The organism is Paenibacillus allorhizoplanae, assembly GCF_927798215.1.
Classification (GTDB): Bacteria; Bacillota; Bacilli; order Paenibacillales; family NBRC-103111; genus Paenibacillus_E; species Paenibacillus_E allorhizoplanae.
In genome coordinates this window covers 1-115,343 of sequence record NZ_CAKMMW010000003.1, presented here as the reverse complement: position 1 = coordinate 115,343, position 115,343 = coordinate 1, and the positions used below count along the sequence as shown (strand labels likewise).

Annotated in this window: 91 protein-coding genes and 1 other RNA gene (1 of these 92 running past the window's edge); 65 read left to right on the top strand and 27 right to left on the bottom strand. The window is 44.3% G+C overall.

Annotated features, from left to right (window positions below; genetic code table 11):
- The 5 genes from L6I86_RS06740 to serS all read left to right on the top strand — a co-directional run.
- On the top strand, window positions 1–183 hold the 3' portion of the coding sequence (locus L6I86_RS06740; RefSeq protein ID WP_236285826.1) for a hypothetical protein. The gene continues 132 nt to the left of window position 1, outside the view; the window shows 183 of its 315 coding nt (coding positions 133–315); its start codon lies off the left edge, out of view; its stop codon occupies window positions 181–183.
- 28 nt (window positions 184–211) lie between these two features.
- Entirely contained in the window at window positions 212–844 is a 633-nt protein-coding gene (locus L6I86_RS06735; protein ID WP_236285825.1) for a hypothetical protein, read from the top strand.
- A 43-nt stretch (window positions 845–887) separates the two neighbouring features.
- The gene (locus L6I86_RS06730) at window positions 888–1,913 is read left to right on the top strand and encodes a tetraprenyl-beta-curcumene synthase family protein (protein WP_236286316.1); all 1,026 of its coding nucleotides are present in this window, start codon (window positions 888–890) and stop codon (window positions 1,911–1,913) included.
- 37 nt (window positions 1,914–1,950) lie between these two features.
- Entirely contained in the window at window positions 1,951–2,919 is a 969-nt protein-coding gene (gene pfkA / locus L6I86_RS06725) for a 6-phosphofructokinase (protein WP_056616343.1), read from the top strand.
- Window positions 2,920–3,219: 300 nt separating this feature from the next.
- Window positions 3,220–4,500, top strand: a complete 1,281-nt coding sequence (serS, locus tag L6I86_RS06720; protein WP_236285824.1) for a serine--tRNA ligase — start codon at window positions 3,220–3,222, stop codon at window positions 4,498–4,500.
- 465 nt (window positions 4,501–4,965) lie between these two features.
- On the opposite strand, the gene L6I86_RS06715 is transcribed toward serS, so the two are convergent.
- The 7 genes from L6I86_RS06715 to L6I86_RS06685 form a co-directional block, all read right to left on the bottom strand.
- Entirely contained in the window at window positions 4,966–5,922 is a 957-nt protein-coding gene (locus tag L6I86_RS06715; RefSeq protein ID WP_236285823.1) for a D-2-hydroxyacid dehydrogenase, read from the bottom strand.
- A gap of 136 nt (window positions 5,923–6,058) precedes the next feature.
- Window positions 6,059–7,252 carry a putative glycoside hydrolase gene (locus tag L6I86_RS06710; RefSeq protein WP_236285822.1) on the bottom strand — a complete coding sequence of 398 codons (1,194 nt, stop codon included), beginning with the start codon at window positions 7,250–7,252 and terminating at the stop codon, window positions 6,059–6,061.
- A 183-nt stretch (window positions 7,253–7,435) separates the two neighbouring features.
- Window positions 7,436–7,660 carry a Sec-independent protein translocase subunit TatA/TatB gene (locus tag L6I86_RS06705; protein WP_236285821.1) on the bottom strand — a complete coding sequence of 75 codons (225 nt, stop codon included), beginning with the start codon at window positions 7,658–7,660 and terminating at the stop codon, window positions 7,436–7,438.
- A gap of 124 nt (window positions 7,661–7,784) precedes the next feature.
- Entirely contained in the window at window positions 7,785–7,943 is a 159-nt protein-coding gene (locus L6I86_RS06700) for a hypothetical protein (protein ID WP_397340150.1), read from the bottom strand.
- A 165-nt stretch (window positions 7,944–8,108) separates the two neighbouring features.
- Window positions 8,109–8,930 carry a YitT family protein gene (locus L6I86_RS06695; protein WP_236285820.1) on the bottom strand — a complete coding sequence of 274 codons (822 nt, stop codon included), beginning with the start codon at window positions 8,928–8,930 and terminating at the stop codon, window positions 8,109–8,111.
- A 149-nt stretch (window positions 8,931–9,079) separates the two neighbouring features.
- The gene (locus L6I86_RS06690; protein WP_236285819.1) at window positions 9,080–9,772 is read right to left on the bottom strand and encodes a DUF4247 domain-containing protein; all 693 of its coding nucleotides are present in this window, start codon (window positions 9,770–9,772) and stop codon (window positions 9,080–9,082) included.
- A 79-nt stretch (window positions 9,773–9,851) separates the two neighbouring features.
- On the bottom strand, window positions 9,852–10,388 hold the full coding sequence (locus tag L6I86_RS06685) for a DUF4178 domain-containing protein (RefSeq protein WP_236285818.1): 537 nt from the start codon (window positions 10,386–10,388) through the stop codon (window positions 9,852–9,854).
- Window positions 10,389–10,673: 285 nt separating this feature from the next.
- Here L6I86_RS06685 and cshA point away from each other — a divergent pair, with 285 nt between their 5' ends.
- The 3 genes from cshA (at window position 10,674) to ssrS (ending at window position 13,718) form a co-directional block, all read left to right on the top strand.
- Window positions 10,674–12,299, top strand: a complete 1,626-nt coding sequence (gene cshA / locus L6I86_RS06680) for a degradosome RNA helicase CshA (RefSeq protein ID WP_056616316.1) — start codon at window positions 10,674–10,676, stop codon at window positions 12,297–12,299.
- 351 nt (window positions 12,300–12,650) lie between these two features.
- Window positions 12,651–13,487, top strand: coding sequence for a YesL family protein (locus L6I86_RS06675; protein ID WP_236285817.1), 837 nt, complete (start codon window positions 12,651–12,653; stop codon window positions 13,485–13,487).
- Between the two features lie 49 nt (window positions 13,488–13,536).
- Window positions 13,537–13,718, top strand: a non-coding RNA gene (gene ssrS / locus L6I86_RS06670) — 6S RNA.
- A gap of 520 nt (window positions 13,719–14,238) precedes the next feature.
- Here ssrS and xylB read toward each other — a convergent pair.
- Complete coding sequence (xylB, locus tag L6I86_RS06665) at window positions 14,239–15,774, bottom strand: xylulokinase (RefSeq protein ID WP_236285816.1); 1,536 nt, start codon at window positions 15,772–15,774, stop codon at window positions 14,239–14,241.
- A gap of 351 nt (window positions 15,775–16,125) precedes the next feature.
- Here xylB and L6I86_RS06660 point away from each other — a divergent pair, with 351 nt between their 5' ends.
- Window positions 16,126–17,472, top strand: coding sequence for an Nramp family divalent metal transporter (locus tag L6I86_RS06660; protein WP_236285815.1), 1,347 nt, complete (start codon window positions 16,126–16,128; stop codon window positions 17,470–17,472).
- Between the two features lie 147 nt (window positions 17,473–17,619).
- Window positions 17,620–18,009: a DUF1499 domain-containing protein gene (locus L6I86_RS06655; RefSeq protein WP_056616306.1), complete on the top strand. Its 390-nt coding sequence runs from the start codon at window positions 17,620–17,622 to the stop codon at window positions 18,007–18,009.
- A 48-nt stretch (window positions 18,010–18,057) separates the two neighbouring features.
- Here the strand turns inward: L6I86_RS06655 and tpx are convergent, their stop codons facing one another.
- Window positions 18,058–18,576: a thiol peroxidase gene (gene tpx, locus L6I86_RS06650; protein ID WP_056616303.1), complete on the bottom strand. Its 519-nt coding sequence runs from the start codon at window positions 18,574–18,576 to the stop codon at window positions 18,058–18,060.
- A gap of 158 nt (window positions 18,577–18,734) precedes the next feature.
- On the opposite strand from tpx, the gene gltC reads away from it, so the two are divergent.
- Entirely contained in the window at window positions 18,735–19,619 is an 885-nt protein-coding gene (gltC, locus tag L6I86_RS06645) for a glutamate biosynthesis transcriptional regulator GltC (RefSeq protein ID WP_056616300.1), read from the top strand.
- Window positions 19,620–19,671: 52 nt separating this feature from the next.
- On the opposite strand, the gene L6I86_RS06640 is transcribed toward gltC, so the two are convergent.
- Together L6I86_RS06640 and L6I86_RS06635 are read right to left on the bottom strand one after the other, a co-directional pair.
- Window positions 19,672–20,361 carry a zinc metallopeptidase gene (locus L6I86_RS06640; RefSeq protein ID WP_236285814.1) on the bottom strand — a complete coding sequence of 230 codons (690 nt, stop codon included), beginning with the start codon at window positions 20,359–20,361 and terminating at the stop codon, window positions 19,672–19,674.
- Between the two features lie 22 nt (window positions 20,362–20,383).
- Window positions 20,384–20,824, bottom strand: coding sequence for a MerR family transcriptional regulator (locus tag L6I86_RS06635; RefSeq protein WP_171634032.1), 441 nt, complete (start codon window positions 20,822–20,824; stop codon window positions 20,384–20,386).
- Between the two features lie 304 nt (window positions 20,825–21,128).
- Here L6I86_RS06635 and L6I86_RS06630 point away from each other — a divergent pair, with 304 nt between their 5' ends.
- The 3 genes from L6I86_RS06630 to L6I86_RS06620 are packed head-to-tail and all read left to right on the top strand — an operon-like array spanning window position 21,129 to window position 24,421.
- Complete coding sequence (locus L6I86_RS06630) at window positions 21,129–22,514, top strand: ammonium transporter (RefSeq protein ID WP_056616289.1); 1,386 nt, start codon at window positions 21,129–21,131, stop codon at window positions 22,512–22,514.
- 39 nt (window positions 22,515–22,553) lie between these two features.
- Window positions 22,554–23,636, top strand: a complete 1,083-nt coding sequence (locus L6I86_RS06625; RefSeq protein ID WP_236285813.1) for a DUF294 nucleotidyltransferase-like domain-containing protein — start codon at window positions 22,554–22,556, stop codon at window positions 23,634–23,636.
- Between the two features lie 50 nt (window positions 23,637–23,686).
- Complete coding sequence (locus L6I86_RS06620) at window positions 23,687–24,421, top strand: exonuclease domain-containing protein (RefSeq protein WP_056616283.1); 735 nt, start codon at window positions 23,687–23,689, stop codon at window positions 24,419–24,421.
- On the opposite strand, the gene L6I86_RS06615 is transcribed toward L6I86_RS06620, so the two are convergent.
- Window positions 24,415–24,843 carry a M67 family metallopeptidase gene (locus L6I86_RS06615; protein ID WP_236285812.1) on the bottom strand — a complete coding sequence of 143 codons (429 nt, stop codon included), beginning with the start codon at window positions 24,841–24,843 and terminating at the stop codon, window positions 24,415–24,417. The genes L6I86_RS06620 and L6I86_RS06615 overlap by 7 nt on opposite strands.
- 43 nt (window positions 24,844–24,886) lie before the next feature.
- The gene (locus L6I86_RS06610) at window positions 24,887–26,215 is read right to left on the bottom strand and encodes an MFS transporter (protein ID WP_236285811.1); all 1,329 of its coding nucleotides are present in this window, start codon (window positions 26,213–26,215) and stop codon (window positions 24,887–24,889) included.
- A gap of 111 nt (window positions 26,216–26,326) precedes the next feature.
- Between L6I86_RS06610 and L6I86_RS06605 the strand changes: the two genes are divergently transcribed.
- On the top strand, window positions 26,327–26,863 hold the full coding sequence (locus tag L6I86_RS06605) for a TlpA family protein disulfide reductase (RefSeq protein ID WP_236285810.1): 537 nt from the start codon (window positions 26,327–26,329) through the stop codon (window positions 26,861–26,863).
- Window positions 26,864–26,917: 54 nt separating this feature from the next.
- On the opposite strand, the gene cimA is transcribed toward L6I86_RS06605, so the two are convergent.
- Window positions 26,918–28,537 carry a citramalate synthase gene (gene cimA, locus L6I86_RS06600; protein WP_236285809.1) on the bottom strand — a complete coding sequence of 540 codons (1,620 nt, stop codon included), beginning with the start codon at window positions 28,535–28,537 and terminating at the stop codon, window positions 26,918–26,920.
- Window positions 28,538–28,774: 237 nt separating this feature from the next.
- Here cimA and L6I86_RS06595 point away from each other — a divergent pair, with 237 nt between their 5' ends.
- From L6I86_RS06595 to L6I86_RS06565, 7 genes are all read left to right on the top strand, one after another.
- On the top strand, window positions 28,775–30,076 hold the full coding sequence (locus L6I86_RS06595) for a DNA polymerase IV (RefSeq protein WP_236285808.1): 1,302 nt from the start codon (window positions 28,775–28,777) through the stop codon (window positions 30,074–30,076).
- Window positions 30,077–30,080: 4 nt separating this feature from the next.
- Window positions 30,081–30,584, top strand: a complete 504-nt coding sequence (gene mobB / locus L6I86_RS06590) for a molybdopterin-guanine dinucleotide biosynthesis protein B (RefSeq protein ID WP_236285807.1) — start codon at window positions 30,081–30,083, stop codon at window positions 30,582–30,584.
- A gap of 67 nt (window positions 30,585–30,651) precedes the next feature.
- On the top strand, window positions 30,652–30,885 hold the full coding sequence (locus L6I86_RS06585) for a ferredoxin (RefSeq protein ID WP_056616262.1): 234 nt from the start codon (window positions 30,652–30,654) through the stop codon (window positions 30,883–30,885).
- A gap of 170 nt (window positions 30,886–31,055) precedes the next feature.
- Complete coding sequence (locus L6I86_RS06580; protein WP_236285806.1) at window positions 31,056–32,906, top strand: adenylate/guanylate cyclase domain-containing protein; 1,851 nt, start codon at window positions 31,056–31,058, stop codon at window positions 32,904–32,906.
- Window positions 32,907–32,933: 27 nt separating this feature from the next.
- The gene (locus tag L6I86_RS06575; protein WP_236285805.1) at window positions 32,934–34,802 is read left to right on the top strand and encodes a FecR family protein; all 1,869 of its coding nucleotides are present in this window, start codon (window positions 32,934–32,936) and stop codon (window positions 34,800–34,802) included.
- Window positions 34,803–34,833: 31 nt separating this feature from the next.
- Entirely contained in the window at window positions 34,834–36,450 is a 1,617-nt protein-coding gene (locus L6I86_RS06570) for an NHL domain-containing protein (RefSeq protein ID WP_236285804.1), read from the top strand.
- A gap of 131 nt (window positions 36,451–36,581) precedes the next feature.
- Complete coding sequence (locus L6I86_RS06565) at window positions 36,582–38,123, top strand: L,D-transpeptidase family protein (protein ID WP_236285803.1); 1,542 nt, start codon at window positions 36,582–36,584, stop codon at window positions 38,121–38,123.
- A gap of 153 nt (window positions 38,124–38,276) precedes the next feature.
- On the opposite strand, the gene L6I86_RS06560 is transcribed toward L6I86_RS06565, so the two are convergent.
- Complete coding sequence (locus tag L6I86_RS06560; protein WP_236285802.1) at window positions 38,277–38,429, bottom strand: hypothetical protein; 153 nt, start codon at window positions 38,427–38,429, stop codon at window positions 38,277–38,279.
- A 360-nt stretch (window positions 38,430–38,789) separates the two neighbouring features.
- Here L6I86_RS06560 and L6I86_RS06555 point away from each other — a divergent pair, with 360 nt between their 5' ends.
- From L6I86_RS06555 to L6I86_RS06520, 8 genes are all read left to right on the top strand, one after another.
- The gene (locus L6I86_RS06555) at window positions 38,790–40,139 is read left to right on the top strand and encodes an ABC transporter substrate-binding protein (RefSeq protein WP_338113367.1); all 1,350 of its coding nucleotides are present in this window, start codon (window positions 38,790–38,792) and stop codon (window positions 40,137–40,139) included.
- 89 nt (window positions 40,140–40,228) lie between these two features.
- The gene (locus tag L6I86_RS06550) at window positions 40,229–41,134 is read left to right on the top strand and encodes a carbohydrate ABC transporter permease (protein ID WP_056616242.1); all 906 of its coding nucleotides are present in this window, start codon (window positions 40,229–40,231) and stop codon (window positions 41,132–41,134) included.
- A 40-nt stretch (window positions 41,135–41,174) separates the two neighbouring features.
- Window positions 41,175–42,014 (top strand): carbohydrate ABC transporter permease, encoded by an 840-nt coding sequence (locus tag L6I86_RS06545; RefSeq protein WP_236285801.1) that lies wholly within the window; start codon window positions 41,175–41,177, stop codon window positions 42,012–42,014.
- A gap of 146 nt (window positions 42,015–42,160) precedes the next feature.
- Window positions 42,161–43,579 (top strand): PTS transporter subunit EIIC, encoded by a 1,419-nt coding sequence (locus L6I86_RS06540; protein WP_236286314.1) that lies wholly within the window; start codon window positions 42,161–42,163, stop codon window positions 43,577–43,579.
- 108 nt (window positions 43,580–43,687) lie between these two features.
- Complete coding sequence (locus L6I86_RS06535) at window positions 43,688–44,521, top strand: PRD domain-containing protein (RefSeq protein ID WP_236285800.1); 834 nt, start codon at window positions 43,688–43,690, stop codon at window positions 44,519–44,521.
- 157 nt (window positions 44,522–44,678) lie between these two features.
- Window positions 44,679–45,776: a quinone-dependent dihydroorotate dehydrogenase gene (locus L6I86_RS06530; protein ID WP_236285799.1), complete on the top strand. Its 1,098-nt coding sequence runs from the start codon at window positions 44,679–44,681 to the stop codon at window positions 45,774–45,776.
- A gap of 26 nt (window positions 45,777–45,802) precedes the next feature.
- The gene (gene yjbM / locus L6I86_RS06525; protein ID WP_056616229.1) at window positions 45,803–46,600 is read left to right on the top strand and encodes a GTP diphosphokinase; all 798 of its coding nucleotides are present in this window, start codon (window positions 45,803–45,805) and stop codon (window positions 46,598–46,600) included.
- Window positions 46,601–46,603: 3 nt separating this feature from the next.
- Entirely contained in the window at window positions 46,604–47,023 is a 420-nt protein-coding gene (locus tag L6I86_RS06520; RefSeq protein ID WP_236285798.1) for a DUF309 domain-containing protein, read from the top strand.
- A 63-nt stretch (window positions 47,024–47,086) separates the two neighbouring features.
- Here L6I86_RS06520 and L6I86_RS06515 read toward each other — a convergent pair whose 3' ends face one another.
- The gene (locus L6I86_RS06515; protein ID WP_236285797.1) at window positions 47,087–47,596 is read right to left on the bottom strand and encodes a thioredoxin family protein; all 510 of its coding nucleotides are present in this window, start codon (window positions 47,594–47,596) and stop codon (window positions 47,087–47,089) included.
- A gap of 183 nt (window positions 47,597–47,779) precedes the next feature.
- Between L6I86_RS06515 and L6I86_RS06510 the strand changes: the two genes are divergently transcribed.
- The 7 genes from L6I86_RS06510 to L6I86_RS06480 all read left to right on the top strand — a co-directional run bounded on the left by L6I86_RS06510 (window position 47,780) and on the right by L6I86_RS06480 (window position 62,595).
- The gene (locus tag L6I86_RS06510; protein ID WP_236285796.1) at window positions 47,780–49,366 is read left to right on the top strand and encodes an RsmB/NOP family class I SAM-dependent RNA methyltransferase; all 1,587 of its coding nucleotides are present in this window, start codon (window positions 47,780–47,782) and stop codon (window positions 49,364–49,366) included.
- Window positions 49,367–49,372: 6 nt separating this feature from the next.
- The gene (locus L6I86_RS06505; protein WP_236285795.1) at window positions 49,373–50,125 is read left to right on the top strand and encodes a pseudouridine synthase; all 753 of its coding nucleotides are present in this window, start codon (window positions 49,373–49,375) and stop codon (window positions 50,123–50,125) included.
- Window positions 50,126–50,325: 200 nt separating this feature from the next.
- Complete coding sequence (locus L6I86_RS06500; protein WP_236285794.1) at window positions 50,326–51,549, top strand: S-layer homology domain-containing protein; 1,224 nt, start codon at window positions 50,326–50,328, stop codon at window positions 51,547–51,549.
- 13 nt (window positions 51,550–51,562) lie between these two features.
- Window positions 51,563–58,288, top strand: a complete 6,726-nt coding sequence (locus L6I86_RS06495; protein WP_236285793.1) for a glycoside hydrolase family 78 protein — start codon at window positions 51,563–51,565, stop codon at window positions 58,286–58,288.
- A gap of 64 nt (window positions 58,289–58,352) precedes the next feature.
- Window positions 58,353–59,195 (top strand): Cof-type HAD-IIB family hydrolase, encoded by an 843-nt coding sequence (locus L6I86_RS06490; protein WP_338113365.1) that lies wholly within the window; start codon window positions 58,353–58,355, stop codon window positions 59,193–59,195.
- A 116-nt stretch (window positions 59,196–59,311) separates the two neighbouring features.
- Entirely contained in the window at window positions 59,312–61,153 is a 1,842-nt protein-coding gene (locus tag L6I86_RS06485) for a hypothetical protein (RefSeq protein WP_236285792.1), read from the top strand.
- Window positions 61,153–62,595 carry a glycosyltransferase gene (locus tag L6I86_RS06480; RefSeq protein ID WP_236285791.1) on the top strand — a complete coding sequence of 481 codons (1,443 nt, stop codon included), beginning with the start codon at window positions 61,153–61,155 and terminating at the stop codon, window positions 62,593–62,595. The genes L6I86_RS06485 and L6I86_RS06480 overlap by 1 nt, the downstream gene beginning before the upstream one ends.
- Before the next feature lie 57 nt (window positions 62,596–62,652).
- Here the strand turns inward: L6I86_RS06480 and L6I86_RS06475 are convergent, their stop codons facing one another.
- Window positions 62,653–62,736 (bottom strand): YjcZ family sporulation protein, encoded by an 84-nt coding sequence (locus L6I86_RS06475; RefSeq protein WP_420794167.1) that lies wholly within the window; start codon window positions 62,734–62,736, stop codon window positions 62,653–62,655.
- Between the two features lie 154 nt (window positions 62,737–62,890).
- Between L6I86_RS06475 and L6I86_RS06470 the strand changes: the two genes are divergently transcribed.
- Window positions 62,891–63,976 carry a hypothetical protein gene (locus L6I86_RS06470; protein ID WP_236285790.1) on the top strand — a complete coding sequence of 362 codons (1,086 nt, stop codon included), beginning with the start codon at window positions 62,891–62,893 and terminating at the stop codon, window positions 63,974–63,976.
- A 70-nt stretch (window positions 63,977–64,046) separates the two neighbouring features.
- Here L6I86_RS06470 and L6I86_RS06465 read toward each other — a convergent pair whose 3' ends face one another.
- Entirely contained in the window at window positions 64,047–64,676 is a 630-nt protein-coding gene (locus L6I86_RS06465) for a nitroreductase family protein (RefSeq protein ID WP_236285789.1), read from the bottom strand.
- A gap of 212 nt (window positions 64,677–64,888) precedes the next feature.
- Between L6I86_RS06465 and L6I86_RS06460 the strand changes: the two genes are divergently transcribed.
- The 9 genes from L6I86_RS06460 to L6I86_RS06420 all read left to right on the top strand — a co-directional run bounded on the left by L6I86_RS06460 (window position 64,889) and on the right by L6I86_RS06420 (window position 75,531).
- Window positions 64,889–65,170, top strand: coding sequence for a hypothetical protein (locus tag L6I86_RS06460; protein WP_056616186.1), 282 nt, complete (start codon window positions 64,889–64,891; stop codon window positions 65,168–65,170).
- 72 nt (window positions 65,171–65,242) lie between these two features.
- Complete coding sequence (gene queD, locus L6I86_RS06455) at window positions 65,243–65,716, top strand: 6-carboxytetrahydropterin synthase QueD (RefSeq protein WP_056616183.1); 474 nt, start codon at window positions 65,243–65,245, stop codon at window positions 65,714–65,716.
- Entirely contained in the window at window positions 65,716–66,396 is a 681-nt protein-coding gene (locus L6I86_RS06450; RefSeq protein WP_236285788.1) for a 7-carboxy-7-deazaguanine synthase QueE, read from the top strand. Before queD ends, L6I86_RS06450 begins: the two co-directional genes overlap by 1 nt.
- Window positions 66,397–66,460: 64 nt before the next feature.
- Window positions 66,461–67,156 (top strand): 7-cyano-7-deazaguanine synthase QueC, encoded by a 696-nt coding sequence (gene queC, locus L6I86_RS06445; protein WP_236285787.1) that lies wholly within the window; start codon window positions 66,461–66,463, stop codon window positions 67,154–67,156.
- A gap of 29 nt (window positions 67,157–67,185) precedes the next feature.
- The gene (locus L6I86_RS06440; RefSeq protein ID WP_056616174.1) at window positions 67,186–67,863 is read left to right on the top strand and encodes a response regulator transcription factor; all 678 of its coding nucleotides are present in this window, start codon (window positions 67,186–67,188) and stop codon (window positions 67,861–67,863) included.
- Window positions 67,860–69,254 carry a sensor histidine kinase gene (locus L6I86_RS06435; protein WP_236285782.1) on the top strand — a complete coding sequence of 465 codons (1,395 nt, stop codon included), beginning with the start codon at window positions 67,860–67,862 and terminating at the stop codon, window positions 69,252–69,254. Before L6I86_RS06440 ends, L6I86_RS06435 begins: the two co-directional genes overlap by 4 nt.
- Window positions 69,255–69,361: 107 nt before the next feature.
- A complete protein-coding gene (locus L6I86_RS06430) occupies window positions 69,362–72,475 on the top strand; it encodes an efflux RND transporter permease subunit (protein ID WP_236285780.1) in 3,114 nt (1,037 codons plus the stop codon).
- A 12-nt stretch (window positions 72,476–72,487) separates the two neighbouring features.
- Window positions 72,488–73,786, top strand: a complete 1,299-nt coding sequence (locus L6I86_RS06425) for an efflux RND transporter periplasmic adaptor subunit (RefSeq protein ID WP_236285778.1) — start codon at window positions 72,488–72,490, stop codon at window positions 73,784–73,786.
- 35 nt (window positions 73,787–73,821) lie between these two features.
- Window positions 73,822–75,531 (top strand): hypothetical protein, encoded by a 1,710-nt coding sequence (locus L6I86_RS06420; RefSeq protein WP_236285776.1) that lies wholly within the window; start codon window positions 73,822–73,824, stop codon window positions 75,529–75,531.
- 82 nt (window positions 75,532–75,613) lie between these two features.
- Here the strand turns inward: L6I86_RS06420 and L6I86_RS06415 are convergent, their stop codons facing one another.
- Window positions 75,614–76,522, bottom strand: coding sequence for an AraC family transcriptional regulator (locus tag L6I86_RS06415; protein WP_236285773.1), 909 nt, complete (start codon window positions 76,520–76,522; stop codon window positions 75,614–75,616).
- 150 nt (window positions 76,523–76,672) lie between these two features.
- Here L6I86_RS06415 and L6I86_RS06410 point away from each other — a divergent pair, with 150 nt between their 5' ends.
- The 4 genes from L6I86_RS06410 (at window position 76,673) to L6I86_RS06395 (ending at window position 80,659) form a co-directional block, all read left to right on the top strand.
- Window positions 76,673–77,515: a sugar phosphate isomerase/epimerase family protein gene (locus L6I86_RS06410; RefSeq protein ID WP_236285771.1), complete on the top strand. Its 843-nt coding sequence runs from the start codon at window positions 76,673–76,675 to the stop codon at window positions 77,513–77,515.
- Between the two features lie 2 nt (window positions 77,516–77,517).
- A complete protein-coding gene (locus tag L6I86_RS06405) occupies window positions 77,518–78,537 on the top strand; it encodes a Gfo/Idh/MocA family protein (protein ID WP_236285770.1) in 1,020 nt (339 codons plus the stop codon).
- Between the two features lie 140 nt (window positions 78,538–78,677).
- A complete protein-coding gene (locus tag L6I86_RS06400; protein ID WP_236285768.1) occupies window positions 78,678–79,136 on the top strand; it encodes a hypothetical protein in 459 nt (152 codons plus the stop codon).
- A 140-nt stretch (window positions 79,137–79,276) separates the two neighbouring features.
- A complete protein-coding gene (locus L6I86_RS06395) occupies window positions 79,277–80,659 on the top strand; it encodes an MATE family efflux transporter (protein WP_236285766.1) in 1,383 nt (460 codons plus the stop codon).
- A 160-nt stretch (window positions 80,660–80,819) separates the two neighbouring features.
- Here the strand turns inward: L6I86_RS06395 and L6I86_RS06390 are convergent, their stop codons facing one another.
- From L6I86_RS06390 to L6I86_RS06380, 3 genes are all read right to left on the bottom strand, one after another.
- A complete protein-coding gene (locus L6I86_RS06390) occupies window positions 80,820–81,581 on the bottom strand; it encodes a MerR family transcriptional regulator (protein WP_236285765.1) in 762 nt (253 codons plus the stop codon).
- Window positions 81,582–81,630: 49 nt separating this feature from the next.
- Window positions 81,631–82,974, bottom strand: coding sequence for an amino acid permease (locus L6I86_RS06385; protein ID WP_236285763.1), 1,344 nt, complete (start codon window positions 82,972–82,974; stop codon window positions 81,631–81,633).
- A 76-nt stretch (window positions 82,975–83,050) separates the two neighbouring features.
- Complete coding sequence (locus L6I86_RS06380; RefSeq protein ID WP_236285761.1) at window positions 83,051–83,350, bottom strand: Rieske (2Fe-2S) protein; 300 nt, start codon at window positions 83,348–83,350, stop codon at window positions 83,051–83,053.
- Window positions 83,351–83,455: 105 nt separating this feature from the next.
- Between L6I86_RS06380 and L6I86_RS06375 the strand changes: the two genes are divergently transcribed.
- A complete protein-coding gene (locus L6I86_RS06375) occupies window positions 83,456–84,547 on the top strand; it encodes a threonine aldolase family protein (RefSeq protein WP_236285759.1) in 1,092 nt (363 codons plus the stop codon).
- Window positions 84,548–84,859: 312 nt separating this feature from the next.
- Entirely contained in the window at window positions 84,860–86,500 is a 1,641-nt protein-coding gene (locus tag L6I86_RS06370) for a 3-keto-alpha-glucoside-1,2-lyase-like domain-containing protein (protein ID WP_236285750.1), read from the top strand.
- 537 nt (window positions 86,501–87,037) lie between these two features.
- Here L6I86_RS06370 and L6I86_RS06365 read toward each other — a convergent pair.
- Window positions 87,038–88,021 (bottom strand): 2-hydroxyacid dehydrogenase, encoded by a 984-nt coding sequence (locus tag L6I86_RS06365; RefSeq protein WP_236285748.1) that lies wholly within the window; start codon window positions 88,019–88,021, stop codon window positions 87,038–87,040.
- Window positions 88,022–88,422: 401 nt separating this feature from the next.
- Between L6I86_RS06365 and L6I86_RS06360 the strand changes: the two genes are divergently transcribed.
- From L6I86_RS06360 to L6I86_RS06330, 7 genes are all read left to right on the top strand, one after another.
- Window positions 88,423–89,739 (top strand): ABC transporter substrate-binding protein, encoded by a 1,317-nt coding sequence (locus L6I86_RS06360; protein WP_236285739.1) that lies wholly within the window; start codon window positions 88,423–88,425, stop codon window positions 89,737–89,739.
- A gap of 86 nt (window positions 89,740–89,825) precedes the next feature.
- A complete protein-coding gene (locus tag L6I86_RS06355) occupies window positions 89,826–90,746 on the top strand; it encodes a carbohydrate ABC transporter permease (RefSeq protein ID WP_056616128.1) in 921 nt (306 codons plus the stop codon).
- A 12-nt stretch (window positions 90,747–90,758) separates the two neighbouring features.
- The gene (locus L6I86_RS06350) at window positions 90,759–91,571 is read left to right on the top strand and encodes a carbohydrate ABC transporter permease (RefSeq protein WP_056616125.1); all 813 of its coding nucleotides are present in this window, start codon (window positions 90,759–90,761) and stop codon (window positions 91,569–91,571) included.
- Between the two features lie 52 nt (window positions 91,572–91,623).
- Window positions 91,624–93,465, top strand: a complete 1,842-nt coding sequence (locus tag L6I86_RS06345) for a sensor histidine kinase (protein WP_236285736.1) — start codon at window positions 91,624–91,626, stop codon at window positions 93,463–93,465.
- Between the two features lie 9 nt (window positions 93,466–93,474).
- Window positions 93,475–95,064, top strand: a complete 1,590-nt coding sequence (locus L6I86_RS06340; RefSeq protein ID WP_236285732.1) for a response regulator transcription factor — start codon at window positions 93,475–93,477, stop codon at window positions 95,062–95,064.
- Between the two features lie 75 nt (window positions 95,065–95,139).
- Window positions 95,140–96,459 carry an ABC transporter substrate-binding protein gene (locus tag L6I86_RS06335; protein ID WP_236285730.1) on the top strand — a complete coding sequence of 440 codons (1,320 nt, stop codon included), beginning with the start codon at window positions 95,140–95,142 and terminating at the stop codon, window positions 96,457–96,459.
- A 121-nt stretch (window positions 96,460–96,580) separates the two neighbouring features.
- The gene (locus L6I86_RS06330; protein ID WP_236285729.1) at window positions 96,581–97,270 is read left to right on the top strand and encodes a metal-dependent hydrolase; all 690 of its coding nucleotides are present in this window, start codon (window positions 96,581–96,583) and stop codon (window positions 97,268–97,270) included.
- A gap of 17 nt (window positions 97,271–97,287) precedes the next feature.
- Here L6I86_RS06330 and L6I86_RS06325 read toward each other — a convergent pair whose 3' ends face one another.
- Window positions 97,288–97,689 carry a helix-turn-helix domain-containing protein gene (locus L6I86_RS06325; RefSeq protein ID WP_236285727.1) on the bottom strand — a complete coding sequence of 134 codons (402 nt, stop codon included), beginning with the start codon at window positions 97,687–97,689 and terminating at the stop codon, window positions 97,288–97,290.
- A 216-nt stretch (window positions 97,690–97,905) separates the two neighbouring features.
- Here L6I86_RS06325 and L6I86_RS06320 point away from each other — a divergent pair, with 216 nt between their 5' ends.
- Both L6I86_RS06320 and L6I86_RS06315 read left to right on the top strand, forming a co-directional pair.
- Window positions 97,906–98,124: a helix-turn-helix domain-containing protein gene (locus tag L6I86_RS06320; protein ID WP_327205105.1), complete on the top strand. Its 219-nt coding sequence runs from the start codon at window positions 97,906–97,908 to the stop codon at window positions 98,122–98,124.
- 609 nt (window positions 98,125–98,733) lie between these two features.
- The gene (locus tag L6I86_RS06315) at window positions 98,734–107,136 is read left to right on the top strand and encodes an endo-alpha-N-acetylgalactosaminidase family protein (protein WP_236286310.1); all 8,403 of its coding nucleotides are present in this window, start codon (window positions 98,734–98,736) and stop codon (window positions 107,134–107,136) included.
- A gap of 75 nt (window positions 107,137–107,211) precedes the next feature.
- Here the strand turns inward: L6I86_RS06315 and L6I86_RS06310 are convergent, their stop codons facing one another.
- The 3 genes from L6I86_RS06310 to L6I86_RS06300 form a co-directional block, all read right to left on the bottom strand.
- The gene (locus L6I86_RS06310) at window positions 107,212–108,603 is read right to left on the bottom strand and encodes an ABC transporter substrate-binding protein (RefSeq protein WP_236285725.1); all 1,392 of its coding nucleotides are present in this window, start codon (window positions 108,601–108,603) and stop codon (window positions 107,212–107,214) included.
- Window positions 108,604–108,692: 89 nt separating this feature from the next.
- The gene (locus tag L6I86_RS06305; protein ID WP_420851854.1) at window positions 108,693–109,514 is read right to left on the bottom strand and encodes a carbohydrate ABC transporter permease; all 822 of its coding nucleotides are present in this window, start codon (window positions 109,512–109,514) and stop codon (window positions 108,693–108,695) included.
- Window positions 109,511–110,470, bottom strand: a complete 960-nt coding sequence (locus tag L6I86_RS06300; RefSeq protein WP_236285721.1) for a carbohydrate ABC transporter permease — start codon at window positions 110,468–110,470, stop codon at window positions 109,511–109,513. The genes L6I86_RS06305 and L6I86_RS06300 overlap by 4 nt, the downstream gene beginning before the upstream one ends.
- 215 nt (window positions 110,471–110,685) lie before the next feature.
- Between L6I86_RS06300 and L6I86_RS06295 the strand changes: the two genes are divergently transcribed.
- The 3 genes from L6I86_RS06295 to L6I86_RS06285 form a co-directional block, all read left to right on the top strand.
- Window positions 110,686–111,408 carry a glycerophosphodiester phosphodiesterase gene (locus tag L6I86_RS06295; RefSeq protein ID WP_236285719.1) on the top strand — a complete coding sequence of 241 codons (723 nt, stop codon included), beginning with the start codon at window positions 110,686–110,688 and terminating at the stop codon, window positions 111,406–111,408.
- Window positions 111,409–111,527: 119 nt separating this feature from the next.
- Complete coding sequence (locus tag L6I86_RS06290) at window positions 111,528–112,994, top strand: alpha/beta hydrolase (protein WP_236285718.1); 1,467 nt, start codon at window positions 111,528–111,530, stop codon at window positions 112,992–112,994.
- 230 nt (window positions 112,995–113,224) lie between these two features.
- On the top strand, window positions 113,225–115,343 hold a 2,119-nt coding region (locus tag L6I86_RS06285; RefSeq protein WP_236285710.1), incomplete at its 3' end, for an InlB B-repeat-containing protein.

Here is a 115,343-nt window from a genome sequence, read left to right as displayed (position 1 = left end):
CCGGATCGAATTATGAAATTGGAAGCACAAATCATTGAAAAGCAAAATAAACTCGATAAGGAAGACGATTTTGTAACCTCCTGCCGTTTGAATTCCGATATTGCTGAATTGGCTTCAATCATAAATGATCTTCATCTCTGGTTCCGGACTAATCAGGATTTGGAATCAAAAACCCACCATTAATGGTTGTCAATGAAGGGAGAATGACTGCATGCATAGCAATAAGGATGGGAATAACTGGCTAGGAACGATAGCGAAACCACTTCTGGAGCATCTCCCTGCGCTTTATCCAATTGAAGAGTGGGACGTCGCAATGGATGCACGGATCGAAGGACTCTCAACATCATTGATTACGGAAGGAAGTCCTGAGCAGCTCCCCTATGGGTTAGCTATTAAAGCAGGCTTGTTTCTTCTAAATGAAAGTCTAGATAAATCTCACGATATCTCGCAGGAAATTACGAATCCAACCGGAAGTTACTGGCATGCTCTTATGCATCGGATGGAAGGCGACTATAGTAATGCGAAATACTGGTTTAACGACGTTGGTCATCATCCTATTTATTCTAATCTAATCCAATTTGTAAGAGATAATCTATCGCTCAAAGACTTCATGGAATTGGAAAATGAAGCACTTCGACATAAGCTTGAAGTACTTGTAACATCACCAGTTTGGAATCCATACGTATTTATTGATGTGATTGAAATTCAGGTATCGCTTGTTCAGAATCCTACAGTTGATAGTTGGTTACGCCAAATACAGCGATCTGAAATGCAATTATTACTTCAATTCTGCTATGAACAAAGTTGTGGAGGAAGTTTACTTGAGGCAATTGGACAAAAGTAGAATAAGGATCCATGCGAAGGTTCCGCAGGGGCCCATCCGATTAATGATTAGTGTTTATCGCTATATTTTACCTGGTGTCAATGAACAATTGAGCTTTTGGAAAAGTAGAGCTGCGAGTATTCCCGATGAAGAGCTTCGTACTCAAGCACTAGCAAGCATTGCAACGAAGCAATTTCATTGTCAAGGAGGAGCTGTGTATGCAGCTGCTCATTTATCGATGCGCCACGTGCTTATTCCACTCATCGTCGCATTCCAGTCAATCAGTGACTACTTGGATAATTTATGTGATCGAAGCACCTCGCTGGATCCTAAGGACTTTCGACAATTACATCAATCTATGCTAGATGCAGTTGATCCTGCGAAGCCTCTGCATGATTACTATGCGTTCAGAGATGAGAAAGAAGACGGCGGCTATTTAAGAGATCTTGTTCAGCAATGCCAGACTTCTATTAGCCAGATGCCTTCGTATTTGAAAGTGGCTGATCAGGTCAAAGAGTTTGTAGGCTTATACTGTGATTTGCAGGTGTACAAGCATATTCGTAAGGATTTACGCGAGCCACAGCTGCATCAATGGTGGGAAGATCATCACCATAAATATCGCCAGATTGATTGGAATGAGTTTGCTGCTGCAACGGGATCAACGTTAGGTATGTTTATGCTATTTTTGGGTGCGTGTGATCCAAATCTGACGGACAAGCAGGTGGAATCCATCCGGGAAGCTTATTTTCCTTATGTGTGTGGACTTCATATTCTGCTTGATTATTTAATTGATCAGGAAGAAGATATTGTAGGTGGAGACTTGAATTTCTGTACCTACTACGATTCGTTAGATACAACCGTAGAGCGAATCGCTTTCATTGTCCAGGAGGCGAGAAGTAAAATTTTGTTCTTGGAACATCCGAGATTTCATCGTATGATAATCGAAGGTTTGCTTGCTCTCTATTTATCTGACCCTAAGGTCAACAGTCAACACCAAGTGAAAAAAATCTCAAAGCGTCTGATGAAAAATAGTCCTTTAACCAGGCTTTTTTTCTGGATAAATAGTATGTACATCCGTACGACATCATGAATGTCATTCACAAGAATTATGAAGGAGGAAATTTAATATGTCAGCAGTAAAATCAATTGCCGTTTTAACCAGTGGGGGAGATTCTCAAGGTATGAATGCAGCGGTTCGAGCGGTTGTTCGAAGTGCACTATACCATGGGCTCGAAGTGTATGCCGTTCAGCGTGGATATCAAGGACTTATTAACGATGATATTCGTAAAATGGACTTGCGTAGCGTAGGTGACATCATTCAGCGTGGAGGAACGATTCTCCAAACGGCTCGTTGCAAAGAATTTATGACACCTGAAGGACAGCAAATCGGTGCAGACAACTTGCGTAGACGCGGAATTGACGGTCTAGTTGTTATTGGTGGAGATGGTTCCTATCAAGGAGCGAACAAGCTTAGCAAATTGGGTATCAAAACGATGGGCCTTCCGGGGACAATCGACAACGACATCCCATTCACTGATTTTACAATTGGATTCGATACAGCTGTAAGTATCGTTGTGGATGCCATTAATAAGCTGCGGGATACGATGACTTCTCATGAACGTTCATCGGTTGTCGAAGTTATGGGCCGTCATTGTGGTGAAATTGCCCTGTATGCGGGACTTGCCAGCGGTGCTGAAACCATTATTGTGCCAGAGGTGAATGTGGATGTTACAGAGGTTGCTAATCGGATGAAGGATAACTTCAACCATGGCAAACGTCACAGTATTATCCTTGTAGCTGAAGGAGCAGGAACTGGTGAGGGTATTGCGAAGCAGATTACGGAAACGAACGGGATTGAACCTCGTGTGACGGTTCTTGGTCATATTCAACGCGGTGGTGCGCCTACACATAATGACCGTATTCTGGCAAGCCGTCTAGGCGATTTTGCTGTTCGCAAACTAATGGAGGGTGATTCTTCCAAAGCTTGCGGTATTATCAAAGGTGAGCTTGTGGCAACGGATATCGATCTTGTTGTTAACACGAAACGTACCTTTAACATGGAGCTTTATGAATTGGCTAGCCGTTTGTCTCAATAAGCCTAATTTTGTGAATAGGTGTTGATCTTCATTTGCTTTTCGGCTATAATAGCGAACAATATATAAATCGACATCATGTCTATGAAGAGCATCCAACTCGGAGACGTTCATGATCGGAAGGACGTAAGATCCTTCTCTAAATAAACCGGCACCGCCCGTTATCGCGGAACCAAGCGGATGATGACCATTGATGTCATCATCAAGTTGGGTGGCACCGCGAGCAGAACGCTCCTCGTCCCAATCGGACTGAGGGCGTTTTTTGTCTTTTTCACCTATAAGAAGAGGAAGCGGTGACGGAACATGCTGGATATCAAATGGATTCGAAACAACCAAGATCAAGTGAAAGCAGCAGCTTTCCGAAAAGGTGTAGAATGCCACGTGGAGGAACTGCTCGTAGTCGATGAGAAGAAAAGGGGATTGCTGGGCCAAGCCGATCTGCTGCGAGCAGATCGTAATCGCGTTTCGGAACAAATCGCGTCGCTAATGATGCAGAGGAAGACCACCGAAGCAGAAGGCTTGAAGGAGCAAGTCCGTGGCTGGAATCAAAGACTCGCGGCACTGGAAGCGGAATTGAACGAGTATGAACTGAGGTTCAAGGAGCTCATGCTGCAAATACCGAATCTAGCTTCGCCTGATACACCCATAGGTAAAAGCGATCAAGAGAATGTAGAGATTAAGGTCATTGGAGATAAGCCGATTTTTAACTTCGAGATGAAAGATCATCTTCAACTTGGTGAAGCGTTGAACATGATTGATGTTGGTCGGGGCGTGAAGATCGCGGGCAGCCGCAATTATTATCTCAAAGGAATGGGGCTTTATTTGCACAGGGCTGTTCAACAGCTGGCCATTGACTTGCTAACGGATCGTGGATTCACCGTCATGGATGTACCGCTTATGGTACGGGAGGAAACACTGCTCAATGCGGCTTTCTTCCCAGCAGGTAAAGATCAAACGTATGAGCTTCCTGCGGATAACACATGGTTAGTTGGTACTTCGGAAGGTCCGTTGATTTCGTATTATGCGGGGGAGATCGTCGATTTAACGGAGGGGCCGATTCAGTTAGCGGCCGTGTCGAATTGCTTCCGGAAAGAAGCGGGCTCAGCGGGAAGAGATGTACGTGGGTTATATCGTGTCCATCAATTTGCGAAGGTTGAGCAAGTGATCCTCTGTGAAAATAATGCGGATGAAGCAGATCGCATGCTGCAGTTAATCACACAAAATGCCGAGGATTTACTTGCATGTCTAGAACTGCCATACCGCGTTGTAGCGGTGTGTTCGGGGGACATGGGGGCCAAAAACTACAAGCAATTCGATATTGAAACATGGATGCCAAGCCGAGGGGCATACGGTGAGACGCATTCGTCGTCAAGCCTGCTGGATTTCCAAGCTAGACGCAGTAATTTACGTTATCGGGATCAAGAAGGTGTGTTGCGTTATTGCTATACACTGAATAATACGGCCGTTGCATCGCCGCGGATCCTAATTCCATTGCTAGAAAATCATCAACAGGCAGATGGCTCAATCTACATCCCCCCTGCGTTGCGACCGTATATGCGAGGGCTGGAAGCCATTCGCGTTTAATCATAGAAAGCCCCTTATCCTAAGTGTTTCAATAGGATAAGGGGCTTTTTATTGGAAGCAGCGTCTTGGAATTGACTAAGAAGCGAAGGATTAGTGATTTAGGGACTTAGGAGTTTTCGAGCTTCCGAGGTCACCAACTCCTAAGTTCCCAAGTTCCCAAGTTCCCAAGTTCCCAAGTTCCCAAGTTCCCAAGTTCCCAAGTTCCCAAGTTCCCAAGTTCCCCAACTCCCAACTCCCAACTCCCCAACCTATAGGTTAACGGACATAGGTGACGCTATTTGGTCTAATTATGACGTTTTAAAACTCTAACGGTCACGGATGATGCTATTCAGCTAAATGTGAACTTTTTTTGAGTGAATTGCCACAATACGGTCGATCATGTCCGTTAGATCAACAAACTCCCTAGTGTGTAGAAATAACGATCATCGTGTCCGTTAGAGTTTGCAGGTGCCACCGCCTTACAACTTAATAGCCTTCTGCCAAGTCCACAACATTGATCATCTCTCCGCCATCCAGCATCGCACGTAAATTGTGATAGAAAATGGTGGAAACACGATCCGTATAATGTTCAGATGACCCAGCAATATGTGGGGTTAGGATGACATTCTTCATATCCCAAAGGGGGGAAGCAGCAGGTAACGGCTCCTGCTCGAAAACATCTAATGCTGCGCCAGCAAGTTTGCCTTCCTGCAAGGCTTGAATCAAAGCTTTTTCATCCAGTACATCGCCGCGAGCTAAATTAATGAAAAAGGCGCTCGGCTTCATAAGCGTTAGATGCTCTTTTTGCAAGAAGCCCCGCGTTTTCACTGTACTTGGAAGCAGAACGACAATGAAATCGCTTTGTGATAGCAGCAGCTGAAGACCATTTTCACCATGTACGGTTGTATCGAAGGCGGCTTGAGGTGTCCCCGAACGATTCAGGCCGATAACCGACATATCGAACGCTTTGGCTTTGCGAGCAACAGCCTCGCCGATGGCGCCAGCGCCGATAATCCCAATCGTTTTACCGTGCAATTCACCAAAGCGAACTTGATTGTCCCAAACGTGCTGATTCTGATTATCATGAAGTAAATTAGCTTTCCGAACCCATTGCAGCATGAGACTCAGCGCGAATTCACTCATTTGAATGGTGTGAACACCTCTAGCATTCGTGACAATCACTTGACGTTGATCAAGCTCCGCAAGAGGCAGTTTATCAACGCCTGCGGATAAGGTTTGCACCCACTTCAACTTAGGGGCGCGACTGAGGATGTCAGGGTGTAATCGACCTGCTGAGATGATCACATCAGCATCAGGGAGCATTTCGCCAGCATCCTTGGAAGAGGAAAACCAATGAAACTGGATGCGTTCTTTCAAGTCATGGGGGATTTGCTCTTGCATAGAAGTTAGATTCATGCCTGTTACAGCAACTATTTTCAGCATATCATCACATCCTTTTTGATTTTTGAAATGAATACTACCATGATAAATGAAATGGAAACCGAAAGTAAACTCGGACCGTATGCAGAAATACCCCGAGAGCATACATAGCTCTCGGGGTACCTGACATAGTTGGCTATTAATAATTGACGTTAGCCGTGTAGTTATTGTTGGCATTCCATAGTAGATACTCATTAACACCGTTATCCTTCAAGGCTCGAATCTGCTCATCTAATTCATGCTTGCCGTATTTAATATAGCCTGGCACCCAAGAAGCAGTAAAGTCTTGTATCCATGGGCGGATAACCGGCTTCCAGCCTTTCTTATCAATAGCTTCAAGCTTCTTATTGGTATCCTTGGAAGCACCATTAATTGTGGCATACGGTGCAGCATCAGGTACTTTAGAGCCGAACCAACCAGTACTGTAATGGCTAGGATAAATCATTGGAGCAATGACATCGACATTCTGTGAGATTTTCTCGAAATCTTGACCGATACCTTCAGCTGCCGGAACTGACGCTGCATATCCGAAAATGTCAACAGAGACGCGAACACCCAGTGGAGATAATTGCTCTCTTGCATATTTCACGAATGAAGAGACCGCATCAATCCGTGAACGCTCATCTTTGGTATATTTGAGGATGTCTGCTCGTTTCTCGAAGCCTTCTGGGAAGCGAACGTAATCAAACTGAATTTCTTTGAAGCCTGCCTTGACAGCTTCTTTAGCAACAGCGATATTGTAGTCCCATACCTCTTTACTGTACGGATTCACGAAGCTATCAGGAGGGTTTTTACCGTTCCCCCACAATGTGCCATCAGGATTCACGAAAGATAATTCAGGTTTCTTTTTAGCAAGAACCGTGTCTTTGAAGACAACAATACGTGCAATTGGATAAATGTTATGTTCTTGGAGTGTTGTCATGAGACCTGGCATATTGCCAATGATTTTCTGCGTGGTTCCCATTGCTTCGAGCTCAGCATTTCCAGTTTCCCAAGTAATGTAGCCCCAGTCATCTTTCACATCGATAACCATCGCATTCAGATCGGTATCATCAAGTAATTTTACAAGCGTATTGAGTCGTGAACCGCCAGCACTGTGAGCAGTAGAGTAGATCCCTTTAACGACAGGGGCATCTTTCTGTGGATCTACCTTGTTGACAGGTGCGAGTGGATCCGTTGCTTCCGTTGGTGTTGCAGGTGTGACGGGTTGAACGATAGCAACAGCGTTCTTCGCATCTAGCGAAGCTTGCACAAGCTGTTCAAAGCTTGCATCGGGGTTTGCGGCCGTAACATTACCCCAGATAAGGGCAAGTGAGGCGAGTAATATTTCCATGATGTATAAGTCCACTCCAATCCTTGTTTCTAGCTTTCATTATAAGCCAAGCGGGAAACTACGCACAGAGGAAATTTGTAGGCTTTTGTAGAAGCTTGTATGAGTCATTTGGCACATGAGGTACACTGTCTTAAGTAGGAAAAAACAAAAACACCTAGAAGCTTGGCCTCCAGGTGCTTGGACTTACTTATTCGATTCACTATTCGATACTTCAGGGTTAATTTCTTTCCGTACAATCGTAGGTTGATCATCCGTTGATGAGTTGCCGCCGTTACCATTTGTTGCATCTTTAAACTCACGGAACATTTTGCCAAAACCTCGACCAAGCTCAGGCAGTTTATTAGGCCCAAATAAAAGCAGGGCAACGATCGCAACTAGTATGATGTGCCAAGGAGATAAAGCTCCCATTCCAGACACCTCCAGTAAAATTTATCTTAGCTATATTATATCATGGACTTATCATAACCCATATAGCCTATTTATTACAATTTTAATAACAGTACACGGTGTAGAGATCCAAAAAAAGACACCCTCAATGGTACAGGGTGTCCTTATGATGTTCCGAAATGCTAAATTGAATAATTTCCATGACATCTTCCGCTGCGAGTGCCTCTATACCGAACCGTAGCACGATCTCGGATTCCAACTCATTGCTGGTCAAAGAGGGATACAACTCGGGCGTTAATTTCATTACAATCCTGGATAATTTGACTGTCTCCACAAGCATCACCCTTCCAATCAGAAGATTAGAATAAGAACTACGCCTGAACCTACCATCGATGAAAACCAGAACTATATGAAATTATATTCATTATAACACAATTCAAAATGGAATAAAGGGGCAGTTGGCTTATTTTCATTTGGGCTTTCGAAATTCCCCAACAACACCAACGGTTTCCACGATATTTACGAACGCTTTCGGGTCAATCTCTTTAATAATTCGCTTTAACTCCACGAGTTCATATCGCGTCGTAACCGTCATCAACATATCATGCTGTTGCTTCGTATAGGCACCTTCCGTTTTAATAAGTGTTACCCCTCTCGGGATCATGAGCAGCTTATTAATTATGGCATCCTTATGCTTCGTTACAATGAACGCGGTTACTTTAATATGGCGGATATGTATCATATCAACAGTTTTCCCGCTAATGAATATTGCTAACATTGAAAATAATGCAAGGTCCCAATTATCTTTGAAATAGCCGAGAGCGACGATAACAATCCCGTTCATCGAGGATAAAATGGTGCCAAGAGGAAAGTCGTATTTCCGTGTTAAAATCAGACCGACAATGTCAAACCCGCCGCTGGATCCTCCAATGCGGAGCGTGATTCCGCTGCCAATACCAATGAGGACGCCACCAAAAACAGCACCTAACATGGAATCTTTGGCTACGAAGTTCATAGGAATAATTTGCATTATCCAAGTGGTTAAGACGACAGAGGCAACACTGATCATGATGAAACGTTTACCAATGGAGACGAGTCCCCAAATCATGAGTGGCATGTTAAACAATAAGTAAAGAAATCCGATATTGTAATCTGTAAAATAACCAATAATCATGGCAATACCTGAAACGCCACCGCTAAGCAGCTGATGGGGAATGAGAAACATATTGAAGCCGACCGCGACAAGCAGTGCGCCAACTAGAATGATTAGAACATCTAGCGCCTTTTTCAAAACAAATCACCTCTAAAATAGTATGCAGCATATTGCAAGTATAATTCATTCTTATAAAACTGCAATCATTATTTAGACAGTGGACAATTAATTCGAATTGCATAAAAAAAGCTGTGTCCAAAAGATGGACAGCAGCTTGTGAATGAAATTTATCGGCGCTTGAAGGAGCCTGTTTTCTTGGTCGTACTTGGCTTGTTCGTACTCGGTTTACTAGTTGTTGGCTTCGTTACTTTATTAGGAGTTGAACCATCATTCTTACGCGCCGTTGAGGAGCTTCCAGAGCTTGGATTTGCTGCACCACTCGTGAAACCACCCGTCCGATCGGATGTAGTTGGCTTCGTCTCCTTGGTTGAACCTGTAGTCGGTGTTGTTGCCTTATAATTCGGCGTCTTTGTGTAGCCGCGGTAGTCATAAGAAGATCCTCTATTGTTATTCCAACCGCCACCAAATATAGATTGAAGCAGCGAGGCGGTTAAATAGCCTTGTAAGAAGGAGGAGTCATAATGGCTCTTGGCATATTCAATGCTATCGAGTTGGACTAATGTATTCTTACTATCACTTGGATCTTTCTGGATATTGATAACCTTGTCCTTATACACAAGGAACATCTGATCCTCAGATTCCTTACTCTTCTCTTTGGGGGTTTCTTTGGCAGCCAGTTCATTCGCAACTGTGGGTACATTCTTGCCTTCAACTGAGTAAACCTTAGACATCGTGGTTCCCTTGCCATCAACGCTTACTAACGGATATTCATCCTTAATATAACGTCCGGCATCTGCGCCACATGCGGTAAGAAGAGCGATAATAAGTATGAAGGAAAGCCATGAAGTCCACTTCTTCATCGTCTGGTAGTCCTCCTTTCAGCGTGTTTCCGAAACATGCTTCCATGATAACATAGCTTTATCGTCATCAGTGTCGATATCAAAAATTTCTCAAAAATTTAATTTGATTGCCTGGTGTGCGCTCGCCTTCTAGGGCAACGAATTTACCATCCTGCCATTGAAGGAAAAAAAAGCGCTGGTCAGGTCCGAAATAACGCCAGAAGATGATATCATCACCGCTGCGGAAATCAGTGTTTCCTTCTGTCCGTGAAACGTCGTTGCGATGAAATTCCAGATCGAAAGTGACATCTCCGTCCAACTCTAATCGGGTAGGCACATCATTGGGATCATCTAGAGCTCCTTCAATAAAACTACATAAGAAACAATCATAGGTTCTGCCTTTTTCCACAATCAAGCACTGAATATTTTTACCGCTTTGTAGATAATAAGCATAGCGATGCGGCTCAAAGCCGCGGTCAAAATATATGACTTTACCGGAGATGACATATTCCTCTAAGTCTACATTGACAATATCGCCAACACGCGCGACTTCTAGCGGATTACCGACGGATCCGGCTGTAGGTGGTTGCTCCTTGTTACTGCGAAGAATGTTGCTGACACGTTTAAATATGGACATAGAAACTCTCCTCTGTACGATTCCGTTTTATTGTTCTCCCCTTTAATACGAGTTGCTTATTCATTCGGTTTCGTTCGAGTCGTTAAAAGTAGCCACTGGCAATGTGTGTATCACCTGTGCTATAATATTTTAGATGTTCTTAAGGGCGGCCAGTTGGATCATGGAAGATGACGAATCGAAAGTGTATTCCACCAAGAAACTATAGAGACGGATAGGAAGTCGTACTTAAGGGTAAAAAAGATACAAGGCATTAGCCTGCCCTGTACAAAAGGAGATTGAATTTATTTGAAAACATTTCAGGAGTTTGGTTTAGACGCATCGGTACTACGTGCGATTACGGAAATGGGCTTTGAAGAGTCCACACCAATTCAAGAGAAAACAATACCATTGGCCATGGATGGCCGTGATTTGATCGGGCAAGCACAAACAGGAACTGGGAAAACGGCAGCATTCGGTATTCCGCTAGTTAACAAAATCAATGTAAAAGAAGAGCGCATTTCGGCTCTAATCATGTGTCCAACACGGGAACTTGCCATTCAGGTTGCGGAAGAGATTGAAAAACTCGGTCGTTTCAAAGGCATTCGTTCTTTGCCAATTTACGGTGGACAGGATATCGTTAAACAAATCCGCGCATTGAAAAAGAAACCACAAATCATTATCGGAACACCAGGACGTCTTCTTGACCATATTAACCGCAAAACAATCAAGCTTGATGATGTTCAAACAGTTATTTTGGATGAAGCGGATGAAATGCTTGATATGGGCTTCATGGATGATATCCAATCTATTCTTAAATTAGTTCCAGCAGAACGTCACACAATGTTGTTCTCTGCAACTATGCCGACTAACATTCAGAAATTGGCTCAACAATTCCTTACTAATCCAGAGCACGTTTCGGTAATCCCGAAACAAGTGAGCGCTCCTTTGATCGAGCAAGCTTACATTGAATTGCATGAGAAACAAAAGTTTGAAGCACTTAGCCGTTTGATCGACATGGAAGCACCAGACCTAGCAATTATTTTCGGACGCACGAAGCGTCGGGTAGATGAGTTGGCAGAAGCTCTTCAAAAAAGAGGTTATGCTGCTGAAGGACTTCATGGTGACTTGTCCCAAAATCAACGTGATAATGTTATGAGAAAATTCCGTGATGGCAGTATTGATGTTCTAGTAGCAACTGACGTTGCTGCTCGTGGACTAGATGTATCAGGTGTTACTCACGTTATCAACTTTGACCTTCCACAAGATCCAGAGAGCTACGTTCACCGTATCGGCCGTACAGGTCGTGCAGGTAAAGAAGGTACTGCTTGGACTTTCGTGACACCACGAGAAATCGATCACCTTCACTTTATTGAGAAGGTTACACGCCATAAAATCAACAAAAAGCCTTTGCCAAGCGTTGCAGAAGCGGTAGAAGGTAAACAAAAAATGACAGCTGAGCGTATTTTGGATATGCTTCAAAAAGAAGAGCATTCCGAATTTAAAGGCCTAGCTATTCAAATGCTTGAGCAATACGATTCGGTTAACTTGCTTGCAGCAGCGATGAAGCTTCTTACTGGAGACAAGAAAGATCTGAATATTGAATTGACACCAGAAGATCCGATTCGTGCAAGAAAGAAGAAATTCGATGTTCGCAGCTCAGGTAGACGCGTTGGCGGTGGATACGGTTCAGGATCAGGTTCAAGCGATCGTCGTCAAGGTGGCGGCGGTTACGGTGGATCAGGTTCAGGATCAGGCAATTCCTCAAGCGGTGGCTCACGTTACCCGCGTAAGGATAGCAGAGATTACGGTTCAAACAGAGAAGGCGGAAGCAGCTCTACTTCGAGAAACCGCGAATACGGAAGCAACAACTCCGGAAATCGTGATCGTTCCAGAGCGCCGCGCAAAAGTGAAGATACACTTGTAAATAAATAAGTTACAGCACTAAAAAGGCGGAGATCCTAAGGATCTCCGCCTTTTTCAAGTTGTATATGGATTAAATAACAAATGAGCTAGTGATGATAACTAACAAAATGAAAAGCACCAAAATAGCACCTGCGGATGTTCCAACTGGATGAGACATGGTATCAACCTCCTGAATAATGATTAGTGGTACGATTAGACAATACTATATTATGTAACAGAACCTATAACGACTAGACGGCTACCTATATGATGAAAAATAGGCTATAATTGAGTATATATACAATTAAGACATGCTATCGTCATGTCAGCAGTTAACAACGTAGAAAGTTTCCTGAAGGAAACGCTAAGGAGGAAGCAGTTTTGGAGTTTAAGGGAGTTATGGGAGGACTGTACAGAATATCGGAGTGGATTATGCGGTTATCCGTTATTAATTTACTTTGGATGCTTTGTTCGATTCCGGTATTCTTTTTCCTCTTTATGGGGTTAGTGAGTCAAACGCCGGACGCTTTGAAAGCTACGCTGCCGATTCTTGCAGTTTTGGCACCGTTTACTTTATTTCCTGCGACAACAGCTATGTTTGCGGTGGCTAGGAAATGGGTGACTGGAGAAGAAGATGTTCCTTTGTTAAAAACATTTTTCCGTGGATACAAAGAAAACTATTTGCAAAGTATGCTTGGCGGTATATTCTTTGTACTAATCTTCGTTATTATTGCTGTGAACTATTTCTTCTATTTGAAGCAAGGCAGCTCGTTGAAAGTACTAGCCGTTCTTTTTATTGCTTTCACCGTGATCATGATTATTGCTTTGTTTAATTTCTTCTCCATTATCGTTCATTTGCACATGAAGATTTTTCAAATTGTTAAAAATTCAATTTTAATTACAATTGGCAATCCCATCAATTCGATTGTATTGCTCATTTGTAATGGTGTTATTGTTTATATTTGCTTAACGAAGTTCAATTTCTTCTTAGTCGTGTTCTTCATGGGTGCGATTGTTGCAACGTTCTCCTTCTGGCAGTTTAACCGAAGCTTTACGAAGCTTCAGACGAAACAACAGGAGTTGGAAGAGAAGGAACAGCAGCGACTTGCTGAAGCCGAAGCAGCTGAAGAAGGCAATGATGAAGCGAGTGAGAGCGAAGTTAATGAATCTCCGATTAGCTTGCATAAAAAAGATGAGAATGACAAGACTAAAGATTAATCCTTCCAGTTGATTATCAGCGAGGTAGGATCTATAATAAGAAAACAGAAGAAATCTGCGATGCTCGTAACGGTTTTAAGTTGTTTTAAACCAATGACTGTTTCTAGGGAGACCTATATTGAAGTGTGGCTGACATGCCCTCGAAAGGGGACCTCAAATACACGTCTGCGGACACCCACCTGCGAGAGCGGGTTTGAAGCACCAAAACCGGACGGCATAGGCGGGTTTCTTCGAATAAAAAAGAGGTTGAACAGGCAATCATGCCTGCTCAACCTTTTTTTTATTGTTTCGGGAGGAGGGGGAACGCTGAATCTGGAGCCGAACCTGAACTTGACCTTGACCTCGACCTTGACCTCGACCTCGACCTTGACCTCGACCTCGACCTCCCATCTGCCCAATGGAGAAATCCAATGAAAAGCCCGTTAAACAAGTTAAACTATCGATTTGATTGGATAATTCCATTCAAATCTTCGCTTATGCAATGTTTTAGGCCAGAATCAAGCGGCTATACTGGATTTATCCAATGTAGGGAGCCAATTTGTGCAGAATATGAAGGTTTTAATGGATATATCCAATGGGGGAGCAAGAGAGAGCGGCTTCATAGGAGATGACATGAAAATATCTCGCTATTCACATAAAAAAGACCACCCGAGGGTGGTTAATTGGATATTAAGATTGATTGATGCAACCATTTGCTAACATCATTTTAATATTCGTTCTCAGCTAAACGACTCCGTTCAAGAATGGCGGCTTAGTTGATTGTATCTGCTAAATCAGTCAATTGGTGGAACGTGCTTTGTAATGTAGGGTAAAGGCTGCGATACACTTTATAGTACGCTTCATATTTGAGTTGGTTAGCTGGATTAGGTTCTACACGATCAGTGACTTCAATCCAATCTTCGCATAATTTCGTAATATCAACTTGAAGTACGCCAGATGCAGCCATGATTGCTGCGCCGTACGCAGGGCCATCTGTTGAATTGACCGTCACGACGGGAATTCCGAAAATGTCAGCGATCATTTGTCGCCAGAAAGGACTTCTAGCTCCGCCCCCGTTTACACGAAGCTCCGTAACTTCGATCCCGGATTCACGAATCAATTCCATAGAATCACGAAGTCCGAAGGTGATACCTTCAAGTACAGCGCGGGTCAAATGTGCTTTCTCGTGTCTTAGATTAAGCCCGATGAAGGCACCGCGTGCTTTCGGATCTGGATGTGGTGTACGTTCCCCGGATAAATAAGGAAGGAACAACAAACCTTCACTACCAAGTGGTGCTGTAGCAGCTTCTGCTGTCAGAATTTCGTACACATCTATGCCTTCTTGTTCAGCGCGTGCAAGCTCTTCACTGGCGAAGTGATTGCGCCACCACTGGAATGAGCCGCCAGCCGCGAGCATAACGCCCATGCGGTGCCACTTGCCCGGCACGCCGTGACAGAAGGAATGAAGCCGGTAGGCTTCATCCACTTGGTAGGTGTCGTCATGGACGAAGACGACACCAGAAGTGCCGAGCGCCACCGAGGCGATGCCTTGGCGGACGACGCCAACACCAACGGCGCCGCAAGCTTGGTCGCCACCGCCGACAACGATCGGCGTGCCTGGGGCTAAGCCTGTGAGCGCTGCTGCCTCAGGCAGCAGGTGCCCTGCAATGTCGCCGGACTCATAGAGCGGCGGCAGCCACTCGAGCGGGATCTCTAACCGCTCAGCGACGGTTTGAGACCAGCTGCGATTGGCTACATCGAGCAGCAGTGTGCCGCTGGCGTCGGCCATGTCCATGCCGAACGCACCCGTCAGGCGCAGCCTGACGTAGTCCTTCGGCAGCAGCAGATGCCGAACGCGGGCGTAGTGCTCCGGTTCATGCTGCCTGAGCCAGAGGAGCTTGGGCGCCGTGAAGCCGGTCAGCGCCCGATTGCCTGTGAGGCGGCCGAGCTCGGCTTCGCCGACGGTCGCCTCGATGTAGGTGCATTGCTCCGCGGTGCGCTGATCGCACCAGAGCAGCGCAGGCCGGATGACCTGCTGCGCCTCATCGAGGAAGACCGACCCGTGCATCTGGCCGGAGAAGCCAATACCTGCTACAGCATCGCTCGACACGCCCGTGCTAGCCAAGAGCCCTTGTATGCCTGCGATCGTGGCATTCCACCAATCTTCAGGATGCTGCTCAGCCCAACCTGGATGTGGTTGTTGCAGCGGATATTGGGCAGAATGTGAGCCGATAACCGTACCAGCTTCATCCACTAGAATGCATTTAATGGCAGAAGTACCTAAATCTAAACCCATAAAATAAGCCATGATGAGATCATCCTTTTTATAATGAATTAGGGTCATTGCTTCGATATTCTTTGTTTGTTTATTGAATATACAAAGATAACTTATTCAATGTATTCGCCCATGCTTTCAAATATCCTTCTTTTCCAGATGATTATTCCTATGAATTTTTGCTGAGCAGGGTATGCTTTAAAAGAATGGTTCTACTCACGCTTATAAAAGTGGCAAAACTTGTCTCAAAACTTTCCCTAGGGAAAAATAATTTCGGTGGAACATAAATGTTTACCTGTAGCATAAGATGGGGTTATGTAGTATACTACATATAAAAGTTTCCCTAGAACAACATTATTGGTCTTGCGAAAGAAGGGTTAAGCTATGGAATTTGCAATCAAGAAACCGGATCAGGAACCGAATGGATGGCGTAAAGATTCTTCTGCGCCAAGTCTACCTGAAGTTCATCATAGTATGAAAGTCCCTAAAAAAGCTGGATTTTTCCGAAAGCTCCTAGCCTTCGTGGGGCCAGGATATCTGGTAGCAGTCGGTTATATGGACCCTGGAAACTGGGCAACTGACTTGGCCGGCGGTTCCCAATTTGGATATACACTACTTTCAGTCATTTTAATTTCAAATCTTATGGCCATACTTTTGCAGGCTTTATCTGGTCGATTAGGTATTGTGACGGGTCGAGATTTGGCGCAAGCGTGTCGTGATCATTATAGTAAGCCCGTTTCTTATGTGCTTTGGTTTCTATGTGAGCTTGCGATCGCTGCTTGTGATCTAGCTGAGGTCATCGGTGCCGCGATTGCTTTGCAGTTACTATTCGGGTTGCCGCTCATTTATGGTGTGATTCTGACGGCATTAGATGTTATTTTGGTGCTTATGCTACAGAAGAAAGGCTTTCGCTATATTGAGGCGATGGTTATTAGCTTAATTGCACTTATTATGGTTTGTTTTATTATGGAACTTATTTTCTCTCGACCTGAATTTGCAGCTGTAGCTGCAGGGTTCATTCCAACAACTGAAATTGTAACGAATCCAGCCATGTTATATATTGCTCTAGGTATTCTAGGTGCGACGGTCATGCCTCATAATTTGTATTTGCACTCATCCATCGTTCAGACGCGTAAAATCGAACCTACGATTGAAGCTAAACGTGAAGCGATCAAATTTTCAACCATAGATACAACAGTTGCCCTGATGCTAGCGCTATTCGTAAACGCGGCGATTCTCATTCTTTCGGCGGCAGCTTTTCATTCAGCGGGGAAAGAAGTTGCGGAAATTCAAGATGCTTACCATCTCCTTGGACCAATGTTGGGTACAGGGGCAGCAAGTATATTGTTCGCCGTTGCACTCTTAGCATCTGGGCAGAACTCAACGCTTACCGGTACACTTGCGGGTCAGATCGTCATGGAAGGATTTCTAAATATTCGTCTAACACCTTGGCTGCGCCGGTTGATTACTCGGTTAATTGCCATTATACCTGCGGTCATCGTGATTGGTATCTACGGAGAAAGCGGAGCAACGGATTTACTCATTCTCAGTCAGGTTATTTTGTCCTTACAATTATCTTTTGCTGTAATCCCGCTCGTGACTTTTACTTCAGATCGTAAAAAGATGGGTGTGCTCGTGACTCCGAAATGGATGGCGGTATTGAGTTGGTTTGTGGCCATTTTAATCGCGGGATTAAACGCTTATTTGCTATATACGACATTTTTTGGATAAAGGAATATATGCTTGGCTAAAATCGGGGGAGAAATCCCTCGATTTTTCATTTACCTCTTTTTCTAAAGCCTAAACAATGGTATTATAGAGAATAGTGTTGAAATGGCAAGTGGTCTACATGCACTTCATTGAAGGGGGAAAGGGCTTTTGCTAAAGAGAACTTTAATCGGATTAGTACGTAGTCATGAAACGACAGGGGAAAAAGCTAGAGATCCTTTACTTAAAACTAGATATTTTAAGCTGCCGAAGGAGCAAGTTTGGGAAGAGGTAACCGCTGTTTTAAAGAAAACACCAGGTTACAAGCTATTACATGAGGTCCCGAACGTAGGAGAAATCCTTGCTGAGCGCAAAACGGTTACTGGAAGAACCCAAGATGTAACATTAACCTTATTCGCGATTAATCCTGTGAAAACGGCTGTTGATATCTATTCGGCTTCACGTGGTTCAATGGGGGATCTTGGATCCAACTATCGTACGATATTAGATATTTATAAACAATTAGATCGTAAGCTTGCTTCATATAAAATTGATGGATAATAAAAACAGCAGGGAAGCTTGGCCTCCTTGCTGTTTTATTTGTGTGGATTAAACTAATTTTTTAACAGCTTCTACAGCTGCTTCATAGTTAGGGTGAGCTGTCATTTCGCCAAGGTACTCAACGTATTGAACAGTGTCATTAGCGTCGATTACGAAAATAGCGCGCATATCCAATTGAATTTCTTTGATCAATACGCCGTAAGCTTCACCAAAGGATTTTGTTTTGTAATCGGATAATGTGATTACTTTGTCGATACCTGCAGCGCCACACCAGCGAGCTTGTGCGAAAGGAAGATCAACGCTGATTGTAAGTACAGCAACATTGTCGCCTAGGCCAGCTGCTTCTTCATTGAAACGACGTGTTTGTGCATCACAAACGCCTGTATCTAAGGAAGGAACAACGGAGATCAATTTCACTTTACCTGCGTAATCGGCAAGTGATACTTGCGTCATCAAATCTTTGTTAACTTTGAAATCAGGTGCTTTGTCACCTACTTTAATTTCGGGTCCTACCAAAGTGATAGGATTGCTTTTCAGGGTAGCTACACCAGTACGTTCTTGTGCCATTGAATGATTTCCTCCTTTATTATCCATGCTAAATAACAACTCATTTATTATAAGCTTTTTGCAGATAAGTTGTCCAATCGTTACTATCGAGCTATAATCGGAGTCAAAGAACGAGATTCGTTTCTTCATCATGAAGTTAAGTCGGGGGATTTACTCACGTGGAATTAAGACAATTGCAATATTTTGTTAAGGTTGCTAGGAAGCAGCATGTGACACAGGCGGCGGAAGAGCTGCATGTAGCGCAGTCTGCGGTTAGTCGGCAAATTCATTTGCTGGAAGAGGAACTCGGCGTTGATTTATTTGTTCAAAAGGGGCGCAATTTACATTTGACCTCTGTGGGGCATTTATTTTTAAGTCGAGTAGAAGGTATTCTTACGGATCTAGAACGTGCGGTGGGAGAAATACATGAGTTTCTTGATCCAGAGGCTGGCGAGATTCGTATTGGATTTCCACATAGTCTGGTTATCAATTTACTACCTGCTGTTGTAGCGGCATTTAAAAAAAATCATCCGAATGTGAAGTTTAGACTGCGTCAAGGTACATACACATCATTAATTCGTGATGTTTCGAGAGGGGAGATTGATCTCGCTTTTATATCACCCTTTCCGGAATCCCACGAACACGTGACAGGTGAAATTTTATTGACAGAAGAGTTGTATGCTATCATTCCTTCTAATCATATTCTGGCAGACTATACGTCAATTCGCCTTGAGCAGTTGAAGAATGAACCGTTCGTAATGTTTAGTGAAGAATATACGCTTCGAACGATCGTGATGGATGCGTGCCAGAAGGCAGGCTTTGTGCCTAAGATTGAGTTTGAAGGTGAGGAGACGGATACGATTCGCGGGCTTGTTGCCGCGGGTATGGGGGTAAGCTTACTTCCGGCGATGGCCTTATTGGAAAGTGGGCAAACACAGCCTGTCAAAATACGAGTAACAGATCCTCAAGTTACTAGGACAGTTGGTTTGATTTGTCGCAAGGATGTGAAGCTGCCTCTGGTGGCTGAAGTGTTTCGGCGTTTCTTATATGAGTATTTTAAATGAGAAAAGCTCTCCCAACAGGTCGTGAAGAACCTGAAGGGAGAGCTTTCTTTTATTAATCATCGTTATTGCGACCATTGAAAATCATAATGTACTTTAGAAGCTCGAGTACAGAGATCAATGCAGCGGCTACATAAGTAAGTGCGGCAGCGTTCAAAACCTTAGCCACGCCACGTTCTTCTTCATTAGAGATGAAGCCTTGTGCCACCATTTCATTACGTGCTCGGTTACTGGCGTTAAATTCAACAGGTAACGTAACTAATTGAAAAGCAACGGCTACCGCGAAGAAGATAATGCCGATTTCCAATAACCAAGGGATACTTTGAAAGAAGAAACCCGCTAGGATCAGGATGGGAGCGACGCCAGAGGCGAAATTAACGACTGGGAACATCTTGTGTCTTGCGACGAGCATAGGGTAATGGACTTGATGCTGAATAGCGTGACCTACTTCGTGACAGGCGACTGATACAGCTGAGATTGAGCTCTGAAAGTAAACAGGCTCCGACAGACGTACAGTTCGAGCCATTGGATCGTAGTGGTCTGTTAATGTCCCAGGTACAGCTTCGACGGGTACATCGTAAAGGCCATTAGCATCTAACATTCTTCTTGCGGCTTCGGCGCCAGTCATGCGTGAGTAGACAGGTACGCCCGACCATTTGTTAAAAGTTCCTCGCACTCGGAATGAAGCCCACATAGAAAGGCCGAATGCAATAATAATTAGAAAATCCATAGGGTGAAAAAACATAGGGCATTCCTCCGTATTTCAATTATGAGAACGGATTTTTACCTAAAAGGACAATAAGTGCTTCGATGCAGGCTGCGGTCGGTTGTGTCAGAATATGATACAGCTTTTTCAACTGCTTAGGCTTCAATTGCTGAACAAGTGGGCTGAGTTCTTTGGCTTCCTTCATTAATTGTTCGAGATGCAACTGAAGGGATGTAAGCTTATCTGTCACAGTATCATCGGAGGTCACTTTACTCCATTGCTGTAAGTTGACTTTGATTTCCTCTAAGGTATATTTCTCGTTCTTCATTGTTTCAATACGCCTTAGTCGGTGCAAAGTTTCATCACTGTACAGACGATAGTTCGTATCGGATCTTCTTTCAGGTTCGATTAAGCTCAGCTTGGTGTAGTAATCGATGGTTCGAGGGCTGACATCAGCAAGCTTGGCGAGCTCTCCGATTTTATAAAGCTTCTCATTCCCCATGTTAAATTCACCTCTACTCCAATGGTTTGAATTTCTTTCTTCTATATAAACATGATACCTGATGTTAAACCGTACAGTCAAACGTGATGCTTCGGAAAGCTGACATTGGATATTGGTGTAAATAAGGCATTTTGTGAACACGTATGAGCCGAAACACGAATTATGCCTGTTTCATGTCAGGTTATTTTTCGCTTTTTTCAATATTTTAACGAAAATCCTATTGTCAAACCCAAATATCCTGTATATAATGACATTAAGAGTTTCATTACATGTTACTTAATCTAACATTAAAGGAAGTGGTCGTATGGTTAAGAAATTGTTGTTAGCTTTCGGCGTTATGTCATTACTGTTCCCTACACTCGCATTTGCAGCGGATGAGGCGACAGCACCACAACTACAGAGTGCAATTGATGCAGTATGGGTAATGTTGGCAGCAATCTTAGTCATCTTCATGCAAGCTGGTTTTGCACTTTTAGAAGCGGGGTCAACTAGAATGAAAAATGCCGGTCACGTAGCCGGTAAAACGATTTTAACTTTCGGATTATGTGCCATTGCATTCTGGGCTGTAGGATTTGGTTTCGCCTTCGGTGATGGAAATGCATTCTTCGGAGAAACGGGCTTCTTCGTAACAGGTTTAGAAGATCAAGCTGCAGCAGCATTCGGATCTCTTTCCTTCTCTGATGTGCCAATCGGTATCAAATTCTTGTTCCAACTAGCATTCGCTGGTGTATCCCTTGCTATCGCATGGGGCGGTTTTGCGGAAAGAGCGAAACTTCCGGTTTACTTTATTTTCGGAATTCTTTACACAGTCATTATCTATCCAATCGTAGCGCACTGGGTATGGGGCGGCGGCTGGTTGAGCAAATTGGGTATGCAAGATTTCGCGGGTTCAACGGTCGTTCACTTACAAGGTGCAACAGCAGCGTTAGTAGCAACTATCTTGCTTAAACCGCGTATTGGCAAATATAATAAAGATAAAACACCTAATTTGATTCCAGGTCATAACCAAGTATTGTCTGTTCTTGGTGTAATCATCCTATGGATCGGTTGGTTCGGTTTCAACCCAGGTAGTACGCTAAGTGCTATGGGTGACGGATTCTTCGGTTATATCGCATTGACAACGAATATGGCTGCTGCGGCAGGTGCTGTAGCTGCATTGATTATCTCTTGGATGTACTTCGGTAAAGCGGATATTCCTAGCATGTTGAATGGTGTTCTGGCTGCGCTTGTTGCCATCACTGCAGCATGTGCGTTCGTAGACGCTTGGGCAGCAATCGTAATTGGTGCAGTTGCGGGTATCGTAACATTCTTCACGGCACAATGGTTCGAAAGAGCTGGAATCGATGATCCGATCTATGCGTTCTCTGTGCACGGTATCGCTGGTATCTGGGGTACACTTTCCACTGGTTTGTTCGCAACGCCTGAGCTTTCTGCAAAAGTTGGTATCGGTGGTGCAGGTTTATTCTACGGCGGTGGTTTCCACCAATTAGGAATTCAAGCACTAGGTCTTGCTGGAGCTTTGGCATTCGTACTTGTTCTTTCCTTCATTATTCTTGGTATTCTTAAAGCTACAATTGGCCTTCGTGTTACTGAAGAAGAAGAAATCATTGGTCTGGATCTTTCCGAGCATGGTTCATACGGATATCCTGAACAAATGAAAAAAGCAGCTCAAAACGGCGTGTCCGTTTAACAACACATATACTTTCTACTAGAGCAAAGGGGATGCAACATGAATCATCTCTCAATGGAACGGATCCTGGAACGCATTTATCAGTCGGAGCAATTCGAAGAGATGCGAATAACCAGAGATCAGGTGCATGAGATGTTTCGGGAGCATCTCCTTTTTCCCTATACATCTGAATTGGGGCAGCAAATCAATCAAGTGCATGACGCGTTGATTCAAAGAACGACTCAGATTGCCGAACATTTGCTTGAGGATGAAGGATTCGGTAAGCCGCCTGTTGCGTATGCTTTTATCTTATTAGGCAGTGGTGGCAGGAGAGAACAGACGCTGTGGAGTGATCAGGACAACGGACTCATTTATGGTGAGAGTGAAACGCATACGCAAGATGAATTAGATCTTTATTTCGATATGCTTGCCTCATATATCATTCGCGGTTTGGATGTTTTGGGTTATCCTCCTTGTGAAGGGAATGTCATATCCAGTAATCCGCAATGGCGTAAGTCGCTGCAAGGATATAAGGATATGATGATCGGCTGGTTTAAGGAACCTGATTGGGAAAATGTGCGCTATCTTCTCATTCTGGCGGATATGCGTTGTATCTATGGTTCAGAGCTATTAGTGATGAAGTTGAAACAATCGTTTCTTGATTATGTTCAGGAACATCCGGGACTTTTGAAATATTTGTTGTCGAACACGTTGCATCACAAAATTTCGTTGGGTATATTCAGTCATTTAATTACAGAACGTTACGGTGAAGATGCAGGCGGATTTGATATCAAATATGGTGCTTATATTCCGATTGTCAATGGGATTCGGCTGCTTGCTATTCAAGCAGGAATTTTGGCCACTTCTACGATTGAACGAATTAGGCAGTTAAAGGTGAAGGGGATTGTATCCGAAGAGCTAGCCAATGAATGGGAAATGGCTTTTTCTATTGCTTTAAAGTTAAGAGATAGCACGCCTTTCCAATTAGATGAAGAGAAATATACGACAAGAGGTAAACTTACGGCAGATCAACTTAACAAAGAGATTCGCATGCAATTAAAGCAATGTTTACGAACGGGAATACAGTTGCAGAAGTATGTCGGTAAATCCATAGGATCACACATAGAGAGAGAAAAAGGTTAGAACTATCGGAATCGGAAATCACGTTTCATTGGCAGGGAGAGGTGACTCGCTTGAAGGATATGCGTCCGGCAGGTCGTATGTGGCATTTATATAAGATGGGTGGTTTAACGCCAGCTTTAACCTCGATGTTTGATGCGCAAAGTGCGCAACAAATGGCCTTTATTCGGTCGATGCTGAAAGAGCAACGAAAAGATTCTTTGTTTGAAATTCCTCTGCACGCGATGGAGATCGTGGTGTTTGATCTTGAAACGACAGGCTTCTCTCCATATAATGGTGACGAAATTATCTCGTTCGGCGCTGTCTCTGTTATTGGTGGTGAAGTGCAGACGCAAGATACATTCTATAAAATGGTGAATCCTAAACGTAAAATTCCAGATGAAATCATAAAGTTAACGGGTATTACGAACGAAATGGCTGGAGATGCACCTGATTTAATCGGCGTTTTAAGTGATTTTTTAGAATTTGTTCAGCAGAAAATCTTAGTGGCCCATGCCATTGGACATGATAAAAGTTTTTTGAACTCGGCCTTGTGGCGTACCTCGAAAGTTAGCTTATCCCATCGGGTTTTAGATATTATGATGATTGCAAAATGGCTCATGCCCAAACGAAAAAATCTGGGTTTAGATTCTCTACTGCATGCTTACGACATCCCGGTTACCGTAAGACATCATGCTCTGGAAGATGCCCTTATGACAGCGCAATTATGGTCCAGATTTATGGAAGAAATAAGAGCGAGAGATGTAGACACATTAGGTGATTTATATGCTTTGTTAAGCCATCATTGACCGATGACAAACGAAAGTTTGTGATATGCGGTAGTGGTGGTTTTTTTTAGGGAATAGACCTTGAGGTCAGGTTTCTCTTCGTGTTGCAGGGAAAGGACCCAGTAGGTTGGAATGGTGTGCCAGAGCGTTAAGAGGTCCTCGGCAGAGGGGGTTGATGAGGCTGTGGGGTGGGAATGAAAAATCCCGACAATCGTACGACATTGATCTGTTAGGTAGGGAATCATGTCGATGGGATGGATGACGAATTGCTGTTTTGGATGCGCCGCGTGATTAGGAAGAGGGATAAATGTGTGGATATGTAACTCATCTGTCGATGAGGAAGAAGCTTCCTGTATAAGGATGCCACATGCTTCGTTGGGGAGCGAGCGTATACTGTGTGAGATCATTTCGTCATATGTTTTTTTAGATAAATGTATGCTCACTTGCGTTCACTCCCTCACATGGCATGGACATGAGGTTAGTATATCATGTTTGTTTCTGTAATTCTGCTTTGGGCTTGATGAAGAAAAACACCAAAGCTAACATAATAAGTGATAAAGAGGCGACTGTGATAAACAGTGTCTTATGAGAGATACTCATGAGCCAACCAAATAGTGGAGGGCCGAAGGCGACTCCAATAAATCGTAAGCTATTATAGAGGGAAGTAATCATCCCACGTTGCTCACGCTCTACCGATCCGGTAATGAGTGTGTTTAGGCATGGGAGCAGGAGTCCTGTCCCTATCCCGCTGAGCGACAATAAGCTAATAAAGACATACAGGTTTCCGTTTAGGAATGTAGCCAAGGCAAGGGATACAACCATGGTTATAAGTCCGATATTCATGAGCCAGCGCATGAGCTTGCCATTTTGTTTGATTTTTGCACCTGTCGTATAAGAGGTGATGACGAGGCAGAGTAATGGGATTGCAAGGATAAGACCTTTGCGTACGCCTTCAATGTTGTAGGGTTTTTCTTCCAAAATCTGTGAGAGGTAGAACAGCACGCCGAATAATATGAATAAGGTTATCGAACCAGCAATAAAGGCGGGAATTAGCCAATGACCTTTACTTCTTAGAATGGTTCTGATTTGCTTCAAATAGAGCTTAAGTGTTTCAGCTTCTTTCTCTTTGGCGGGCTCTTTGATCATGAAAATAACAGCTAGCAGAGCGAGTAAGCAAAAAAGTGGAAAAGCAAAAAAAGGTGCAAACCAAATAATTAGCGCTAAAAGAGAACCAAGAATAGGACTCACAACTTTGCCGATTCCGTTGGAAGCTTCGATGAGTCCGAGGGCTTTGCTGGCCTTGGGTCCCTTGTAAATATCGGCAACAAGTGCCATGGCAATAGAGGCTGTACCCGCTGCTCCAAGGCCTTGTATGGTTCTGGAAGCTATAAGGATAGGATAAGAGTTCCAGACGGCGCCAAGCCCTGCTAGGACCCCGGCAGCACCGTACACAATAAGCGAGGGAATGATAACAGCCTTCCGTGTGAAGCGATCAGATAAATAACCGGATATCGGAATGATAAGTCCTGCTGTCAGTGAAAATAAAGTGATAATGAGTGAACTTTGGAAGCGTGAGATGTTCATTTTCTCTTGCAAATCTGGCAGAATCGGAACAAGCATGGAATTGCCAAGGACAAGCACCAAAGGGATGGAGGCAAGTGCGAGGTACTGCCAAACGCTTCCTTTCTCGTTTGTGTTCGTTTTTTTATTATTGGATGCGCCTTCTTCTTCATGCTCGTAAATTCTCATTTTATTGAGCGGATTCTTACCTCTTGTTTTCACGGCAGCTGGTTTCATTTCACCGGTTCCTTTCATCGCAAAGAGTAGGTTTACTTTTCCCTAATAGGGTGAAAGCATACTTCAGGATTGTGATGTTGGAATTTTCGCTAATTTGGAGATAATATAGAGGGAGTGGAGGTTGATGCTGTGAAGAAGAATCTCATCGTGATCGCTTTCGTCGTTCTATTGGCGGGCTTTGCGATTTATCAAAATGTACGCAATGAAGATAAACAAACCCTGATGCCAAGTGAGCAAGCGGCAAAGGTGAATTTCTTAGCCCCTTCATTTACCTTGCAAGGGTTGGATGGGAAGGACTATTCGGTAGGCGGGCCTCGTGAAAAGCCAATGTTTGTCAACTTCTGGGCATCCTGGTGTGGTCCTTGTGAGGAAGAAGCGCCTGATCTTGTGAATTTGTATAAGAAATATGAGGGGAAATTCGATCTTTATGCGGTGAATGTGACGCCCGGGGATAAAATGGACAATATTAAAAAATTCGTGGACACCTATCAGTACCCGTTTCCTGTTCTGCTTGATAAACAAGGGGTGAATGCCGATACCTATAACGTTATCGCTATTCCTACAAGCTTTCTTATTGATAAAAATGGTGTCATTAGGGAAATCATCCATGTGCTTTCACCGAAGGAGCTCGACAAGAAGATGGCGAGTCTTCTGAAGGAAGAATGACAAAAAAAGCTGCAAGAGAGCACTTCCCGCTCTTGCAGCTTTTTCGTATAAAGATCAATGGTTGACTAGACCTAATCGTTCTTGTTGCTCTTTGTTAGCTGGCTCCACGCGTTTTCTGCTGATGAGGGCATAACGTAAGCTGTCAACAAGTGCATACCAACTAGCTTCTATAATGTTGCTGGAAACACCGAGTGTGTTCCATGTCGTGTTAAAGTCAGTGGATTCCATAAGCACGCGAACCTTGCCAGCCGTTGCATCTTTCTCATCCAATACACGAACTTTATAATCCGAAAGATGAACGTTCTTGATGTCCGGATAGTATTGGATGAGTGCTTTCCGCAAGGCGTTATCAAGTGCATTAACAGGACCATTACCTTCAGCCGCGGTATAGATGGTTTCGCCATGTACTTTCACTTTGACGATAGCTTCTGAGACAACAGAATGATTGGCTGTCTTCTCAACGAGCATCTTAAATGATTCTAAGGTGAAAATCTCTTCAAGACCTTCAAAGGCTTCACGCAACAGAAGCTCAAGTGTAGCGTCTGCACCTTCGAATTGATAGCCTTGATGTTCCATATCTTTAATTTTCTCGATGATCTCTTTGGTTTTTTGGTGTTCTTTGTTGAAATCTAATTTAAGCTCCTGGGCCTTGACCAATACGTTGCTTTGACCAGCAAGCTCGGAAACAAGCACGCGTTGTTTGTTTCCTACATACTCAGGTTTCGTATGCTCATACGTGCTGGCATCCTTGAGAATGGCGGAAACGTGAATGCCACCTTTATGTGCGAATGCTGCGTTACCAACATAAGGCTGGTTAACCGGCATGTGCATGTTGGCGATTTCACTGATATATCTCGATACGGATGTAAGTGACTTCAATTGATCCGAAGAGATGACATCATAACCTAGTTTCAATTGTAAGTTAGGGATAATCGAGCTTAGGTTGGCGTTTCCGCAACGTTCCCCGTAGCCATTAATAGTCCCTTGAACTTGTCTAGCGCCAGCTTGTACGGCAGCTAACGAGTTTGCGACGCCTAATTCACAATCATTGTGAGCGTGTATGCCTACTGGTGTGGAGACATGTTGCGTAACTGTCGACACGATAGCTGTAATTTCGTTAGGTAAGGATCCACCATTCGTATCACAAAGCGTAATCCAATCCGCTCCAGCGTCCTGTGCCTTCTTAATTGTTTGCAGCGCATATTCTGGGTTGTTCTTGTAACCATCGAAGAAATGCTCGGCATCATAAATGACTTCCAACCCACTGCTTTTCAAAAAGAGAACGGAGTCATAAATCATGTTCAAATTCTCTTCAAGCGTTGTTTGAATAGCTGTCGTTACATGAAAGTCCCATGACTTACCGAAAATCGTGGCGACTTGCGCGCCGGATTCCACGAGTCTATTCAAGTTAATGTCATCTGCAGCAAGAGAATCTTTCCGTCTTGTGCTACCAAAAGCAGTAATTTTGGCATTTGTAAAAGTCATCGTACGTGCCCGCTCAAAGAATTCAATATCTTTGCTGTTGCTGCCCGGCCATCCGCCTTCAATATAATGAACCCCGAGCTCATCGAGCTTACGGGCAATTTTGATTTTATCCTCAACGGATAGGGAGATACCTTCTCCTTGGGTTCCGTCTCGTAGAGTGGTATCGAAGATTTTGACTGATGTTGGCATGGGTTCCTCCTTCAAAAGCTAGCAAAGTGACTTCGGTGAAATTGATGTGAGTAGTTTCGCTTGCTTTAAAGCGCTAATGTATAATTTACTATTATAACATAAATGTACAGCTAAAGACATCATAACGTAAAATCGCGTCAGCTTGAATGATTATTTTTTTGACATCTCAGGTTGGTTGTGTTTCACTCGAGTAGACGGCTCTGAAATCTGATTCAATCATACTGGGAGGTAGTGAATATGGTGTCCGTTGAGCATCATTATCCCAAGCAAGGCAGAGTCATTTTACATATTGATATGAATGCATTCTATTGTTCGGTTCATGAAGCTGTAGAGCCTGACTTATATAAGGGAAAACCTCTTGCTGTTGCTGGGAGTGTAGAGTTGCGTAAGGGGATCGTCGTTACTTCATCTTATGCAGCGCGCAAGCTAGGGATCAAGACGGGCATGCAAGTTAGGCAAGCGTTGAAGATATGTCCTGATCTCATTTTAATCAAACCTGACTTTGATCTCTATCGAAATTTCTCGAGGCGGTTTATGCAGATAGTCTATGGATATTCACCGATGGTAGAATCTATGTCTATTGATGAATGTTTTGTAGACATCACTGGTTCCAAACAATTTGGTACACCACTAGACATCGCAAATAGTATTCAAGGAAGAATTCTGCAAGAGTTGAAATTACCATGTTCGATTGGTGTCGCGCCGAATAAGCTGCTAGCCAAAATGGGATCTGATATGAAGAAGCCTAATGGGATTACGGTATTGCGGCTTCGTGATGTGCCGACCGTTTTCTGGGATAAGCCGTGCCAGTATTTATATGGAATTGGGAAAAAAACTGCGGAGAAGCTTACGAGGCTTGGCATCCTAACGTTAGGGCAATTGGCTATAGCGGATGATGCGCTGTTAAGCAAGCACTTTGGCGTCATGGGTGCGCACTTGAAGCGCTCGGCCAACGGGATTGATCCTTCGGTTGTCAATCCGGAGCAAGAGCAGAGCAAGTCCATTGGACACACGACGACTTTGCCGCGGGATTATACGGATCGTACCGAAATTCATCGTGTTCTGCTTAATTTAGCCGATCAAGTAGCGAGGAGGCTTCGTAAGCAGGAGCTCATGACTTCGACAATTCAGATTACGATCCGAGATCCTGATATGAGGACGATTACGAGATCACTTACCTTACCAACTCCGACGGAACATATGGATGATATTTATCGAACCTCCTGTCAATTGTATGATCATCAATGGGAGGACGGCAATCCTGTAAGGCTCCTCGGAATCACCTTGCAGAATCTGATTGCCAAGGAAGAATCCTACGTGCAACTTGATTTATTTGATTATGAGAAGCAGCCTCGCAGGGAGAATCTGAATCGCGTGATGGATGGTCTGCGTGATAAATTTGGGGAAGGTGTGATTCTCACAGCAGGGATGATGAGTGATGACCCATCTGCTTTGATTCGAAATCACAAGGTTAGAGGGACGTCCTTGCAAATGGATCATTTGCGAAATAATCCTCTTCATAAAGACATAGGAGAGTGAGGGAATGGCTCATTGTTTGGGCTTCGCGGGATTTTCCAATAGTGGAAAAACAACATTAGTAGCTAAGCTAATCGTTGAAATGAAACAACGCGGCCATCGGATTGCGGTAATGAAACACGATGCCCATGGACATTATAAAGAAGCACAAGGAGCTGACTCCACCGTTTTTGTTGAGACAGGTGCCGATGCTGTGGTTACACTTTCTCCAAATGGGGTACACATTTATGAGAAGAACGAATCACCGAGTTTGGAAGAGCAGTTAGTAGCGTACGCCCATCTTGATTATATTTTTATTGAAGGGTTCAAGAGGGAAAAGCATCCAAAGATTGGGGTTTATCGTACAATAGAACAAAAAGAATTGCTAAAAGGATTGGCGCCAAGCCTGATTGCAGTTGCGACAGACCTAACAATTCTAGAAGGTGATTTCACGCTTCCACACTTCAATTTGAATGATATCCGTGGAATTGCAGACTTTATTGAGCAGTTTTTCATGAATTGTCAATTTTAAGGTTTGAACTTTGTCCGTATTTATATTATATTTTACAATGAGGATAATTAGAGGAGGAGTAGAAAACATGGCTAAGTATACATTTGTTGATAAAGATACGTGCATCGCTTGCGGCGCTTGCGGAGCTACAGCTCCAGATATCTATGATTACGATGATGAAGGTTTGGCAGAAGTGATTTTTGAAGGTGATGGAAACAAAGGGGTTACTGAGATTCCTGATGATCTATATGATGATCTACAAGATGCTCAAGATGGCTGCCCAACTGACTCCATTAAAGTTGCGGATTCACCTTTTAGCTAATCATAATTACAAAATCATTTTTGTGGAAATACCACGGAATGTCGAAAGAGCTCGTTTCCTGAGAAGGAACGGGCTCTTTTTTTGTTGAATAAATGTGAAATTTGTAACAATTTATTGCCAATTCACAGCTAGCATCTTACAATGAAACTAGTAAACTCGGGGAGGATTATATGGGTAAGAAGAAATGGATTAAGACTTTAGTAGTAGGACTCTTATTAATGGTGTTTTCGACATATTTCTACACAGTGAACTCCAGTGGTTTATTTTATTTTGTCGAGGGTCCTCTCCAAGATATTTTGCGTGGTGCTAAGTCGGTGGATGAGCGTCAGCCGGATGATCGAATTAAGATTGTTAAAATTGATGAAAAATCCCTTTCTGCCATCGGGAAGTTTCCGTGGGATCGAAGTACATATGCGCAAGTCATAGAGAAATTAGAACAATCAGGTGCAGCTGCTATTGGGATCGACGTTGTACTTGCTGAGCCATCGAAGAATCCAGCAGACGATAAAGCATTAGCTGACGTGCTAGCGAAGTATTCCAATATTATTTTGCCAGTTCAAATTAATTATCCCTCCAAACAACAGTCAGCAGGCGAACTAGTTCCTGAGCGAATTGATTATCCCTCCTCAACCCTAACTACCAAAAGAGATCAAATGGCCCATATCAATGTATTTGTTGATAAGGATGGCAAAGCTCGTAAACTTCCTGTCGGTTTGCCTGATGAGAAAGGTGCTTACATACCAGCATTCAGTGTCGCTCTTGCGAATTTAGTTTTGGATGAAAATGAAAAGGTAAAGCGTGATTCAGCTACCGGAGAATGGAAACGTGGAAATGAAGTCGTACCAACGAACGATAGAAATCAAGTAACAACAGAGTTCTTCACACAACCAAGACAAAAGGTTGATGCGACGACAGGTTATGAGTTGCTATCCTTTGTGGATGTACTTAATAGTGCAAAAGCACTGCCGCTGAAGGGCAGTATTGTGCTTGTGGGCCCTTTTGTTACGGCCATGCAGGATGAATACCCAACACCGATCTCCTCGGTCAAGATGTTCGGGATTGAAATTCATGCCAATATGATTCAAACCCTATTAGAAAGTGTGTTCTTTAAAGATGCTTCGAAATCGGCTGGTATCGCGATTATTCTACTTATATCATTGTTGGCTATATTTCTATTTGAAAAGTTCAACGGGAAGACCGCACTATTTATTTTCCTAGGCATCTTCGTGGTATATGGTCTTGTATGGTTAGGATTCTATAGTATTGGTTCTATGTTCTTACCATTGGTTTATCCTCAATTTGCACTAGTGACGATCTATGTTTGGTCATTAGTTAGCCATTATTTAGAAGAACGAAAAGAACGGAATCGGGTTACTGGTATTTTCGGTCGATTCGTTTCAAAAACCGTTGTGGATGAGCTTCTGCAGTCAGGTGAAGATGTGAAGCTTGGCGGAAGCCGTAAGGATATTTCATTGATATTCGTGGATATTCGCGGATTTACACCGATGTCGGAACGACTAGAGCCTGAGCAGGTTATTCAAGTGTTAAATGAATATTTAGATGTCTGTACGAAAGCAATCTTTAAGTTCAATGGTACGTTAGATAAATTCATTGGTGATGGCGTTATGGCGATGTTTGGTGCACCGATTGAATATGAGAATCATCCTGAAATGGCCGTACGTGCTGCGATTGAGATGAAGTCACAAGCCGATATTCTCGAGCAGAAATTGATTAAAAATTATGGTATCGGTGTGAAATTCGGATTAGGTATTAATAGTGGTCCTGCGGTTGTTGGTAACATCGGATCTGAAGATCTGAGGTTGGACTATACGGCCATTGGAGACACAGTTAACTTATCAGCACGACTAGAATCTAATGCGAAGCCCGGGCAGATTTTAATTAGTGAACAGACGTATGAGCGCGTCAAAGGTCTTTTTGAGATCGAATCCATTGGTGAAATTAAAGTAAAAGGGAAAGAAAAACCGGTTGCTGTTTATGAAGTTATCGGGCATTTGAAATAGAATTGCTGGGAGGCATGCGGAGTGGGAATGACCAAGAAATCATTTGTATCAGTGTTATTAAGTTTTAGCTTAGTGTTTAGTTTAGTTTCTGTGCTGCTGGTGAAACCAGTGGATGCGAAAACGGTCCGGGTTGCCATTATTTCAGCATTGTCTGGAGACGTCACGATTAAAAAAGGCGGCGGCTCCAAAACGTATGATGCGTATGAGAGCATGAGCTTAAACCAAGGCGATACCGTTTATACAGGGGATAGCTCCTCAGTAACACTTAACTTAGCAAGTGGAGACGCTGATGTTACATTAGGTGACAATGCGGAACTCAATGTATCAGACCTCAACTCTGCGAATGGAAATAAGAAGTCCAAACTGAAAGTTTGGGCGGGTTCCATGTGGGTGAAAGTTAAATCATTGGCCGGCGCAGATGATGAATTTGAAGTTGAAACACCAACGGCGGTAATGGGGGTACGCGGAACGCAATTCTACGTTTCCGTTGATCCTGTTTCTGGTAAAACCAAAATGGCTGTTGGATCAGGAAGAGTATCCGCTTCGACGGTAACGTCCAATTCGGATGAGACACAAACTACAACGATTACATACGTGAACCCAACTCAAGAAATTTCCTTGGATTCAAGAGAGGAAACGAATGATCTAGATTTAAAAGTGGAATTCTTCGATTTAGAGGATTTTATTAAAAATGCTTCACCAGAAATTATTAAAGAATTAATCCTCAACAAAGCAGAAATAGATAAAGAAAACGATGAGTTTATTGCGAAAAAGCAAAAGGAAATTGCAGATGGAACGTTTACGAGTGATAAAAATACTTTGAGTATTAAAAATCAGTCTGATCTCGATAAAGTGAAACAAAACTTAGAGAATCTAATCGGTAACGTAGCTAAACAAGCTATTGCTGACAAGAAGCTAGATCAAAAAACAGTAGACGCGATAATTGCTGAGGTTAATAAAAAAATCGATTCAACGGACAAAAAGTTGGATTTATCTAAAGTTAAGCCGTTGGATAAAACGGCAGGTGTGGATCCGGAACTAGAGAAAAAGAAGCAAGAAGAGTTGAAGAAACTTGAAGAAGCAAAGTTGAAAAGTAAGCTAGAAAAGGAAAAGGCGGAAGCTGCTGCTAAGCAAAAGCTTGCTGATGCTTTGAAGAAGCTAGAGGACGAAAAGAAAAAGATTGCTGAAGAAAAGTTAGCTGCTGAAGCGAAGGCGAAAGCTGAGGCGGAAGCGAAATTGAAGGCTACTTTAACTGAGCAAGAGAAAAAGGCGTTCGAAACCGCAAAAGAGGAAATGGCTAACGGAAAAAAACCTGAGGAAGAACCTGCAAAGCCGTCGGTACCATCGGAACCATCTGGGCCATCAAATCCATCAAATCCTGACCCGCAGCCAACACCAGCGGCAATTACCTTGAGCACAGTGGCCTTTAATCCTGAAGGACAACCCGCTACGGATGTGCCGAATGTAGGTGCAGCTACGGTTCCTTCGAATTTTTATTATTTGAACATCGACTTTACTGCAATTAAAGATATTTATGCTGTAGAGGTTCATTTGCTTTACGGTACACATACTTCGAGTCTACCTGGCACTCTTATGAACAAAGATATTTTCTTCAAAGCAAATGATACGACGAGTGCGGACTATATCAGAGAATATACATCGGAATCAGGGAAAGAGCTGGTATATGCTGTAACCAAATTCGGGGACGGTTCTAGTGTGTCTGCAATTCAGAAAACATCACTGGTAAGTATTCCGATGACAAGTCTTTATGCTGATCAAATCCGTGTTGGCAAAATTGTGATCGTTAAGAAAACTGGTCAAACCATTGAGAAATTAAATCTAGATAACCTGACGATTGCACCGGTGAACATCGAAGGAACTATCATTCCGCAATAGTAAAGTTCGCTAGATAAAAAAGGAGATCCCCATGAAACCATTACAACAGATATTTGTTTCAAGTATAATCGTTGCTACTTTGCTTGGCGGCTCATCGGCTTGGGCGTTTAATACTGATGCGTTGAAATCTAGCGAAGGTCAGATTCTATCGGATATATCGACCCTTGCAGGAATCGGCGATTTTGAAAATCGTGATGGGGATGCGATGCAGGCGGCATTTCGTTCCCCAAGCAGCGTACTTCAGCTCGCAGATGGCAGCTTACTTATCGCGGATACACGCAATCATGTAATTCGTAAAGTGAAGGATGGTCAAGTTTCCACTTTCGCTGGTCCTGAGATTGCTGTTCTGAAAAATGCGCAAGGCTTTCCGACTGGAGGTCTTCTTGACGGTAAAGCTTCAGAAGCTTTCTTTAATGAGCCGACAGGACTAGCGCTTGATGCTAAAGGTAATGTCTTTGTGGCAGATGCCGGCAATCATGCCATTCGTAAAATAGACGTTAATGGGATTGTCACCACAGTTGCAGGGAATGGCGTGCCAGGAAATAAAGACGGTAAGGGTTCGGAAGCTACTTTCAATCACCCGAGTGATATTGCAATTAGTGCTGACGGTACCTTATATGTGGCGGACTCACTTAATCATGTCATTCGTAAAATCGCAGCAGATGGTCGCGTTACGACGCTCTCTGCGCCTGTCTCGCGTGTTATTCAGGTTCGTCCAGGTGAAGCATCCTTCGCGGGAGAATATCACGACGGAAGCCTTTCTACGGCGACTTTTAATGAGCCTTCTGGACTTGCGTTGGATGGCAAAGGAAATCTTTATGTTAGTGATACAGGGAACCAGCGGATCCGTTATGTTGATTTTGCATCAGGAAATGTCTCGACAGTCGCTGGATCTACGCCAACAGTGGGTGCTTCGACGATCTATGGGAAGAATGAGTTATATGCAGCTGGTGATTATGCAGATGGTGAAGCTTTGAAAGCGAAGTTTGACTTCCCGAAGGGTCTGTCTGTGACCTCGGAGGGTGGGCTTCTCATCTCGGATAGCTTGAATCATTCGGTTCGATATCTGTTAAATGGACAAGTTACTACGGTAACTGGTACGCCTCAAACGGGGGAAGCGGACGGCGTTGAGCAATCTGCAGCTTTCTATAATCCTTCCGATGTACTGGTAACAACACAAGGTAATGTGGTTGTGGCGGACGCATCCAATAACAAAATCCGTAAAATTACACCTTATCAGTTACCAGAGATTGTTTCAAATGATGGACAAGTGAAGGTAGTTAGTGGTAACAAGCTCATTTCCTTTGATGCTCAACCTGAAATTCAAGATGGGCGCACCATGGTGCCAGTTCGTGCGATTAGTGAAACGTTTGGGTATAAGGTGACTTATGCTGAACGGGCTGGTAAATCAATTGTACAGCTCTCCAAAGGTGATTTGACGGTTGAGTTAACCATTGGCGAAACGGGGATCACTCGTAAGCAAACGGGTCTGCCAGATTTGAAAATAGATACAGATGTTGCTCCTTATGTGAAGCAAGATCGTACTTATGTGCCAATTCGCTTCTTCGCTGAACAGATTGGATTGGATGTGCAGTGGCAAGCAGCGGTCCAAACGGCCATTTTAAGAGTGAAAACATTTGCGAAATAGACTTGTAGTCAGAAAAGGTTTGGAAAGGGAGATTCCCTGACCAAGCCTTTTTCTCATTTGGACTTCAGCTTTGTGCCTCGATTGCCGATAAAAACGGAGAATAGTGGAAAGTGGACTGGAGGTATGAGAGCTTGAAGTCGAATAATCGAAACGATCAATTGACGAAATTCTTCCAACATAATCCGATCGAAGATACGCAATATCTCAAGAAATATGTCAAAGAGCATCCGGATCATAAAATGGCATGGTATTTACTAGGCAGAGAGTATACAGCTCAAGGGAAATCTGGTAAAGCGGCATACTGCTTTGCGCAGGCTGGAGAAATATATGAAGCTTTCGAGCAGCAAAAAATAGTGTTGGAAGAGCCGTTACCTCCCAACTTGACGGCATCGAAGCTAATCAAAGAAGGTGCAGCAGCTGGAGATCGTCAAGTCCAATTACGTGGTAGGCGGAAATGGCTGCCATATCTTGTCATGTTCGTTTTACTTGCGCTGCCGGCTGGGATGGATCTAGCTAAATCGGATGGGATGGAGCATGTGGCCGATGTAACAGAGCAAACTCAGGCGGGTAGCGCGGTTGCAACACTATCAGACATTCAGGTGGATAATCCGGGATTAAAGTTATATTTCTCTGATGGGGATTGGGGGAAGAAGCTCCAACAGATTTTACAACCCCCTGTTAGAGGAGCGGGAGAATCTGTGATTATGGATGCGCCCCCTAGTAATGATGGACATTGGAAAGAGTGGTATCGATCCGTTAGTCCCTTGCTTAGCGTGGAACATACAGCAACGGGTGGAAATCAAGCGGTGTTAAAGTATTATCAGGCACAAATTTGCTCTTGCCAGGTAGTAGACAGCTCAAAGCTAGTGCCCGTCATTCAAGCTTGGATGCATGATCGTGAAGAAGCAATTATTTTGCAAAGCGCGATTCAGGCCTATCAAAAAAAGACGGGTGGTTTACCGGATAAGCCGCAACAGTTAACGAGGCCGTATCCAGATAATATTTTGCCAGGACTTACACCGCAAATGAAGGAGTCTTTTCCTGTTGCCCTACAAAAGGTCGCTGAACTTACGAGTGGGAAAGCAGCTCAGGCACCTAATCTAACAGCGGGGACTGCTACTGGAGGGCAATCTCCGCAATCGAATGAAGAGAAGGTATTGGCGGCAAGCAGTTCGCAACCTGTGGCCTCGCCAGAGCCGTTTACAGAGCCATTAAAGATTATCATCGATACCGAACAGCATCAGCTGGCAGTTGTGAGTGGAGATTTCATCCTGAGGCGTTATCCCGTAGGTCTTGGTGGAGTGAAGACGCCACAAGGTGAGTTTATAATTAGTGAAAAAGTAAGAAACCCGAATGGGCGATCGAATGGCGAGTTCGGGAGCCGCGGGATGACGTTGTCTAATACGCTTTATGCCATACATGGGACGAATAAACCAACGAGCATAGGCAAGGATGAGTCTCATGGGTGTATTCGTATGCTGCAGCAGGATGTGGAAGAACTGTATAACATGGTTCCTGGGCAAACAAAAGTGACGATTGGGAAGGGGGTGTTACCTCTTTCTGAGTCTGGTGAAGGAATAGGCGCTGGTGGTGGAATACCTCAGCAAGCGCTCAGTTTGCCTTTGGAGACGAAGGATAATAATCCAGGTAAGGTATATAAATGGTTGGATTGAAAAAAAAGGAGGTGCAAGTTTGAAACTTGCCTCTCCTTTTTGGGTTAACACGCAATAAATTTTAGTATGTAGTTGCTGCAAGTTTTCTTCTTGACAATCATTCGGAAAGCGATTACAATTCGAATTGTGAAGTTTTCAATCACTTTAATGAAATCATTTGTTCAAAATGAGCAGTAAAGTCATTAGCACTATAACAACTAAGAAAATCGATCCTGTCCAGTAAATCGCTTTCAAATTAACTTCGTTTTTCTGTCTGCGCGAAGCGGTTACTGGTTTGCGTTTGGCCATAAGAATCACCTTTTCCATTAGGATTAAACGAGATGATTCTATCATATCATAAGAATGCGCTTTCAATGAACAATTAAAAATGAATGAATTCTTTAAAAAATGTATATTGACGTTCATGTCATTTTATTGTAAGATTTAGTCACACGGAACGCTTGAAACAATAGAATATGTCAGTTTTAATAACATGTTACCGCAAGGGCATTAGTTATTAGAAGAAATGCAAGTCTTCTTCTATAACTATGCCCTTTTTATTTTGCCAATTATGAATCATGAAAGGGGTTGATCGTGCAAACTAAGACGAAATTCTAACTATCGGGTACACGCTTCACCAATAAATTATTAGATGAATTAAAAAAGGGAGAAGATGATCACATGAACATGAAAAAATGGTCAACAATTGGTTTGGCAACGTCAATGGCACTCGTAGCTGCAGGTTGCGGTAAATCCACACCAGCAGAAACAACAAAACCAGCAGCATCTGTGGCTCCAACAACGGCAGCTTCCGCAGCTCCTACTGCAGCAGCTTCAACTAAACTTACTGGTGATTTTGAAATCCAATACTTTGTTGGCGGATACGGCGACAAATGGTGGAAAAAAGTTATTGCTGATTTCCAAGCGAAAAACCCTGACTTGAAAATTAAAGAAAGTGCGGGACCAAAAATCAACGAGCAAATGAAACCCCGTTGGATCGCTGGTAACCCACCTGATTTCGTATACATCGATGGACCTGAGTTGTTCGACCGCCAAATGGTTACAGACGGACAACTGGAAGATTTGACGGACTGGATCAAAGATGCTAAAAACGTGGATGGCGAGAAAATCATCGATTTGCTTGCACAAAAGCCACAACAATTTGACGGTAAAACGTACAACATTCCTTTTGTAATGAGCTCATGGGGTATTTTCTATGATAAAGCTCTTTTCAAAGACAAAGGTTGGGCTGAGCCGAAAGATTTCGAAGAGTTCTTGGCTGTAAGTGAGAAAATAAAAGGTGCGGGCATCAATCCATTCATTCACACGGGTAAATATCCGTACTACATCAACGGTGGCGTATTGCTTCCAGCAATCGTATCTGCGAACAACAATGACTACAAATTACTGCAAGATATGTCCACAAACAATCTTGAGGCTTGGAAAAACCCTGCAATCATTAAAGGTCTAAACAAAATCGTTCAAATGCGTGATAAAGGCTACATCGACAAAGCATCAGTACAAATCAACCACACGGATTCCCAATCCTTGTTCCTACAACACAAAGACGCGTTCATTCCGAACGGTCTATGGTTACCAAACGAAATGGCGAAAGACGTTCCAGGCGGCTTTGACTTCGGATTCATTCCATCCATCACACAAGATAAAGGTGGAAAAGTTGTAGCTAACACGTCTACTGCTACTTTCGGTATCGCGAAAAAAGCGAAAAACAAAGATGCTGCAAAAGCATTTATGCAATTCGTATTCTCCAAAACACAAGCTTCCCAATGGGCTGAGCTAAGTGGTGCTCCTTCCAACGTTAAAGGTGACATTTCTTCTTCCAAAGCTCCTAACTTCGTTAAGGATGCTGCGAAATTCTTGTCATCCCCTGATACTGTAGTAGTACCAACTGTTTCCTTTGCTGCTGACGTAGACAAAGCTATGCAAGATGCAACTGTTGCTTTGACAATCGGAACAATTACGCCTGAACAATGGGTAACTCGTGTATCTGACGTTGTAGCAAAACAAAAGAAATAGGAACTGAATGAAGCAGTGCGGAGAACTTTCAAAGGCATAGCTGCCTAAGGCGTTCTCCGCCATTTTAATGATAGGACGGTGACGATAGAATGAAGACCAACGCGAAAAAGCTGAAACGGAATTTATTCATCGCTTCATTCATCATTCCGACTTTTCTATTCTTCTGCGTATTTACGATATATCCCGTTATACAGGCTTTACAGAAGTCTTTCTATGATTGGTCAGGAATGTCTGAAAATAGTGAGTTTATTGGTTTTGATAACTTCGTTGAGCTTTTCAAAGATCCGATTGTACTTAGAGCCATTGGAAATGATTATTTCCTAGTCGTTGGTAAAGTGATTGGGATTATGATTCTGGCGACTTTCTTCGCCGTTGCGTTAACAAGATTTAACCTGAAGGGTTCCGGTTTCTTCCGAGCCATCTTCTTTATCCCGAATGTCATTTCAGTCGTTGTCATCGGCGTACTTTGGAATTTCATTTACAATCCGCAAATCGGTTTCTTGAATGCTTTCTTGTCTCTCTTTACGGAGAAAAAAGTTGATATTACTTGGCTAGGATTTCCTCAGCACACGATCTGGATGCTTCTACCCCCTACAATTTGGGCAGGTATCGGCTTCTACATGATCCTAATGATTGCTGCAATCGTGAATATTCCTGCTTCCTATTATGAGGCAGCTAATATAGACGGAGCTGGTCAAGGGGCGCAATTCCGCCATATCACCATGCCGCTCATCTGGGAGCAGATTAAGGTTTCCATCGTTAACATCGTTATTACTACACTCAACGGATCTTTCGTTATTGTTCAGCTCATGACCAATGGCGGGCAGCCCGATAATACGACGCAAGTTATGGGTTCTTATCTGTATCGGATGGCTTTTCAACAGTATCATTTCGGTTATGGAGCAGCCATTGGAGTCATGATTCTGATCGTGTCACTTATCACAACACTGATCTTGCAACGTATCATGCGCCAAGAAACCATCGAAATGCACTAAAGTCATCATAGACAAAGATACTGAGGGAGGGAACCATCGTATGGCTATCAAAAATCCATTAGCGAAAATGTTAGTTTGGATCATTCTGATCATATGGAGTGTAGCCGTGCTCTATCCACTAGTGTGGACATTGCTCGATGCGCTCAAAAATAATGAACAATTTTTCTTAAATGCCCCATGGGCATTGCCTAAATTCCCATTACTCTGGTCCAACTTTTCGTATGTATGGAGTAAATATAACTTCAGTACATACTTCCTGAACTCCATTGTGGTAACGGTAGGAAGTACGTTACTGGGTATGATCCTTGCAGCGATGACGGCTTATATTTTGGCGAGATACGATTTTAAAGGGAACAAAGTTCTCCTAACGATCTATATCTCTTCGATGATGATTCCGTTCGCACTTGCTTTGATCCCCTTGTTCTTCTTGTTAAATGATTTGCACCTTATTAATACGTGGCTGGGACTTATCCTCGTCTACGCGGCACTCAACTTGCCATTCGGAATTTTCTTGCTTGTTGGGTTCTACAAATCTCTTCCAAAAGAGATTGAAGAAGCTGCGATTATTGATGGAACTTCTCACTATGGCACGTTCTTCAGGGTTATGTTACCATTGTCACAGCCAGGTCTGATTACGGTGATGATTACGAACATGTTGAATAACTGGAATGAATACTTCCTAGGTGTTGTTCTTACGAACGAGCCTACGAAGTACACGCTTCCAATTGGTTTGGCTGTTATGCAAGCTGAGATGCAATATCGTGTAGAATGGGGTCCATTATTTGCCGGATTGCTGATCACTACATTACCGACTTTGATCGTATATATGATATATCAACGCCAGATAGCAAGTGGGATTACGGCTGGAGCTGTAAAATAACGGTATATGGCAATGCATAGAAAAAACACCTTAACCTAGAGGAATTTATCCTTTCGGGGGGGTGTTCTTTCTACTATAATGGGGATAGGTAAAAGCAAACAAGGAACGGCCAAACTTGTGGGCTATAGGTGAATCTGATGAGTGTAATGTATGCATTTCAGAAGATGGGGAGATCGCTGATGATCCCTATTGCGGTGCTGCCGGCAGCATCCATTCTTCTTCGAATTGGTAAAATGTCTTTTAATAATCCTTTCCTTGTGCATGTGGCTCAAATTTTCGAGCTAGGTGGAAGCGCAATTTTTGATAATTTGCCTCTTATTTTCGCAATTGGAATTGCGATTGGATTAACGTCTGGGGAAGGCATTGCTGCTTTAGCGGCTGCGGTAGGGTATTTGGTCTTTGATAACGTCCTTAAGCATTTTCAAATGGTTTCAGGCAGTTCAGAGCCATTGGATACTGGCGTGCTCGGTGGGATGATGGTGGGAATGCTTTCTGCTACATTCTTCAATCGATTTAGTCATATTCGTTTGCCAAAGTCGCTTGGATTCTTCGGCGGAAAACGGTTTGTTCCACTCGTGACATCCCTAGTTATGGTTTTCCTGGGTGTAGTAGTTGGGCTCATCTGGCCTCCCGTACAGCGAGGGATAAGTGAAATAGGATTATGGATTGTAGATAACGGAAATATTGGGGTATTCATTTACGGCATCATGAATCGCTTACTCATTCCTACAGGTCTGCATCATGTCATTAATAATATCGCTTGGTTTCAAATAGGGGATTTCGTTACACCAGCAGGCAAAATGGTACATGGGGATATTTCACGCTTTTTCGCAGGGGATCCTACAGCCGGCATGTTTATGACTGGTTTTTATCCAGTTATTATGTTTGGCTTACCAGCAGCCGCGCTTGCTGTCGTGAGAAGCACTTCTTCATCTACAAGGAAATTTGTAGCTCCAGTCATGTTAACTGCTGCACTGACAAGTTTCCTAACAGGCATTACAGAACCAATTGAATTTGCGTTTATGTTCGTAGCCCCTGGTCTTTATGTGATTCATGCAGTTCTTACAGGTTTCTCAATGCTCATTATGAATATGCTTCAAGTGAAAATGGGTTTTGGTTTCTCTGCAGGCTTTATTGATTTCATGTTGAACTGGCACTTGGCGACGAATCCATATTGGATATTACTCATTGGAGCCGTGTACTTCATTTTATATTTTATAACCTTTCGAGCTTATCTCCATTTCTTTCCGATGAAAGTTACAAGTAAGGATGACGCCCAGCAATATGTTGAGGTAGAAGCCGTTGATGAGAAACCGTCTCTGCTAGATCGCCCAACACGTATTCTCAATCATATTGGCGGAGCTTCTAACATTATTTCCATTGATGCTTGTATTACACGACTGCGCCTTCTCGTTAAAGAAGAGGTGCTTGTAAAAGATAACGAGCTTAAGGAATTAGGTGCCATCGGTGTCATTCGGTTAGGAAAAGGCAACGTTCACGTTGTTTTTGGGACAGAATCAGAACAAATTCGAGAAAGCATTAAACCTTTGCTAGGTACAAAATGAGAAATAATCAGGACAAGCCTAAATATACCCCACAAAGTGACGTATGCCTTCGAAGTCTATTCCGGTTACTTTGCGGGGACCCCGAAACTATAAATTGGGAGGTGTCTTATGATTGAACGGACGATCATACATGTGCTATCCCATAACGTGGTGATGGCGCATTTAAGCTCAGGGAAGAATTCCATTGCATTTGGTAAGGGGATTGGATTTAAGAAAACACCAGGTATGATGATTGGTGAAGGTGAAATTACTCAAGAATTCCTTTTACATACATCAGAAGTACTGAAAAACTATGAACAAATTCTAAATGCCGTCGATGTGAAAATCATCGGGATCACCGAAGAGGTGATTGCTTACGCACAAAGCATGCTGGAAGGCGATTTCTCTGAAACGATCCATGCATCACTGGTAGATCATATTAACTTTGCGGTGGAGCGGCAGAAGCGTGGAATTTTCATTACAAATCCATTTGCCTATGAAATTGGATACATGTATCCTGAGGAATATAAGGTTGCTAAGAAAGCTGTTGAATTCTTGAATGAACATCTAGATGTGAAACTACCTGAGGATGAGGTTGCTTTCTTGACGATGCATTTCAACAGTGCGCGTAAGAAAGAGCAAGCATCTGATTCTCTTGCGGTTGTCAGAGTGGTCTCTCAAACGATCGAATCTGCAAAGGAACTTGGCTTTAATTTCGATGATTCGTTCTCCACACTTCGTTTTATCTCCCATTTAAAAGGTGTAATTGAACGGGTTAAATCAAAGAAAACGCTTCAAAACTCACTCCTTTCCAAAATTAAAGAAGAATACGGCGACACATACGTGAAGGCAAAGGTTTTATCCTTAATGTTAAGTGATTCACTTCAATTAGAAGTGCCTGACGATGAGACTGGATACTTAACGATGCATTTGGAGCGTTTGCTGCAACGTACAGAGGTTTAGGTGAAAATAAATATGCTAGAGCATTCCCTTGCAACCTTTGTGGAGCAGGGATTTTTTGTGTGAATACAAGGTTTAAGGTCTTAAGTGGATTGCATATTTCTACATTGTCAGCTAAACTGACTGTTAGAGTACTTAGAGAGAACGGAGTGCATAGGACATGCTGTATAAGAAATTAGCCAAACCTGTTTTGTTCCGAATGGATCCGGAAAAAGCGCATCATTTAACGATTGACGGTCTTAGTGTTGTTGGAAATTTACCAGGAGGCAAGCAGTTGCTTAAATCCATGTATGGGGTCCCGGAATCACCACAACTAACACAGGACCTATGGGGATTACACTTCGGTAACCCAGTCGGCCTTGCTGCAGGGCTAGATAAAAATGCAAAAGCGGTCAAAGGATTTTCACAATTGGGTTTTGGATTTATGGAAGTTGGTACGATTACACCTAAACCACAACCTGGAAATGAGCAGCCTCGTTTGTTCCGTCTTCCAGAAGACAGAGCACTGATTAACCGGATGGGTTTCAACAATGTAGGTACAGCTGAGATGGCACACAACTTAGAGAAAACAGGGAAGCGTGTAATTCCAGTTGCCGTAAACATAGGGAAAAATAAATCAACGCCAAACGAGCAGGCCGAGGAAGATTATCGTGCTTGTATTGGAGCGTTATATACATATGGAGATTTCTTTGTTGTTAACATAAGCTCACCAAATACACCTGATTTGCGTAATTTACAACATGGCGATGATTTGAAACGCTTGTTGTCTACGGTGCGGGATGAAATGCAAGTGCAGCATAAGAAGCATGGTGGCGCCGCGAAACCGGTGCTTGTCAAAATTGCGCCAGATCTAACGGATGATGAGCTTGTGCTAACTGTACAGATCATTAAGGAAAGCGGAGTATCTGGGATCATCGCAACGAATACCACGCTGAGCAGAGAAGGCTTACGACATGCTAATCGCGAGCAAGCGGGCGGGTTAAGTGGATTGCCATTAACGAAGCGCTCAACAGATGTTATTCGACGTGTGTATCAATTAACAGATGGTAAGCTGCCGATTATTGGGGCTGGCGGGATTTTCACTGCACAAGATGCATATGACAAAATCCGAGCTGGAGCAAGTCTTATTGAAGTATACACCGCATTAATTTATGAGGGACCAGGTCTACTTGGGCGTATAAATAAAGGGCTTCAAGAACTGTTAAAGAAAGATGGTTTCACACATATTTCCCAGGCAATAGGCGTAGATTCGCACTAACTTCATTCAGAATGGAGGATACATGGATGGATGGACGAGACTGGAAGAAATTCCTACTGCCCTATGAACAAGCGGTAGAGGAATTGAAAGTAAAGTTCAAAACATTACGTGGCGAACTCAAAAGTCGTGAAGAGTACGCACCGATCGAATTTGTAACGGGACGCGTTAAGAAAATTTCAAGTGTGCTGGAGAAAGCGAAGCGTTTGAGTGTGCCGATGGACCAGTTAGAATCAGGAATTGAAGATATCGCGGGCATTCGTATTATGTGCCAATTCGTAGAAGATACGGAAAGTCTGGCTGAGCTTATCCGCAGCAGACAAGATATGAGTGTTGTCTATGAGAAGGATTATATTACGAATAAAAAGCCAAGCGGATATCGCAGTTTTCATATTATTATTGAATATCCCGTGCAAACCGCACTTGGTATGAAGAAAATTTTGGCAGAGGTGCAAATCAGAACTCTAGCCATGAATTTCTGGGCGACGATTGAGCATTCTTTGAATTATAAATATAAAGAGCAATTGCCAGTTGAGGTTCGGGCTCGTTTAAGTAAAGCTGCAGAAGCTGCCTATCAGTTGGATCAAGAAATGTCGAGTATCCGCGGAGAAATTGTTGCCTCCCAAAGGATGTTTGAAGATAACTCTAATTTAATCAATCGCGTGCTGAATAATATTCAAGAGTTGTATTTCTACCATCGCGTACGAGAAGCTGCTCAGTTCCAATTGCGGTTTAATGAGATTTGGGAAACAGAAGAAGGACTTAGTGATCTATCTGCCGATATCGAAGCTGCCATCTCGCGAGCCAAAAAAGGAGATAATAGCTAACCCATGAGCGAATATGACCGATTGTATGTCGCTTTTCTGTACTATTTTAACGATCAGCGGGATTATTTCGAATGTCATGAAGTGATGGAGGAGCTTTGGTTGGAAGAAGGCCGAAATCCGCTATATCAAGGTCTGCTGCAAATTGCAGTAGGCCTTTATCATCATTTGAATGGAAATCCTAGCGGTTCTATTAAACTGTTTAGTGCGGGGTTAGACAAGTTGGCACCATACCCTGTTCATACGCTCGGGATTGATCTAGGTCTATTAGTGAAAGATAGTGAGGTTTATCTGGGGAAGCTGTTGAAATTAAAAGAGGAACCGTTTCTTCCCTACGATTTGGATATTAAGATTTTGGATCAAGAGCTTGAGGATCTTCTGGAAGATTTGAAATTGGATCCACCGGTAGGTAGTGAACATGATTGAAAAGAAAGGACTTCTCACCAATGGGTGAAGAAGTCCTTTTGTAGGTTCCGATATTTAATGGCATTAACCTTTATACTTCTGGAAAAAGGATTTGAATACTTCAGGAGTATTGCCGACTGTGGATCCAGCCTCAGGAACCCCGCCAACAATGCGATCTACTTCTACACCATTTTTGTAATAAACTAAGGTAGGTGTGGATTCAATCTTGTACTTGTTCCATCCATCTTTGAACTCTTCCAAATTGAATTGCTTAACATCAAGATTAAGCTCTTTCTGTATTGGCACTAGAACTGGTGTTGTCACTTTGCAATGAGGGCAAGTTGACGCATAATAGTACTGGAAGAATGTCTCTTTGTTCTTCAATCTTGCATCTAAATCTGCAGGTAAAATCAAGTTCTGGTAGTTCGGATCGTTCAACTGTTTCACAGTCTCTGGATTGAGCTTGGATGCGGCAACACCATAGGGATTACTAGCATTCGCTTTATCCGAAGATTTGGTAGATTGCTGATTAACGAAGTATAAACCACCGAATAAAATTACAACTATGCCTAAATAAATAAGCAACTTCTTCATGCATGCACCTCTTTAATATGTTTACTTTCTACTATCTTCTATAAAAAGTATAGCATATCCTGTAGGATTTCGTAAAAATATTGGCTGTTTCGTGACAACTCAGCTATAATACCGTTACACTGTACCATGGAAACACAAATTGTCGGATCATATGGGATTTTATATAGAAAGTGAAGATGACGAATGGCGAAGCAGCTACCACCCCTTTTTAGGGAGAAAATGATTGATTTACTGGGTAATGAGGAGTTTGAGCAGTTTTATGCTTCCTATGAGGAACCACGAGTATTCGGATTAAGGATAAATACGGGGAAGGTGGCACGTGCTGAATTTTTGGAGAAGAGTCCATTTCATTTGACGCCTATACCTTGGGTTTCGGATGGTTTTTATTATCAAGAAGGAGAACGTCCAGGTAAGCATCCTTATTACCATGCGGGACTCTACTATATCCAAGAGCCGAGTGCGATGGCACCCGTAGAACTGCTAGAGGTAAAACCAGGGGAGCGGGTTCTGGATTTGTGCGCAGCCCCAGGTGGGAAATCGACGCAAATCGCCGCGAAGCTGCAAGGTGAAGGCGTCCTAGTTGTTAACGATATTCATTCAGATCGGGTCAAAGCATTGGTTAAAAATTTAGAGCTGCTCGGCGTGCGGAATGCCGTTGTTTTGAATGAAAAACCGGAGCGGATGTTGACTGCATTCCAGGGGTATTTTGATAAAATTTTGATTGATGCACCTTGTTCAGGTGAAGGAATGTTCCGCAAGGAAGAAGAAATGATGGGACAATGGGAGCGTCATTCTGTTCAGGAATTTGCTGCGATGCAGAGGGAACTGTTAGCGCAAGCTGCGGTTATGTTGGCTCCTGGAGGCAGGATCGTGTACTCGACTTGCACGTTCTCACCGGAGGAAAATGAGGCGCAGATTGCGGAGTTTCTGGACAAACATCCTGCGTTTGAAGTCGTGCCTATTGAGGGATTCAGTCCTGGGCGGCCGGATTGGTTAAGAGAACCGTGGTGCGAGGCTGATGGATATAGTTCAAAGGCGAAGGATGCTGTGGCAGGGACGGCGAGGTTGTGGCCGCATAAGTTGCGGGGTGAGGGGCATTTTTTGGCGGTGTTGCGGTGTGTAGATGGGGGAAGTGCGGAGGCGAGTGGGAGTGCAAGTACGAGGGGAAGTGCGGGTGCTGGGGCAGGAGCAGGAGTAGGAGTAGGAGTAGGAGCAGATCCAAGTGCGGGGGCTGCCGACTTTGTGGCGGCAGCTGGGAAGCGTAGCGGCCGTCCCGCGCTACGAGGGAAAGGCCGTGCTGAGGCTCCGCCTAGCACGGGGGTGAGCTTGGAGCCGCTGGAGGCGTTCTCCGGTGAGCTGCTGCGCAGCGAGCCTTTCGCCCTGAGGCGGCTTGTCTGTTACGGCGAGCACGCGTATGCGTCGCCGCCGGGCTTGCCTGAGCTGCACGGACTGAAAGTCGTGCGGCCGGGCTGGTACATCGGCGCGCTGCACCGCGGCCGATTTGAACCGTCCCATGCGCTAGCCATGGGACTGCGTTTGCGCGAGGCCAAGCGAGCGCTGAGCTTGGCTTCGAGCGACGAGCGAGCCCTTCGGTACCTGAAGGGCGAGACGCTCGAAGTCGCGGAGAGCGAGATACTCCGCGATCCGAAAGAGACCAAGGCAGCCAAAGGCTACTGCCTGGTCTGCATTGACGATCATCCCGTCGGCTGGGGCAAATGGCTCGACGGGATGCTGAAAAACGAATATCCGCCCGGCTGGAGGTGGACCTAAACGGTCATGAAACAAACACAACGACTAGATAAAATACTCGCCCATGTGGGCGTTGGCACCCGTTCTGAACTTAAGCGCCTCACCAAAGAAGGCGCAATTTACGTCAACGGCGTGAAGGTCAAAGACAGTGGTATGCAAGTGAATCCCGAAAAGGACATCATTACCGTGAATGGAGAGGTTATCACTTACCGCGAGTTTGTTTATCTTATGATGAACAAACCTCAAGGGGTGGTCTCAGCAACTGAAGATAATCGGGATCGCACGGTCGTGGATCTTTTGGACGAAGAATATGCTCCGTTCGAGGTGTTCCCAGTAGGCCGATTGGACAAGGATACAGAGGGCTTTCTTTTGCTCACAAACGATGGCAAACTCGCCCATAACCTGCTCTCACCTCGGAAACACGTTCCGAAAACCTACTACGCCAAAGTTGAGTGGGAAGTTAATGATGGGGATCGTGAAGCTTTTAGCCAAGGTGTAACCTTAGATGATGGCTATGAGACGTTACCTGGTGATTTGAAGATTTTACAGACCGGAGATGAAGCCGCTGGAATCCCTTCTGAAATCGAGCTAACAATTATGGAAGGAAAGTTCCATCAGGTGAAACGAATGTTCCAAGCCGTTGGGAAGCAAGTGGTCTTTCTGAAAAGAATGTCAATGGGGCCGCTTGGATTAGATCCTGAGTTGGCTCTAGGTCAAGTCAGAGAATTAAGTGTAGAAGAGCTCTCTGCTTTACGAAATGCCAACGAGAATCAAAATTAACTATACAAAAATACTAAATTATGGTATTTTCTTGATAGTGAAATTTATTTGTGCGGAAGAACCGCCTAGTTATTGCTGATTTTAGCAATGCTAGGCGGTTTTACTGTTTTAGTGGAAATATGTCGAATATAGGTAGACATTTACAATTATGAAATGAGATACTACCAATAATTGGGTATAAACAAACAGGAGGAGTTAATTTGAAAAAATCATTTATTCTGCTTTCAACAGTATTTTTATTCACTGCTTGTCAATCCTCGACCTCAGCCGCAGATTCACCAATTCCAACTCCGAGCCTGGTCACTGCGATAAAATTAAAGGACGTTTCTGATCACTGGGCAATGTCTGAAATAGAAGTCGCTGTGAAAAAAGGTTATGTTGACGGATATGATGACTCCACATTTAAGCCTGAAAATAATGTTTCCCGTGCTGAGTTTATCAAAATGGTCATAACGGCGATAAAGGAACCTGTAAAAAGTGTATCATCAGGGTCGGATTGGTCTTCTCCTTATGTAAAAGCTGCTATAAACAAAGGTATTCTTAGAGAATCGGAGTTCTCGATAGATAAGTTAAATGAACCGATTTCCCGGTTGGAAATGTCGCGTATTTCATTGCGGGCTACTGATGTGACTTTACAGAACAAAGCGATTCAGATAGATAATGATTCAGTCATGTATAACTCTGCTAAAACGGGATTAATTCAAGGCTTGTCTGGTGGAGAATTGGCTCCCGATGCTAGTACAACGCGTGCTCAGTCTGTGACAATTATTGAACGTATTCTGACCGTTAATAACGGTGGTACTTTACAGACAGATAAACTGGCAATTGGGAAGGCTGAGTTAACATTAAAACATACAAATATATTTTCTGTGATTCCGGTATTTAGTGGTAAACAAAACACCGATGAGCATTTTGGCTTAACTCCGTACAATACAGCTAAGTTATTAATGGAGACGCCTGATGGGAAGTATAAGGGGCAAATCGATCAGATTATTGTAGTAGATATGGACAACCCAGCTGATTCCAATCGATCTGCAGTTGGTGATATTAGTGAAATGAAATGGATTGCAGAGGGTATTCGTTCACAATACATGGTTTCTGATCTAAAGAATTACTATATGATTGTAATTAAAGGGCATTTGGAATTTAATAAGGACACTTCTTTGTACGGGAATTACATCCCTATAATTTCTTTTTCGGGCATCAAAAGTACAAACTTAAACGCATTAAAGAATGGAACTTTAAACACACTTGGCGAAGTGTATATTAAGAGTATCGGGGACGTTAATATGTTTGTTTTGCCCAAAACTGGTTTTAATACAGGGTTTGGTATTCAAATTGAGATAGCTGCTCCAGCAATACCACCACAACAAAATTACGGTAGAACTATTGTGGACATAACTGCTCCCGCTAAGAGCGAATAGGGATGTGGTAAGTATGAAGTTATCGAAACTTAGGAAAAAGACTAAGATTCTAAGTATTTTAATGTTTGCAATTTTGGTATTTGAATATCTACCATCCCAGTACTTCGGTGAGTTGTTAACAAAAGCTCTAGCAGCCGCTCCTGACACCATGACCGCAAACATAGATTACAACGGAACAGGCGCTGATCAAAACGGAAAACATTACTCTAAATATAATTATGTATCAGGGGCCAAGGTTAACATTACAGTACCCCAAGGAAAGGTAATAAAGAGAATATTACACAATGGAGAGGATGTTACTCCTCCTTCTGCGATAGGGGTAAATAACTATAACAAAGCTTTGAACGATATTCATGCAACAGGTTCTCCTATACCTGTGGTGTCAGAAGACAATAAACAAGGTGCCCAAGGCTATTTTGCTTGGTTTAGGTATATCCCCACAGACCCACATAAATATAACTGGTTCGCGGACGTTACTGGTGGCGACGGAGACACTCATAGGATAAACTGTGGTCCTTCGGCTGGTACATCCGATGGTATCCATTTTCAAACTAATAGTGCTGTTACAGAATCAATAAATGGACATCCAATGCCAGTTGTCCCCTCTTGTTCTTCAGGCGAGGGAGTATTTTCGGATATGGAAAAACTAGGTCTGGACTCATCCATAGACAAACCCTATAAGAACTCTCTCGATGGAGCTTTAGTTCCATATTCTGCCGTAAATACGGGTGTTGCATTCGCAGTCGTTAACTCTGGCGCTAATATAATGGGTCCCTTTGGAATTGGTAAGCCTCGTTCAGAAACTATTACTGATATAACAGTACAACCGGATAGTTCAGATGCGAGTAAGTTTAGGGTTATATATAATCAAAAGTTTACTGATTTTATACTTCCTTATGATTCAGAACAAGAGCTAGGATCTCCCCCTACAGGAGCGAAGGTAAGGGTTTGGTTTGCAGCTTTTACTGTAGATGTTAGAGGAACTACCTATGAATATAACTCAACAGTAGATGTAGAGTACGAATCTCCAAAAGGGGCTGCAAACCTAGTAGCTGGTTCCATTAGTAGCCCTTCTTGCATACAAGTTAATACCTCTACTGCTTTCATATTCACTATAAGCAACACAGGTGGTACTGAAATAACAACTCCATTTAATGCGAAAGTCTTAATCGATGGCTCAACTTTCCAGACATTTAATTATTCTGGACTTAATGCTGGTCAACAAAAAACAGAAACATTCACCAAGTCCTTCACAGGAACATCCCCCTATGGAATCTCTATCGTAATTGACTCTATACCAGGTGAATCAAATACCTCCGACAATACCAAATCCATTACAATCACGCCTCAAACTACTTGCTCCATATCCCCCTCAACTGAAGTCATTACTGCCAATTTTAAAATCGAAAAACCCTCAATTGAGTTCGGGAGTTACAACGGTGTTATAGCCGAAGGTATTTCTGTTACTGGCGGCAGTGGTTGCGGAGTTCAACAGGTCGCCTATACGGTTTCACAAAATGGAAACTCAAAGATCTATTCTAATACGAGTGCTTTTTCATTCAATGTTGGCGGACTACCGCCAGATCCAGGTTGGATGACAATTGGAACGGTCAGTGTCTCACTTAAAGTCACGTCCACTTGTGGTGGAGAGGCTAGTGCTGGTCCAAAAACGTTCCAAGTTGTTGCACCAACATCTTGCGTAGGCTCTAATAACCCGCCAGTGGTACATGTGGGCTGGTTCCATGCCTATGACGGCGCAAGTTTTACACCTGAGAATATGTTTGCTGTAGATGAACGTGTTTGGTTAAGAGTCATTCAAAAGCCTGCAATCAATCCAGGAGATCACGATGAACCGTATGACCCTGACGGAGATCCATACTTTTTATCTTGGGATTTCGATGGTAGCTCTAGTGCATGGGTAAAACAACTCAAAACTGATTACGATTTATGGGATCACGAACCTAATGGATGGACGTACAATTTCAATGCTAACGTTCTTGGTAATCACAGTATCAAAGTAACAGCAACGGATAAATGTGGTAATCAGTCCCAAGCTTCGGCAACGATGAGCGTTGTGCCTCCAAACCCAGTCCCTATCATTACATTACCGCCAAAGGTGGTTGAAGGCAGATCGTTTACACCAGATATTAGCTGTACTAATAGTTACAGTCCGTATAAATCTAGGACAATATCAAGCTGTGACTGGCACGGAACTAAGCTGCCTATATATCCAGCTTTCGGTGACTACGACATTCAACTGGACGTCACAGATAGCGCAGGATTGCGGTCCCTTAATACAGCGCATTCTACTTTGAGCGTATTAGAAGACTTACCACCTGTCGCACGACTTGATTACAATGATATTGGGATACGAAATGTTTCCATGTCTTTTCAAGACAAGTCCTTTAGCCCAGATAGTGATCCAATTTCAGAGCACACAGTTACTTTAGCTTGCGACAACAATAATAATGGATCTTTAGAAGATGATACATTGATTTCTATTACCCCTGATGGTGGAGGGAACTTCACTTACACACCTACTCAGGTGGCGAAGACTTGTAATGTTCACATTCATCTAAAAGAAAGTCTTGGTCTAAAGAAGTCAACTGATAAAGATTTTCCATTTGAAGTGGTCAACCAAATGCCCGAAGTTGATTTCTCAGCATTTGGTGTTCAACCTGAACCCGCCGACATAAAGACTGTTACACCAACGGCTAATACAATCGTTAATTCGGCAACTTGGACAGCCTCATCTTCAATAAGCGTTTCAGCACCAAAACTATATAATTATAATTCTAGTGATAACTCAATTAGCACGAGAAACGTAACCAATTATGCCCCATACAAATCAATCACCAGTTCAAATGTGGTGCAAAAGTGGTTTTACACAAGCAAAGGTTATTGTGGTGATTGTGGTAACACAGGTGATTTAGATGGTTATTATGCTACTTTCGTAAAAGAGAACAGACTTGCTAAACATCTTTGGAAATCTGCACAGAATAATGATGGGTTAGTTTTTTATAACGAGGATAATCCTGCAATTGTTTATGGATCAAACCACGCCAATGCACCCCAATTTACCAATCAAGGTGGTTGGGGTGAGGAAGTAATGCCTAAGATACAGTATTCCACTCCTAACATGACAGAATTTAATTCTGATATGATATTGCAAAGGCAGGGGCCTAGCTATTACTCTCCGTGTTGTCAGTATGGGTACTACAACGAGGTCATAACCAGAATTAGTGATATTTTGAATTTCACAAAGAATTGGCAGAACCAAGTGGTAGCTCCAGCTTACAACGCTTCAAAACAAGTAACATGTGGATTTGTTGGATCTGATTCTCCTGGTAAGTGCCCACCTCCTGTGCCTACTACGTACCCAGCAATGTATACTGGTTCTAATCCCAAGGTCATAGACGGGGTACTCATGGACTCGGTGAATTACAATTCAGATGGTGAGGGCGGTGTTTATTATCGTGATACCACCCAGTTTAGCTCGGCCTACAATAAAGATTCGAGCGGAAATATCTACAAAAATGTGTGTGATTATGGTTGGGATCCATATGCCCATTCATGCAAGTTGGTAAAATATAACAACAGTGGGTCTGTATTGTGGGAATACAATCCTAATCCTGCTTCTTGGACTCGGGGGGATGGTATTGGCATTGAATATTTCTCCGATAATGAGTCTAAGATTGTTATTAAAAACGGCGCTGTAAGATTGGTTTTAAATGCATATACGGGTGCTGTTTTGGTAGATCTAGTAGGTGGTGGGAATCCCTCCGATCCACATAATAATTTAATTTACTACTTAGGTGTTTTTAATAATCGAATCGCTTATATCAAACAGACGGTAGAGAGCGGTTATTACACCACTGTTGGTAAGAATGGCTTTTGGGATTTGATGTACTACGACCTAGGAACGGGCCAAACTACGACGATAGATCGTGTGAAAACATATGGATATTTAATTCAATATTGGCCAGATGATGGCGATACCCTATATAGAAGTCCTATTCCAAAATCTACAATATCCTCAGACGGAAAATTGATTATAGGTAACGGTGAAACAAACATATTGGTCTACGATATGAGTACAGGTTTGAAAGAAGCGGATATACCAACAGGATTGAGTTTTTCTAATTTCTCCGATTCAGGAAATGGAAGTCAGTCTTATGGTATAAAAAGCATTAACTTGACAGAGGATGGCACAATTAAAGTTGTGTATCAAGGAAGTTCAGATTACGGTAGTAGTCAGGGTAGGTTTGAATGGATATTATCTGTGAAAACAGATGTAAACAACGCAATTGGAAATAGTAGTTATGGTTTTCTCTCTAACAATGATGCTAGTTTTTATAACGGCGATATCAGTATGAGAACCAAATTTAATTTTAATACGTATAGCGATAGCGTCACAGCAGGGTTCGGATTTAGAGTACAAAATAACAAGAACATGTACAGAGTAGAAATGACACCGAATCTCATCAAGTTGACCAAAATGGTTAATGGTATTTCATCTACCATTATGAGTAAAAATTATTATTCCAAGCTCGGAGTATACACAGAGATCAAAGCCAAGGTAAGGGCTAATCACATTATTGTCTACGCAGCTGGAATTCCAATCATTGATGCTTATGATGATACATTTGCGGTTGCAGGATCTTATGGCCTTTACTCGGAATCCCCGTATGTAGAGCTTCAAGGTTTCAATGCTATGATTTACGAGAGTGGTGATACGGCAGTTGCCAATCAAGCCATTGTTAATATGCCAATTACGTATAGCACTAGTTATCTTGATCCTGAGAACGATCCTGCTATTCCTAATCTAGCAACATGGAAATTCACTAATATGGAACCTAATAAATTTCTAAATGCAGGGGACGGTGCTTCCGATCCTGTAGGAACTAACAGCTATAATGGCATTGTTATTCAATCGCCAAGTCCAAGTATTTCAAAGGTGGGGGTATTCAAAGTTGAATTCCAAGAACCGGACGACCCTGCACCAGCTGGTTTCAAATATCCATCGCCTGTCTTTGCTATGTTTCAGAAGATGTCTGACCCTGCCACTCACTCAATCTTAGTTCACAGAAGACCAATAGAACAATTTACGATTGCTGAGAATCCAGATCATACGATTCAATGGACAGAAACAGGTTACGACCCGGATCGATGGCTAAGCGCGGCAAGCTATTCAACTGAAGTGACTGGGAAAAATTATCAGATCACAAGAGGTATTTTTAATAACAGATACAGCTATACAACGCCAAGTGGCGTAACCCAATTAGGAAAGCTTACGCGTCCTACTGAAACAGGTCTCTATACCGTCAGGGCTGCCGTCGCGGACGAATACGGAGCATGGTCCGATTGGGTAGAACAAACAATCAATATTACGATTCCATTGCCAAATCAACCGCCTGCAGCCGTACTTACATTCCCAAATGGTACACAAACAAGTCCTAGTTATGTGAATACACGGCAACCTACAATTACATGGAATCAAACCGATCCGGATGCTGGAACAACCTTTGCTGCTTTTCAAGTAGTGCTAAAAGATGAGGTTGGAAATGTCGTCGTTGACAGTGGTATCAAACCACAAGGGACTTCTGCAACTACACAAGAATGGATAACAACACAATTACTAGCGCAAGGACAAAAGTACCAAGTTCAAGTAAGGGTTTTCGATGGAATTGCTTGGTCGGCATGGTCGAACATAGGGTGGCTTATTACAAACCGTCCGCCAACTGCAACCATGTTGGATCCCAATGGCACACAAGCTTCGCCAACCAGATTTAGTAACTTGCGGCCAACGCTGAAATGGAGTCAAGTAGACCCGGATCCAGGTACAACATTTACGTATTTTCAAGTTCAAATCACGAATGAAGCAAACGATACAATAATTGTAGATTCAGGTCAGTATTATCAAGGCACATCTTCAACATCCGGTAGCTGGACAGTAAATGCCGATCTACCGGCTGGTCAAAAATTAAGAGTTCGTGTTAGAGTGTTTGATGGCGTTATCTGGTCAGACTATTCACCACAAACTTGGTTGTATATCAATAGACCCCCAGTATCTAATTTCGATTGGAATCCTAAGCCGGTCTGGGAAGGGGATGAGGTGCGGAGCACCAATACTTCGACAGATCCTGACGGCGATGTGCTTTCATACGAATGGACCGTTCAGGGTCCAGATGGGGTTACGAAGTCTTTTACAACTACAAATTTCATGCAAAAGTTCACTGAGCCTGGTAATTACCTAGTTACACTGTCCGCTATGGATGGGTATCTTACATCGACGATATTCAAAACGATTACCGCGATGCCTTTAACCATAAGTTCTGTAGTGACGTACACGGACAATTGGCTGATTTTGCATAATCAGAAGGGCCATCAAACACAAGTAAATCCAAAACAATTTTATTCTGGTGAGATTTTTGTTGTGAAAAGTCAGAGTGCAGAAACCTCGGTTGACGAAGTCATCGCCTGGATTGATACGATTGGTTTGGATGGACAGAACTTATATGCTTCTGAAAAGCTAACGCCACAGTTAAATGAGAATACGATGTTTAGTGGCGAATTATTTGATAACCAATTCCAATCCCTAACGGAGGGACTGCCTCGAGGCGCACAGACGATTCATTTTCAGATCAGGTACAGTAATGGTGTTGTGAAAATGGAAGATATTCCTATCGAAATCATTGGGAATGTTCAGCAATCGGTCGGTGTTCATCGGGTGCAATAAATGGTGAGTAGAGTTATGGATGATGGTGATTTTATTGTAAAATCGATGAACTAGATTTGTACCTATGGTACAATTAGTCGATATGAAGAGAGCGAGGGAGAATACCTTGAACTATCGATTAATCGCACTGGATGTTGATGGAACACTGCTTAATGATCATCACGAATTAACGGATCAAACGATTGAAACTATACAAGAGGTTCATGATCAAGGCTGTCATATTGTGTTATGTACGGGGAGAGCACCAGCGAGTACGTTGCCGATCCTTGAGCAATTAGGCTTGGAAGGAACGATGATTACGCATAATGGAGCGGTAACCGTTCATGCTGATGAGCGAGGACAGTCACTGGTGAATGAGTTTTCTTTTGAAATTAGCGAAATCGAAAGTATGTTGGCTTATGCACGCCGAGAAGGGATTCACTTCGATGTGTGTACAGCATTTAATATGTATATCGAACGTGTCGGTGAGTATGAGAGGATGATGTATCAGAAATTTCTTATCAATCCTAAACTTGTTACGTCTGTTTCTGAGCTCGGCGTGCCGATCGTTAAATTTACGCTTTTTGCTCAACCGGATGTGTTGGATCGTGTTCAACTGGAGTGGGAAGATCAGAAGCTTTATGGCAATTTGAGGATGATTCGCAGTGGAGATTTGTTCATTGATGTGATGAATCCGACGGCCAATAAGGGAAATGCATTGAAGGCCTTGGCAGCTACGTTAGAGATAGAAGCCCCTGAAATTATGGCGATTGGCAACTACTATAATGATCTGGAAATGATGAGTTTTGCTGGTTTGGGGATTGCAGTAGAGAACTCGCCGAATGATGTGAAAGAGGCCGCGGATGCCGTGACTTCTTCCAATAATAATGAAGGCGTGCATGAAGCGATTCGAAAGTACTGTTTATAAATAAGAAATCGGTCAAAAACCTCGTTTTTTGAGGTTTTTTGTCGTTTTAGGGGTTTTTAGTGCATATTTCGTATGATAGAATGAAAGAAAGACTAATAGATAATGGTGGTGTGAGAATGAAGAAAAGATTTATTTCGAAGAAGAAGTTGATCGGGACTCTTGCCAGTACAGTAGCTTTAGCTGCTCCGTTGGTACTAGCTCCTTCACAGTTCAGTCATGCTTATGATGAAGGAGAACTTCCTTCTGTATCTCTAGACAAAATACATACGATTGTTTTACCGAAGAATGGCTCGAAATATATTGATTTCAATGCTTTGTACGATGCAACTTATTTTGATGTTGATATTGTATTTGAGGATGAACAAAGTACGGAACGGCCTGTTTCAGGGATATTTACATTAGAGAATCAAGGTTATGAAGGTTATGAAGGTAATGAATATGACTGGATTTATGAAATAAAGGCTAATGATGTGGGTACAGCTACTTTTACTGTAACTGGTGAAAGGTACATAGAAGAAGTGGGACATATCACGATTACTGATACTTTTAATGTCATTGTCGTTGAGAATTCTGAGGATCCGGACGATTATAAATTCGACATAACTAATGCCGTTGATTTATTGAAACAATCGAATTTTACTCAGGATCAAGTAATAGATGTACTTGAAAATATTAGCCCATTGTCATTACAGATCTCAGATCCGTTTGACTACAATATTGTCAATACAGCTCCTATTCAAGCCTATCCAAGCTCATCCTATTTTTCAGTTAAAGAAGGAGAACAGATTCATTCAGGGGATATTCAGGAGCGAGTTAGTAATTATTTTAAAGATAAAGATTATTATTATGAAGAGGGTAACGAAGTACGGATATATGATAGTATATCTCTAGTTTCAATCGAGAGTAATGCAGATTTTAGTGTTTCCACGGATTCTGAGGGTGATCGAATATATGATTACTCAATAACCCCTTTGAAATTTGGTGATCTAAATTTGGATGTTGTTGTGACGGATCACAAAGGTGGATTCACGAAAGGGCAAATTCCTATTCATATTGAACAACAATATAAATCGAATAGTGTTCTTGCAAAACATTTTAATTCACCAGAACTCAACTACCCCGTTCTATACTTATCGAATGATGCAGAGATTAATTTAACAGAAATATTCTACGATGCTGAAACTAATTTATACGATTACAAGTTGGTTGTAGAATATACGTCTGGTAATACAGTCGAAACAGAAATTGACATTCCCAATAATGCGTTTTCTTGGCAATCACTTATGAATTTGCAATATGGTGTAACAAAAATCAAGCAACTTCGTGCCTATAATTCGCAGAATACTTTAGAGGAACCAATGGTTCTAAATGTTGATATTGAACGAACAGACAAGGATCCTTTTCCTCAATCTTTAAATTTATATCAATCAATTCAAGATGTTGGAGTGAGTAGTTATATTCTTGATTACAGAAGCTCGAAAGGATTTAATGACCCGTCAGTTACAATAAATAATTCAGACATTCAAAATTATGCACAGAGTAGGGTTACAGCTGCTGTATATCAAGATCATTATCTGAAGTTTGATGCTGGATATGGCTCAGTTGATTGGACAACGAAAATGAAGGTTTATGCGCATGATTCCAAACCTGAACGTTTGTATCTAGATGATTTTAACTTTAATTTGGTATCTGCCGAGCAAACGATGGATTATTATTCTAGACCAGCGATACATATCACTCGGTTATATCCGGATTATCAATCTTCTTGGGATATGTTCTATGGACATATCAATGAGTATGTGTCACTTAATACTCCGACTTACATAAATTTCGGATATGTATCTGGTGCTTTGACCGCACACTATGGTAGTGGGGCTACGCAAGGAACTTCCGAGGTCATGAAAATAGATCCATACAATGGAGCGAGCGTATTCTATGTTCCTTTTCAAAAAAGATAATGACCCAAATTAATCACATCATCACCCTAATCCAATCCAACAAACTCCATGAAGCCGAAACCGAGCTCTTCCAAGCTATACGCAACAAGCCACTTGAAGCGCAGCTTTGGGTAATGCTCGGTGAGACGCTGCTCCTGCAGAAGCAAGCAGGCGCCGCGAAGCGTGTCTTCGACCGTGCGTGGCTGCTGGACCCACAGGCCAAATGGGTGAATCACATCTACGAGGCGATGCAGGAGTTGCCGCTTGGCGAGCCGAGACCAGACATCGAGGATCTCTTATATGTTCCCAAGGTCTCGGTGACCGCGGCGATTCTTTCGCACAATGAGGCTGCGAACATCGCGAAGTGTATCGTCGCTCTGCAAGGAGCTGTCGATGAAATTCTGCTTGTGGATTCATCGACGGATGATACCCGTAGGATTGCTCTGCAATATCCGAAAGTGAAGGTTGTCCCGATTGCGTGGGAGGACAACTTCGGTGCTGCGCGTAACATAGGTCTTCAATATGTGACGACAGATTGGGTTATCTGGATTGATGCGGATGAGTTACTCATTTCCGAGGATGTACATGCCATTCGCGAGGTCGCGAGTGTGTACGACCATTCGAACATCACCCCAGCCTTACATGTCTGGCATTTGAATCGAATAAACGGAACCGTTCAACATGATTTCTCGCAAGTGCGGATGTTTCCTGCACAACGGGGACTTCGGTACTATGGTCGCATCCATGAGCAAATTGCTACGGACAAAGGGGTCTATCAGCTCGATACGTATCGAAGAGCTGTTAAAATCCGACTAGATCATAACGGGTATGATCCAGCTGTTATGCAAAGCAAGGGCAAGCTTGAGCGGAACCTTCGTTTGCTTAAGCTTATGATCGAAGAAGAGCCTGAGAATCCAGGTCACTGGTTATTTTACGGTCGGGAATCGCTGGGAATCGGGCTAGAAGAGCAAGCGGTAACATCCCTCCTTGAAGCCGAGCGCTTAGGAATCCAAACGCCCCTATTCGGGCGGATGCCTGAGATCTACCGACTTCTCATACAAATCATGATGCAGCGCAAAAATTACGCAGAAGCCGAAGCCTATTGCCACAAAGCATTGGCGCATTCACCTGATTTCCCTGATGTGCATTATTTGCTCGCGCAAGTGAGAATGAGACAAGCAGATGAACTGCTGCGATTAGCAGAAACGAGTATTAAGCAGTCGTTGTCCAGTCTGCCTAACTACCGCGGAAGCGTTAGCGCTGATTATCACATTGGAGAGTGGAAGGCCGCGACGTCGCTTGGCGAGTTAGCCATGCGTTCAGGAAAGCTTGCGAGGGCAAAGCAGATTTTCTCCCAGCTCATGGATAAACCAGGTGCAACAGAGATATTATCAGCTAAGTTAAATGCCATTGAAACAGAGCGGCAACGGCTTAATCAAGTCGACCAGCAACACCAAAAATAAAGACGATCACCATGCCTCAGTGGGCTGATGATCGTCTTTTTGCTTTTAGCTTAATGATTAAATAACGAATGCGCTAGTGATGATAACAAGAAGGATAAAAAGTACTAAAATTGCAGCTGATGAAGTTCCTACTGCTGACATGGACATTCCCCCCTTTCGTGGTGAGTGTTATAAGATAAGATATGTAAGTGGGGGCTGAAGTGTATAGACGAATATCCTGATTACTCATATTTTGGTCGATAATGGGCATGCTACAGAAGAATGACACAAGATCTGTAGAGGAGGCGACGAAGTCGTGGCCGATATTATGCTAAGACCCGACCTGAAAACAGCAGGCGGCGAAGTCTGCGATATTATGTACAATGGGGAGTTTGTCGGTACGTTAACGCTAGTCTACAGGGAATCGGATCGTCTTAAAGGCGCGATTCATCTGGAGCAACAATCCATCACGATTGTGAATAAGCAAGCGGTCTATGATTTTGCTCAGTCCTATATTCAGGATGTGATTGATGCGCTTGGAATCGCCCAGTGCGAGGTTACGGTTAGTTATAGTGATTATGATTTTGTCATTGTGACGGAACATGCTATTGAGCCGTCAACGTATCAAGAGGATTATATTTCGAGTGTAGATCTCCTGCATGATGATGGGTTGGATTACTCGTGGCTCAGGGAAGATATTAGCTTGGATGATCAGGAGTCGGAACTGTCTTCGGAACAGCTGGAAATGCTTGAGGAACGAAAGAAAGAACAGGGATATGAACTTGTCATTGTTAACGAAAACAGGAGCAGTGTCGAATATCACGTGTATGATAAGGACGCCGAGTTAATTGCGGAAGCCATCCTGCATATCTATGGTTCGGAAGTAATCGGGGATATTTCGTGGAAATTCGATCCGTTTGATGAAGAGATGGATATTGTCACTGAACTCATGGTGGCAGATTTCAATGAAGAGCAAACAGATTCGTTCGTGTTCCATATGATCTTTAATGGAGAGACCGTAGATACGGTGGAATTAACACATATTGATATGCTGGATTTGGTGGATGACATTCAATCTGAAGATGATATGTGGATACCAACAAGAGATGACTATTCCATCGTTTTGGTTAGAGACGATTTGGATACGTTATCTTATGAGATTTATCAACAATCCTATGGTGGATTACCGATCGGAACCGCAACGGTGGATATCAGCTCGCGGCAACTAACAGGATTTATTGATTTTCGTGAGCCCGGAAATTCGGATGATCGAGAGTTAATTGCCACATTGCTGTTAGATGAGTTGGATAAAGAGAAAGAATACGAAACCTTCAATTTATCGATGCTCTACCGGAATAAACTAATCGACGAAATTATGTTTGAAACCGAACAATTTCACTAATCCAAACGCAAAAAAGGCATGATCTCTCATCCTAACATGAGAGGCATGCCTTTTACTACATTAACTTATATTAGAAAGAGTTAGAAACGGTGATTTGATCTAATGAAAGGCGACCAGCCGAACGTGCTGGAGTAGCTGCCAATCCAACGCTGATCAACATAACAGGTACATAACGAGCAGGAACGTTAAACGCTTCTACGAATTTACCAGCATCATAACCGCCCATTGGGCAAGTGTCATAGCCAAGTGCTTTTGCTGCAAGCATCAAGTTCATTGCTGCCAAAGAACCGTTACGAATCGCTTCATCGCGAGCAACTTGCGGATATTGGTAAGCACCTTCGATTTGAGCAACTAGCGTATCCATCACAGCTTGAGGAAGGAACCCGCCAGCAACAGCTGGACCGAAAACAGCTTGCGCATTTTTGTTAGCTTCAAGATCACCAAGAACGGCGATAACTACGGAGCTTTCAACGATTTGCTTTTGACCGTAAGCGATAGGAAGCAGTTTCTCTTTCTGTGCTTGATCGTCGATAACAAGTAGTTTCCAATGTTGAAGGTTCCAAGATGATGGAGCCAAGGAAGCAGAAGTTAGAATTTGTTCAAGATCTTCTTTAGGTATTGTGTGTCCAACTTGGTATTGCTTAACGGAATGACGGTCTTCGATTACTTTCAAAACTTCATTTTGTACTTGTGTGCTCATTACGGATCCCTCCAAGGATTAATATAAGTTCTATATATTGTTGTTCATCCATCGAAAATCATGCCTGTAAGTCGTTGGTAGTCGATCGAGGAACTGTAAACAACTTTGTAACAATTTACTGTAATCATAAATGTTATAGTTGTGATTGTCAAGAGAGTCTTTCACGTTGTCGTAAAATGTTGGATAATGGAAAAAGAAAGGGGTTGTTCCTCTTGAAATTAACGCAAAAAGAGTTGAATCACCTTGTTTTTTTGAGTGAGGTCGTATTGACGGGGAAAAAGAAGAGCCTTATGGACGAAACCCTGCAATGCTTGCTTTATATTGTGAAATCACTTGAAGAAGTGGAACTTCCTGATTCTGTTGCCCGTCAGATTGAGCAGCTGACTGCTTTAATTGAAGCAGACTTGCGTGATGAGAATGTACGCATGCAAGAGATCCGCGGACACTTAGATTGGATGCAAAAGAAGGAGCGAAATTCTTCCATGCCATCCTAGTAAGGTGACATTCAGTCTATTTATGATATAATATAGAGTACTGTTTTTTTTGAAAATATGAGGTGATAAATAATGAGCTATGAAATCCCAAGAAATGTGCAAGAGTTGGGGCGTGACATCCAAGAGAACCAATTGAAATATCACCATAAATCCGTTTTGATTTCCAAAGAATTTACGTTTGACAGTGCGCATCATCTGCATTGTTATGAGGGAAAATGTAAAAGTCTACATGGCCATACTTATAAACTGCAAGTGATTATGCGGGGAAAAGTGGATAGCCGAGGGATCGCAATTGATTTTGGAGATATCAAAAGAATTACGAAAGAACGTGTGATTGATCGATTAGATCATCGCTATCTGAACGACGTATTGCCGCCGATGAACACGACGGCTGAGAATATGGTGGTTTGGATTTATGAAGAAATTCATCAAGCATTGCTTGATGAGAAGCTGTATCCAGCCATTTCTTTGGACGAGATTCGCCTATGGGAAACGCCGACCAGCTATGCAGCCATCACTCGCTCGATGATGGAGGAGGATCTGTAATGCGAGATATCCGCATTCCCATGGTCGAGATCTTCGAGACGGTTGAAGGGGAGGGAACCCGTGCGGGGTTCCCAACCATCTTCGTCCGTCTTTTTGGTTGCAACCTGCGCTGCACATGGTGTGACACCACGTACAGCTACCCGCCGGCGGAAGCCGAGAACGTCATGACCATTGCTGAAATTATCAGCAAGGTCGAGACGTTCCGCTCCCGGCATATTTGCCTGACAGGCGGCGAGCCGCTCCTGTACGGCAACAAATCACTCGCGTTGATCGAGGCGCTCGCCGAGCTAGAGCAGGTCGACGACCTGCACATCGAGACGAACGGTGCGATTGACCTAGCGCCATTTATCTCACAAGTAGCATCACCGAAGGTGCGCTACGTGATGGACTTCAAGCTGCCGAATTCTGGTGAAATGGATCAGATGATTTACAGTAATTTCGAGCTGCTGCGCAAGCAAGATGAGTTGAAGTTCGTCATCGGAAGCGATCTCGACTTCCGTACAGCTGTCAACGTACTCAAGGAGTATCCGACGAAGGCACTGCCGATGTTCAGTCCCGTGTGGGAAACGATGCCGCCGCGCAAGCTGGTAGATCTGATGCTAGCTGAAGGGTTATCGAATGTGAAGCTGAATATGCAGTTGCATAAGATTATTTGGGACCCAGCGATGCGAGGCGTCTAGCCAGTTGGCATTGTACACCAAGTGTACAGTGCCATTTTCTACTTATATGAAAGAGGTGCTTACGATGAGTGAAAACACAAAAAGAGCCGTCATTATTCTCAGCGGCGGTTTAGATAGTACGACATGTATGGGATTAGCGAAGGAAGCGGGCTATGACTTGTTTCCGATTTCTTTTGACTATGGACAGCGTCATAAGATTGAAATTGAGAATGCCAAGCAAGTTGCTGAGCATTACGGGGTTGCAGCGCGTCACAAAATCATCAAGTTGGATTTTCTTCGTGATTTCGGGGGGAGTGCACTCACGGATGATTCGATAGATGTTCCGAATGTGATGGAGGGGACGGAAGTTGAAGAAATCCCTGTAACTTATGTACCTGGACGCAATCTTTTATTTCTTTCCATTGCAACCTCTTACGCAGAAGTAACAGGCTCTCAGGCGATCTACATCGGTGTGAATGCGCTAGATTACAGCGGTTACCCGGATTGTCGACCTGAATTCATCCACAAAGTAGAAGAAGTTATAGCATTAGCTACAAAGGTTGGAGTCGAAGGAAAGGGAATTACGATTGAAACACCTCTGATTTCCTGGACGAAAGCGAAGATCGTAGAAGAAGGTTTGAAAATCGGTGTTCCTTATGAGCTGACAACATCTTGTTACAATGGCAAAGCAGAAGCTTGTGGCGAGTGTGACAGCTGTCGTTTGCGTTTGAAAGGCTTTGAAGAAGCAGGCTCTAAGGATCCGATCGCTTATTTACCGTAGCTGCATGGTTGGAGAAAGGCGGTGCCTGCATGACTCGTATTATGGTTGTTGATGATGACGCTGATATCCGAGAGTTGATTCGCGTTTATTTGGCAGGGGAAGGCCTAACGGTTGTGCAAGCCAGCAATGGGCAAGAGGCGCTTAGTCTTATGGAATCCGTTCCTGCTGACTTAGTCGTGCTAGATGTCATGATGCCCTTGATGGATGGTTGGGAGCTGTGCCGCGAATTGCGATCGCATTACCCAGAACTTCCGTTATTGATGGTGACCGCGAAGAGTGAATCTGTCCATAAGGTGAAGGGCTTCCAGCTCGGTACCGATGATTACTTAGTAAAGCCTTTTGATCCCGTAGAGTTAGTCATGAGAGTCAAAGCGTTGTTAAAACGATACCGGATTCATTCCTCACAAGTCATTCTCATTGGTGGTGTGACCATCGATCGTACAACGTATGAAGTACGGTATCAAGATCAGCGGTTTACTTTGCCTTTGAAGGAATTTGAGCTTCTCTATAAGTTCGCAAGTCATGCGGGCCAAATCTTTACGCGTACCCAGCTGATTGAGCAGATTTGGGGAATGGATTATGAAGGCGATGAACGCACCGTGGATGTGCACATTAAACGTTTGCGAGAACGCTTTGAGCATTACCAGGAAGGATTTCAAATTACAACGATACGGGGATTAGGGTATAGGCTTGAGGTGAAGGTATGATCAAATCGCTTTATTTGCGCGTGGTTTTAACCTTTCTAGCGATTGTAGTGGCGAGTGTACTTGTCGCTTTTCCTTTGGCCATGTACTTTTTTACCAATATGATTTCGACGCAATTTCAATCCGAGATGTTAGCCGTTGGACGTCAAATTGTCACGTTAAGCAATGAAGTGCAGCCGAAGAACCTGTATTCCTTTGTAGCAGGGAGCAATCGACTGAACGAAAATTATTTGTTCACTCTATTTGATTCCAGCGGCGCTTCATTAGGTCAGACTCCTGTTGATGTAAAAGGAAGGCCGCGTATCCAATCGTCTGAAGTTGCTGACGTGTTGAAGGGTCATATTTATAAAAGCCTGGATTTCAGTGCTCCCTTAAGCGGGATTAACGGCATTAAAGTCGGTGTGCCGCTGATCGTTGGTGATGAGAGCTACGCGTTATTCATACATACGAACATCACAGATGCTGCACGAAGACAACTCCAGACATTGATTGTATCTGTTCTTGCCATCGTCCTCCTTGTGGGGAGCATACTAATTCTCTTCGCTTCGCGCTATCTGGTGAATCCTTTGAAGAAGCTGACCCTAGCGACAGAGAAGCTGGCTCGAGGTAATTTTAACGTCAATGTGAGTGTGAATAATAAGGACGAATTAGGCAAACTCGCAGAGAGCTTCAACCATATGGCTGGAGAGCTAAAGCAGTTGGAACAGATGCGTCAGGATTTTGTTTCAAACGTGTCACATGAGATTCAATCGCCATTGACCTCGATTCGCGGTTTTTCCAAAGCATTAAGAGAGTCGGATATCGCTGAAAACGATCGGATCAAGTATTTGGAGATCATTGAACGCGAGAGTGAACGCCTGTCTCGACTAAGCGAAAATTTACTGAAGCTGGCTTCGTTGGAATCCGAGCATCATCCGTTTCATCCTACGATCTATGATTTGGACGAGCAATTGCGTCGCATTGTTGTTTTCTATGAACCTCAATGGTCAATGAAAGAGTTAGATATGGACCTGGCTCTGCCTCGTGTGAAAATCTTTGCAGATAGCGACCAACTAAGTCAAGTGTGGATGAATGTGATTGGTAATGCGATCAAATTCACAGCTACGGGTGGACATATTTATATCAAGCTTGTTCCACTGCGTGACCGGGTTCAAATATGGATACAGGATAACGGGATTGGTATTCCAATCGACGAACAAGGTCGTATTTTTGATCGTTTCTATAAGGTGGATCAATCCAGGCAGCGTGATAGCGGCAGTGGTCTTGGACTTGCTATTGTGAGGAAGATCATCGATATGCACGATGGATCGATTGAGGTGCAAAGTGAAGAAGGCAAAGGAACGTTATTTCTTATCGTGTTACCGACAACGCACTCACCAACTAAAAAGAGTTGAACAAGAAACTTGGGATTGTTCACCAAGTTTTTTTGTTTTGTTCATATTGAGTTCATATTGAACCTGTATTCTTTATCTCACAATCATTAGTTGAGGGGAGTACAGGAATGAATCGACTCACACAGTTTTCGATGAAAAACGTTTCCGCGTTATTCATCATCATGATCATGCTTTTTGTAGGCGGCTTGTATTCAGCAACACAGCTCAAGGAAGAGAACATGCCAAACGTTTCCTTCCCAGTTGTGGCCGTTACAACGACCTACACAGGCGCGCCTAAAGACGTTATGGATGAAATTACCGTACCCATTGAGAAGAAGCTGGCGAATCTGGAAGATCTAGATTCCATGCAGTCCACTTCAAGCGATAATTTCTCTATGGTTATTGTTTTCTTCAAGCAAAATGTCGATATCGACAAAAAGAAGCAAGCTGTACAGGATGCGTTGTCAACGGTTTCCTTACCAGCTACAGCAGCTGCTCCTAAAGCATCTACCTTCGGTGCAGCATCCTTCCCGTCCAACTATTTAGTCGCATATGCGAACGAGGGAGTCAGCCAAACAGAGCTTGATAAAACGTTCAAAGATACGATTAAACCAGGCCTTGAAGGTATCAAAGGGATCGACCATATGGACATCATCGGTGCCAGAGATACCTCGCTCGATATCGAGTTGGATGCAGCAGCGCTAGATGTATATGGTTTATCACCAGGCATGGTGAGTAATGCCATTAATACAGCCGCGACGAAAACTCCGATCGGTTCCGTTGAAATCGATGGGAATAGCAAAATGACTCGGGTTACCGGCAATTTATCCAGTCTGTTTGATCTACAAAAAGTAGAGATAACAACTCCTACGGGTGCCATTGTTACCTTGGATCAAGTATCCAAAGTAAAAGCTATTACGGAGTCTGATTTCAACGGACGTTTGGATGGTAAGCCAGCGATTGGGATGATTTTATATAAAGCTGGCAGTGCGAATGCGGTTGAATTCTCCGATGAAATTCAGAAGAACATTACGGAGTGGAGAACTACTTTACCGAACATTACGTTCAAAAGTACCTTTGACAGTGCCGATCAAATTAAAGAATCCATCTCCGGACTTGTCCGTGAAGGGATTGTCGGTGCAGTACTTGCCTCACTCATGATTCTGGTCTTCTTACGCAATGTACGAATGACGTTGATCGTACTCGTCTCGATTCCGCTCTCCATTTTGATCACATTATTATTAATGTCGCAATTAGACCTCACGCTCAACACGATGACACTTGGTGGTATATTTATCGCTGTTGGACGGGTTGTCGATGACTCGATTGTTGTTATTGAAAACATTTATGCTTCCTTAGAAAAAGCGCAGGAGCGTAAAGAATCCGTTATTGCTTTAGCAACGAAACAAGTTTCGATGGCGATTACATCGTCTACCTTGGCTACTGTAGGGGTATTTGCTCCACTTGCTTTGGTAACGGGGGTTGTAGGTGGTTTCTTCCGACCTTTCGCTTTAACAATTGCTTGTGCACTTCTTTCATCCTTAATCGTAGCTTTAACGGTTATTCCGATGCTTTCGAAATTACTTGTGCTGCGTAGTAAACCAGGTAAGGTTCAGCATGATGAATCTGCGCCAACGAAGTTGACAATGTTTTATGAAAAAGTGCTCACGTGGAGCTTGAAAAATAAAATTAAAACATTGCTAGTCGCTTTAGTAATGCTCGTTGGGACGATGGCTGGAACGATTCCGTTCTTATCAGTTGCCTTTTTACCTGCATCAGGTGCATCGCACATCATGTATTTCCAATTAAAATTGCCTTATTCAACATCCTTTGATGCAACAGATAGCAAAACGAAAGAAATCGAAACGGTCTTATTAGACCTGAAGGATTCAAAAGGTGAACCGGTATTTAAATTTGTTGAAGCACTTGTGGGATACGCAGGTAATGATGATGAGCAAACCCCATATGCGTCCCAAATTTTCCTTGAAGTGAATGAGAACGTGGATCCTGAACAAGTGAAGGATCAAACGACAGCTTATATTTTATCGGAGTTGCCGAATGGTTCTGAAGTTGAGCCTAAATCTATGGAAGGTGACTTCGGAGTATCAAGTACAGACTTCGCCTACACACTCCAAGGTAACGATCAGCTTCAGTTAGAGAAAGCAGCTAGAATGGTGAAAGAGAAATTAAACACTTTCCCTGAGCTTGCTGAAGTTGAAGACAATTTGAGCGATGCCAAAACAGAAATTGAAATTGCTGTTGATCAGAAGAAAGCTAGAGCCTATGGCTTAAGCGCAGCTTCCGTAAGGGATTCAGCACGTACATGGATTCAAAAGCAAAATCTAGGCGATATGAAATTCGATAATATTGTGTACACAACAACAGTTTCATTGGAAAAAATAGACAAAGATTCCTTAGAGAAGCTGGGCAATATTCCGTTAACGGCTCAGAATGGCTCGACCATTCTATTGAAGGAAGTAGCTAAGATTAGTGAAACGAAAGGCGCTGCATCCCTTGCAAGAGAGAATCAGGCGCAGCTCGTGAAAGTTTCTGCCAAAATTAATTCAGACAATAAGACTGCTGTAAGTGCGAAGTTAAGTACGGCTTTGAAAGAATTAGAGCTTCCAGAAGGAGTTACACCGCAAATTACAGGTGTATCCGAAGATGTTAACGAAAGCTTTACTCAGTTATTTGTGGCCATGGCTGCTGCGATCTTCGTTGTCTACTTAATCATGGTATTGGCGTTCGGGAATGCAAGTGCACCGTTTGCAATTCTGTTCTCACTTCCTCTAGCTGTTATTGGAGGGCTCTTAGGACTCGTCATTGCTAGAGAACCATTAACCGTAACTTCCATGATTGGGTTCCTCATGTTGATTGGTATTGTCGTTACGAATGCGATCGTATTGATCGACCGTGCACAACAGTTGCGCGAAGAAGGTTATACTGTTCGTCATGCGCTTATTGAAGCAGGGAAGATCAGACTTCGTCCGATTATCATGACAGCCGGGGCAACCATTATGGCGTTAGTGCCATTAGCGCTTGGGATCTCTGCAGAAGGTGGATTGATCGGTAAAGGTCTTGGGGTTGTTGTTATTGGTGGATTGATTACTTCGACACTCTTGACGCTAGTCGTTGTACCTATTATTTACGAGTTGATTGAAAGTATGAAAAACCGCATTAGCAACATGTTTAATCGGAAAAAAGGCAAAGAAAAAATGACAACGAGTTCGTTAGAGGTATAAGGAGGCACATCGATGATTAACGAAGGTTCACGAAGAGGGCATAGCAAATATCGCTGGATGGGGGTCATCACGCTATTAACTGCAGCGACGGTGTTGGCAACGGCCTGCTCAGCACCAGGGGCTAAGGATGCGGCAACCGTACAGTTAACGCCTAAAGCGGTCAAAACGGAAGCGATCAAGCTTCAGAAAATAAGTAATCCGATTGAACAGGTGGCAGATGTTGTAGCCGGAACAACGCTCGATGTGATGGCGAAAGCGAATGGTGAAGTTACGGAAGTTCTGAAGAAACGAGGCGAGTATGTGACGAAGGGCGATGTCCTTTTCGTTATTGATAATAAAGATGCTCTATCTGCTAAACGGAAGAGTGAGCTTCAAGTAAAGAGTGCAGCGGATTCCTTACAGCAAGCTAGAGATAATAAAGTGAATACCCGGAAAGATTTGGCTGATAACGTAGCTCGTACACAAACGGCTTTGAATAACGCTCAGCAAGATTACAACAAAATCAGAAATGATTTTGAAGCAGGTAGTGCGGTTCAGCGCCAAGTAGATCAAGTTAAACAAGCATTGGATAATGCTCAAATGAGTGTAGATGCTGCGCAAAGTAAGCTATCCGCCTTCGATAATACGGATTCTATCTCCAGCATTGAAACACAAGCAGAATCCGCACGTCTAACATTAGAGGATGCTACTCGCTCTTTGGATAATTATGAAGTGAAAGCTCCTGGCAGCGGTATTCTGACAGATTTCAATGTCGTGGTTGGTCAAACAGCATCTGCACAAGCAGGCAAGGTTGGTCAAGTTCAGCAGATCGATCCTATCAAAATCAAAACAGAACTAGCTGAAACGAACTACCAGCTTGTGAAAAACAAGAAGGAGCTCGTGTACTATAACCCGAATACACCTGATAAGAAAGGGACAGCTAAGATTAGTTACTTAGCGCCAATCATGAGTGCTGCATCCAAAACCTATACGCTGGAATTGGAAATTCCGAATCCAGATCGTACGATTCAACCAGGTGGACGCTATCTCGTCCAATTGACAACGGAGACGGAAGAGAACGTAGCTGTCGTGCCTACACTTAGTATCATTCGTGAAGAATCCGATACCTTCGTATTCGTTCAACAGGGAGACCAATATACGAAACGGAAAGTGAAGCTTGGACGCATTAACGGCGAATTCCAAGAAGTGCTGGAAGGTGTGAAAGAAGGCGAGCAACTGGTCGTCACTGGACAGAACACATTGAAAGACGGTCAAAAGGTGACAAGCCCAGCAGCATCCGCACAACCGACTGCTTCACCAGCAGCCAAATAGCATCATTGAAATTCATATTAAGGGAGACGTTATAGATGAAAAAAAGACCATGGAAATCCAGTCTAACAGCCATTATGCTGGGAGCAATGATCGTTCAAGGAGGTACCGCTGCGTGGGCTGCGGAGCCTTCCACGCCAACCGTTGTCGCACCAACTGTGAATTATGGTTTAACGAAAGATATTCGCGCTGCTATCAAAAGTGTCGGTAAAACACCGACAGCGACGGGTTCACAGCTTGCTGTGACGGTTCGCTTATACAATGGCGGCACAACACAAAATCGCGTGCCAGAGCATGAACTTCGCGTGCAAACCTCGAACGGGATCTCTTACACGCTGAAACCAAGTGCAAGCAATAAAGCTTCCCTGCAACCGAAGGAAATTGCCGAGCTAGTTTATTTCGCAGCCATTGATTCGAAAGAAATCGGGAAGATTGAAAGCCTTTCGTTCGTGAACGTCGACTTGTATGCTTATCCTAAGGTAGAGACTACGCTGCTTTCAATGCCAACCAATCAAGTATGGTATGGCGGTACGGGCAGTGCAGCGCTTGAAAGCATAGCTAGTGCGGGGTGGGGACAAGAGTTCACGATATCTGGAGTGAATTCAGGACTTACGTATAAGACGGTGGAATCTTCCCTACAGAACACCGCAACAGGTCGTGTAGCCGTTGTGACCGTCCTTGTAAACAATCCGGGAGCAGGTCGTGAAACGGTACCCGCTTTCCGTGTTGATGCCCAATCAGAGTCGAAGAATTATGAAGGAAAACGTACAGAAGTGGCCCCAGTTGTCTTGGCAGCTGGAGAAACAACCTACATCCACTACGCGATCCCAGTGGAAAGCGATGTGACTCTAACGAATGTCGTCGTGCTATCGACAGATACGTTTGTCCCGAAAGACGGAGGACAGCCTTCAGAATTGGCAACAGCTAAGCTGGCTATCAACTGGCCAGTAGATGGGGCGAGCACAACAGCAGCCGCGTATACGATCGGTAAACCGATCACTTTCAATGCACAAGCCAAAGTGATTGATAAATCGACGGAAGTATCCTTAATGGAGCTGCATTTGCATGAGAATCCAGGTGAGGGCTATAAGACAGCTGTAGCGAAGTTCAAATTAACGAACACAAGCACAACGCCAGTAGCAACACCAGCATTTTTGACGGAGTTAACAAGTAAGCTAGGTGCCTCATACCAAGGTGTTCGTCAAACGAATGTTACGACCATGCTAAATCCTGGATTGAGCTATGTGGTCAGCTATTCGTATATTGTTCCACAATCCGAAGATAGTGAAAGCTTTGCTTTGAAAATATTAGATGCACAGGCTGCAGCACCATATACGACGACGATTGCTGCGTTGCAAACGGATGTCCAGAAGGAAACTACGGATAATATTATTTCATTGTACCCAATTGATGTGACGTTCAAAGACATATCCGTCAGTATGCAATATGCACTGGGGACATACAGCTATAAGGTGAAATTGGATCTAAGTATTTCACAGGCTCCAAATGTCGTAGTTGATAACAATTTCTCCAAATTAAGATTTGAGATCGTTGATAGCTTAGGACGTGTTGTAGGTTCTAAAGACGCCTCTTTTAATGGGCCTAATAAGTTAATTAGTGGCAGTCAAATCATTGATGCAACAGGTGCCAATTTGGATCAATTTAGCTCCCCATTCACGATTAATGTCTATGAAGCCATTGATACACCAACGGGAGTCGCGAAACGTTTAATCAAAGTAATGAAATAATTGCCTATACGTTGTACAGAAAAAAACAGCCTGCTAGTAGAGCTATCTACTGGCAGGCTGTTTTCTTGTGTAAGTATTCTGGTTACCGCTGCACTCTAGCCTTCACGGATTTCGCATAATCCGATGGAGACATCCCGACGGTTTTCTTAAAATCCCTTGAAAAATAATGAATACTTGTATAGCCAAGCAAACTAGCAATTTCTGTTATGTTATAAGGTCCTTCGCGCATATAGGTTTTGGCTTGCTCGATTTTGAGTAATTTGAAGGCTTCCATGATCCCCATGCCCTTCTGGGATTGAAAAAGCTCCTTCATTCGACTTTTGCCCAGGTGAAAGGTTTGGCAGAGGTCATCAAGGGTAAACGAGTCTGCCAGATGATCACTCAAATAGGTCATAATCTGACCGACGAGCCCAACCTCAGCTTTCTCCTTTTGCAACGAGGATTGTTTCAATTTTTGAGCTTCCTGAACGTTTCCCCGAGCTTCTTGTTTACGGATGAGGGTGATAAGGAGGATTTCTAAATAAGCTTTGATGAGCTGCTCACTAGCAAACGACGCCTCTTCGTTTCTTTCTAACAAATGAACGGAAGGAGAATCGAAGGGAGGGAGGAACGCATGAAATCCCTCTTGTGTGATGATTGAAAGCATATTTCGTTCGCGATCGCCTAACGATACGACTTTATTAGCTAGTTGAGACATAGCCTCAGAATGGCAGACGAAGGCAATGACGATGAGATTCGGCGGCTTATGCGCATGTCTGACATGAACGGTATGGAACTCCTCAGGCTTGTGGAAAATCATATTCCCCTGCTGGAGGGTATGGATGACATCGTCGGCACGAACCTCGACTTCCCCCTTGTCCACGTAGAGAATTTCCCAGAAGTCATGCTGTTCACCGTCGAATACAAAGCCTTTGGCATATTCAAAATAGTGAAAGGAAATGAGCGCTTCGATCGAAAGTGATTCCTGTAAATAAATCCTTGGGAAATCCATGGTGTCCGTCCTCTCTAGGGGATTTTCTTCCCGATTACAGCCATTTTACCACAATCAATTTAGCTAAAGTGCAAATAATTCGGCTTAATAGATAAATCCAATGGGACATCACTCTTTTATAATAAAGGAAAGAAGCGGAGGCGATTATCAATGAAAAAAGGGATTAATATTTGGTCATTTCCAGGCTCCATGAGCGTGAAAGATTGCATTACGACTGCGAAAAAAGCCGGATTCGACGGCATTGAGTTAGCTTTGAACGAAACAGGTGAGCTTAGTCTGGAAAGTACGGAAAGTGAAGTTCGTGCGTATCGCCAGCATGCTGACGAAACAGGGATTGAGGTAAGCAGCTTAGCAACAGGCTTATTCTGGTCCTATTCTTTGACAAGCAGTGCCCCGCAAACGCGTCAGAAAGCGAAAGACATTGTGAAGAAGCAGCTCGAGCACGCCGCGGCACTTGGTGTTGATACGATTTTGGTCGTACCTGGTGCGGTAGGTGTTGATTTCATTCCTGATTCTGAAGTGGTTCCGTATGATCAAGCCTATGACTACTCCCTTGAAGCAATTCAAGAACTTTCGAAGGTTGCTGAGTCCTTGAAGGTCTCGATTGGGATTGAAAATGTGTGGAATAAATTTCTACTATCACCGCTGGAAATGCGGGATTTCATTGATAAAGTTAATTCACCTTATGTAGGTGCCTATTTCGATGTAGGGAATGTCATCTTCTCAGGGTACCCGGAGCATTGGATTTCTATTTTGAGCCATCGTATCAAAAAAGTACATTTCAAAGACTATCGCCGCGCAGCTGGCGGTCTGCATGGTTTCGTTGACCTGCTTGCAGGCGATGTGAATTATCCGGAAGTAATGAAAGCCCTTCAAAACATCGGTTATGAAGATTATGTGATCGCTGAAATGATTCCTGGCTATACGCATCACGGTGAGCAAATTGTTTATAACACATCAGGCGCTATGGATGCTATTCTGGGGAGGAAATAATCATGCTAAGAATCGGACTAGTAGGACTAGGCTTCATGGGAAGAACACATTTGGAGAATTATGTACGCTTGGAAGCAGAAGGTGTTGCGATTAAAGTCGTGGCATTATGTGATATTGATCCGGTGAAACTAGAAGGCAACACGGTTGCTGGAAATATTGCTACAGGTGATTCGGCGATCGATTTCAACCTCTATGCGAAGTATACAAGTGTGTCCGAGATGATTGAGAAAGAACAATTGGATTACGTGGATCTAGCTCTCCCGACATATCTGCACCGTGATATTACGATAGAATGTCTCAATAAAGGTCTACATGTGCTGTGTGAGAAGCCAATGGCTTCGAATCCGCAAGAGTGTGCAGAGATGATTGATGCTGCTCAGGCGAATGGTAAGCAATTGATGATTGGACAGTGTCTGCGCTTCTGGCCTGCCTACGTATACTTGAAAGAGGCTGTAGAAAAGGGGACTTACGGTGACGTAACTAGTGGTTATTTCTACCGCGGCGGCGCTACCCCAACTTGGGGACCATGGTTAATCGATAAAGAGAAGAGCGGCGGGGCTTTGCTCGATATGCATGTTCATGATATTGATATGGTCAATTGGCTGTTCGGAAAACCTGAATCCGTTTCCTGCTTGGCACGAAATGTAGTTCCAGGCAGCGGCTATGATGTCGTGTCTACGAATTATTTGTACGGGGATGGCAAAGTTATTAACGCACAAGCCGACTGGACTCTCGAAGGTGATTATGGCTTTGATATGCAGTACCGTGTCAATTTCGAGAAAGCGAACATTATTTTTGGCGCAAGCGGCCTGAAAGTAAACCCGAATGATGCGCCTGGTTTCAACCCAGAGCTATCACCAGAGATGGGCTATTACTTGGAACTGAAATATTTCATTGAGACGCTTCTCGCAGGGGAAGCGGTCACAACCGCAACGCCGGCTAGTACACGGGAAACGATTGAAATTGCTGTGGCTGAGATGGCATCGGCTGACAAGCAAGGGGCTTGGGTAGAATTGAAATAGTAATAACAAGTGATATTTATTTTGCAAAGTGACAACAATTTTGATATCGTTAAAGTATAAATGATTTTACGCGTGAAGCACACGCCGCTAGCTCTCTTTTTTGGAGCTAGCGGCGTTTTTATTTTTTAGGAGGGGATTAAGTGTTTGAGGCTGAGTATTCAATCTTTTGGAAGGATCAGGTTCACAGTGCAAGCGGACAGCGGCTTGAGATGTTGGGTAGGGATTTGACTGGAACGAAGAAACTACTGGAGGGTGTGCTGTTACCTGTATTGGGGACACTCAAAGGTCTGGAGCTTGAATATGAGATGTTGAGTTTGTCAGGTGCGAAAATATATGGTGACATGTGTCACCCCTTGCTGCGGATCGTGTTCGAGGAAGATAGCTTCGTCACTCACGCCGAGAAAATCACGAGAGACCGGTTTTCTTTTGAGAGGGCGCGAGCACGTTCAGTTGCGATACTGGGGTACACTTACTTTCCGTATAGTCGCGATGAACTAGAGAAAAAACCGAGTTTCTGCCAAAGAAACTTATACGAGTTGATTGGCCGTATTGGTAATGTAGAAGGTGCAGGGTTGAACCAGCTCGAAGAAATCGACTAACTCGCGCAGGAAGCGCTCCGCGTGAAGGAGTAAGTCGAAGAAATCGACTAACTCCTTCACGTGTTAATTATTTTCATTTGACTGCAATCGCTTTCGTATTCTATGCTAATTGCATTTGCAATAACTAGAGGTGAAGACGAATGAAAGACATAGATTCAACAGCATCGTGGCAAAAACTCCGTCTATTCGCAGTCACTTGGCCGATTTTTATTGACTCTGTATTACGTATGATGTTAGGTACTGCGGATGTCTTCATGTTAAGCCGAATTTCGGATGAAGTAACGGGAGCCGTTGGTTTAGCGAATGAGATCATCGTGTTCTGTATTTTGATGTTTGGTTTTGTGGGTATCGGGACCAGTGTTGCTGTTGCTCAGCATCTGGGAGCCGGTAAAGTGAAAGAAGCGAGTCGGATTTCTGCCACCGCTATTACGATTAATTTGATTTTCGGCATACTCGTGAGTATCGCGTTAGTTGTGTTTGGTGAGCCGTTAATGCATCTGATGCATTTGGATCCTCAGCAAATTGCGATCGCCAAGAAATACTTAACGATCATCTCCGCATTTATTTGGATTGAAGCGCTGTCGTATGCGATTTCGTCGGTATTGCGCTCCAATGGTCAGACCCGAGACGTGATGTTCGTTACGTTGGGGGTTAATGTGATTCACATTGTGGGTAACAGTCTCCTGATTTTCGGGAATCTGGGATTCCCTGAATGGGGGGTTACTGGGGCGGCTGTTTCGACAGTTGTAAGTCGACTTCTCGGACTCATTGTGCTTGTTGTCATTTTATATCGCCGCTTACAGGTTCCTATTCTTCTTAAGCATTATGTGAGCTTCAAGTCGAAGATTGTGAAGCAAATTCTTAGTATTGGATTACCTTCTGCTGGAGAGCATGTTTCATGGCAGTCTCAATATCTGATGATTTTCAGCTTTATTAATATTATCGGGGCCACCGCGCTGAGTGCGCATGTGTACGTGATGAATGTGACCAATTATTTCATGGCCCTGGGTATGGCGATTGGCATGGGGACGGAAATTATTATTGGGCACATGGTTGGTGCAGGGGCTTTCCAAGCGGCTTATCATAAATTGATACGAAGCTTGAAGATTACGTTTGTTCTGACATTCGTCATCGTGGGCATTACGTCGATTTTCCGTAAAGAACTACTCGGACTATTTACCGATAATCCCGATATCATTGCTATGGGATCGACAATTCTACTTCTTTCTATCATTTTAGAACCCGGTAGAACGTTTAACTTGGTTGTCATTAATTCCTTACGCGCTGCTGGCGATGCTAGATTCCCGGTAATGATGGGAGTTGTCTCGATGTGGGGGATTGCTGTTCCATTAGCTTACTATCTCGGGATTCATTTAGAGATGGGCTTACTGGGTGTCTGGATTGCTTTTACAGTTGATGAGTGGGTGAGAGGCTTGTTGATGTATCTGCGTTGGCGAAGCCGTGTATGGCAAAGTAAGTCATTGGTTAAACCAAGCGGCGAGGTCATGGCTCATTCGGCTTAATGGTAAATGAAGAAGCCTAAAACTCTTGATGAGAGAGTTCTAGGCTTCTTTCGTATTATGAAAAAGATGACAAGAGGGTTGTGGCTGGCGGCTGGTAATTATACTATATTCAGTTTCTTGTAAAAGAATTGGATGTTTGTAGGAAATCATAGAAAACGTGCTAGTGTACCCCTGTATAGATGTGGATTGCATCTCTTAGAAACGCTGCCGTACCTGGTTGTTTTACATCATAATAGGCTTTGAATCGTTCATCATCCACATACATTTGGGCAAGCCCAGCATGCGCTTCCTTACTGTACTCACTCCAATAGGACATGAGCCATTGTTTGTGCAAATCAGCCGCTTTTTGTGCAAGCTCACTTCCAGGGTCACCTAGCTTGAAAGCTTCAGCCAAGGTTTCGGCTACTTCCTCCGCCAATCGAGTCACCGCGTCGTGCTGCTCTTGCGTCATATTTTGTAGTTTCTGATTGCTCTTATTCACTTTGTCATCGCCGTATTTCTCACGAATCTCTTTTCCATATTTTTTCTCGTTGTCATCAATTAGCTTTTGTTTGAAGCCTTCAAATTTCTCTTTATTCGACATGGTAAGTCTCCCTTCTTTGGAAGCAATGGTTTGCTCGACGTTGGCAATGAGAATATCCAATTGTCTCCGCTTGTCGAGAAGCTGCTCTCGATGGTCCATCAGTGCACGGGTTCCGTCATAAGTAGGGGACGACATGATGTCTTTAATTTGCTCCAGAGGAATGCCCAGCTCCCGATAAAATAAAATCTGCTGCAGTCGATCCACCTCATTTTGCCCATAAATGCGATATCCTGATGAGTTGATTCTTGCCGGCATAAGAAGTTCAATCTCATCATAGTAGCGAAGTGTACGGGTGCTGATTCCAGCCAACTTCCCCAAGTGCTGTACCGTGTATTCCATCTGCTCACCTCCTGACAACTTAACTGTAAAGGTTTACGTAGCGTGAATGTCAAGTCCTTTTTTTTATCTTGTGAGTCCAGTTGAAGTGAACGACGAAGGTGATGAATCCAATCAGCACGATGAATAATAGACTAACGAAGAAGCCAGGACGCGTGGTAGGGTGAAAAGCAGCCCCAGAAATGGCAATCAGAATAAGAAGCAAGCCCACCCAGCGTTTGAACATTTTAGCAGGCGTATGGACTAATAGTCGTCCGGAGGACAGCAAAATCAATAACCAGATGAAAAGCAAGGTGAGACCTGCTGCCGTTGACATAACCGTGTAAAGTTCATCGGGTAAAAGCAAGGAAAGAATAACAGCGGCAGCCATTCCACCGGAAGTTAAGGCAAGAGCAGGGTATGGAATCTGTCTCCTTCCACTTGTCGTACGAGTGAACATGAATGGCGCATCATGATCCTTCGCAAGGGCAACGAGTATGGAGGTAACGGCGAATAAGGAAGCCACCATCGTTGAGAAAGCAGCAATAATGAGGATCGCATTGAATACATGCGGGACATAAGGCAATGGGTAGCTTTCCAAGCTGACTTGGAAGGGGCTTTTTTGCTCATGAAGCGCGTGCAAGGGTAAGAGGGTTAAGACTAAGAAGAGCGAGACGATGTAGAGGATAGCTAAAAGGAGGATCATGATGGAGCCTGCTTGTTGAGCTTCGCTCGATTTCTTTAGACGCATGGCGAAAAGCCCCATCATTTCCGTGCCGCCGAAGGCGTAGAACGAATAGATGAAGGATGACCAAGAGCCCTTGAGCCCTGAGGGCAGAAAGGTGTCTTTTGAAATAGGGAATGAAAGCGGATGGAGACCTCCTCTGATCCATCCGAGTACCGCAGCACCGGCAAGGAGGAGAAATATCAGCAGCGCTGAAACTTTGATGAGTGCGAAAATATGCTCCGAACGCTCGAAGGCTTGGGCACCGAGCAAGATGACACCTACGCCGAGACTGGCATAGAAGAAGGCAAACAACCACATCGGTACCGTGGGAAACCAGAACTGCGTAAACAGGGAAAGCGCCGCTAATTGACTCCCCATAATCATCAGCTGGGAGCCCCAGTAAATCCAGCCGCTGCTAAATCCAGCCCAGTGTCCATAAGCTAATTTGGCATAGGAGCGGAATGAGCCTTGTTGGGGATGCTCTCCTGTCATTTGTAGCAAAGCGTCAAGAACGAAATAAGTGCCTGCTGCAGCTAAAATGAACAAGAAGAGCATAGAGGCGCCGCCCATCGTTAGGCCGATACCGACGCCTAGAAAGTAGCCAGTTCCGAGCGTGCAAGCAACGCCGAGCAGGGATAGCTGCCACCACGCCATTGTGCTGTTCTTCGTTGGATTTGCTTTTGTGGACATGCCGCCTCCTAAGCTGTTTATGAGAAATGGATAACAACAGCCCATAGTATAGCTTGTCCATTGGTAAAATATACAGTTAAGACAGGTCCATCAGTGCGAATAGAAGACCTTCTTTTTCGATGACGTCAAAGGGTTGAAGCTTTGCATTTGGGACATTGTGGCAACGGCCAGTGTGCACTTCAAAGGTCCAGCCATGCAGTGGACACTCTAATTCGCCATTTTCAAGTTCGACCGCATAACCGGCGTGAGGGCATCGACTGGAAAGCAGCGTGTAGACACCATCCGCTTCCGTAAGGAAAAATCGCTTGCCATTCACTTTCACTTCGGACGGGTTTGCAGTAAACTGTTCCTTAGAACCAATCAGGATTTCATTCATGGGGATGCTCCTTTTCAGAAGGGGATATCTTCGTTACTATCATTATAATCCAAACGACATCAAAGATCTCTAAGCAGATGGCAAAAACAAAGGAGCACGATCCACATGAGTACATTATCTTCATTAGCAGCAGCCTTTCGCCAAACCTCCTATCCAGTAGGTGGCCACGGCCGCAGAAATATTCAAATTTTAAAAGAGGCCTTAGATGGACTGGATGGCAAACTTGAGAGTGATATTTATGGAACTGGCGAAAGTATAGAGAGCTTTCAGGCGGAAATGGCCGCTTATCTTGGCAAAGAGAAGGCTGTGTTCTTCCCTAGCGGGACGATGGCGCAGCAGATTGCCTTACGAATTTGGTGTGATGAGAAGGGAAGCCGCAAGGTTGCGTATCATCCGTTAAGTCATTTGGAAATCCATGAAGAGGATGGCTTGAAGGAGCTGCACCAGATTGAATCGATTTTGCTTGGCGAGAAGGATCGCTTGATTCGATTAGATGAGATTATTGAACTCAAAGATGACATCGCATGTCTCTTGATTGAGCTGCCACAGCGTGAAATTGGTGGTGATCTGCCGCTTTTCGAGGAGCTCGTTGCGATTTCGGCTCATTGCCGTGCCAAGGGGATCATGCTGCATCTGGACGGGGCCAGATTGTATGAGGTGCTGCCGTATTATCAGAAAACTGCGGCAGAATTGTGTACACTTTTCGATAGTGTGTACATCTCCTTCTACAAAGGAATCGGCGGCATTGCAGGTGCGATTCTGGCTGGTGATGAGGCGTTTACGGCGAAATCGAAGGTGTGGAAAAGGCGGTATGGCGGCGATTTGATCAGCCTGTATCCGTATTACCTTAGCGCGAGCTACTATTTCAAGCAGCGTGAGCCGAAGATGGGGCAATACTTCGAAGAAGCGGTGGAGCTTGCTGTGCTGTTTAATAGCTGTCAGCATGTGACTACCTTGCCGCGGGTACCCGTAACGAATATGTTCCACGTTCATATCGCGATGCCGAAAGAGAAGCTTGAGCCAATTCTACTCGAGTTGTACGCTGAGACAAGTGTAGGGTTGATTCACTATCTGCGTGAATCAAGCGAAGGAATTTGTTCCTTCGAAATAAGTATAGGCGATGCATTCGCGCAAATTCCGAAGGACAGGCTGAAGTTGACGTTTGAGCGGTTGGCTGCGGTATTACGAGAGGGATAGCGAACTGCTCTACCTAAAGTGACATTAATAGCGCACTGTTGTTCTGCTTAATTTGGCGAAGCGGAACGTCAGTGCGCTATTTGTTGAATTTCCACAATCGTAACTTTGTACTCCACGAGGTGAAAAATCGTAACATTTGTCACCTTAGTCCGTCAGATTGTAGGTGTTGATGACCGTGAAGAATCGGTATACTTCAAAAAGTAAGCCCTTACATTTTATTGAGGATCACATGGTCAGGAGGAGGGACACTTTGCAAAGACCGCCTGGTAATCAAAAGGTCGCTATTTTATATACTATTGGAGGGAATTTGATATGTTCAAAAAGAGTTTAGTATGGATACTCAGTCTGGCCTGCATCATAATGATATTCGGCATACTCCCAGCATTCGCTGCGAATGGGCCGATTACATGGGGATCCTCAGTCACAATAACGAATATCAATACGTTTACAGATGCGGGAACGGACGCACGTGGCATTAGTCCAGGTACGTTTGGCTCGGAATATCCGCGTATGATTAAGCTGGCCAATGGTAACTGGCTCGCGGTTGCAGCCATTTATGATAATAACGGCTATACGAAAGTATCCTGGGGCGGTACGCGATTACAAGTATTCCTCAGCACAGATAATTGCCGTACGTGGTCTTTAGCAGCGACACTTTGGGAAGATGGACGTGATCTCGATAATGGTCAATTCGCGCAACTAGCGAATGGCGATATTTTGCTAGCGATGCGATCGGTGCGTTGGCAAGAGTCTTATCAGTTAAAAGTGTACAAAAGCACGAACGGCGGTTCAAATTGGAGCTATCTAAGCACGATCGATGAGAAAACAGGTGCTCCAGGTACATTAGGTAACCCTGATAAGGGCGTGTATGAGCCGCATATGCAAATATTGAGCGATGGCACGCTAGCTGTCATGTATGCGAACGAAAAGCATGTGACGGAGAGTCCATCGTATAGTCAAATTATTTCGGAGAAGCTTTCGACGAATGGAGGCGCAAGCTGGGGAAGTGAGATTTATGTGGCTTGGGACCCGAGCAATGCAGCAGCACGGCCAGGTATGCCAGTTTGGCAAAAAATGAACAACGGCCAGTATCTCGTAACTTTCGAGGTGTGCGGTACGCAAAGCTGCAATGTGTTCACGAAGAAAAGCAGTGATGGCAAAACATGGGCAAGTGGTATTGGTACGCAAGTACCAAGTCAACAAGGTGGACCTTATCTGCTTTCGCTCACGGATGGCAGAATTCTACTGACGTCGAATGCCAATGTCCTTTCCATCTCCAATGATTACGGGAATTCCTGGTATACGAATGATACCACCGCTTTTGGCAACTCGTTCTGGTCCGCGATGTATCAAACGGCTTCAAACGAAATTGCTTTCATCGATTCGGTTAACCGAACGGGTGGTGGACATAATGTGCAGGTGAAGTTTGGCACGTTGACGAACACGTATTCGAATGATTTTGCCTCCAATGATACAGGTTGGGCTCGTTATGGCGGAACTTGGACAATTAGTGGAGGTACTTACAATCTAACTTCAGCAAGCGGGGATAAATCCATACTTACCCCTTATCCATCCAAGCGAAATTATACCCTTGAAGGAGATATCAAGCTTAACAATGCGGGGCAGGGCAGTCTTATTTTTAATGTGACGAATCCAGCAACGGGGACGGACAGTTTGAAAGGGTATGCTGCAGGCATTGATTCTGCGGGGCAAGTGTGGCTAGGTCGTTTTAACAATAACTGGACGCAGCTTGGTCTTGTCAGTACAACGATCAGCACGAACACGTGGTATCACATGAAGGTTGTAGTCAATGAAGGGAATATGAAGGTGTACGTAGGCGATATGGCCACTCCAAAAATTAACTTTACCGATACAACATTTGTAAGTGGGACGATCGGGGTCCGTGGTGGATTCGGGAATAGTGTGAGTTTTGACAATATTTCTGTTAACTAGCCAGCTCGTAAATAATCTTTTGAAGATTTCACCTATGTTAACCTTTGCTTTTGGGATAAGAACAGAAGAGGAACTAATTGTGATGCAAGGATAGCTTTGATTTTTACTGCTTTACGGACAGGTGAGCCGTTATTAGATGAGAAAAGCAGGGCGTCTAAATGCTAACGGACGCTACGGCCGTTATTCAGTTCCTTACCCCACATGTTGGCATGCAAATCAGTCAATAACGTCTCTGGTGTCCATTAAAAATCAAAACTGCCTCATTTTCAGATCATAGAGGCTGTCATGTCCGTTAGGAAAATCAACCAACCTCTTTTCGCGATACTCTCTAGGTTTGGGAATTTGCACGCCTGTTTACGTAGAAACATGGACAACCCAACCCTCCCTATACACATCAGATTGAGTGTATACCAAGGACCTGAGGCAGAGCCTCAGGTCCTTCTTATAATATGTTTCAAGTATCACTAAACGCTCCCGTCCCAGAAGGAAGACGTAGCCGTTTAGTGTGATAGTCTCGAAGGGAAGGGATACTATTCGTTAGTTCGGAACCAAATCCTTTAGTTCCTGCACTATATAGGCCTGACCGCCATTCAGCGCTTCTACAAGATTCCTAGCTGCAAGCTCAGCCATGTCATTACGAGTTCTTGCAGTCGCCGAACCGATATGAGGTAAAGTGACCACATTCGGCATGGATAACAACGGATTATCCACAGGGGTTGGCTCGATATCGAAGACATCCAGACCGGCTCCGCGAATTTTTCCTTGCTGAAGCGCCTTGATCAGCGCTTGCTCGTCTACAGTTGCTCCTCGGGAGGCATTGATGAAGATGGCTGATGATTTCATCAAGTTAAACTGCTCCTCGCCGATCAAATGTTTCGTCTCTGGAGTTAAAGGAGTCATCACAACGATGTAGTCGGATTCACATAGTAACTCATCCAGTTCGCAGAAGCGGGCATGGAAGCGCTCGTCTACTTCTTTTTTAGGACGGCGACTGTGATAGAGCAGGTTCATATCGAAGCCAAATACAGCCCGCTTAGCAATCGCTTCGCCAATCCGTCCCATACCAATGATTCCGAGTGTCGAATGATGAACATCCACACCGAATAATTCGGTACCGCTCGTACCCTTTTGCCATTTCCCCTGTTTCACATATGCGTCTAGTTCTGCGATTCTTCGCCCTGCACTTAACATTAAGGCGAGAACGAGATCAGCTACGGTGCTATCAAGTACATATGGAGTATGAGTACCAATTACACCATGGGATCTCATTGCATCAAGATCAAAATGATTGTACCCGACTGAAGAGGTACTCGCTACACGTAACCGTGGTGCGCAGCTTAACAGTTCCTCGTCAATTGTTCCCCCCAAGATTCCCTCGGCATCCGAGACTTTATCCAAAATGACACTCCGAGGCATACTGCCTTCCTGATTCCAGAACGTACAATCACCATGGAGATTTAAATAATCTTGAACGGTTTCCGGTAATTTGTGGGTAACGAGTATTTTGGGCTTGGTCGACATGAGTATTCCTCCTTGAGTTTCTTTATTGAATAGAAAGTGCTGGGATAACGTGTTTATTGGAATGGCGTCTTACGCTTCCGACTAGGCACTTTTTTTCCTTATTTGAACAAAAGATGTTATGACAGTCAAAGTAGTCTTTATGCAGTCTGTTATATTATAGCTAAACTTATCGGATTAATATATTAAAACGTACGATTCACCCCTCCAATCGTAATATCGTCACCTTGTACCGGTAACACATCCGGATGATTTCTTACGTTTGTTCCCTAAAGTTGACGGTTTTATCGGTTTAGACGCAGAGCGATTCCCTGTAAAGTTAGAACCAAGGAAAGCCCTTACATCTGAATGAAAGGGCTTTCCGCAACTAACATAAACCGAATGAGAGAGGGTTGTTCATCACAATGAAAAAGAAATTAACCAGTTTACTTACCGCAAGTATTGCGCTTGCTATGGTAGCGACAGGCTGCTCGAGTACAAAAGAAAGCGATACCAAAACCACAACGACAACAGCTGCGGAGACAACGAAAGCCGTAGAGACAACCAAAGCAGCAAATCCGGTAGAGATCACCTTTTGGAATATGTTCGGCGGTGGCGAGGGCGATTTCGTAGATCAGATTGTCAAAGGCTATAACGATTCCCAAAAGGAAGTCATCGTGAAACAGCTGCGCTTAGAATCCAATGAGTACTATGCGAAGCTAAGCACGGCGCTTTCATCCTCCAAAGGGCCTGATGTTGCGGTCGCTCACGTGGATCGGATATCTCCCTTCGTCAAAGCCAAGCAAATTCTACCTCTTGATGGTCTTGCCAGCAAGGTTGGTTTTGATCTGAAACAAGTCTCTGATTCCAATATCAAAAGCGTATCCTATGACGGAAAGCCTTACGCCGTACCGTTAGATACACATTTCCATATGTTCTATTACAACAAGGATCTGCTTAAGAAAGCTGAGTTGCTGAACGATGATGGCACGCCAAAGCTGGGAGATTTGACGCCGGATGCCTTTAAGAAAACATTAGCGCAAATTCAAGCGAAAGTACCTGGCGTGCAAGCGTTAGCCGTGAATACACCATATTTTCAAGAACCATTCCTGAATTTGTACTATGAAGCAGGCGGCGATATCTTGAATGGGGATATGACGAAATCCGCGATTAACAATGAGAAAGCATTGAATGTCCTTAAGTTTTACATGGATTTGTACAAAAACAAATACAGCGATCTCAATGATAAAACGCCTTGGGATTCCTTCCACAGCGGGAAAGCAGCCTTATGGTTCGGAGGCGTGTGGGAAGCAGGACTCTTGCTTAACGATAAAGCTTTGAACATTGGTGCGATGCCGCTGCCTGCGATTTTCGGTAGCCAAACGCACTGGGGAAGCTCCCATTTACTCGTCGTACCTTCTTATGTAACAACAGAGAAGCAAGAAGCATCCGCGAAATTCATGAAGTACTTCTCAGAGGTAGGTGGCAAAACGTGGGGGCAAGCCGGACACGTACCTGCTAACAGCGCAGTAACAACAAGCGATGAGTACAAAAAGCTGCCATACCGTAATTTATTTATCGAAGCTCAGAAAACAGTAAAATTCGCACCGAAAACAGATAAATACACAACGATTATTACGACGGTTTCAGAGTCCTTACAGAACATCCTATTCGGTAAACAATCCCCGGAAGACGGCTTGAAAAGTATGGATAAGCAAATCAATGATATTTTGACCAATTAATCGTCCGCTTGAATCGGGTGAAGCTCTCGTGAAAACTAACGGGGCTCCACCCGAACTTATATAGAAAGAAACAAGGAGAAGAGCCAATGGAGACAAAAGTAAGTGAGCGTGATCGGACATGGGTCCTCCGCGAACGTAAACCGTTACGAATAGCTTTGGAATTGAAGGCAATGGTGTATCTACTGCCATTTCTGATCCCTTTTGCCATTTTCTATCTGTGGCCTGTTGGGCGAGGCGCTTGGATGAGCTTGCACGTTTGGGGCATTCAGGGGATGCAGAAGTATGTTGGCTTAGCGAATTATAAAAAGATTTTCAGTGATTCGAATTTCTATCTGTATGTGTGGCACTCGATTTACTTTGTCATCATCTGTACACCGACAATTATCGTCCTCGGCCTTATTTTAGCCTTGCTGATTAATCAGAATCTTCGCTTTCGAACGCTCATCCGTTCCATGTTTTTCCTGCCTTATGTACTGTCCGTCTCGGTCATCAGTTTCATATGGTTACGACTTTTCGACTCGAAGTATGGCCCGATTAACGCGTTCTTGAAACTCATTGGTTTACCTGGTGACATTCACTGGCTGACGGATAAACATTTTGCTTGGTGGGCCATTACCCTAACAACCGATTGGTGGTCAGTAGGTTTCGTGATGGTACTATTCCTAGCTGGCTTGCAAGAAATTCCTACGGATCATTATGAAGCTGCGAAAATAGATGGCGCTGGCGCTTGGAAGCAATTCATTCATATTACGCTCCCGGGTTTGTCGAGAGTCATGCAAATACAAGTTTTTTATCAAATTATCTCGTGTTTAAAGCTATTTGGGCAAGTACAGATTATGACCGGCGGAGGTCCAGGGGACTCCACGAATACCATGATTCGCTACATTTATGTCACGGGGTTCAAAAAGGATATGTTCGGGCTTGCTTCGGCTCAGTCCATCGTATTCTGCGTCATCATGCTGCTCCTCGCCGTTGTACAGTTCAAATTAACAGACAGAAAAGATTGACGGAGGTTGAACATGAAAGGAATCGCAATTAACATCATCGCCGTAATCCTAGCTCTCTTATTTATGTTTCCATTGATTTGGATGCTCATTGTATCGCTGAAACCGGATGGCGTAAATGTCTCCGCTTTAAGTGACTGGGTGAATCTCTCGGATTTACATCTGCATAATTATACGAAGGTGATCAAAGATTCGCAGATCCTAAGATGGACGTGGAACAGCGCTGTTATCGGAGTTTTGACAACTGTGATTTCACTCATCTTCAGTTCCTTAGCGGCGTTCTCCTTTTCAAAGCTGCCTTTCAAGTCCAGAGGTTTGTTCTATCTGGTCATCGTTTCAGGCTTGTTAATTCCTACAGAAGCGATTCTAATCCCACTTTACGAAACGACGCTTCATCTAAAACTGATTGATAACATGTGGGCGATTATTCTACCAGGGCTCACGAATCCAATTGGCATCCTGCTCTTGAAGCAATTCATGGACGGTGTTCCGAAGGATTATATCGAAGCAGCACAAATCGACGGGTGTAGAAATTTCGGTTTATGGTATCGGATATGTCTCCCGCTTACTAGATCTGCTATGTTCTCTGTCGGGATTTTCTACTTTATTTTATCGTGGAACAATTTCTTGTGGCCGTATCTTTCCATTACCTCGCAAGAGAACATGATCTTATCAGCAGGACTACCGACATTTTTGTCGAATAATACGATGTCCTTAAATCTGATCATGGCAGCAAGTGCAATTGCGGCAATTCCAACGATTCTGGTGTTTGCTGTCCTGCAGCGTCAAATTGTTCAAGGAGTGGCCATGTCTGGTATTAAAGGTTAATAAGCTACTATCTACCAATCAGATTCTCTTCCCAGAAAGGGTTGCTACAACGATGACCCAAGCATCAGAAGTTGCGACGCGACAACGCCACAAACGAATTCCTTCATGGATGTATACATGGACGAGCAGCATTCGCTATAAGTGGATGCTGTTGTTGTTCCTTTTTTCGCTAACTCCCCTGCTTGCTCTGGGGTTTATTTCATATTCGATATCGAAATCAACGATCAACAATAAAGTTACGGAATACTCGGAACAGCTCTTGAAGCAGACGGCGGAGAACATTGACACGAGACTTGGCATTTACAAAGATATGATGATGCAGGTTGTCAATAACAATGACATTGTCACGATGCTGCGGACTTTGGATCGCACAGATCCTGCACAATACGATCTAGATAGTCTATCCCTGACTACGAAGTTATCGACGATTATTGCGATTAATCAGGATATACAGTCGATTTCGTTTCTTTCACCGCAGCATTTTATCAAAGGGATATACAGATGGAACGATCGGTCTTTAGACAAGGTATCCCCATTCCTGCAAACCTTGGAGGATGGGAGCAATTTTCGGTGGTTTTCTACGCGATTAGGAACGTATGTCGATAGTCTAAACACGCAAAATGTTCACGTCTTCTCACTAGCCAAGCAAATATACAAAATGTCGGACGATAGTCCTGTTGGGATTATTGCCGTACTAGACATCCGCGAGGATGTGCTGAAAGAAATCGGTGCTCGAACGACCAAGAGTAATATGGATATTGAAAGCTTCGTTATTGATGGTTCAGGACACATCATCTCGTACCCAGACAGTCGCGTATTGGGAAAGAGTGTGAAAGAAGTGCTCGGCGAAGATGGTTATTCAGAAATGTTTCGTTCCACGACAGATGAATCCGTATTTCCACTGAAATATCAGGGCGAAAGATTGATTGTGAATTATAAAAAGTTGCACACAAACGACTGGATCGTCGTTAATGTCATTTCGGAGGCTTCCCTGTACAAAGATTCGAATCGTCTGCTGCAAATTATTTTGGTGATCGCTTTCATTTGTATCTTATTCTCCATCTTGACGGCAATTTTACTGGCCAATTCGATCTCCAAGCCGATTCTGAAGATGATCCGATTGATGCGACAAGTCATGTCAGGTGACTTGACCGTCCGTTTCAAAGCCAAGCGCCGCAATGATGAATTCGATATTTTGGGCGAAAACTTTAACTATATGGTTACACGGATCGATGGTCTATTGGAAACGGTTTATGAGGAACAGAATCATAAGCGTGTAGCGGAATTGAAGGCTTTACAAGCGCAAATTAATCCGCATTTCCTATATAATACACTAGATATTATTAAATGGACGGCGCTCCTGCAGAAAGCTAATCATGCGGCTGAAATGGTCAGTCTTTTATCCCGATTATTGCGGATTAGCTTAGGTAAAGGTGAAGAGACAGTAACCATCGAAGAAGAAATCGAGCATGTACAGTGCTATCTGGGTATTCAAAAGTTCCGATTCAACTTTAATATCGAGACGTTCGTTCATCTGGACGAAGAAGTACGTACGTATCGTACGCCTAAGTTGATCCTACAACCCATTGTAGAGAATGCGATTCTACACGCTTTTACGGATAGAGAAACAGGTGAAATTCATATTCGGTGCGGCATCCATCCGGAAGGTGGAATTCGATTTGAGGTCGTGGATAATGGGCGAGGCATGGACGCAAGTCTTGTACAAAGTCTGAATCGGTATGAAGTTCCTTCCGTTGATAAAGTAAGTGGAATTGGCTTAGCGAATGTAGATGAACGAATTAAACTCATTTGTGGGAAGTCCTATGGTTTAGACATTCAAAGTGAACTTGGAGCGGGTACACATATTCGTATCAGACTTCCAGAAATGAAGTAGGTGAAGAGCATGTTTCGAGTTGTGATTGTGGAAGATGAATATATTGTAAGGTTCGGTATTCGCTCGATGATTGAATGGGATAAGCTTGGTTTAACGGTGAGCGGTGAAGCAGCGAATGGGCAAGAAGCGTTGGCGTTGATTCGCGAGAGCCCGCCGGATATCCTCATCACAGATATCAAAATGCCCGTTATGGATGGCATCACACTAATTACGGAAGTACGTAAAAGTTATCCGCATATGAAAATAGTCATCCTTAGCAATTTGGAAGATTTCCAATATGCGAAAGAAGCGATTCGCAATGGGGTTTCCGAATATATGATTAAATCAGATATGATGCCTCGGGACCTGGAGGAAACGCTGCTGCGAGTTAAGGAATCGATCCTAGCGGCGTCACCAGCAAGTGAGCAGAAGCATTCAGTGAGTGACATAGAGCCCCTCTTCAAAGAAAAACGGATGCTAGAGCTCCTTGAAGAAATGGACTCCGATCGCAGCCAACAAATCGTAGAAAGCTTAAGACTCTCCGACGTTATGCTACCCTTATATGTGCTTCATATCGTGAAGAATGAGTGGGCGCAGAGTGTTGAGGAGGGGCAAGCTTTGATACGGAAGGCGATTGCTGAAGTGATGATGACTTTCTCAGAGGATGCCTATGAAGCTTTTCCAGATCGGCAAGGGGAAATGAACGTACTTCTTTTTGCAAGGAAAATGACGGCTGCGGGTTTGTCTGAGATCAAGACATGGGCACAGTCCGTCGTTCTCTATCTCAAGGACCACTGTGCCATGTCCTGTACTCTAGGCGTTAGTATGAGTACGTCTAGTTGGTCAGGGCTGCATCAGGCCTACGAGCAAGCGAAAGCCGCAGCGAAATATAAAATGTTCATTGGACCTGAACGAGCGATTCTGTATGGTGTTGATTATGTGCCTCTACCAAGTCAATTGGCGGAGAATATTAAAGTGAGCACAACGCATATTCATGCGATGGTCTATGCTTTTCAAACGAAAGAGCTGCAAGCATATTTGGAAGATATTTTCGAACAGCTTACAGCACGTAAAAACTATGATCTCGTAGAAATTATTTCCCTGGAGCTGCTAATTCTACTTACGACGCTATGGTCAGAGGTGGCAAGTGATCAGCAAAGCATTCTCCAATTAAAGAAACAGTACTATGAGCAATTATCCAAATTAGAGACGATTCAGATGAGTAAAGCTTGGTTTCTGCAAGCATTTGAGGAACTCGTTCGACATATGATTGGTGTGTATAATAGTGATCGCAACGGCATTATTAAGGCAGCGCAGTATATCGGGCAGTACTACCAACAAGAGATTTCGCTGCAATCGATCAGCAGTTTGGTGCACTTAAGTAAAAACTATTTTGCTAATCTGTTCAAAAAAGAAATGGGTGAAAGCTTTCTGGAGTATTTGACGCGGATTCGCATCGAGAAAGCCATGACCTTATTAACAAGTGAGCTTAAGACAGCAGATATTGGCCATTTGGTAGGCATTCCAGACCCGAAATATTTCTCGAAAGTATTTAAGAAAATAACAGGTCTATCCCCGTCGGAATATCGTACTCGGGCCAAAGAAGACAAGTCATCGTAGTCTTCTTAAACTTGATTGCAAACGCTTACCGAGGAACTGTTAATTAGTAGGCATGTGGGGAAAGGGGGGATCGGATTGTTAGATAAATTGTTAGATAAAAAAAAGATTAAACGGGTCGTCGGAATCGGATGTATATGGTCGCTCACATTCGTGCTTACGGGATGCTCTATTCTGTCCAATAATCCTAAAAAAGTAGCTGAGAACAAGAAAATCGTGGCGAGCCCAGCAGCGGCAGTGGAAATTTCGTTCTGGAATCCATTCGGCGGTGGTGAAGGGGAGTTCGTGGAGCGTATTGTTCAAGATTTCAATACTTCACAGAAGGATGTCTACGTGAAGCAGCTTCGCCTGGAATCGAACGAATATTATGTGAAGCTGAGCACGGCGCTTTCTTCAGGGAAAGGTCCGGATGTAGCTGTTGCTCATGTTGACCGAATGTCACCATTCGTAAAGGCGAAGCAAATTATGCCATTGGACGAATTAGCGAGTGAGGTTGGATTTGATTTCAAGGACTTAGAGGAGAGCAATGTTCGAAGTGTGAGTTTCATGAGCAAGCCGTACGCGCTGCCATTAGACACGCATTTTCACATGTTATATTACAATAAAGCTATTATGAAAAAAGCAGGCTTATTGAATGACGATGAAACGCCTAAGTTGGCTATGTCAACGCCGGAAGCCTTCATTCAAATGCTGCAGCAGATTCAAGTAACAGTACCGAATGTTGAACCATTTGCAGTAAATACGCCGTATTTCCAAGAGCCATTCCTTAATATGTATTATCAAGCAGGCGGAGAATTATTGGATGTTAGCAAGGCGAAAGTAACGATCCATAATGACAAATCGCTTCGTGTGTTGAAGTTTTATCAACAGATCTATGCAAGCAAGCTCTCCGATGTGAACGATAAGACCCCGTGGGACACCTTTCATAATGGCAAAGCTGCGTTATGGATGGGAGGTGTATGGGAAGCAGGCTATCATTTAAGTGAGTCTTCCCTTCCCGCGGGGATCATGCCGCTTCCAACTCTATTCGGCTCTTCGATGCAGTGGGGGAGTTCACATACTCTCGTGATTCCCAGTTATGTAACGAAGGATAAACAACGTGCTGCCATGGCATTCATGTCTTATTTCTCCAAGGTAGGTTCTATGCTATGGGGCCAAGCCGGGCATGTGCCCGCCAATCGAGCTGTTCTTCAAAGCCAAGCCTATAAGCAATTGCCTTATCGGAAGCTTTTTATCGAAGCGCAGCATCAAGTTAAATTTGCGCCACAAACGGATAACTATGCAACGATGTTTACAACATTGTCCGAAGAGCTCCAAAGTATCGTAATGGGAGGCATGGATCCCGAGGAAGGGCTCGTGCAGCTAGAGAAAAAAATGAATAGTGTGTTGGCTAACTAGGCTGTATAATGTCCCATTGCGGAACTTTCCGGGAGGGGATATTTGTAACGTCTGGAAGAATTTTAATTCGCAAAGGTACCTATGATAAAATGAACCTATTAACCCAAAGGAGCTGAAACGAGTGAACATTATTTTCCATGGACAAAGCTGTGTCGAAATTAGATTGAAGCAACACACCTTGATTATAGACCCTTTCCTTACTGGTAATCCGCAAGCAACGGTCAAAGCGGAAGATATCAAGGCAGACTACATCCTTGTTACCCATGGACATGGAGATCATGTTGGAGACACGTTATCTATTGCAGAGCGCAACGATGCTACTGTTATTGCTCCTAACGATTTGGCCAGATATTTGGGCTTTGAGGGTGCAAAAACACACGGGATGGGAATCGGCGGGGCTTATGAGTTTCCTTTTGGTAAAGTAAAACTGACCCTAGCCTTACACGATTCTTCCTATAATCCGCCAGGCACCAAAGAAAACATCTATACAGGCATGGCGAGTGGATTCTTGCTTAAAGTAGAAGGGAAAACCATCTATCACGCAGGGGACACGGGGTTATTTAAAGATATGAAGCTGATTGGCAAAATGAACAATATTGATCTGGCCTTTCTGCCGATCGGGGATAACTACACGATGGGACCGGAAGATGCCGTGATCGCTGCGGGATATTTGAAAGCGGACACTGTTGTGCCTATGCACTATAATACGTTCCCAGTGATTGAACAGGATCCGAACGCTTTTGTTGCAAGCCTGGAAGAAAAAGGCATCAAAGGCTTAGTGATGGCACCGGGGCAACAAATAACGCTGTAATCGAGTGAATGGAGCCATTATGATGAGGGTTCACTCTCGGTGCTTTTGCTGGATTGACGCTCTTTCCAGAATAGGACGGTAAGCATGCGCTCTACCCATTCCTTATCTTCAGGTGTAAGGATAATACCATCAAACATGAGCTCATTTTCACGAAGAAAACGCCGCAGATTAACAGGATTGCTTTCAAACTGTTGGTTCGCTTGAGAGGACTCGAGATAACCAGCAATATCCATCAGCTCCGAGTAAGACGTGTTGAGCCCCTCAGATAATTTCATCAAAACATCGGGAGAAGGAATTCCGCGGTTACCATTCTCAAGTTGAGAGATGTATGCCGCGGACACACCGGAGCGATCAGCTAGTTCGCGGATTGTGAAGCCTTTCATTTTGCGCATATCTCGTAATTTATCGTAAAAGTACATGCCTGCTCATCCTCATTCCGTAAAGTAAACATTAGTAAACGTTATAATACTATCAGTTTACTATAGTAATTACAACGGTGAGTTTCGATCCTAATAATAAATGAATGTATACCCATATATTCGATTACTAATGTAAACTTATATTGTTACATTAGTGAATGTGCGGTATACTTCAGATAGGACGAAGTGAGGATGGGGGACTGACATTTAACGCCGATGCATATTCAAATTAAAGCGAAAACAGATGCATTCATTAAAGCAAGGGTCATGAAAGGCTATTCGCAACGAGAACTGGCACGGCATTCTGGCCTGAGCCACGCGTACATAAGTTTACTTGAACGGTCGATTAAATCAGTGGGCCCATCAACCGCTAAGCGATTAAGCGAAGTGCTGGAGATGGAGTTAGAGGAGCTTTTTCATATCCATATAGCCTGAAAATCATAAAACCGATGTCCCCTAGGTTGGGGAGCATCGGTTTTTGTTATGCACTACCGAGCAGATTCAGACACAAAAGAACAGAAAAGCAGGGAGTCCAAATGCTAACGGACGCCACGGCCGTTACGTCTGTTAGAAAAGCAAGCAACCTCTTTTCGCAATACTCTTTAGGTTTGGAAGTTTGCTCGCCTGTTTATCTAGATACATTGACAACCCTTCACCTACACACATCAGATTGGGTTTATACCAAGGATCTGAGGCAGAGCCTCAGGTCTTCCTTAACATTACGATTGACTATTGACGATTTCTAAGATGGACTGATGTATTCTCTTAATGCCTGTCATTCTTACTTTAATACAACGGAAATGAGAACTAGGCTGTATTCAGGCTCTGGCTAGTGAAGCATACTTGGAAGCAGGTGGGAGGGCCAGCGTGCTGACCTTCAACAAGAAATACACTTATGTATAGAAAGCTTAACTGATAGGGAGTGATCATGACTCGACGATAAAATAGGATGTATTCTTTTAGCTTTCCGTTATGGTTTGAGGGTTCTTTAGTTGAAAGTTGACAATCTGATATATGTTTAAGGAGGGAATAACTTTGAGCAAAATGAAACGCAGGCTTCTGAGCATGGTAGTGGTTTTGGCCATGATACTATCGCTAATCGGCGCCAACCTTACGCCGTTGACAGTATTTGCGGCCGCCCCAGATGGAGCCGAGGCTGATTTAACCGTAACACAGCAATCAACTGCAAGCGCTTACAACGTAGCGGTTACCATCAACAAAGACGGCCAGTCGTTTGACGAGCACGGCAAAACGTTCACCCTGCGGCAGAATGGGGAAATCATTGATAATGGTTCCGCCATTGGCGGCACGGTTACATTTGACGTTTACGACGGTACATATAACATTTTTGACGGCAGCGACGACACTGGCGAAACGATTATCGTCTCTGGAACTGCTGCCAAAACGCTCAACTACTACACGGTTGAATTCAAGGCCGAGGATGCAGGTGCGTCCAATGGCTCAGCGATCATCGCTAAATACAACGACAACTTCATTGCCAGCGGGGCTGTGGTTCTCGGTGGCAAAACACTGGTGATTACCGCCGAAGGCCGGGGTGCGATGTCATCGCCCCCGAACGCGCTCGAAGCCGGGTATTCGTACAAATGGAGCGGTGAAGGGGCAAACGATCAAACCACCGACACGCTCACAATTAACAATCTGAACAGGAAGATTGATGTGCTCTGCAGCGTGAAGGGAAGTCTGAGGTTGTACGCTGCGGGCAGAAACAGCGCCAATGCTGCTAAAGCATACTATACGCTGCCAGAGGTTTTGACGAGTGGACTAATGACGGTTAAGTTCGACTATGTCACTACGGCAACCAGTCCGAACACGGCTGTCTCCTTGGTTCAAAATGGAACCGCTGTGAATGCGGATGTCGATAAAATGAACGCCCTTGTGCGGTTTAATACGGGTATTGGCGCATATAACGGCACAGGGTGGGGGGCTGATGTCATCTCTCCTTTAGTGGCAAATAAGGTGTATCATGTAAAAATTGCGATTAATATGACTACTAAAACATACAGTGCCTGGGTAACGCCGGAGGGCGGCTCGGAGACGCAAATTGCCACAGACTTTGTGTTTAGGGCAAAAAATCCCACAAACATTGGCGAGCTCCGGGTGCTTGATACAAGGACCTCAGGCAATAACGGCATTACAAAGCAAATGTGGATTGAGAATATAACCGTTTCCAAGAAACCTGAGCTGACGGTTCTTCTTGATGGAGCACCGCATCCTGACATTAGCAAAATGGAGTTCGTACTGATGCAAGACGGCGTCGTCAAGGCTACCGGCGTCAAGAATGGCAATAAGGTTGTCTTTAACGAGACGTTGAACGATGACATATATGACATTTATGTCAATGGCGCTAATTCTAACATAAAGCTCACGATCACCAACGGGGGAGGCAGTGCGACGGTTGATCTGGGCACTGACGAGAGCAGGGCGAGGAAAGCGCTTCAAGATATTATCACAACTATGGAGGGGCGTGGTCTTAAAGAGGACCGCTATACGTCAGCTACATGGGGGCCGTTTGCCACCGCGCTGGCTGGGGCGAAAAACTTGCTTCTCGACCATACAGCGACGGCGGAAACACTCAATACCGCAACGAGCAATCTGAGCAACGCGTATGAAGCTCTTGCGCTTATCCCGCGTGCCAACGGCATCTACAAGGCTGCGTATGCGGATAAGTTCGGCGGCACCGTAGTTCGCACCAACATTGGCAACACTAGCAACGGTGCGACGTATCCGAATGGCAGCTACTCGTCGCCTCCGGCTGGTCAACCTAACGACCGATCTGTTCTGGGCGGCTTATACACAGGCAGCGACCCCCAAACCTATAGGGCGAAGCCAGGTGCCGGCGTTACATTCCCTTTTACAATTCATAAAGATGGTAAATACGGATTCATGTTGAAGTTCTCCCGCGTCAATTACGAAATTGAGGACTATATCAGCGTGTATGTCAATTACGACCAGGTTGAAAAAAATGAAAACGGCTCTCCGAAAACGCCTGGTAATTACCGTATTTCCCTTGCAGGCAAGGACAGTGAGCTTGTATTTGTTGAGTCCGACATTTGGGAAATGGAACTGAAAGAGGGCGACACGATCTCTCTGGTGCTCGACACTTCAAGTCTTGACGTAGTGGACTATCCAGACAAGGGTCTTGTCAATATCGACTATATCTCCGTCTGGGAGGTAGAGGAGTCCTACACTTACGACTCCTTCAACCGCAACTTTTACCTCCTGGCAGGCAATGAGATCATGATTCCGGAGCCTGTGAATTTCCCACTCACTTGGAGCAGCAGTGACCCGGAGATTGCGACTGTGGATCCTGTGACTGGAAGGATTCAAACAATTAAGGCTGGGGACGTCGTTATTACGTCCACTGGTACCGGCGGTACGTTTAAGTACAATCTGTATATAAAGAATAACGAAAGCGATATTAGGTTGAAAACCGCCCAAGTCTCGCTGTGGGATACAGCAAACAATGTGTTCGATCCACCGGCTGCAGTACGGAATAGCAATGCCAGTGAAGTCCCGGAGAACATCCCGATTGCGTTAACCGGCCTTAGCGGCGGGATCAGGGTAGGCAACGGGTTTGTAGATACGATGGACTACGTCCCGGTCGGCTCGTCGATTGAAATCGACGCTCCCGATGCCGTCGTGAAAAAGCCCGGTATGTATGACATCACCCTGAACTATGCGAAAGGCAGTTCTCAGGCAAGCGGCCAATTGGGGCTCCTAGTGAACGGCCAGCTTGCAGGCACCTTATATACGAGGACAACGGCCAGCCTCACCAGTACGGAACAGTCGAACATCGTAACGGTGTATTTGAAACCCGGCGATACAATCGGCATTCGGACAATCGTCAATCCGAAGGACGCCGTTGGACGCTTTAACAGTTTGACGGTCACCGAGAACGTGGTGATTCCGCCTTCATCTGTTACACTGTCCACTACTACTAGTGTGAATCATCAAGACCAGACAACGCTGAATTATACAACGGTCCCAGCGAACGCCACGCCAGCCTTTGTCTGGACTGCCGCCAACACCGACATCGTGTCCGTGTACGGCAACCTAGTGGTCGGAGAAAATGTTGGTGAGACAACGGTTACAGCGACTTCTATCTATAATCCAGAGATTAAGTCAACCGGTACAGTGACTGTTGCAGTAAACAGCAGCGTTTTCAGCATCGAAAGCAATAAAGTAAAGGTCTATCTGGATAAGGACTTCCCTCGCGCGATTCAGTATGAGATGAAGGACAGCGGTGCGAAGATCGACGGCAACCGTAGCAAGCTTGACACGCTTAGATTAACCACTGGCATGACATATAGCTTAAATACGTCACAGGGGTTGACAGGTTCAACGGTTAAGAACTACAAGCCCGTCGTTACGTCCAGTGAGCCAATCCAGAACGCAGACGGCAGCCAGCATGTGATTTATACCCTGCAAGTGACCGAGTTGAACGCGGAAATAAAAATGAAAGCAACGGTCGAGGGAATGGTACTCAAGTTTGATTTTATAGAGATTAAGGAGGATCCCGCCAACCGTATTTTCATCATTGAAATACCAAATCATAATCCGGTAACTGTCAGCAATTTTACTACTGGCTCCTCATTTGCCGGTTCCAAAATGGAAAGCAACATCGGAAGAAGCGGCGATAGCTTTTACAATATTAAAGATATGATGACGGGCTCTGATTTTTATAACTACGCCTTTGTATCCAACGGCAGAGTAGCCGCCAGCATTCAGAGTAACGCCTTCGGATTGACGGACGGCAGCGTGGCAAGACGCGTTTTTGCTGACACGAAGAGAAACGATTCGTTGGTTACAACGAGTCTGCTCAGCGGATCTTGGGTATGGCGATTCCCTGATGCTACCAAGAAATTTATTGACAATGAGGGTAGATACGGAGAAGAGGAAGCCTTAATAACCAGAACGTATACAGATGAACCCTACGAAAGGGATATGCCGCATGTCTGGGTCGTGCTGGCTGAAGAAAACAATAACGATGGCATCGTTAACTGGCAGGATGCGGCTAATGAGTACCGCAGCGTCGCTAAAGTGGCGGTCGGCTCGGACAAAATTGCCGACGCGGTCGTACAACGGCTGATTATGTCACAGGGAAACGAATCCAACTACCCGTATCTGGCATCAGTGGATGAAACTAAGCGTATCTGGCTGCATACGGACGGCTTGGGACAAATCATCCTGCAAAAATACCACAACGCAGGCAACTGGGGCGACTTCAGCGTCTACGATGACCAACTGGGCGGCTTGGACGAGTTCCGGAAGTTTACCGACATTACGACCAACCAGTACAACAGCTTTGTCGGTGTCCACACTAACTTTACGGAGTATTTCGCAAAAGTTGACCAGTTCAGCTATGAGAACGTCGAAATGCAAGCCGACGGAATCACCCCGCGAAGCAAAGGTTATGTGGCGTTCGGTTACTACCTGCACCAAGCCTATGTGATCGACGACCAGTTGGATGCGTTAACCCGAGATAATGATAATGAGGCAAGCCAAGAGAAAAGCCGTTATGAGCGCATGAATCGTTTTAAAACCGACATCCCGGCTTTGGGCTTCATTTACAGCGATGTGTACTCCCACAACGGCTGGCGCGGAAACGCCTTGGCGCGGGATTACGAGGATAATGGCCTTGCATACTTTGTGGAGTGGCCGTACGTCTCAGAGGACTCCGCTGCGTGGGCGCACTGGTCCGTGGAAAAGAGCTATAGCCCCGCGTCGCTCAAGGGATATTCTAGCGATATTGCCCGGTTTATCTTCAACGACTCCAAAGACCGCTGGGATAACTACACGACCGACAACTGGAAGGCCGACATTGAGAAAACCCGCGTACCGAACAGCGCCTTCCTGCTGATGGGCGCCGATACGACCTCCTACGAGGGCTGGGTGCACAATGGTATCAACGAATATGACTCGATTGTTGAGAAAATCTATCGCAACAACATCCCAACCAAGTACATGCAGCACTTCCCCGTTACGCGCATGGAAAAGGATAAAGATGGCTGGGCGGACTACATCGAGTTTAATAACGGAGAAGTGAAGGTTTATGCAGAGGGTTATGAGAACCTCAATAACGAAACAAGAAATAGCAAACGCATCATAGAAAAAGACGGAAAGAAGATTTACGAGCAGGTTAACGCCATCGGTACAGATCAAGGTTCAACCAAGTACCTGATACCGTGGAACGAGGGCGACATGCAAAAGCTTGATGAGCAAGAACAAAAGGAGATCAAACTATACCATTGGAACGATGACGGCGGCAGTACGACCTGGGAACTCCCCGACAGTTGGTCGGGCCTCGAGACCGTCTACGTGTATAAGTTGTCCGACCTGGGCAAGTCTTCTGAACAGGTTCTGACAGTAGTAAATGGAAAAATTACTATCCATACGGATGCAAGAACCCCGTACGTGGTGTACAAAGAACAGCAGGATATGGATGTGGACGTCGACTTTGGCGAGGGACAATATGTGAATAACCCCGGCTTCAGCACAGGTAACACCCTCAAAGGTTGGAAAACTGTAAATGGGAATCCCGAAGTAGTACGTAACGACAACACAACGATGCCACTCTTCACCACTGACGGTGCCGTAGCGCAACCTAACTCGAATGCCGACAACCATGCTAGAAGCCGCAATTGGGAGCTGGCGGTTAAGGATGGTAACGAAACGGAGGTCAGCCAGACAATCACCGGCCTGAATCCAGGCGACGAGTACGCCGTATCGGTTATGGTGGAGGTTCAACGTGGAAAAACGCGCAAGGCGTCGCTCATCGTGGATACAGATGGAGCTAGGCGCTCTAGTTACACAGATTCCTCCGTCTTGCTCAACTATGACCGCTACGACTCCAAAGAAAAAACCGGTATGCTCCGTATGCGCGTCGTATTCACCGCGGACGCACCTACAGCAACAATACGGTTGCAAGCAGTGGCGGGCGAAGGCGAGGTGCGATTTGACAACGTGCGTATGTACAGGACTACCACACCAACACCGAAGACTCCGGTGACCGACGGGAAAATCATCCTGTATCAGGATTTCGAATCCGCGCCGGATGGAACAACTGAAGCGGGTACGTCCATCAACAAACCTACTTTTGAGGGCTTCTTGCCCTTTAATCTTGGTAACGGCGGAGGGTTTCGCGAAGCCAGAACGATCATACAGCGCAGACATGATCCCTATACGCAAAACAATACTGTACCCGTTTGGAGTAGTAACGCTCCCGAAAGTGTAAGAAACTTTGTGCAGCCAACGAAAGATCAAGCGGGAAATACGGTTACTGGCCAATGGTGGGATACTACGACCATCCCGGTTGATCTGGTTGTGGACGGCAAAACCTCATTCTCTAACATCACCGGCAGTGGGGGCATTATGTACCAGACTACACCTCAGAGCCTCCGGTTTGAAGAGGGCAAGGTATACCGTATCAGCTTTGACTACCAAACCGGCCTAAATGGCATCTTCGCCTTTGTGCTAGGGAATGGTATGAAAGGGACACTAAGTCAGAGAGTTTCTTCGACAACCGTGGAATTTACAGGGCTTCAACACCATGATTATCTGCAAGGCACGATGGGCCCGTATTTTAACAATGTGAATTCGAACCGGTCGGACGGCGGCGTGCCAATAACCGCGATGCCCGAAGGTTGGGCAGCCAATGGCACTTACCGCAACATCGACATTAAGAAAGCAGTGCCGAACTGGAAAGGGTATTATGAGTACGAGTTCGTGAGCACATCCGACCAGACTTGGTTCGGTATCTTACGGAACAATGACTCACCGACGCCGAGCGATAACCCTAACCCTTTTATCATCGACAATCTGCTAATCGTGGAAGTGGGCGAGGTTGTCTCGGGAGACGCAACGCTTTCTAACCTTACGGTTAGCGCAGGCGTACTGTCTCCAGAATTTAGCTCGGACACTACGAGCTACGCAGTAAATGTGGATAACAATGTCAGCAGTATTACAATTACTGCCACAAATAACCACAACGCCGCGACGGTCAACGGAGCGGGCGTAAAATCTCTGAGCGTAGGGCTGAATACATTTGAGGTAGTTGTTACTGCCGAAAATGGTGCACAGAAAACCTATACGGTAGCTGTGAACCGTGCTGGGAAAGACGCCTCCAATGACGCAACGCTTTCTAATCTGACTGTTAGCACAGGCGTACTGTCCCCAGAATTTAGCTCGGACATTACGAGCTACGCAGTAAATGTGGATAACAGTGTCAGCAGTATTACGATTACTGCCACAAATAACCACAGCGCTGCGACGGTTAACGGGGCAGGCGTAAAATCTCTAAATGTAGGGCTGAATACATTTGATGTAGGTGTTATTGCTGAGGATGGTACGCAGAGGACCTATACCCTAGCAGTGACCCGTGCCAGCGCTCCGCAGACAGACAACGGTTCTGAAGGCAGCGGTTCTGGGGACACCAGTTCCGAGACTCCTTCTCAGCCAGTCCCGACACCTGTCCCGACTCCTACTCCGAAACCAGCCGAAAATGATTGGATCCTACAGGTTGAGGAAGATACGGATGCAACCACCACCATCGAAAGCACATCGGAGCAAGCGAAAGCAGCTGAAGACGCAGTAGCGGCAACTGCGGCGAACAACGCAAACACAAGTGTGACCATTGTGGCAGTTGCACCCCCAGTGATTGTGAAAACATCAGGAGATGTCAACAAACCTTATGCTGTAACCGTGAATATGCAACCCGACGAGGACAAAGCGGAATTCACTACGATGGCAATCGTAAATGCCGACGGCACATTGACCCCGGTACCTACCAAATTGAATAGTGATGGTACGGTAACCGTCATCGTCCGCGACGATGTCACGCTGGTGCCAGTGAACGTCAAGTCCAACTTCATCGATGCGATCGGGCATTACGCAAGTGATGAAATTAACAGGGCGGCGGCGTTGATGCTGATCGTCGGCGTGGGTAACAGCAGATTCGCCCCATCAGAGTCGGTCACTGTTGCGGAAGCCAGTACGATATTCCTACGGGCACTTGGCATCCCGGCCAATAAATCTGCTTCTGCCGTGAACGGAGTAGATCAGAACAAATGGTATGCTGTTAATGTCAATACAGCAGCTGATAATAAGCTGATTGACATAACCGAAAATAACGTTGAACCTGACAGCCCCATGACTCGCATTGAGACAGCGACATTGATTGTCAACGCTCTGAAGGCATTGAACATGAATCCCACGATGTCACTTCAGGAGGCGGATGAATTGTTGCTGAAAGACTTCACCGATCTGCCGGGGCTGACGACGTCAGAGCGTGTCGATCTAGCTATCACGGTTAAGCTGGGGATCTTTACAGGCAATGGCGATGGAACCATGGCCCCGCATGCTGACCTGCAGCGAGCTCATCTGGCAAGTCTTGCGGTTAGATTTCAGGATTATATTCTGAAACGCTGAGGAGTCACCTTAGTCGTAGGCAGTTGAAAATCAGAAAACCGATGTCCCCATGATTGGGGCGCATCGGTTTTTGCTTTATTTCACAGTCTTATTATAAGCACCAATTTTCTCTGTAATACTCTTAGCTGCGTTATCCAGCGCTTCTTTGGGAGCTTTTTTTCCAGTCAAAGCCTCTTCGATGGCTGTTTCGACGATTTGACGAGCTTCTGGGAATACCCCCATAACCGCGCCTTGCGTTGCTGTGTTGGCTTTTGTTTTGTGCAATTGATCGATGGCAGTTTGGAATTGCGGGTATTTCGTAAGATTATCTTTGATAATTTGTTCATCATAGGCTTTTTTCGTAATTGGGAAGTAGCCTGTGTTTACGTTCCACCATGCTTGTGTTTGCGGATTCGTTAGGAATTTAATAAATTCCCATGCGCCTTGTTGCTCAGCTTCCGACTTATTGTTCAAGATGTAAAGACTCGCTCCCCCTACAACTACGCCGCCTTCTTTGGCATCCGATGGCTTCGGAAGCGGGCCTGTACCTACTTGGAATTTGCCTTCAGCGCCGCTGACAATACCACGGAGGGATGCTGTGGAATCTAGTGTCATGGCGATTTGGCCAGCTAGGAAAGCTTTTTTCGTATCATCTGTTTTACGTCCAAGATTAGCGGACGTTTTGCTGTCGACCATCTCTTTCCACCAGGTTAGCGTTTTGACACCAGCGTCATTGTTAACCAAGGCTTCTGTTGCAGCAGCGGTACGGCCATTCCCGTTATTAAGGAATTCAACACCTTGGTTAGCGAAGAATTGCTCCATAAACCAGCCATAGATCGCAAAAGAAGAACCGGATTTTCCATCTTTACTTAGTGCTTTAGAAGCATTCGCAATTTCTTCATACGTGGTTGGTGGTTTCTCTGGATCAAGACCGGCAGCTTTGAACATGTCTTTGTTGTAATACAAGATAGGGTTCGACGTATTGAATGGCATGGAATTTAGTTTGCCATCGACTTTATAATAATTCAGAATGTTCTCTTCGAGCTGAGAAAGATCAAATTTATCGGCATCAACAAATTTTTGAACAGGTGTAATGGCTTTAGAATCGATCATAAAGCGGGAGCCGATTTCGTAAACTTGAATGAGGGAGGGGCCGCTTTTGGTATCCATCGATGCTTTCATTTTGTTGATGCTCTCATCGTAGGTACCTTGGAATACTGCCTCAACTTGTACATTCTTCTGCGAGCCATTGAAATCTGCCACTAATTTATCGACGGCTTTGCCAAGCTCTCCACTCATCGAATGCCACCAGATCACTTTAACGGGTTCAGTTGGTTTTTTGACATCCGCCGCTGCCGTACTTGTTGCAGGTTTACTTTCTGTCGTACTGCCTGAAGTCGTTGTTTCTGCTTTGCCGCATGCACTAGTTAACAGCACCATAATTGCGGTCATAGCAAGGATGGAGCTTCTTGTTTTCAATGATTTCATTGTCTATTTCTCTCCCTTATCTCTAATCTAAAATATATGGAAATCTGCTTCGGCATGGTAGCTGAACAGAGTGGCCATCAGAGGATGGATTAACCTTTCACAGCACCAGCGGTAAGTCCGCGAACGAGCTGTTTTAAACCGAGAATGAGCAATAAGAGGGACGGCAGTAATACGATGGTTACACCTGCCAGAACCAAATTCCATACGGTCAACTCTTCGAATTGCAGCATCGCGATGCCAATTTGCACGGTTCTCATGGCTTCGCTGTTCGTTATGAGCAGTGGCCATAGATACATGTTCCATGCATTTAAAAAGGCATACACAGCTAACGTTGCTAAGGCTGGACGCCCGAGCGGAAGCACGATTCGAAGAAACATGCGAAAATGTCCGCAACCATCGATTCGTGCCGCTTCGAACAGCTCTTTGGGCAGCTGTAAGAAGAATTGCCGCAGAAGGAAGGTTCCGAAAGCCGTAGCCAAGAATGGAACGGTTAGCCCCTGCATGCTATCGAGCCAGTCCCATTTTTTAACCGTCAAATAGTTGGGAATAATGGTGACCTCCCAGGGAATCATCATGGTAGCCATGAAGAGCGCAAAGATGAAGGCTTTACCCATGAACCGAATATTGGTAAAGGCATAAGCGGCCATGCTGGATGTAATCAGCTGTCCCAGAGTAATCACGATAGATACAATGAGACTATTGGTAACAAATTTGGCGATGGGCACAAGTTTGAATACGTCGATGATACTCCCCAGATAAAAGCTGCTTGGCAAGAAGTGAGGGGGATAGGCGGATGCTTCCTCTGGTGTCATCAATGCAGATGAGAATGTATAGAAAATGGGATAAAGAACAAGTGCGGCACAGATGATCAATAGGGTGTAGACGAACGCATGTTGCAAACGGGTCATCATTGATAGTGCACCTTCTTTTCAAATACTTTAAACTGAATGATTGTGAAAATAAGGATAATGGTGAAGAGGACAAGTGCTTGCGCGCTGCCAGTTCCGAACCGGAAGTTGATAAAGGCATCCTGATATAAGGTGTAGACAAGGACATCTGTGGAGTTGACGGGTCCACCTTTGGTCAGAATATGAATTTGTCCGAAGGACTGAAAAGCACCGATGATTGACACGATCGTGACGAAGAACACGGTTGGTGACAATAATGGAAGGACGATTTGCACAAAGGTGCGAATGGGGCCAGATCCATCGATTTTGGCGCTGTCATAGATTTCATCAGGAACGCCTTGTAAACCGCTTAACAAGACAATGTAGGTGAAGCCAAGATTCATCCAAACCGTCATCATAGAAACAGAAAGCAGTGCCCATCGCGGGTCAGTCAGCCATGCCACAGGTTCTAAGCCAACTTGTTGAAGCAAATAATTCAACATGCCAACACTCGGGTGAAACAGCATCATCCAGATCACAGCAGAAGTACCTACGGATAGGACAACAGGCAATGAGAATATGAATTGAAAGATTCGCATACCTTTGAGTTGATTATGCGTTAGCGCAGCGAGCATCAGCGCGATGATGATCACAGTAGGAACCGTTAGTAGAGTAAACAGGCCAGTAACGCCGAGACTCTGATAAAATCGTTCTGAAGTAAAAATAGCTGTGAAATTATCGAAACCGACATAGGAGGCCACTCGGCCACGAGGATCAGTTTCGTGTAAACTGAGATAGAAGGTTTGTATCAAGGGATAGAACAAAAAGACAGCGAACAACAAGAGTGAGGGAGCTAAGAAAACATAACCAAGGAATGTCTCCGCCCATTTCTGGCTAATTGCTGCCTTGCGCGGATGCGCTGCTTGTACCGTCGTTTTTGATTTTCTTGCATGAGGTAAATCTCTTTCTATTGCATTCATTTCAAGCTCCTCCATGAACATTATTCAACATGTACGCCTCGTTACTAGACTAACGCTTGTTTATTTGACCAATGTCAAATTCAAGTGAAGGTTTTGTATATTTTCAGATGAATTTACAAAAACAATAGAATTTCTTACTGGGCAGAATTAGGTTCATTCAACTATAATTTGAACATATTTAGGTAGTTTATCTGAATAGGAGAGTGAATTTGAACATGCAGCAACCGATCGTAATTGGACATCGCGGAGCATCTGGTGAGGCGCCTGAAAACACATTAGCCGCTTTCGAACTAGCTTTTGAGCAAGGTGCTGAAGGAATTGAACTTGATGTACAAATAACGAAAGATGGCGAGATTGTCGTCTGTCATGATTTAACGCTGGATCGGACCACAAACGGATCTGGACTTATTTGTGAGCATAATTGGGAAGAGTTGAATGCCTTAGATGCTGGCCTCTGGTTCTCTGAAGCATTCACGGGAGAGAGAATTCCTCATCTGCGTCAAGTATTCGAGCTTGTACCACGGGGACATCTCATCAATGTGGAAGTAAAACACGCATATGAGGGAAGAATGGAGAAGGCGTTGTTGGCATTTTTGGACGAAATGGATAGATGGGAAGATATCGTGATCTCTTCCTTTGATCACAAGCTGATTCACAGGATCAAACAAGCGCAGCCTAATGCGAAAGTGGGATTGCTTTATGCAGCCAATTTAATTGACCATGCAGCCTATGCTGAGCAATTGGGGGTAGATGTGTTTTCCTTGCATCCGTATCACCACTGTATTAACAAGGAGGATGTTGTCGCGGCTAAAGCTTCGGGACTGGCTGTTTATCCTTATACGGCAAATGATGTTGCGGATTATAAAAGGTTGATTGTTGCTGGTGTTACGGGGATTATTACCGATTATCCAGCGCGATTGCGGAATCTGCTTGGCTAACTTGGTTAGAAGATGAGATAAAACGAATGTGCTTCATTTTACATCAAGGCGGAAGGAGTGTAAGCTAAATTTGTCGAATTTAGCTACACATTGAATTCTCAGCTAAGAGGTGAACGGGAGTGCCATTCGTACCGACTGATCAAGATACATTGTATTATGAATTCCATCAAGTGAACCGCAGCGATCAGCCGGTAGAAACCATAGTTATGATCCACAGCCTGGGAACGAATCTGAGTATTTGGAACTGGACAATACCTTATCTTCAATCCCGCTACGATATTCTCGTTTATGATGTTAGAGGCCACGGCAGAAGCCGACAGACCTACGATGAAGTCGTCACATGGCGATTGCTTTGCGACGACTTGGTCGGCCTTCTTGCTTATAATCAAATTGATCGATTTCATCTCGTCGGTCATGGGATGGGCGGTTACATCGGACTGGAATTCGTGCGGGAATATCCGGCTAGGGTGTTATCGCTATGTTTACTTTCCGTACCGCTTTATTATCCGGTTAAGGTAATGCCGATTTTATCAGGAGATCGGCAGCAAGTTATTCGAGAGACTAACTCGATCATGCCGGTCGCTGAACGCTTGCTGAGTGCAGCTTGCCATCATGTTACACCGAGCAAACAAGAGTTATTATATGAAGCGTATAGCCATGTTTCCTTCCACCACTATATTCAAATTAGAGATCTGATTACAGCCTATATCTCCGCTCAACAGATTAGAGGTGTCGATATTCCTGTGCTGTTTTTGGGCGGTGAATACGACAGGCTTTTCCCACCGAGCGTGCTCGCGCTAGGGACGATTTTGCTGCAAAACTACCGTTTTTTAGTCGTATCCGACGCTGCAAACGCGGTTCAACTGGATCAGCCGACTGTCGTGGCGAAATGGATTGATGAGCATATCCAGAAAGCAGGCGATTCTCCTGACGTTCGTGTGGTAGACAAGCTGTCCGCACATATGCAGAATCAAATCAAGGATTTCGTGGAACAGGTTCGCCAGCAGCATGAATCGTCCACTGCTTTGGAAGTTGAAGTCATGGGCACATTTCGTGTAACCGTCAACCGACAGGTCGTTTTAGGGGAGTGGAATCAGCGATACGCCAAAAGACTGCTCGTCTATTTGCTGTTCCACCCTTCCGTCACGCGAGAGCAGCTATGTGACGCCTTGTGGCCGGAAGCGGAACTGTCCAACGCGAAAAACAGGCTTCGCGTCTCGCTCAGCTATTTGAAAAGCATGTTGGACAAGCATGTGGATGACGCTAACCCTCTCCTTGTTGCAGACCGAGAGTACGTCTATTTACGCGGCAATATCAAGTGTGATTTGCTGGATCTGCTGGAAAAACTGCAAACGACCGTAGACGAACCTGATAGGGAGCGGAAAGCGCTGCTTAGTCGGGAAATTCTCGAAAAAACAGCGTACCCGTTCGCCATGGGTATCTTCGACAATTGGCTGCTTGCACATGTTGAGAAGGTGGAACATAAACTGGAGGAACTTGCTCGCTGGACCGCGGAATACTATCGGCAAAATAATGATTTGCGGCAGTCGGAGAGGTATATGAAATTCGTTGAACGATTTATATAAGCTGTATCCGAACAGAAACAAGACAGTAGCCCTCGATTTCACATGTGAAATCGGGGGTTTTTCGTTGTGCGATGCTCGCTCTCCCAGATTAATGATAGCGTAACGGTCGGTTTGATAGAATGTTTGGAGCTTACTGGTGATTAACCCGCTAGTAAGGCTGTGAATTAGGTTTCAGATATTCTTTTTCGAATAGATTAGGAGATTGTTACGGTATAGGGGAGATGGGTTAGATGATGCAAAGGATAAAGCACAATCGGAACAAAGGTGTATATGGTATATTTTTGAAAAGCATTCTGGTAATTGCGATAATCGTGCAGTTGTTTGGCTTTACGGGCAATCAATCGGCGCAAGCGGGGAGTATGTGGTCGAGCCTGGGTACGGGACTTAGCGGCTCATATGTACGCTCGATTGCAGTATCAGGTACAGACGTATATGCAGTTGGGAATTTCACCACAGCGGGCGGTAATCCGGCAACTAATATAGCGAAATGGAACGGAAGTCAGTGGTCCAACCTTGGTACCGGCCTTAATAGCTATGTCTTTGCGGTAGCTGCATCGGGATCTGATGTATATGCAGGTGGAATTTTTAGCACAGCGGGCGGCAACTCGGCAAATAGTATAGCGAAGTGGAACGGGAACAGTTGGTCGAGTCTCGGTACGGGTACTAACGGTACTGTATATGCGATAGCAGTGTCGGGAACGGATGTATATGTAGCTGGGAGTTTCACTACATTTGGCGGTATTACTGTAAATAGTATAGCGAAATGGAACGGGACTAGCTGGTCGAGCTTGGGCACGGGCTTTCTCAATGCTGTGTATGCGCTAGCGGTGTCAGGTACGGATGTTTACGCAGCCGGTAGTTTCAGTACAGCGGGCGGCACGCCGGCAGCTCGTATAGCGAAATGGAACGGGAACAGTTGGTCTAATCTTGGCACAGGCCTGAACGGTGATGTGTATGCGATAGCTGTATCGGGCAGCAACGTATACGCAGGCGGCATTTTCAGCATGGCGGGCGGCACTTCGGCTAATCGTATAGCGAAATGGGATGGAAGCAGTTGGTCTGGCCTTGGCTCGGGTTTTGACAACACAGTTAGTGCAATAACCGTATCGGGAAACACCGTATATGCAGGTGGAGGATTCACCACAGCAGGTGGCAGTTCGGCAAATCGCATCGCGAAATGGGATGGCAGCAGCTGGTCGAGCCTGGGTGCGGGTTTTAACAACAATGTTAATGCAATAACCGTATCGGGAAGCTCCTTATATGTTGGCGGAGCTTTCACTACAGCAGGCGGCAACTCGGCTAACCTTATAGCAAAATGGGGTGATGCTGCTACGATCACTTTTAACAGCAATGGAGGTTCGCCCGTGAGCAGCCAGAGTGTGGTTTACGGAGATATAGCAACCGAACCGACGCTTCCGCCAACGAAGGCCGGATATACGTTTGCGGGCTGGTACAGCGACAGCGGATTGGACACAGCATACAATTTTGCATCACCCGTTAATGCGGATTTGACGCTTCATGCGAAGTGGACGATCATAACAGCAACACCTGTGATAACTGGCACGGTACGTACAGGAGATACGAGCGTAACGGGTACGGCAGCCGCCGAAGCGAGTATCATTCTTAGCGTGAACGGAATACCGGCGACGCCGACAACCGCAACAGGCGGTAACTGGATTGTTCCCGGTCTGACACTGGCCTCAGGCGATACGATCAGCGTAACCGCTCAGTCAGCAGGAGAGACCGTAAGTGCAGCAGCAACAACAACTGTAGCGCCTGCGGCTACAAACATCAGTGCATTTGATGCCATTGGAGATATTTCGGCAGGGACGGCGGGAGCAGCAACTTATGCAAATGCAGGTGAAGTGACAACAGTATTGTTAGCGAGTCATGCGAGTGTAACGGCTGATGGCGGGACGATCACGGTGCCGGTAACGGGATGGGTGGATACGGACAGTTATAACCCGGCAGTAGCGGGTAGCTATACATTTACGGCAACGTTAGGAAGTTTGCCGGCAAATACAACGAATACGGACAACTTAACGGCGACGGTAGAAGTTGTCGTAGCGCCAGTGATTACAAACATCAGAGCATTTGATGCTATTGGGAGTATTTCGGCAGGGACGGCGGGAGCAGCAAGTTATGCAAATGCTGGTGAAGTATCGGCAGCGTTATTAACAAGTCATGCGACTGTAACGGCAGACGGCGGCACGATCACGGTGCCAGTAACAGGTTGGGAAGATACGGACAGCTACAACGCATCTGTAGCAGGTAGCTATACCTTTACGGCAACATTAGGAAGTTTGCCGGCCAACACAACCAATACAGATAATTTAACAGCGACAGTGG

What these genes read in the sequence shown, in the direction of transcription:
- L6I86_RS06735 (WP_236285825.1), top strand. Translation starts at nt 212, where the DNA reads ATGCATAGCAATAAGGATGGGAATAACTGGCTAGGAACGATAGCGAAA.
- L6I86_RS06730 (WP_236286316.1), top strand. Translation starts at nt 888, where the DNA reads ATGATTAGTGTTTATCGCTATATTTTACCTGGTGTCAATGAACAATTG.
- pfkA (WP_056616343.1), top strand. Translation starts at nt 1,951, where the DNA reads ATGTCAGCAGTAAAATCAATTGCCGTTTTAACCAGTGGGGGAGATTCT.
- serS (WP_236285824.1), top strand. Translation starts at nt 3,220, where the DNA reads ATGCTGGATATCAAATGGATTCGAAACAACCAAGATCAAGTGAAAGCA.
- L6I86_RS06715 (WP_236285823.1), bottom strand. Translation starts at nt 5,922, where the DNA reads ATGCTGAAAATAGTTGCTGTAACAGGCATGAATCTAACTTCTATGCAA.
- L6I86_RS06710 (WP_236285822.1), bottom strand. Translation starts at nt 7,252, where the DNA reads ATGGAAATATTACTCGCCTCACTTGCCCTTATCTGGGGTAATGTTACG.
- L6I86_RS06705 (WP_236285821.1), bottom strand. Translation starts at nt 7,660, where the DNA reads ATGGGAGCTTTATCTCCTTGGCACATCATACTAGTTGCGATCGTTGCC.
- L6I86_RS06700 (WP_397340150.1), bottom strand. Translation starts at nt 7,943, where the DNA reads ATGAAATTAACGCCCGAGTTGTATCCCTCTTTGACCAGCAATGAGTTG.
- L6I86_RS06690 (WP_236285819.1), bottom strand. Translation starts at nt 9,772, where the DNA reads ATGAAGAAGTGGACTTCATGGCTTTCCTTCATACTTATTATCGCTCTT.
- L6I86_RS06685 (WP_236285818.1), bottom strand. Translation starts at nt 10,388, where the DNA reads ATGTCCATATTTAAACGTGTCAGCAACATTCTTCGCAGTAACAAGGAG.
- xylB (WP_236285816.1), bottom strand. Translation starts at nt 15,774, where the DNA reads ATGGCTTATTTTATGGGTTTAGATTTAGGTACTTCTGCCATTAAATGC.
- L6I86_RS06660 (WP_236285815.1), top strand. Translation starts at nt 16,126, where the DNA reads ATGGAATTTGCAATCAAGAAACCGGATCAGGAACCGAATGGATGGCGT.
- tpx (WP_056616303.1), bottom strand. Translation starts at nt 18,576, where the DNA reads ATGGCACAAGAACGTACTGGTGTAGCTACCCTGAAAAGCAATCCTATC.
- L6I86_RS06640 (WP_236285814.1), bottom strand. Translation starts at nt 20,361, where the DNA reads ATGTTTTTTCACCCTATGGATTTTCTAATTATTATTGCATTCGGCCTT.
- L6I86_RS06635 (WP_171634032.1), bottom strand. Translation starts at nt 20,824, where the DNA reads ATGGGGAATGAGAAGCTTTATAAAATCGGAGAGCTCGCCAAGCTTGCT.
- L6I86_RS06630 (WP_056616289.1), top strand. Translation starts at nt 21,129, where the DNA reads ATGGTTAAGAAATTGTTGTTAGCTTTCGGCGTTATGTCATTACTGTTC.
- L6I86_RS06625 (WP_236285813.1), top strand. Translation starts at nt 22,554, where the DNA reads ATGAATCATCTCTCAATGGAACGGATCCTGGAACGCATTTATCAGTCG.
- L6I86_RS06610 (WP_236285811.1), bottom strand. Translation starts at nt 26,215, where the DNA reads ATGAAAGGAACCGGTGAAATGAAACCAGCTGCCGTGAAAACAAGAGGT.
- cimA (WP_236285809.1), bottom strand. Translation starts at nt 28,537, where the DNA reads ATGCCAACATCAGTCAAAATCTTCGATACCACTCTACGAGACGGAACC.
- L6I86_RS06595 (WP_236285808.1), top strand. Translation starts at nt 28,775, where the DNA reads ATGGTGTCCGTTGAGCATCATTATCCCAAGCAAGGCAGAGTCATTTTA.
- mobB (WP_236285807.1), top strand. Translation starts at nt 30,081, where the DNA reads ATGGCTCATTGTTTGGGCTTCGCGGGATTTTCCAATAGTGGAAAAACA.
- L6I86_RS06585 (WP_056616262.1), top strand. Translation starts at nt 30,652, where the DNA reads ATGGCTAAGTATACATTTGTTGATAAAGATACGTGCATCGCTTGCGGC.
- L6I86_RS06580 (WP_236285806.1), top strand. Translation starts at nt 31,056, where the DNA reads ATGGGTAAGAAGAAATGGATTAAGACTTTAGTAGTAGGACTCTTATTA.
- L6I86_RS06575 (WP_236285805.1), top strand. Translation starts at nt 32,934, where the DNA reads ATGACCAAGAAATCATTTGTATCAGTGTTATTAAGTTTTAGCTTAGTG.
- L6I86_RS06570 (WP_236285804.1), top strand. Translation starts at nt 34,834, where the DNA reads ATGAAACCATTACAACAGATATTTGTTTCAAGTATAATCGTTGCTACT.
- L6I86_RS06560 (WP_236285802.1), bottom strand. Translation starts at nt 38,429, where the DNA reads ATGGAAAAGGTGATTCTTATGGCCAAACGCAAACCAGTAACCGCTTCG.
- L6I86_RS06555 (WP_338113367.1), top strand. Translation starts at nt 38,790, where the DNA reads ATGAAAAAATGGTCAACAATTGGTTTGGCAACGTCAATGGCACTCGTA.
- L6I86_RS06550 (WP_056616242.1), top strand. Translation starts at nt 40,229, where the DNA reads ATGAAGACCAACGCGAAAAAGCTGAAACGGAATTTATTCATCGCTTCA.
- L6I86_RS06545 (WP_236285801.1), top strand. Translation starts at nt 41,175, where the DNA reads ATGGCTATCAAAAATCCATTAGCGAAAATGTTAGTTTGGATCATTCTG.
- L6I86_RS06540 (WP_236286314.1), top strand. Translation starts at nt 42,161, where the DNA reads ATGTATGCATTTCAGAAGATGGGGAGATCGCTGATGATCCCTATTGCG.
- L6I86_RS06535 (WP_236285800.1), top strand. Translation starts at nt 43,688, where the DNA reads ATGATTGAACGGACGATCATACATGTGCTATCCCATAACGTGGTGATG.
- L6I86_RS06530 (WP_236285799.1), top strand. Translation starts at nt 44,679, where the DNA reads ATGCTGTATAAGAAATTAGCCAAACCTGTTTTGTTCCGAATGGATCCG.
- yjbM (WP_056616229.1), top strand. Translation starts at nt 45,803, where the DNA reads ATGGATGGACGAGACTGGAAGAAATTCCTACTGCCCTATGAACAAGCG.
- L6I86_RS06520 (WP_236285798.1), top strand. Translation starts at nt 46,604, where the DNA reads ATGAGCGAATATGACCGATTGTATGTCGCTTTTCTGTACTATTTTAAC.
- L6I86_RS06515 (WP_236285797.1), bottom strand. Translation starts at nt 47,596, where the DNA reads ATGAAGAAGTTGCTTATTTATTTAGGCATAGTTGTAATTTTATTCGGT.
- L6I86_RS06510 (WP_236285796.1), top strand. Translation starts at nt 47,780, where the DNA reads ATGGCGAAGCAGCTACCACCCCTTTTTAGGGAGAAAATGATTGATTTA.
- L6I86_RS06505 (WP_236285795.1), top strand. Translation starts at nt 49,373, where the DNA reads ATGAAACAAACACAACGACTAGATAAAATACTCGCCCATGTGGGCGTT.
- L6I86_RS06495 (WP_236285793.1), top strand. Translation starts at nt 51,563, where the DNA reads ATGAAGTTATCGAAACTTAGGAAAAAGACTAAGATTCTAAGTATTTTA.
- L6I86_RS06490 (WP_338113365.1), top strand. Translation starts at nt 58,353, where the DNA reads ATGGTACAATTAGTCGATATGAAGAGAGCGAGGGAGAATACCTTGAAC.
- L6I86_RS06485 (WP_236285792.1), top strand. Translation starts at nt 59,312, where the DNA reads ATGAAGAAAAGATTTATTTCGAAGAAGAAGTTGATCGGGACTCTTGCC.
- L6I86_RS06480 (WP_236285791.1), top strand. Translation starts at nt 61,153, where the DNA reads ATGACCCAAATTAATCACATCATCACCCTAATCCAATCCAACAAACTC.
- L6I86_RS06475 (WP_420794167.1), bottom strand. Translation starts at nt 62,736, where the DNA reads ATGTCAGCAGTAGGAACTTCATCAGCTGCAATTTTAGTACTTTTTATC.
- L6I86_RS06465 (WP_236285789.1), bottom strand. Translation starts at nt 64,676, where the DNA reads ATGAGCACACAAGTACAAAATGAAGTTTTGAAAGTAATCGAAGACCGT.
- queD (WP_056616183.1), top strand. Translation starts at nt 65,243, where the DNA reads ATGAGCTATGAAATCCCAAGAAATGTGCAAGAGTTGGGGCGTGACATC.
- L6I86_RS06450 (WP_236285788.1), top strand. Translation starts at nt 65,716, where the DNA reads ATGCGAGATATCCGCATTCCCATGGTCGAGATCTTCGAGACGGTTGAA.
- queC (WP_236285787.1), top strand. Translation starts at nt 66,461, where the DNA reads ATGAGTGAAAACACAAAAAGAGCCGTCATTATTCTCAGCGGCGGTTTA.
- L6I86_RS06440 (WP_056616174.1), top strand. Translation starts at nt 67,186, where the DNA reads ATGACTCGTATTATGGTTGTTGATGATGACGCTGATATCCGAGAGTTG.
- L6I86_RS06435 (WP_236285782.1), top strand. Translation starts at nt 67,860, where the DNA reads ATGATCAAATCGCTTTATTTGCGCGTGGTTTTAACCTTTCTAGCGATT.
- L6I86_RS06430 (WP_236285780.1), top strand. Translation starts at nt 69,362, where the DNA reads ATGAATCGACTCACACAGTTTTCGATGAAAAACGTTTCCGCGTTATTC.
- L6I86_RS06425 (WP_236285778.1), top strand. Translation starts at nt 72,488, where the DNA reads ATGATTAACGAAGGTTCACGAAGAGGGCATAGCAAATATCGCTGGATG.
- L6I86_RS06420 (WP_236285776.1), top strand. Translation starts at nt 73,822, where the DNA reads ATGAAAAAAAGACCATGGAAATCCAGTCTAACAGCCATTATGCTGGGA.
- L6I86_RS06415 (WP_236285773.1), bottom strand. Translation starts at nt 76,522, where the DNA reads ATGGATTTCCCAAGGATTTATTTACAGGAATCACTTTCGATCGAAGCG.
- L6I86_RS06410 (WP_236285771.1), top strand. Translation starts at nt 76,673, where the DNA reads ATGAAAAAAGGGATTAATATTTGGTCATTTCCAGGCTCCATGAGCGTG.
- L6I86_RS06405 (WP_236285770.1), top strand. Translation starts at nt 77,518, where the DNA reads ATGCTAAGAATCGGACTAGTAGGACTAGGCTTCATGGGAAGAACACAT.
- L6I86_RS06395 (WP_236285766.1), top strand. Translation starts at nt 79,277, where the DNA reads ATGAAAGACATAGATTCAACAGCATCGTGGCAAAAACTCCGTCTATTC.
- L6I86_RS06390 (WP_236285765.1), bottom strand. Translation starts at nt 81,581, where the DNA reads ATGGAATACACGGTACAGCACTTGGGGAAGTTGGCTGGAATCAGCACC.
- L6I86_RS06385 (WP_236285763.1), bottom strand. Translation starts at nt 82,974, where the DNA reads ATGTCCACAAAAGCAAATCCAACGAAGAACAGCACAATGGCGTGGTGG.
- L6I86_RS06380 (WP_236285761.1), bottom strand. Translation starts at nt 83,350, where the DNA reads ATGAATGAAATCCTGATTGGTTCTAAGGAACAGTTTACTGCAAACCCG.
- L6I86_RS06375 (WP_236285759.1), top strand. Translation starts at nt 83,456, where the DNA reads ATGAGTACATTATCTTCATTAGCAGCAGCCTTTCGCCAAACCTCCTAT.
- L6I86_RS06370 (WP_236285750.1), top strand. Translation starts at nt 84,860, where the DNA reads ATGTTCAAAAAGAGTTTAGTATGGATACTCAGTCTGGCCTGCATCATA.
- L6I86_RS06365 (WP_236285748.1), bottom strand. Translation starts at nt 88,021, where the DNA reads ATGTCGACCAAGCCCAAAATACTCGTTACCCACAAATTACCGGAAACC.
- L6I86_RS06360 (WP_236285739.1), top strand. Translation starts at nt 88,423, where the DNA reads ATGAAAAAGAAATTAACCAGTTTACTTACCGCAAGTATTGCGCTTGCT.
- L6I86_RS06355 (WP_056616128.1), top strand. Translation starts at nt 89,826, where the DNA reads ATGGAGACAAAAGTAAGTGAGCGTGATCGGACATGGGTCCTCCGCGAA.
- L6I86_RS06350 (WP_056616125.1), top strand. Translation starts at nt 90,759, where the DNA reads ATGAAAGGAATCGCAATTAACATCATCGCCGTAATCCTAGCTCTCTTA.
- L6I86_RS06345 (WP_236285736.1), top strand. Translation starts at nt 91,624, where the DNA reads ATGACCCAAGCATCAGAAGTTGCGACGCGACAACGCCACAAACGAATT.
- L6I86_RS06340 (WP_236285732.1), top strand. Translation starts at nt 93,475, where the DNA reads ATGTTTCGAGTTGTGATTGTGGAAGATGAATATATTGTAAGGTTCGGT.
- L6I86_RS06325 (WP_236285727.1), bottom strand. Translation starts at nt 97,689, where the DNA reads ATGTACTTTTACGATAAATTACGAGATATGCGCAAAATGAAAGGCTTC.
- L6I86_RS06320 (WP_327205105.1), top strand. Translation starts at nt 97,906, where the DNA reads ATGCATATTCAAATTAAAGCGAAAACAGATGCATTCATTAAAGCAAGG.
- L6I86_RS06315 (WP_236286310.1), top strand. Translation starts at nt 98,734, where the DNA reads ATGAAACGCAGGCTTCTGAGCATGGTAGTGGTTTTGGCCATGATACTA.
- L6I86_RS06310 (WP_236285725.1), bottom strand. Translation starts at nt 108,603, where the DNA reads ATGAAATCATTGAAAACAAGAAGCTCCATCCTTGCTATGACCGCAATT.
- L6I86_RS06305 (WP_420851854.1), bottom strand. Translation starts at nt 109,514, where the DNA reads ATGATGACCCGTTTGCAACATGCGTTCGTCTACACCCTATTGATCATC.
- L6I86_RS06300 (WP_236285721.1), bottom strand. Translation starts at nt 110,470, where the DNA reads ATGAATGCAATAGAAAGAGATTTACCTCATGCAAGAAAATCAAAAACG.
- L6I86_RS06295 (WP_236285719.1), top strand. Translation starts at nt 110,686, where the DNA reads ATGCAGCAACCGATCGTAATTGGACATCGCGGAGCATCTGGTGAGGCG.